The sequence below is a fragment of the Pedobacter sp. JCM 36344 genome, from assembly GCF_046546555.1.
GTDB lineage: Bacteria > Bacteroidota > Bacteroidia > Sphingobacteriales > Sphingobacteriaceae > Pedobacter.
In genome coordinates, this window is record NZ_JBKHKK010000017.1 from 1 (window position 1) to 102,185 (window position 102,185).

A 102,185-nucleotide genomic window follows, 5' to 3' on the forward strand; every position below is an offset into this window, starting at 1 on the left:
ACAGATCAGCACTGAACTTAGGCTGTCCGCTTTTCGTAAAGACCTTGACCAGATTATTACAACTGCCATCAAGGATGATACTTCATTTGAAGAGGTCCTGCTAAATCTGCTGCTGGCAGAGCAGCAAATCCGGCTGGTCAACCGACGTAAAGCCCAGCTGCGAAACGCCGGCTTTCCACAATTGAAATACCTTCAGGATCTGGTCAGGACAGAACTTCCTGCCGATGCCATGACGCAGCTACCGCTGCTGGAAACCCTTGACTTTATTGATGCCGGGCAGAATGTTATTCTTGGAGGAAGCCCCGGAACTGGCAAGACACATATCGCCATTGGACTTGGGATCAAGGCTTGTCAGCAAGGAAAAAGTGTACTGTTTACCTCTATCCCAAAAATGCTGACGCAAATCAGGGAATGCCATTCTTCCAGGACACTGCGTGCGCTGGAGCTAAAGTTCGAAAAATACGACCTGGTCATCTGTGATGAGCTGGGCTATATCTCTTTTGATAAGCCAGGAGCTGAAATGCTCTTCAACCACATATCCTTAAGAACAGGCATCAAATCCACGATTATAACTTCTAATAAATCGTTCGATAAATGGCATGAGATCTTCGGAATGGATACCGTATTGACAGCGGCACTACTAGATAGGCTTACCCACAAATCTTTCCTGGTCAATATGAATGGCAAATCCTATCGGATGAAAGAGACTAAAAGCATGATGGGATCGAAAAATGCACACAAAGCAGAGACAAATACCTAAAAAAAAACTATTATGCTGAGCGGTGATATGCCGCCAGTATCGAACTAAATATCTTACATTTAAGCCTCGCTAACTGGTACACTTTTCGATCGGAAACCTGGTACATAATTCAACTGGTATAAACACCTTTGACACAATCCGATTTTTAGGAGGGATTATAATACCTATTGTATGCACTTGAGTACCTTTTTCGATTATAACAAAAGATTTATTATTTTGTGGAGAAAACTAAACACAAGATGGCAATAAAGCTTTTTACAATTGACAATGATGAAGTAATCAACAGTTCGTTCATTACTGGCCGCACTAATTACGACTTCGCTTTGAAGCAATTCCTACCGTTAATTGATCGATTAGAAATTCAAAGGCAAGGGCAAAATCCTAAGTTCTATGCTAGATTAGAAAACGACATATTAAAGGGATGTATAATGCCACCTCTAACAATAGCGTTTGTAGGTCTAGAAATAAAAAATTATGATTTAACAAAAGTAGAAGAGACTATAAATGCAGAAATTCCAAATGCCTTTATTTTGGATGGCTTGCAGCGAATGAGGACACTTCAGCGAGCGTCTAATCGCAAAGATTATTCGATCGATATGGAAAGACCCGTATTTGTCAATATTCTCTTATGTGACTCAATGGATAAGCTTCTCTATCGAATGATCACATTAAACAATGGTCAAAAACCTATGACAGCCAGGCATCAAATAGAAATAATTGCAAGTAACGTATATGATTTTTCTAATTCGACAGCAGTAATTCAGACTGAAAAACATAAATCGAAGAAACCCATTCCGGGGGCCTTCAAACAAGCGGATTTTATTAAAGCGTATCTAGCTTTTTTAAGCAAATCTATTAACATAGAAAATTCTAAAATAATCGAGGCGAAAATGGATGAGTTAATAGCTGATAAGATTCTAGATATAAATATTAAAGAGCAATCAGTAGAATACACTCAAGTAATCGATCTTATAGATTACTTTACTAGTCATAACGTGCAGTTGAAGAGGTGGTTTCAAAATGTAAATAATCTAATTGGATTTTCGGCAGCCATATCAAATTCCTTTGAATCCTTACGGAACTTAACATATGATCAGTTTTTAGAGCATATTCAGACGTATGAGCAAGCATTTGAATATTTTGATGTATCTAAAATTCGGGTTGGAGACATAAGGCGTAAAACTGTTAATTATTATATAAATCACTTCAAAGAGGTTGGCGACTTTGATAAAACAGACTTAATAGATTCACTATCTCAGCAAATCTAGATGGCAAGTTTTAATCAATTCGAGCTGTTAGAATCTTACTCACAGTCGAATTTCGAAAGATTACCAAATTCTTTGCGACTTGATAAGAATATCAAGGATGAGGGGAAATTATTTAGGTTATTAATCGGATCGTTAAGTATATCAAATAACGTAACTGGCGAGGTGATTCGTCAAAATTATAACTATTCTATATTAGGAAAACCTAAAGTTGTAAGATTTTCAATTAACTTGTTTACTGATCCTATTTCGCCATCAGCCTTAATAGAGGATATAAATCAATACTTGACTGCAAGTGCCCCTGCTAACATTCAGTTGTTTAAAGATTTGACGAATGAATTTTGTTATTTTTATTTTTATAGGCAAAAAGGGAATCATACTTTAGCATTCCTTCATGCTTACCGTATACTGGAACGAATTTCTTATACCTTTCCAATGTTGTTTGCCTCTAAGGCTCGTGATTATGTTGGCACTTTCAGTAAGCTGCAGAATTATTTTAATGGATCAAATTCGGAACTAAAATTTTTAAACCTTTTTATTAATGATTTTTTCGAAGAAGAGTTTTTAAACTACAAAGTTAAATTCAACATTACAGCTCACAATGAGGATATCCGAGAAAGTTATTTCAAAATAATTAAAATGCTCTGCACTGCTAATAGCCCCCCAATCAACTATACTTTCAATGAATTTTCAGATATAACAATTGACAATAAAGATTCGTTGAATCTAATGATTCATTTAAGAAATAGGTATTTTCACTTTGCTTCCGGTGGGCAAAGAAATATTAGCTCTTCTGAAATGGTGGAACCAAGTGACTTCTATGAAATATTAAATGAACATTTTGTAAATTGGCTTTCTGTTGTATACTTTAAAATTGTGAAAAATTCTATAGCTTAATAGTTTTCATGTTCTTATGGTTTACAAAAGGTTGCTTGCAGAGCAGGTGGTTTGTCCTGATATCCGGTCCTATCTGATAGTAACGGTCGTGGAATATTCAGTACTCCAATTGCCGTAAGCCTAATAAGAGGAAGGCATGGGTTTGCTTTCAAATAAGCTTGGCACAAATGGTGATAAACGGCAGTTAACGTATAAAAAGCCTGTAAAAACCTCGTAAATCGATACAAGCAATAGTTATGCTAATAGAAATGGAGTTTAGTAACATAGTAGTTGTGAGTTTAAACGGTGTCTATAACGGTATCGCCGTAATGACTGGCCCAATGACTACCGTATTAGACACCTTTAGTAGATTTTTGGCGAAGTTCTTAAATCCACACTCGGATTTCACTGCCTCTTCAATCCATTTTTTTAACAGCGCATCTTCTCGACAGCAAACAATTGCTTAAATCTCTTTACCAGTTGCTCCAGTTGTTTTATTTGTGGAAGCGTTTCGAATAGTAGTTTCAAGAAATCCCGGTCTTCACTGCCTTGAAGATCTTGTGGTTCCATATAGAGCATTTGATAGGTTGTTAAGGAAGCGATATCAGAAGATAAACACGAGGCTTCATGAGCATTTATCCAAGAAGACTGAAGAAAATGTCTAATACGGTAGTCATTGGGCCAGTAGCCACTATGAGAAATTTTCTAGTAATATATGACTATCCGGAATTTAATAGGTCTAGCTGAATATTGAAGATGCCCATCCTTCTGATTAAACGTTTCAAAAGCTGAAAGGAACCACTTTGGATCTTTCGGAGGAAATCCAGTCCTTTCAAATGTTGCTACATCAGAAAAATTGTCATCTTTTGAAGGTTCTATTTTTGTTGGTAGAAACTTGAACAAACATTGCAGCTTAACCGAATGTCTACTTTATTGCCACAATTTCATATTTAACTGAGTTCTAATTGTAGTTATTCTTTAATAAATCCCTGAGCCTTAGATTGTATGATCGCGTTGAGCAAGTACCAGAAAGGATTTGGGCGATTAGATGGGTTTTGATCTTGATTATTAATCTGGGTATTTTGGAAATGCGTGAGTCTGGTTCCTTTACCATATTCATTCAAATAGCGGCCATATATTAAGGTCGTGTCTTCAGTCGGTGTTTCGAAATCTAACTGATCTGCGCTTTGTAAGTTTGTCAATATTCTGTCATCCGATTGGGTAAATGGTAAAGACCACTCAATAATTTGCATAATCTCTCCGCTGCCAGGCTGCCTTCTATTGCTTTTTCGACCGTTATAGTCGGATTTATAGTCTACAGAAAGTTTACTTAAATTTTCCTCCAGGTCAGAAAGCCTTGGGAAGAATTGCCTTAGGATATTGACTAGGGTAAAAAATGGATATTTTTTGGTCTCGATGGTATGGTTGGTGGAAAGGGGAATTTGCTGCTTTGTGATTTCATACCTGTTAAGTTTAGTAAAATTTCTTGCCTTAATAGCGTTTACTGAAATGAGTTTACGAATTAAATATTGCAGGACTTCGGCAAATTTAGAGGTATCAGTTCCAAAGAAATACTGAGTATCCTCCTGGGTAAGTAAGGTACTTTGCTCGATTCCAAAAGATGAAATGAAGAAACTGACGAGACTTTCAGCTAGCTGGGTCCTGAAATCAAAATTGAATATCTCTCTGGAATAAAATTTATTAATGTATCCTTCAAATTCTACCTTGGGCCCGTACTTGTGCGCGTAAATATGAGCAATGTTATTGATGTCGCAGACGAACAGAACTTTGTCAAATCCAAACTTGTTTTCCTCCGTACGGCTTTCGTAGTGAGCAGAGAAGATATTGAACAGCCTAAAGATGTGTTCGGGATCTAGCCGGTCCATGTCATCAACAATCAGAATAAATTCTTTTCCTTCGTGCTTAGTCTTGATCCTTCCTATCAACTCATTGATCATGCTCGTCATGCCGTCCATTTCTCTGATGGAGCCCGACCGCAGGCGTTCCTTTACCAAAAACTTAATAAGCAGCTCTTCTTCATCCACTTTAAGGTCTGACTTATATTTGGCCATGTCCCTGAATACCTGCCTCACTTCCTGCAAAGCCTCCGTGCTTTCAGCCACTCCAGGTAAGACTTTTCCAAGCGCTTTCAAAAATGGCAGGATATTCAGTTTGTTGTCCGCCCAAAGTTTTCCAGCCACTAGCATCGTGACGTCCTCTTTTTGCAAATGGATATCTTCATCAAAATCCTCAACTAACTGGATTAGTAGATCATGTTTTATGACTTCAAAAATATCTTCATTACTGGAAACAGTATAGTCTACCGGGTGAAGTTTGACTGTGACAAATTTTTCAGTATGCGTGCTAAAGTACTCTTTTAAGAAATAAGATTTGCCGCTGCCAAAGCCTGCTGAGAATAACAGACGTTTGTTATCTGGCAGTTCCAGGTGTGCGGAGAATTCATTTTCAATACTGGTAGCCCCGATTATGTAAGGTTCTGACATGAGCGCTATTTTTATTCGTTTGAAAGACGCAAATTAATGAATTATTGCTGTTGTAGGTAAAGATGTTTATTAGGTAAGTGTTTTCTTCCTTTAATACATTTGATAAATGTAATTCTATGTTACTAAATCGCAATAGAAGACAAATTTCTCTCAATTTGATTCGTTCTTAACAACTTACCCTTACTGTTAGTAGATCTCAAATTTGAGACGCATAACTATGATATGCAAAATTGTACTAGCCTTTGAGACATTTATCAATTTATCCGATTATGTCCCAGCCAAACCGTGGATGTAAATACCTGTCATCGAGCGAAATTGATGTAAGCGATATTCAACCCGATTGCATGTAAATACCGAATCTCTCATATTAACAGGGCTGAATATCAATATCAGCGTGAAATGGAAAATCAAAGCCCCTTAATGCTGTAAATTGTACCTTCTGTTGCACTAATTCGGGACAAACAGAGGACTAAGAGCACATTCGTTGGGAAAACGTATACCTTTTGGCTACCAGTATGCTCTGAGTCCCCTAGTTATTACCTAGTTATTACGAACGAGGTCTATCTGTAATGTTCACTAATTTCATTCTCCTTCTAGATCTACTTTAAAATACCGTCACGAAATATTTTCTATTTTAGATAAATTATGAATGTAAACGTTTATTTATAGTAAATAATTTATTATTGGCATTAAATTTGCGTACCTTGTGGTTATAAGATATTAATGCGGATTATTTAGCTTTTTGACCTATTATTAAGCCACTGCATTAAACAGATGCTGATTAATACCATTGTTACACAGCTAAAAAAGTAACAATCGCGATGCAACTTTAAACAAAGAAATTAGATCAGAGCATCCGATCTACGAAATTAATCAGCCCTAGGCTGATGTCCAGTATTACCCTTCTTGCTTTTCAAGTTTACTATTTTTTTTATTCCATGCCTGATCAACATGGCATTCTATGTTCGCTGTGAAGCGTTCAGCATCGCTCATTGACGTATTAATAAATCTTGCCCACAGCTTCTACTGCTAGGTTGGTTGTAAAGAAAGTTTCGTGCCGACATAATCCAACAGTGTCTGCTTCCAAAGTCGCTTTTATTACTTCGAACTCCTTTCGGCAATTAGAGTTTTGGCTCAACATCCACCCGGTGATATTAGGAAAAGGTAAACGCTTGTTCAATGATGCAGCTGTACCAGCAGCCTTTGAAATCGTTGAAAGTAAACTCACTTCCACCGGTGTTTTCATGGTTAATTATAAAAAAGCCGGAGAAGTCAAAATAGGTAAAGCCGGGCCGGAATAATGATGTTCTTTACGGAAAAGAAGCGGTAAGGCATAAAGTTATAAGTACATTGGCAATATGATCGCAGCAGCTAAGCTAAAAATGATATGAAGATTTTGAAGTTCACCATTCCGCTACTATTCTTTACCTCAACTATATTACAGGGCTATGCGCAAAACCGTAAACCGAATGTGATCGTGATCCTTACAGATGATATGGGCTTTAGCGATATTGGCACATTTGGCGGTAAATTTGTTCCGACACCCAACATAGATGCCCTGGCAAAAAATGGGCTTAAGCTTACTCAGTATTACAGTGGTGCCCCTATCTGTTCTCCTTCAAGAGCAAGTATCCTTACGGGTATGTATCCTGGCAGGTGGAATTTCGCTACCTACCTGGACAATAAAAAACATAACAAGAATGCCGAGCAGGCTGATTTTCTAGATCCCAATGCACCGTCTATCGGCAAAGTATTTAAGTCGGCAGGCTACGCAACTGGTCATTTTGGTAAATGGCACATGGGTGGGGGTAGAGATGTGAAGAATGCACCTGGTTTTGAGAAGTATGGTTTTGATGCTCACGCGAGCACTTACGAGAGTCCTGATCCCGATCCTCTGCTTACCGCAACCAACTGGATCTGGTCTGACAAAGATAGTATCAAGCGCTGGGACAGGACGAAGTATTTTGTTGATCAGACCTTAAAATTCGTAAAGGAAAATAAAGGAAGGCCTAGTTTTGTAAACCTTTGGCCAGATGATGTGCATACGCCTTGGGTGCCAAAGGCCGATGATAGTTATACCGGCAATTTTCCCATGGGACAGGAAGATGAGGCAGCTTTTAAATTGGTTCTTAAAGAGTTTGATGTGCAGATCGGCAGATTGGTTGCCGGACTGGAACAAATAGGTGAACTGGATAATACAATAATCATTTTTACCAGCGACAATGGCCCGCTACCAAGCTTCAGGGGTAGTCGCAGTGGCGGCTTGAGAGGTTCCAAGCTTTCGCTCTATGAAGGCGGAACGCGCATGCCATTTATTATTACATGGCCCGGAAAGATACCTGCCGGGAAAATCGATAACGTTTCTGAAGTTAATGCTATTGATCTGTTGCCTTCATTGGCTAAAATGGCTGGTATAAAGCTTCCTGCAGGATATAAGGGCGATGGGTTAGACAGGAGTGCAGTGCTTACTGGTAAATCTTCGCTTCGGGAAAAGGCAATGTTCTGGGAGTATGGGCGAAACAATATCGCCTATAAGTATCCCAAACCTATCGACAAAAGTCCAAATCTTGCTGTACGTTCGGGACAATGGAAGCTGTTGATGAACAGCGATGGTACCGATGTTCAGCTTTACAATATTGTGAAAGACAAAAACGAGACGACCAATTTAAATAAGGATAACATTGCTGTCACCAACAAATTGAAGCAAGAGCTGAATGACTGGTGGAAGAGTTTACCGCGTTTAAAACATTAGCGGTCAAAAACGTTAACTATTCGTTTTTTAATCGCTTACTAACTCTCAAGAATGCGGATCAAATCATTGTTCACATAAAATAGCTCTTTTCCATCTTTTATAGGGCTTAATATTTTAGCATCAACTAATTCACTAAAGTATTTTGTAAGCGTTGTTCTGGAAGTTATATTTAATTGATCACCAATAAGTTTAGGTTTAATATACGGCTGACTGAAAATTAATTCATTTACTTCTTTATTGTACCATTTTATTAAACCCTTGGCATGTGTCAACGTTGATTCCATCTGTGCGAGTATGCTGTTAATTAGCTGGCTTGTTAACTGAGCTGTCTTTTCTACCGCTTCCAGCATGTATAATATCCAGGGTTTCCACGATCCCCGTTGTGTGACAATACTCAGATTATGATAGTAATCATCTTTATGAACTATGATATATTTAGATAGATAAAGCACAGGTTGATTTAGCAAGCCTGCATGTACGAGATATAATAGGTTTAAAATACGTCCAGTTCTACCGTTTCCATCGGGAAAAGGATGTATAGCTTCAAATTGGTAGTGAGCAAAACACATTTTAAGTAAGGGATCTGTAGGGTATTTTTGATCATCGTTTAGATAAGTCAACAAATTGTCCATTAGTTTTTCCAGTATACCGGCTCCCCTCGGTGGAGTATAAATTACCTCGCCCGAACGAAATTCACTTTGTCCACGCTGTATGATGGTTAATGATGCCGGCGAACGTAACCCGGATGATGTATTTTTGATCTGCCTGAAAATTCCTAATATGCTTTCTAAATCAATATGATTATCTTCTTTTATTAGTTGATAGCCAGTCCATAATGCTTCCCGATAGCGTAGGACCTCTTTGGTTGCAATGTTTGCCTTATCTTCCTGGACGGTGTCTGAGACTGCTTTATATAAAGCGTCCTCTGTTGTAAAGATATTTTCAATAGCAGTTGAGGCCTTTGCCTCTTGTAGCGCAATTGTATTCACCAACATTAATGGATTAGAAAGTCGCATGATGCTACTATTCACCGCCGCTAATGCTCTTGATGCCGTTACCAGTTTCTTTAAAATTTCAACATCATTCTCTACTTCCGAGTTTGGTGGCAATAACGGTAAATCATTAAATGGTTTAGTTCTGTCGTATGCCATAATAAGTCCATTTTAATTAAATTTCTGAACATGAAGCAAATTAACAAAACATTTATGAACAAAGAAAGCATTGTGTTCATTTTTTGGTAAAATGTAAACATATAATCAGATATACGAAGTAAAATGGACAGGAATCAGTTATCTGTTCATTTTTTACACATAAAATGGACATATGTATAAGGCTAGCTTTGTATAATCCATTAAACCGAAAAATAAGTAATTTTGGCTTGAGGGATGTGCTTGACTGTTATATGTTCGAGAGCTTGGCTGAATTAAGAAAATATGCTCAGGCATGGGCTTGGATGTACAACAATGAAAGGCCACATGCTGCTCTGGGACATCTAACGCCAACAGAATTCTTATTGTAATATGGAAAACTTTCAGCGCTGAACCAGCGCCAGTTTCCCACATTACAACAAGATAATAATAGCAATAGTAATTGGAATTCTTTAGTTTTGAACGTAGCTAAATGCATTTTCCTGAAAATCTATGATCTTGGACATAGGTATACTTTAACGACCGTTTAAATAGAGGGCTGTAAGATGGTGCCAGAATGCCGTACTTTTTTATCCGTCATTCTTAACAGAATAACAAAAGCCGATAATCCTGTGAGCGCACTGATAAATAGAATAGCAGTATTGATACTAAAGAAGTCAGCCAGAACGCCGGTCAATACCGCACCGATGGCATAACCGAGGTCTCGCCATAACCTGAATATTCCTATACTTTTAGGTCTGTCTTCCGGATGCGTATTTTCAGCGATGGTAGCTAAAAACGTTGGGTAAACCATCGCTGTCCCAAGGCCTAGGATTGCGGCAAGAATTCCATAATGATAAAAGGTATGAGCATATACGAGAAAAAGTAAGGCTATCCCTTGCAGCAGCATACCCCAAAACAGCATCATTTTTTTTGAATAGTGGTCAGCCATTTTTCCAGTGAACAACTGACCTATTCCCCATACTCCGGGGTAAATGGCGGTAATGACTCCAATCTCCTGTAAGGTAAACCCTTTTGTGGCAAGTAAGATAGGGAGCAGTCCCCAGGCCATACCATCGTTCAGGTTATTTACCAGTCCGGCTTGAGTCACCGAACCTAAGTTCGGGTGATTCCAGGAAGTATCCTTAAAGCTATTTTTTAGCCTTGGGGTGATACTGCTGGTGCCCTCTTTATTGCTATGCCCTCTGGTATCTTTGACAAAGAAAAAGCTTAATAAGAGGCCTACCAAAACTAACCCGATTCCTATATAGAACGGATAGGGTCTTATACCGTAGTTTGCAGCTATCCATCCGGTGGAAAAACCCACCAGTGCAACGGCTATGTATCCGGCAAACTCATTTAATCCCATAGCCAGGCCTCTGTTCTTTTCGCCTACCAGGTCGATTTTCATAACCACAGTACTAGACCAGGTTAATCCCTGATTGATGCCAAGAAATACATTTGCTGCAATAATCCAGTTCCAGCTGGGAGCGAACATGAGGATTAACGGTACAGGAATGCCGATAAGCCAACCGATGACAAGCAGATTTTTCCTCCCCACTTTATTAGCCAGCGTGCCCGTAAAATAATTGGTTATTGCTTTGGTAATCCCAAAAACCACGATAAAGGATAGTATAGCTGTTTTTGCAGCGAGATGAAATTCTCCTTCGGCTATTTGAGGGAGTATCGAACGCTCCAGCCCCACCATGCCACCAACGAAGGCGTTAACAATAATCAGTAAGGTAAACTGCTTCCAGTTTTCCTTAAGTCCGAGTTCAATTTTATCCATCTATTCTATAATATGGAGTTGCTACCTTTGAGTAGATAGCAAGTTAAGTGAATTTGGTAACTTAACAGAAATTATGTCAAGAGAAAGAAAATCGTATCCTTAAAAGTTCAGGGTGATCAGCGTTGAACTGAGTAACACCCGCACGGACCAGAGTGCCCTTGCTAAAGAACTGGACATCAGTCCTGCATTGTTGTACCGCTGTTGGAAAGTGGAATCATATCTATATGTAAAGATTTTGCCATTTCCTTTACATTATATGTTATGTTTGTATAAGTTTTTTAATTTTCTTTACATATGCAAGGCTGGACATTAGATAAGCTTCCTTTAGCAATAGAGTTGGAAACCGTAAAAGTGTTGAAAGCATTACCGGCTGCACATGCGGCATTGGCAGAGTTAAAAGGCATAGCTTCAACAATTCCTAATCAAAGCATTTTAATAAACACTTTAGGACTTCAAGAAGCAAAAGACAGTTCTGCTATTGAAAATATCATTACTACACATGATGATTTATATAAATCTGAACTCAATCTTGACGCGTTCAAATCGTTGGAAGCAAAAGAAGTGCAGAATTACATATTAGCGCTAAAAAAAGGATTTGAGCTAATTAAAAAAGATAATTTATTGACTAACAGAACTATTATTGAAGTTCAGGGAACTTTAGAAGATAATAATGCCGGATTTAGAAAGCTTCCTGGAACTGCACTTAAAAATGCTGCTACCGGGGCAGTAGTTTATACACCACCACAGGATTACGAAGAAATAAATCAGTTGATGTCCAATTTGGAAAAATATATCAATGATTCTGAAATGCAGGATTGCGACCCATTGATAAAAATGGCAATGATTCATTTCCAATTTGAAAGCATACACCCATTTTATGATGGTAATGGACGTACTGGAAGAATTATTAATATTCTATATCTGATTTTGGAAGGACTGCAAAATCTACCCATACTGTACTTGAGTAATTATATTATCAAGCATAAGGCTGATTATTATCGCCTTTTACAGAAGGTAAGAGATGAAAACTTATGGGAAGAATGGCTTTTGTTTATGATAAAAGGAATCGAAATTACTGCCAGGGAAACCATCGAATTGATTATCAAAATCAAAGACTTAATGTTGGATTTTAAGCATAAGCTAAGAGACAATTATAAATTTTATAGTCAGGACTTACTAAACAACCTATTTAAACATCCTTATACTAAAATTGAGTTTTTGGTAAACGATTTAGGCGTTTCAAGATTAACCGCCGGAAACTACCTGAATAAACTGGCGGAAGATAAAATGCTAAGAAAAAACAAACTAGGAACCGGAAATTACTACATTAACGTAGATTTATTTGAACTGCTAACAAAACGGTAAATGTGCATCATATCTTGATAAACGAGCGATCCGCGAAGCAAACACATATAAAAGAGGAAGCCCAGAAAAACCTAATGACATAATTCTTTATCTTCACAAGCTGACTTTTACACTAAACCAAATACACTATAACCAATGAACCCATCTAAACTACGCTTACTAGCAACCTGCTTGATGCTAAGTTCCCCAAGCTTCGCACAGAATACTGTAAATTGGTGGTTAACGAATAACGAAAAGTCGGCATTGCTCACTAAACAATCGCCATTAACATTCGGCTCAGGGAATACTGATAACATCCCGGTCATCACAATTGATCCGGCAAAAAAGTACCAATCAGTTGATGGCTTTGGTTTCGCACTTACCGGGGGTAGCGCGCAACATATGTTCCGCATGTCGGCAACCGAACGTAAGAAAATCATACAGGAGCTATTTGGTTCAGGTCCGAATGATGTCGGTATCAGTTACCTCCGTTTAAGCATTGGCGCATCGGATCTGAATGACCATACTTTTTCCTACAGTGATCTCCCCGAAGGACAAACGGATATGAAGCTGGAGAAGTTCACTTTGAAGGAAGATGAGCAGGATGTGATACCGGTAATGAAAGAGATCCTCGCAGTAAACCCTAATATTAAGATCCTGGGTTCGCCTTGGTCTCCGCCATTGTGGATGAAATCAAACCATAATATCCAGGGCGGCAGATTGCTCAATCAATACTACGGTGTCTATGCCCAATACTTTGTGAAGTATATCCAGGGGATGAAAAAGCATGGGATCACCATTGATGCCGTAACAATTCAGAACGAACCGTTCAACGATGGCAATACTCCGAGCAACCAGTTCCTGGCGAAAGAGGCATTAAACTTTATCAAAAACAACTTAGGTCCTGCATTTAAGAAAGCGGGTATTAAAACTAAGATCATCCTCTTTGACCACAATTGCGACGCGCCGGAATACCCCATTTCTATACTGACCGATCCTATAGCCAATCAATATATTGATGGTTCTGGCTTCCACTTATATGCCGGACCGATTACAGCCATGAGCAAAGTACACGATGCCTTCCCCAATAAAAACCTTTATTTTACAGAGATGATGGCCGTTAGCCGCAATGATTTCAATGTAGGTAATCCAACTGAACGGATCGTGATCGGCGCCACCCGCAACTGGAGCCGCAATGTAATATTGTGGAACATAGCAGCGGATTCGCAAAATAAGCCACATACGGATAATGGGGGTTGCCCAAGTTGTCAGGGTGCGATTAGTATAGATGGCGATAAGGTAAGTCGGAATCTAGCTTATTATACCATCGGACATGTTTCTAAATTTATTCCGCCAAACTCAGTTAGGGTGGAGAGTTCCATGCCGGATGGCTTATCAAACGTCGCATTTACTACGCCCGAAGGTAAAACTGTATTAGTTGTTGCCAACAAAGGCAAATCGGCACAAACCTTTAAAATAGTTATCAAAGATAAAACGGTGACAACGCAACTAACCGCGGCATCGGTTGCTACTTACGTTTGGTAATAGTAAATTTATTTAACGAGTATATCCTCAGACCAATCTCATTATGAAAAAAATAGTAGTTGTGATGCTTTCCGTTTTAAGCCTGCAAACTTATGCGCAACGCGCTAAAACTGCCAATGGCGTATTGGAAGGCGTTACCGAAGCAAGTGGCGTAGTGTCTTATAAAGGCGTTCCTTTTGCTCAGCCTCCAGTTGGCGATTTGCGTTGGAAGGAACCGCAAGCACCGTTAAATTGGAAAGGTATTCGCAAGGCAGATCATTTCGGTCCGCAGGCAATGCAACGCGCAATTTATAGTGATATGATCTTTAGGAGTGATGGCAAAAGCGAAGATTGCTTGTACCTCAATGTGTGGACACCTGCTAAATCGCCAACAGAAAAATTACCAGTACTGGTTTATTTTTATGGTGGAGGTTTTACAGCAGGCGATGGCTCAGAGTCCCGTTACGATGGGGAGGCTTTGGCTAAAAAAGGAATCATTACCATTACCGTCAATTATCGCCTGGGAATATTCGGCTTCATGGCTCACCCTGAGCTCACTGCCGAGTCGGCTTATCATGCTTCAGGCAATTATGGTTTGATGGATCAGCATGCCGCATTGGTATGGGTTAAGAAAAACATTGCTGCTTTTGGTGGTGATCCTAATAAAGTAACGATAGGGGGCGAATCTGCAGGCTCTATGTCGGTATGCGGACAAATTGCATCGCCGCTTTCAAAAGGATTATTTGTCGGTGTTATAGGCCAAAGCGGTGCGTTCCTTGGCAATTTGTCGCCCGCACCTTTGGCGGATGCTGAGCAAAGGGGTGTTAAATTTGCTGCTGGTATTAATGCTAAATCATTAGCCGATTTGCGTAAGATCCCTGCGGATACTTTGCTGAAAATCGCAGCGAACGCCTATTTCCCCTTTACTATTGATGGTTACTTTTTACCAGAATCCCCACAGGCAATATTTTCCACCGGCAGACAGATGGATGTGCCACTCTTAGCTGGCTGGACTTCCGCAGAATCTGGCGCAGGAGGTGTGTTAGGGAAAGCTGAACCGACAATCGCCAATTATAAAACCGCAGTAGAAAAGCTTTATGGCGAGCGGGCAGGGGAGATCTTTAGGGCATATAACCCTGCTACCGATGCTGAGGTATTACAAGTAGCTACGGATCTGGCATCAGATCGCTTTATCGCCTATGCTTCCTGGAAGTTTATCGACCTGCACAGCAAAACCAACGGGCATCCGGTTTACCGTTACCTGTTTGCTAAAAAACGTCCTGTTATGGTTAACGCTCCGGCTGGTACTGTTGATCATTCGATAGGTGCGTCTCATGCCTCAGATATTGAGTATTCATTGGGCAACCTTTCTGCCAATAAAGTTTATGCCTGGACGCCTGAGGACTATAAAGCTTCTGAAACCATGCAAAATTACTTCGTGAATTTTGTTAAAACTGGAAACCCAAATGGGGGAGGTCTGCCAACATGGTACGGCCTACAAAGTAGCCAACCTAAAGTTATGGTGATTGATACCGAAAGTAAATCGCAGTCAGAGAGGAATTTGAGACGGTACGTATTGATGGATACATTCTTTAACAAATAGCAATAACCGATTACTATTTGAGTGTAGCGCATACGAAGTTAAGGTGTTTCGGTATAGAATGAATTCACATTCTTTCTTCCTCAGTTGCAGATCTTATTTAGATAACGTAGATTCAAGGATGAAAAAATTGTACTCCTCCCTATTAGTCCTTATTTTGTTTGTTGCCAGCATGAGCTCCTGCGAAAAGAACGAATCTAAAAAAACAACATGCGAGATAAAGTTGACAAATCAAGTTCCTGGATATACATCTTCGGTAACCAGTCGTTTCAATGCTGCAGGGCAGATCATAGGAATTACAACAAATGATGACTCCTATTCTTATGAGTACAAAAAAAATAGAGTTGTTGTTAGTTCCGGTGGCAAGGATGTTTTTAATATCGCATTGGAAAATGGCAGAGCTGTAAGAATTGAACTGACCAAGTCAGACTGGGTTCAAAATATATCTTATGATCAGGATGGAAGAATTAAACAGATCTTTTTAGGTGAACCGGATGATGCCAGCAATACGTATACATTTAATTACCGTAATGGTAACCTCGATTATATAATTGAAGAAATGAAGGCAAACAAATTGATAGACCGCAGATATACCTACGAATATTCTGATGTCAAAGTCGATTCCAGAACACAATCGTTACAATCTTATTTTGGCTTGGGTTCAAGTAATTCATTGCCGGTTACCTTAAGAGGAACTTCATCAACCTACTTACCATCAAAGCTGATTTATACCGAAAGAATGAGTGCTAGTCCCTATACTTTAGCATTGACTTCCGTTGCTGAATACAGTTACATTAGATCTTCTGATGGTAAATTGACAGGTGTAAATATTAAGAATATCCTGGTATCCCCTGTAGGCGAAAGAATAACAAACCAGAAAATAAATATTGAATCGTCTTGTGATTAAATAAGCATTTGAAGTCATGAGCGATGTGATTTAAAAAATGTTTAAGGATTCATCATGGAAATTGGAATAGATAGTTTTGCTTCGGCAATGTACGGAAGAAACGCATTGAGTAGTGAAGCAGCCATGGAACAGCTATTGGATAGAATAACTGCAGCGGATGAAGCCGGACTGGATATCTATGGGATAGGCGAACATCATAAGAAGGAGTTTCTGGATTCTGCCCCTCTGGTTATACTTGCAGCAGCAGCCGGTCGTACTAAGAACATTCGATTAACCAGTGCTGTAACTGTACTTAGTACTTCAGATCCTGTTAGGGTATTTCAAAGTCTTGCAACGTTAGATATCATTTCAAAAGGTCGTGCGGAAATAGTGGTTGGCCGGGGTTCGGCTATTGAAGCTTATCCTTTGTTCGGCTTTGATCTGAATGATTATGATGCTTTATTCAAAGAAAAGCTAGGCCTGTTGCTGCAGCTTCGTGAGAAGGAATTTGTTACCTGGTCGGGAAGATTCAGACCAGCATTAGCTAATCAGCCGGTATATCCAAGACCTTTACAGGAAAAAATACCAATATGGTTGGGAGTAGGAGGTACGCCAGAATCTTTTGTTCGCGCAGGAACACTTGGACTGCCATTGATGGTTGCGATCATAGGGGGTGAGACAGAACGTTTCCGACCATTAGTTGATCTTTATAGGAAAGCTGGTCAGGAAGCAGGATTTAGTCTGGAGCAACTTAAAGTTGGACTGCATTCACCTGGTTACGTTGCTGAGGATGATGAATCGGCCGAAGCGGATTATTACCCTGGCTATGCGGAATTGTGGACGAAGTTAGGTCGCGAAAGGGGATGGCCACCAGTAACGAGAAGACAGTTTGAAGGTTTAATCGCTCCTAAAGGTGTACTTGTTGTTGGAGGACCTGAAAAGGTAGCTGAAAAGCTTTTAAGACATAGCGAAGCCCTTGGAGGAGTAGATCGTTTTACCTTTCAGATGGACAATGCAGGACTTACGCACAAGCAGCTTGTCAGGGCCATTGAGTTGATTGGTTCAAAGGTGATCCCGTTGATTAAATAGGCAGAGCTAACGATGATACAGTGCCTTGATTAGCTTGCTTTAAAACATACTTGTAACATTCGCGTTGTTTAATAGGTAAACCCGAGACTCATGAATAAGATCAAACTGTTTGCTGCACCGTCAATCACAACCCTTCAATCTGAAATCAACAAGTGGCTATCTGATCATAAAGATGCACACATTGTGGAAACCAATTTAAGCAGTCTGACAACTGCTAGTATGTCTAAGACTGAGAAAGAATATGCATTTTATATTCTCTACATCCCCGGCGAACAGGCTGAAGAAGAAAGCGTAATGCAGGCATCAATGCATATGCCTGCTGAATTGACTGATTCTAAAATTATAGAAATGGAAAGCAACTGAACTAACGTTAGCATTCTTAAGTTAAACCACAGCATATTCTAATTTTGCCACAAAATAAAACTTCTGGTGCACTAGTTCTCGACTGAGAGAGGTCTAATATTAGTAGGGCAAAGGAATGCTTTTGTCCTAGGAGTATGTACGGAGATACCTAATTGTTCCCGAGTTGTTCAGATCACAGCCGGTGGGCAAAAGCTAATATAGATTCATTAATGAAGTTGACTTGTTTAAAAACAAAAAGTATACTATCGCCGTTAACCACAGCATAACAAAGCTTGCGATCGCGATGCACCTACAAACCAATATGTAACAGATTATCACAATAGATCTGGAAATGATCAGCCTTTAGCTGATATCAACAACGCTCATCTCTTTCTGTGCTGGCAGGAAACCTATTTTAGAATTATTTAATATTTCTTTAGTTAGGGATATTAATTTTTATATCTTTGCAGCACTTCATAAATAAGGCACTCCGGTGAACTTATCTAATCCAGGAAAGGATTTAGCTTGAGGTAAAAAAAAGAAGATACCAGTTCGGGGTGTAGCGTAGCCCGGTATCGCGCCTGCTTTGGGAGCAGGAGGTCGTAGGTTCGAATCCTGCCACCCCGACAACTTTTAGTTCATCTGGATGCAAAAGCCTCTAAATATCAGATTTAGAGGCTTTTATTTTCTTAGCAATTCTTTTCAGTACATACTATTTGTAGAAATTCAGGCAAGAGAAGGGCTCTTTAAGACAAGAGCAAAGACTTTTCAAGATCAGCCTGTGAACGGTAATTAAGGGTGGTTCTTCACCAATTTTGATGCACTTAACAATTCTTCCAAAAATCTACTTAAATATCTAATTTTTAGTAAAATAGCATCAGTAAATGGTTACTTTATTAGTTTTTCTTTCATAAATTAATACATTGATAGTCAGATACTAAATGTGTTTATTTAAAAAGACCTAATTATTTGATAATGAGCTGCTTATTTGATAAAAAATACCGTGACAAAGATGTTTATTTCAATTACATTTTTTTTGTTTTGATTTCTAAGGTTCATTCACAAACAGCATTGGGTGACTTTTTTTGAAGCTTGAATTCAAGTACTTGTTTCTGTATTCGATTGGCGTTAGACCAGTATTTTTTTTGAAAATAGTACGAAATGCTTTTGTATCGGTATAACCGACATCATACATAACTTCATTAATATTTTTACGACTTGTTTCAAAATATCGTTTGGCAGACTCAATTTTCACTCTGTTGATATATTCCAAAACAGAATTATTTGTGGCGACTTTAAACCTTCTTTCAAAACTCCGTCTGCCCAATGACACTAAATCAGCCAACTCATCAATCGTAATCTTTGCTTGAATGTTATAATCAATAAATTCTTGTGCTTGTTTTATAGCATTATCATTATGATTTTTTTGACCTTGAAACATTGCAAAAACCGATTGACTTTCTCTCTCAATATCAATAGCAAAATATTTGGAAGCCAAAATAGCAGTTTGCCTATCGGTGTATTTCTCAACCAAATGCAACAATAAATTCCAGTAGGAGTTTGCACCACCACTTGAATAAATGCGATGTTCTTCTGTAATAATACTTCCCTCAACTACCTCTACTTCAGGAAACATTTCACGAAACTCGTTTTGAAAGCCCCAATGTGTAGAACATTTTTTGCCATTGAGCAAACCCGTAGAAGCCAAAAGGAAAGCACCAACACATAACGAAGCTATTTCTGCACCGTTATTGTATTGTTTACTTATCCAAGGTAAAAGTTTTTTATTTTGGGCAATTGCATTTTTCATATCTCCAAACAAAGCGGGAATTACCACCAAATCCGTTTGCTTAACATCTTTTAAAAGTTGCGAAGTATTTACTGAATACAAACCACCATTCAGTTTTATTTCTTTCTTTAAACCTACCAATTGGATATCAAAAAATGGTATTTTACCTGACACTGCCATAAATTGATTAACAGCGGAAAACAAATATTGTGGGTCGGCAATGGCTTGCAAAACCGAACATTCAGGAACAAGAATGCTTACACGTTTCATTTTTTTTCTGAGATTTATTTGCCTTGCTAAGATAAAATAAATTTTGTCGTAAATAGCCCCTTTGTTGTCATTTTTACACACTGCATGTTTTAAACATCCTTGCATCTTTGTATTGTTAATTCAATTCAGGGTTAGCATTAAAAAATAAAAAAAATGGCAAAGAAAATTTTCATCAATCTGCCTGTTGCAGATTTACAAAAGGCAATGACCTTTTATACAGCAATCGGATTTACAAATAATCCAATGTTTACCGACGAAACAGCTGCCTGTATGACTTTAACAGAAGAGATTTATGTGATGTTATTAACGCACCCAAAATTTAAAGAGTTCACGAAAAAAGAAATTGGTAATACTATTAAAATGGCATCAGTTATTAATTCATTGTCGGTTGACAGTAATGAAGAAGTAAATACGATGATTGAAAGGGCAATTGTTGCAGGTGGTACAGAGCCCAACGAAGCAAAGGACTTTGGTTTTATGCAGCAAAGAAGTTTTGAAGATTTAGACGGACATCTTTGGGAAGTTCTTTATATGGATTTAAGTAAATTTCCTCAACAGTAATGACTAATTTGAAAAGGAATACTAATGAAACAAATCAATTCTTATCTATTATTTCACGGTAATTGCCGTGAAGCGATGACATTCTACAAGGAATGTTTGGGTGGCGAACTTGAATTTCAAACAATTGGCGAATCGCCAATGGCTGGTCAAATGCCTCAAGAAATGAAAGCATGTATTTTACATTCCACACTTACAAACCAAGGTTTTGTAATTATGGGTTCAGATATGACACCTGAAACGGGTCTTGTAAAAGGTAATGCAGTTTCTTTAATGCTCAATTACAATAGTGAAGAAGATATTAGAATGTCTTTTGATAAACTTTCTGATGGTGGAACAATTAAGCACCAACTTGAAAATACTTTTTGGGGTGCTTTGTTTGGCGATCTTACTGACAAGTTTGGGAACAATTGGATTTTAAATTTTGAAAAAAGGAATTAACCACTAATAAATTACGACAATGAAAAAAGATAAAATTATATTTTGGGTAGCGACAACAATCATCGCTTTATTTGAAGGAGTAATGCCTGCTTTGACTTCACAAACCGAATTGGCAAAAGAGGGCATTAGACACTTGGGTTATCCAGAGTACTTTGGAAACGCCTTAGTTGTTTTTAAAGTTTTAGGCGTATTAGCATTAATTACTCCTAAAGTCCCTAAACTAATAAAAGAATGGGCTTACGGAGGATTTGCGTTTGACTTTTTATTTGCCTCAATCAGTTATTTTGCAGTGGAAGGCGTTGTGTTTCTGTCTTTTTTCCCATTTATATTTTTAGGAATTTTGGCAATTTCCTACATTTACTATCACAAAATAAATAAAAACAAAATTTGAATTATTATGTCGTTTAAAGTATATGCGTTGGGTTTGACGTCCCCCTAAAAACTTTGCAATTTTGATTTAAATTTCTATTAATACATCTGCTAGAGCTTTGAAGTTTAAATTCTGATGAGCTCGATGAGTGCACTTCTCCAAATTCAGATCAATTAAAACAATTCTTCAATATGCTATTTTATTTTTTTATAGTTTTCCTCGATGTCTTGCTTGGTTACTTTTGTAATTTTGATACGGACATTAAATTTAAACAAAAAAACACCTGCATCATTAATGGGTTAAAGTTCTGTCAAAATGAGAGTATTGATTATTTTAACAATTTTAATAGTCCAGATTCGTCGAGCGATTTTTCGGGGTTAAAGGTTTCACTAGAGGCATAATCCATAAGACTCGTACGGAGCTGTTGGGCTTCGATCCTTTGTTGAAGGTTTTTTTTGATATCCATACTGCAAAGAATAAGCTTTCCATTACCAACTTTGCATTCAATGATGACTGCCATTTTCCTGTTCTTAAAAAAGTTATCAATTACTGAGACGATAGGAGTATAGCTTCCTTCCAGTCCGTCGAGCACCATTGTTTTTGAATTTGTGATTAAGTCCCACCACTGCCAGTTGGAATGAAAATTAGTTGGAAATTTATTTAAGGCTGGATGTTGCGGATTGCAAAGTATTCCCATTGTTCCTGGTTGATCAGGAAAATGTACAGGACTCCAGAAAACAGAAGTAAACCTACCCGCTACGCCATTTATTCCGGAGCTATCAGGATTAAGCAGGACGGTCCTTCCATCTTTTAAAGCCTGAAGCGCCTGTTGGACTGAGCTTGTAAACAAAACTTTATCTTTTTGCTCTGATGGAGCTGCTGGATAAACCCAGAAATCCCAGCTGTTCTTGTATGATGTGTTCTCGATCTTCAAAGTAAAAGTGAGGGCAAGGGGCTTTTTGATTGAAGAAAGCGAAAAGCTTACGTCACCCAGTTTGCTGGTACCTAAACCTATTGATCTTTTGTCTGTTGTACCTGAGTACAGGACATGCTTATTAGCATCAGTAACTTCCCAAACCGCTCTTTCGTTTATCCGACCTTGGCCAAAGTTTGCAATCTCCATACTGCCCGTAAAATTTTCGGTATTCAGGAACGACGCTTTTTTATATCGTAAAAGCGGAACAACCTCAGAACAGAATTCTTTGAAACCGCTAGGCTCTATCAAGCCCTTGCTTTCCCAAAAAGCATCCAACAGACCTACTAAAGCTGTACCTTGTCCTGGAAAATCATGTAGGTCAAGCAATTGGAAACCACTTAATGAATTAGTCTTAAGCGCTCGTTCAATTTCTTCCTTGTATAAAATAACGGCAAATTTCCCGCTTGCCAGTTTAAAAGAATCTGCGAGGTCTAGTAGGCCTTTCTTTTTGAGATCATATCTTACTGCCTTGAAATTGAGCGGTTCAAGCACGCCTTTATATTTTTTAATTTCGCCAAGGTTTGGAAAAATAGAGTATTGACCTACCTCATGCGCAATTATAGGAACGGGAATACTATCGGCTGTTAAGCGGTAATCTTTATCAAAGTTGGGCACTTCGGCATTGAATACACCTTGACCCCTGATCCAGCCTTTTTTGGTATATTGAGTAATAAAAAAGTCATCAAAAGGTTCCGGTTCAAGTCCATGCCCTTTTTGGAAACTAAAAGTTGTTGCGGTATAGAACCGCCTATTATCCTGTTTTTTTAATTGCTTGACTAATTCATTAAGCCATTTAAAATCTCCTTCAAGTTCATTACCCATACTCCAGAAACAAAATGAGGGATGGTTTCCATAACTAGAGATCATGCGCTGGCTTTCCTGTTGAAGAAACGTAAGGGTCGGTTTGTCACTACCAACTTTGATACTCCATAACGGAAGCTCAACTTGAAGATACAGGCCGAGAGAATCTGCAACCTGAAAGGCTGCTTCAGGCGGGCACCATGAATGATACCTTACATGATTGAGCCCATATTGTTTAATGGTATTAAATACCTTAATCCATCCTTTCTTTTCCATTGGCGGATGACCTTGATCGGGGTAAATATTACAGTCAAGTGTCCCGCGTAAAAAGATTCGTTTATTATTGAGTGTTAAACTACCATTGTCATTTCCTATTTTTCGAAAACCGAAACTCGTTTGATTTGCCGCTAAAATTGTAGATTTACTATCAACAAGTTCTACGATGAGTTTATACAGATTGGGATTAAACTCATCCCAAAGCTCAACATTTTTCAGGGATATTTTTCTTAGGATATTTTTGAGTTTGGCGTCGTCTTCTATTGGAAATACTTTCGATGCCAAAAGCTTACCTTTTTTAAAGATTTTATACCTTATTTTCTTTCTTGCTAAAGGGACTATGCCATTTATACCAACACTGATTTCGACAGATTTAGTTGAGGGGTCTGTATAGACTTGAAGTTCATCCAGACGAAAATTTTCGGATGGAATTATTTTCATTTCACCTATAACACCGTTCCACATGATCTGTGTTCCATCTGTATAAGCATGGGCAAAGTCATTGAAACTGATATCGAACTGTTTGGAATTATCAATCCTCAAGACTATAGTATGTTTACCTGATTTGAGGTTACTCAGTTCAAACTGGTGCGCTGTACTCAGACTATGAGCACTGCCGAGATAAACTCCGTCGATCCAACAGTCGGTCTTCCATATCACCCGCTCAAGAAGAATACTTCCCCTGATAACCGCTTTAGTTAAAGTAATTTCTTTTTGGTACCAGGCGACGCCGATATACCTGTGTTTGCGGGAAAGGGAAATAAGCACAGCCTTGTTTATTGAAAGTGTATCAAGATTATTTGTCTTCCCAATACCACTTTCATCCAGCGTTCCGGGCAGATTTAGGCTTTGTCCTCCGAAGAGTTCATTCTGCCACATTTTTTTTTTACCAATGTCGAGGGTGTCCAGCCGGACAGACCATTTACCGGCGATAGAGATATCTTGCGCATGAAGGGACAACATGGAAGAAAGAAATATTAAGGAGAGAAGAAGTCTTTTCATTATGATAAATTATTAATAATCACCGACTAAGGTAACTACGGATTTTGCAGGAATATTTATTTTGTTAGCTTTTAATTTAGACATTGCAAGGTTGCTGGATGCATTTGTTGTGTATGCAGTAAGAACCGTTGAACTATTTGCAGGAATCACTCCCTCCAGTAAATAGTTTTTTTCCGAAGACTCCATATTGACGATTACGATAACTACTTTTTTATTTACCTTATCCTTATAAGCGCTAACCATTTGAGAGTATGCAGCGACAGATTCTTGAGTAACAGAACTTAATGAAGCGTAAACCCTTACCATACCGGGCCTTATAAACCTGGAGTAATTGCCAAGGCACCACAGCTGTTTGGAGTCCGAAACAATTCCATCGCTTTTTGTTGACTCTAGATTAAAACTGTTGGAGGCATCATTTACGTAAACCAAAGCGTCGCTATAATTATAAGGACTAATGGCAAGCCACCAGTGCCATGCTGTAACATTCGCTATAGAGAGATCATGGTGAATCACTTTTGCTACATAAAGGCCATAATCAATTCCTGTATTCTTAGGGCCTCCGTTGATCTGGCCACAAATATCCCCTAAAATGCCAAATTCCGTCTGCCACAATCTAAGATTGGGAGCGATCTGATTTTTTGCCATAAACGCATCTTTCCTGAATTTAATCAATGCATCCACCGGACAAGTAGTGTAGTAGCTGTGTGCTGAGAATATGCTGGCTAACTGTGGAGTTGAGCCTACATAGTTTGCTGATGCGGGATTAAAAAATTCACTTAACTGATTGCCCCGTCCATCGGTATTTGATGAATTCAGAAAATTCCATTGTGCCGCTTCCCCTAGTGCTATTTGGGTCGAAAGCCCTGCACTTTTAATTTTAGGCCCAAGAATTTTAACCATATCAGAAATTTCACTATTGGTTGCGCCTGTACCTTCCTGTACTTTACTGTTCTTTCCCCAATCCCATTGAGGTTCATTAAATGGACTTAGGTAAGACATGTTATATCCTTGGCTTTTAAAATGGTCAACAACCTTTACCATGAAGTCTGCAAATTCATTTTTGTATTCGCTCTTAAGGTTAAGCTGGGGCGTACCAAGCCCATAAGCCTTGCCGTTTATTGTATATTGCACAGGGGGGGATATTGAAAATGCGAGAAAATTATTGAGTCCCCGAGCCTTGGCCGCATTTAAAAACCATTGCTGCCCAGACTGTTTTGTCCAGTCATAGGTGCCATCTTGTTTAAGAAAACATTCCTCACGTCTCCATTCATCGTTGATGCCGCTTTGTTGCCCTTGTTCAAAACTTCCCGCGCCGAGATTAAACCTCCAGATGGAGAGACCGATTCCCTTTGGTTGACCATTAGCAAGGGTATCTAGGCTAAATAGGTAATCCGCTATCTGGTTCTTTTTCTGCTGATTGCCCCAGGTTCCGATAAATTTTGTCGACCAGCAGTCGGAAGCACCAAAATGTTCGATAGTCTGATTTTCTTCATTTAAATTAACAATTAGTTTAGACGTTTTCTGCATGCAAGTATCAATACCATTTACCAAGCAGGATGTGCTGCTTTGCGTACTGTTTACAAAAGGGCGTTGTTCAAGAAATGATTTTTTATAGCCGAATAGGATAATGGATGTGAATAGGGGAATATATAATGAATTTTTCATCTTGTGTATTTTTAAAAATTAGCATTTAAGCCTAGACTAATAAATTTCTAAACTGGATTTTGTCCTTTGTCGATACCATACGTAAAAGATGGATAATGTTATTAATGCATTATACAAAATACATTAGACGAGGAAAGTACATTGGAAACAATTCACGAATTTTAAATAATCGGATATCAATTTTCGATTATTTCGTAACGGGATTTTCCTGCAAAATAGTCTCCAAATGTATCTTTGATCCATAATTCACCTTGTCTATCTGCAACAACTCCTCAAAAAGTACAATTGCCTTATCAAATTTACTTAGCCCCATATACCCGAGAGCGGAAATATATTTACAATGGACAATATTGTTTCCGGATAGGTCACTTTCAAATATGAGAAGATCGGGAAGTGAAACTGCAAAATAATCCAAAGTAACAGCATCTGCGATGTGGGCTTCACCATAGTCTACGAGTCGCTGAAAGATATGCGATGCCTGTTCAACTTTTCCCAACTTTATCCATGAACACCCCTGATAGAAAATTTTGTCGGGCTGTTGATCATTATAAAAATGCGTTATTCCTGGTTCACTGGAACCAGCTGTAGCTTTCGTCCAATAATTGGTCGCCTTTTCTAAATCACCTAAACCCTCATAGGCACATCCAAACCAATAAAAGATATCATTTTCAGGTGTCCCAACGAGTTTTCCTTCACCCAGATTTTCAGGATAAGAACGCGTCATTTCTAGCAGATCAATTGCCTTTTGGAAATTACTGGATTTCAACTCTCTTTTCGCATTGGCAATAAGCGAATTTTTGTATTGCTCTGAAACTTTACCTTCACCGCCTTCCCAAGGGTGAAATTTATGGGACATTAGTTGATCAAAGGCATCCTTGGTATTCCCCAGAAAATTATTCAATGTGATCATTTCAAGGTAAAGGTCATCTCTGCTCAGAATACCTATAGAATTCTTGGTTAAAAAGTCAAGTCTAAAATTTGGTTCCTTATTTATCTTTTTATAAAGCGAATCCAGTTCCATCAAAACTCTGGTATCGGCTTTGTCTAGTGAATAAGCAATTTCATAATATTCAAGGGCTTTAACGGAATCGTGCATTTTGTTGTAATATGCCAGGCCTAGGTTTCTAAAAATCGTAGGAAATTTTTTGTCCAGTAGCGAGGCCTGTTCCCATAAATCAATGGCAAGCTCATATTGTTGTTTGTCATAAAAAAGGTTACCCAGATAATAAAGCGCTCTTGAATCAGTTTCATTTGAAGTAATTACCCATGTTAACACAACAACATCATATAAGCGGTTAGGAAAACAATATTCAGTAGCGGCCTTAAATGCTAAATCAAGGTAAATCATTTTAAATTTTTCGTTGCCAAGCTTTGAATAAGTGTATGCCAGATAATAATTTACCAAGGGATCTTTCTGGTTATCACCTAAAATGAGCCCGATAAAATCAATTGCTTTTTGGTATAGTCCCGACTGGATATAGTCGATCGCATACTCTATAGCATTATGAGCTGTTCCACCGCTCAGTTTTAGTAATTGCTTTTTTATTTGCCCGGCCTTAGCTGTCTCTCCTGCTTTAAGGAGAAAGAGAAATTGTTCATATACCACGCTTAAATTGAACATATCGCGTTCAAGTGCAAGCGCACAAACAGCTTCAGCTTTTTTAAGCTGTCCTAATTTTTCAAGCGCAAGTATTTTGATGTGGTAAGCTTTGCCGTTTCTTGCATTTTTGTCTAATGCCCAATCAATATGTTCAAGCGATAAGGCTGCATTGCCTCGAAGCAAATCAATCTGGGCAATTAAATAATATGCTGTATCTTGAAAAGCATTGTCCCATGTGGCTTTGAAAAAAGCATCATAAGCGGCATTTATATCATTAAGAAAAAAATGTGACTGACCAAGATTGAAGTAAGGCTCACAGTTATACGGATTGGGGTTCCTACTGGTAATCGTAGAAACCGCCTTTTCAAAAAAGATGATGCTTTTCTGGAACATCCCTCTTTTTAGGTACCATGCCCCTACAGCATTATTGCATCTGATATCATTCGGGTCCCTTTTTATCCCTTCCAGATAGTATGGCATTGGTCGGTAGGTTGCATGCCTGTACTGTTCCAGGTGCTGACCGGTTAGAAAAAGTTGCTCGTTATTTTCTATTTCATGGGGCAAGAGGGCAGGTTTGGCAGGTTCAGGAAGGGGCTGTTCGGCACTGTCATCCATCGGATCGTAACTTAAAACTGCCTGACCTTGATCATCAAAAAAGGATACACTGAAATCGTTGAGCTGCCGGTTTTCCATCACTGGAATTTTTATTATATAAACATCCTCGGGAACTAAGTGAAGAGATTCTTCCTTGTAGAGGATACCGGAGCAGAAGGTACACATTTTAAGATGCTGATTGGAAGACACGAATACCTTCAAAACAATTTCCCCGTCAACCTGGTCCAAACTTAATAGAATGTTCTTGGAAGCATTTTTAACCACCCCCAATTCCCTGTATGGCAGAAAGTACTGTGTAAAGGTTTTTTCTTCAAAAGGTTTCAGCCATGCAAAATCTGGCTGATTGTCCGTAAAAACTCCCGCCATGAGCTCAATATACGGACCATCTTCATCTGTCAGATTTCTGTCCCAAGCGAGTCCGAAGTCTCCATTGCCCCATGTCCATTGCTTCTTTCCCGGAGATACATGGTGATCCGCAACATGTAACATCCCTGCCTGGATGTCATGCTCATATCCTCCAACAAAATTATATTTGGAATTTATCGCCATATAGGATGTAGGGACAGGTATGTTTTTGTATTTAGATATGTCGGTTCCGGGAGAATAATCTACTTTATAATAAGTGCCCTTTGCTATCGGGAAGCTTGAAACATCACGCTTTCCATGGTCAAATACAGCATTGACATCAGGAGGGAAGACAGACTGATAATCATCATGTACTTTAACTGCAGGATTTGCCCACCATAAAAACGTCTGCGGGATACTGGTAAGGTTAATAAGCTTCGCCTTGATCTCCAGATATGCTTTGTCGGGATACAAAGTGAAACCCGCCATACCCTTTGTGTGGAACATCTTTTCGATTTCGTTTACCCATATTGTTTTGCTGCCGTCCTCATTTTCACTAATTGCATATTCAACAGGATCAAAGGTACTCGGCCTGTGGTGCTGAGGCCAGTTGAATTCAATACCCCCAGAAATCCAGGGGCCGCATAGACCTACAAGTGCCGGTTTTATCACCTGGTTATAATAAATAAAATGCCTATCCTTCAGTTTATCATACGCCATTTGCACCCTTCCCCCAAGTTCAGGAAGGATCATGATTTTAAGGTATTTATTCTCAAGAAAGACGGCCTTATATTCTTTATCGACTTTTTCGTCGTATATCTTTTCGATAATCGGATTCGGGTAGACCATACCACTACTTCCCTGATAAACGCGTTTTTCAAAGAACATAGGGTTTTTGTCCGGCTTACCAACCTCATAGGTTGGTATAGTAACTGTTTCTGCCCAAGCTTTAACACTCATAATATTTTATGCTATAATTTAACTGTGATTTTAGTGAGATACAAAATTACTTTCCAGCTCTTCAAGAGTTTGTCCCTTTGTTTCCTTAACCTTGAATTTTATAAAGATGAAGCCAGCGAAGCAGATGGCTGAATAGAGATAAAATGGCCCGTAGGTACCAATGACCTTGGCGAGGATAGGAAATGTAAAAACGAGAACAAAGTATGCTCCCCATAGACTCACGATAGATATAGAGGAGGCGATACCGCGTATTCTATTTGGAAATATTTCCGAGATCAACACCCATGTTACCGGTGCGATTGAGGTTGAATACAGTGCAATTGCCACCAGAATGAACAGAGAGATCAGGTTAGCGCTCGCATGAATATTGAGAAGATAGGCAATCACCAGATAAGCAACTGACAGTCCTGCGGCACCAATAAGCATTAGCGGCTTTCTCCCTAATTTGTCAACCTGAGTCATCGCTAAAATGGTAAACGCAAGATTAACGATACCTATGGCTACGGTCTCAAACAACTGTCTATCCAGGTTTGCTCCAACCGATTCAAAAATAGTTGAAGTATAGTTGAAAACTACATTAATTCCGCATAACTGTTGAAATATGGCAAGGGTAATTCCTACCACAAATGCAGGGCGCACGCTTTTTTCAAAGATCATACTCAAGGTCGGTTTTGTAGCAGTACCAATCGATTTTTTCACTTCTGCTATAGTGTTTTCCGCAAAAGCCTCCGCTCCAATCTTGGAAAGGGTTTTAAAAGCTTTATCTAAAAAGCCTTTCTGTATCTGCCACCGGGGACTTTCAGGCAAAAAAATTACGCCTAAAAAAAACAAGAGAGAAGGAACTACTCCTAGGCCGAACATCCATCTCCATGCGTCTGGACCATTATCGGCAAGAAAGTAGTTACACAAGTTGGTAACCAAAATACCGATAACGATGGTAAGCTGATTAATTGCCACATTGCGGCCTCTGACCTGTGCCGGTGAGATTTCTGCAATATAGAGTGGACTGAGTATGGATGCCATACCTACGCCTATCCCGGCACTAAATCTCATGATGATAAACATGGTTAAGGAGCCACTTAAGGCCATTCCAATAGAGGAAACCGCAAATATCAAGGCGGAAAACATCAGTCCGGGCTTGCGTCCATAGGTGTCCGCTGACCTTCCAGCAAGTAGACATCCCAGCATACAGCCCAATGCCAAAGAGCCGGTAAGAAAGCCTTCCCACCATTCATTTAAGCCAAATTCATTTCTTAGAAAAGGTAGGGCGCCGGATATTACGGCAAAATCAAATCCGAATAGGTAGCCGCCAAGTGCTGAGATAAACGATATAAAAACAATGTACCTCCCGTTAAAGGAATTTATTTTATTTGTCATACTTACAATAAATGGTTAGATTTCTGAACTAGTTTATTTACAATCTTATTGATTTTTATTGCTATGACCAATGGACAGGAGTGTTAATATGATAGACAAAATTATGATTGCAGAAAAGCTAAAAAAATGTTTAATCAGGTAATAAACAGGATATATTTGTTTCAAAGACGGAATTTATTTAGTATTGCTTAATGATGCTGCTTAGAGGAAATTTTAAGAAAGATGGTTTTGATGGACAAAGAGCTATTGTCATACCCAAGTCTTTACTAAATAAATCCTGCCTACTCAATAAGGTAATAAACAAGGCTTATATAACAGATATAGGTTATTACCCACGCGCTAAATTCCATTATCGTGAAAGAGCAAACGGATCTGAACAGAATATTCTCATTTATTGCACAGAGGGCGAAGGTTTAATCAAAATCAACAAGATAAGCTATCCAATCCGTGGAGGGGATTTTGTACTGATTCCCAATGGCACCCCACATTCTTATCAAACATCCCCGGAAAACCCCTGGACAATTTATTGGTGCCATTTTAAGGGTGAACAGTCTGATGAACTGATCAAGTTATCTAAAAACAGCTATTCCTCGCTGAAGGGCAGTATTCCTTTTTCTGAGGCAAGGATAAACCTTTTCAATTCGTTGTATGATACCCTTGTAAATGGATATAGTTTTGAGAATCTGACCTCTGTAAATATCATTTTCCCTCAGCTTCTTTCGTCCTTTATTTTCAAAGATCATTTCAAGCCTGACCTTGAAAACTCAGTTAAGGATATGATAGAACTTTCATTCGAGTTTATGCAGGAAAATCTTCATGAGCAGTTGACTCTGAGTATGATCGCAAAACACGTAAACAGTTCGACAAGCCATTTCTCTTCGGTTTTCAAAAGAAGAACTGGATTTCCACCCATTGAATACCTGAACCACATGAAAGTGCAGAAAGCCTGTCAATTCCTGCAATTCACCAACCTCAGAATAAAGGAGATTGCTTTCAAGCTGGGAATTGACGACCAGTACTACTTTTCAAGGCTTTTCACCAAAATAATGGCAGTTTCACCGACTGATTATCGGCTAAATCGTATTTCCGGAAAGTGAGCAACCCTGTTAACTTAAATATTTTACCTTTCAGTAATCATTTTTTTACCTAGCACTTTGAAAATAAACTTTGCAAGCAGCCGCCCCTTCGCTGTAGATTACGGAAAGCTGTAGAACCGGGTACAAATCCTGGGTTCTTGTACCAGCAAAATAGCATGAGGGATGCTTTGGTTGCAGCATCAACTTTAAATATTTTTAACAACCATTTTTTAACTATTGCTATGCCTAACTTAATTTTTAAAAGATTATCTAATAACTGCTATTTAATGATGTGCTTGCTGCTGATTAATGCTCCATGCATATATGCTCAAAATATTAACGCAGGCATAAGCAATATTCCCCCTGGTACTATTGTAGCTTATAGTCCGGCATCATCCGGTTTATTTATTGGTTCTCCAAGTATAGCTGTTTTACCCAATGGAGATTATGTAGCTTCTCATGATTTTTTTGGTCCAAATGGTACTGAAAATAGCAGAGGAGTGTCACGTATATATAAGTCAGTTAATAAAGGGAAATCATGGCAAAACATAGCAGAAATTAAAGGTCAATTCTGGTCTAAGCTTTTTTTACATAAAAAGGTACTCTACATTTTAGGCACCTGGAAAGAATATGGAAATATTATTATTCGTAAATCTTTAGATGGGGGCAATACCTGGACAGAGCCCATTGATAACAAAAGCGGATTATTATTGAAAGGTGCCTACCATTGTGCGCCTATGCCAGTAATAAACTATAAGGGGAGGCTTTGGAGAGCAATGGAGGATGCTATGGGACCAATGAAAGGCTGGGGAAAAATGTTCGGCTCTTTTATGATGTCTGTTTCAGAAGATGCAGATCTTCTGGATGCTGAAAACTGGATAAGCAGCAACAGACTTAGGTATGATTCCACCTATTTGAGCGGTTATTTCGGCGGATGGCTGGAGGGCAACGCGGTAGTTACAAAGGAAGGAAATGTGGTGAATATTTTAAGAACTGCCTATGACCGTGATGGAAAAGAAAAAGCAGCGATTATTAAAATTAGTGAAGATGGAAAAAACGCTACTTTTAATCCTGATAATGGATTTATAAATTTTCCCGGAGGATCTAAGAAGTTTGCCATTCACTATGACCTTAAAAGCAAATTATACTATACCCTTTCAAATTATATTCCTGATAGATATAAGGCAGCTTATATCGGCAATACTAGAAATGTTTTGGCGCTATGTTCATCTGCTAACCTTAGAGAGTGGCAGGTAAAATCTATTATTCTTGAACATCCTGATAAAAAAAAGCATGGTTTTCAGTACGCAGACTGGCAATTTGAAGGTAAGGATATTATAGCAGTATCCAGAACTGCCTATGATGACGGAAGTGAAGGGGCAAGAAATTTTCATGATGCTAATTACCTCACCTTTCATCGAATCAAAAACTTTAGAAAGTTAAAATCTAAAGATAATTTGAATAAGGACGAAACCATAGAAATACTGGAATTGCATTAAAGAAAAGTTATTGTTGAATGATGAATTCAGGGCATTGGAGTTAAGCGGAGATTTTAAAGCTCCCACTGCACCAGGCACATGGCCCGCATTCTGGATTACTTCCATAAATTGCTGGACAGCCGAAAGTGATATTCCAGAATAGTGGATTCTGCCGGAAAGCCTACCTTAGATGCGAAATGTGAATATTTTATAGGTGGTCTACTAAAGGGAACACATACAGGTTTCAAGTTTTACAATAATGCTTACCACGTTATTATCAATATGCAAATGGAAGGGGATAGCGGTAGTGAAGGGCCAGAAACTGAGACCCATTATCAGGCTAAAAATATAATAATCAAAAGAGCTTCTTTAAAATAAATTGCCATTACAAAAAAAATATGAAAGTATTAATTTAGATCTAAAACAAAGAAGCGTAGGCGGAGATGAAAGCCGGGGGGCATTGGCAAATAGCCAATATCGTTTACTGAATAATCAATATTCTTAAACAATACAATTGTTTAATAAACAACCTAGCTCATGAAAATGAATGTCATAAATACCTTGTCCTTATTTATTTTTTTTAGCTTTATTTCATCTGGTACTTTTTCACAAATTGTATTACGCTTTGTTTTTACATAGGATATGGTTTTACAGCAAAAAAAGAATGCTGCCCTATGGGGGGAATTATCGTCAAACCGTGAAGTAGGCGCAATGGTGGATGTAGATGTAAAAACCCTATTAGAAGACAATATTGTGTTTGAAGAATTTAAAGGTGCATTAACAGAACAATTTGTGTTGCAGCAATTGGTTGTGAATAAAGAATTGGCTACCTATTACTGGTCTGCCGAAAACGCGACTTCGGAAATAGATTTTTAAGTACAGTATGCTGGTCAGGTTGTACCTATAGAAGTTAAAGCGGAAGAAAACCTGCAAGCCAAAAGTTTAAAGACATTCTGCCAAAAATACAAGCCGTTGACGGCCATACGGATGTCCATATCTGATTTCAGAAAAGAGGACTGGCTAACCAATCTGCCCTTGTATGCCATCAACGAATTGACCAGGGTTATAGGTTAAATGGCATGGAAGTTTCTAAGCTAAAGCAACTGAAAGAGCAAAACACACATTCTATTCGTATTTTTCAGCCACACACATCAATGATAACGCGCTTTCCTTAGCCGCGGGATTTCTTCCCGACAAAATGTTGCCTAATTTGTATTTAAATTCGGACTTTCCAATATTCCCATTCAAAACCTCAGCTCCGACGTCATGGTTGTGCGGGAAAACATTAACCTTGAATCCATGAGGTTCGAGCACACTATAAAAAAGATTAGGCGTTACCCCTTAAAAGGAAGATGGTGGGCATCTGCCAAAACACCTATATATCCCGACTTTTCGGCAAATGTTAAAGAAGTTTTGGCTACGTCAACGCCAATCAGATATTCCGGTTCTCCGCCAACGGTTGCGAAAATATTTCCAGGACCACAGCCAATATCTATGACCGTTTTGCCAGTCAGATCTCCTAATGCCGCTTGCCACCTGTCTTTAAATGTGTCACTACGGTGGCAAAATTTTAAGTATTCTTCTGACCATTCAGGACTGTTGAAATAATAAGCATTAGCTTTTAAGGCATCCGAATTTCTTAAAATTGGGAATTCGTAATAGTCTTCATGTGCGATAGGTTTACTTCCTTCAACCAGTAATGGGGAAATGTCTTTCATGGTACGGATATTAAGGGATTTAAAATAATGAGCAGCAATAAGTTGTGAAATTTATTGTTACAAACATAAAGAATTATTGACCAAATATTGCTGTCGGACATTGTTTCAAACAATAATATTTCTTTACCAAAAAATCATAAACTTCAGTGATGGTTTGCGTCAGGTTCCAGGCCAGGTGTACAGGGGACCTTACTTCCTTATGACCACGCGCAGTCAGTTTCAAATCAGTTAAGGCTAGTCTATAATACCTAACTAATATATTTAGCTTTATAAATTTAAATAACAAATAAATTACTAATATAATTAGTTTTTTGTTTGGACTATGCTGCAATTTGACCTAGCTTTGTAGCAGTAACCTAATGTTATTTATCATGTCAGCGGAGAAACAAATCATCCATATGGACCAGGATGCTTTTTTTGTGTCTGTAGAAGTAAAGAAAGATCCCAGTCTGATCGGAAAGCCTGTTGTTATTGGTGGGACTTCCGATCGGGGAGTGGTTGCCTCCTGCAGTTATGAAGCCCGGAAGTTTGGCATCCATTCAGCGATGTCCTCCCGCATGGCCAAACAACTTTGTCCGCACGCCGTCTTTATCAGGGGGAATATGGATGAATACTCTAAAGCTTCACATGAGATTACTGCGATACTGAAAGACCGTGTTCCGCTGATAGAAAAAGCCAGTATCGATGAGCATTATATTGACATGACAGGCATGGACCGCTATCATTCAACTAATAAATTTGCACACGAACTCAGAGCTCTTGTCATCAAAGAAACCGGCCTGCCGATCTCTTTTGGACTTTCCGTAAATAAGACGGTTTCCAAAATGGCAACCAATGAATGCAAACCCAACGGAGAACTGAATGTCGCCCAGCTCGAGGTAAAGCCTTTCCTAGACCCCCTTTCGATCCGTAAGATCCCAGGGCTTGGCGAGAAGACCTTTATCAAGCTTAGTGATATGGGAATCAAGAAGATTTTTACCCTATCTCAGATTCAACCCGAGCAAATGAGCTTCCTTCTGGGAAAATCAGGATTGTCGCTCTTACAGAAAGCCAAAGGGATAGATAATAGCCCGGTGATACCGTATTCCGAGCAAAAGTCCATTGGTACGCAGTGTACTTTTCATGCGGATTCTATAGACATAGAAATGATCAATAACCTGCTGGTCGCCCAGGTGATGGACATCGCTTTCCAGCTCCGGGAAAAGCAAAAACTATGCGCTTGCCTGACGGTAACGATACGTTATGCGAATTTTGAAACGGAGACCAAGCAAATGGCGATTCCATATACTTCTCTGGATATTTTGCTGATCGCAACAGCTAAGGAACTTTTTAAGAAGATGTACAATAGGCGAATGCTATTGAGGTTGGTGGGGGTGAGGCTTAGTAACCTGGTTAGCGGTTTCGAGCAGATCGATCTATACAGCGAATCCCAGGAACAGTATAGTCTTGTACAAGCCCTGGACAAAATCCGCAAGCGATTTGGTCAGGATGCCGTAACCCGTGCGGCTGTGATGGACATTAAATTGTAGCAGCATGTACCTGAACGTCCATTCCCAATATAGTTTGCGCTACGGCACCATGTCTGTCAAAACTTTGGTTGAAGAAGCCAAAGCACGTGGAATCACGCAAATGGTATTGACGGATATCAACAACTCTACCGGAGTAATGGAGTTTATGCGGGAATGCCGTAAGCAGGGCATCAAGCCTATCGGTGGGATGGAGTTTAGAAGGGATAAGAAACTCTTGTATATTGGCATCGCCGGGAACCGGGAAGGGATGAAGGAATTAAATGATTTTCTGACCTTCTATAACCTTGCGCAGAAAGAACTGCCCGATGAGCCGCCAGCTTTTATTAATGCCTACACTATTTTTCCTTTTGGCCATAAAGCCCTGCTCAAATCAAACGAATATGTCGGGATCCGCTTTGATGAACTGCATCAGTTGTACAACCGAGAAGTTCAGCAGCCCGAAAAGATGCTCACCTTACAGCCAGTTTTTGTATCCAATAAGATCGGTTACCGGTTGCATGAATACTTGAGGGGAATTGATTTAAATACCCTGATTACCATGGTAGAAAAGGAAGATAAGTGTAAGGAAACAGATCTCTTTCTGAACCCTGGGGAACTGGAAAGTAAGTTTGTCAAATACGCCTATATCCTGGATAATACCCGTAGGTTAATGGACAGCTGCCAAATGGATTATCCGGATGGGAAGGTCAAATTGAACAGAAAAAACTTTACTGGCAACAAAAAGGACGACAAAGCACTGCTGGAGAAGCTTGCAATGGAGGGCATGCTTTATCGCTATGGTGCTAAAAATAGGGAAGCATTGAAGCGTTTAAAGAAAGAGCTGAAGGTGATCTTCGAGTTGGACTTCTGTGCTTATTTTTTAATCACTAACGACATTATTCAGTATTCTATGCGCAGGGGATATTACCATGTTGGTCGGGGATCCGGAGCTAATAGTATCGTGGCTTATTGTCTGAGAATCACAGATGTTGACCCTATTGATCTGGATCTTTACTTCGAGCGTTTCTTGAATGCAGAGCGAACGAGTCCGCCGGATTTCGACCTGGATTACAGCTGGGACGAACGGGAAGATGTGCAGGACTATATTTTTAAGCGGTATGGCAGGGAACACACGGCCTTACTGGGCACCATGTCTACATTTAAAGACCGCTCTGTGATCCGTGAAATCGGTAAAGTGATGGGGTTACCTAAATCGGAGATCGATGGTTTTACAGATCAAAGCTTGGCCTCATTTAATCTTGATAATGAGACTTTTAAAAGGATTATGATGATCTATCAGTTGATGACTAATATGCCCAACCAGCGGAGTATTCATGCGGGAGGTGTGCTGATCTCTGAAGAACCGATTACCTATTACACGGCACTCGATCTGCCGCCTAAAGGGATGCCAACTGTACAGTGGGACATGTACGAAGCGGAGGCGATCGGCTATGATAAATACGACATCCTTTCTCAGCGCGGCATCGGTCACATTAAGGAGGCCGTAAAACTCATAGCGCAGAACCAGGGGCAGCGGATTGACATTCATCAGGTCAAGGATTTTATGAAAGATCCGAATCTAAATGCGCGTTTGAAGACTGGGAATACGATTGGTTGCTTTTATATCGAATCCCCAGCTATGCGCCAGTTATTGACCAAACTAACCTGTGAGAACTATTTGACACTGGTCGCTGCAAGCTCGATTATCCGTCCGGGAGTAGCCCAATCCGGCATGATGAAAACTTACATTCAGAATTTTCACAAGCCAGATCAGGTGGTTTACCTGCATCCTGTGATGGAAGCGCAAATGAAGGAAACTTTTGGCGTGATGGTCTATCAGGAAGACGTGATCAAGGTTTGTATCCATTATGGTGGGATGGATGGCACAGATGCAGACATCTTAAGGCGTGGTATGAGTGGTAAATACCGTTCCCGTGTTGAATTTGACAGGCTGGTGGAGAAGTTTCATGAAGGGGCTAAGGTATTGGGCAGACCGGAGGAAGTCACTAAAGAGATTTGGCGACAGGTTTCCAGCTTTGCCGGCTACAGTTTTTCAAAAGCGCATTCCGCAAGTTTTGCGGTGGAGAGCTATCAGAGTCTGTACCTGAAAACCTATTACCCAAAAGAGTTCATGGTTGGCGTATTGAATAACTATGGAGGCTTTTACACGCGCTGGCTGTATGTGCATGAGCTGAAAAGGGCAGATGCGTTGGTGCACTTGCCTTGCGTTAATCGCAGTACTGCTGTTGTATCTATTTCCCGCAATGATGCCTTTCTTGGATTTGTTGGCATCCAAGGTCTGGAGAACAAGTATATGGAGGTGATTCCTGAAGAGCGGAATCATCACGGTGATTTTTTGAATCTGGAAGATTTTGTGAAGCGAACAGAGATCAGCCTGGAACAGGTGATTATCCTGATCCGTTGTGGCGCTTTGCGTTTTACAGGAAAGAGTAAAAAGACACTGCTGTGGGAGGTACATTCGCTATTGGGCCAGAAAGCTAAGCCCAATAACTATGCAGAACTGTTTCAACTGGAAGCTAAAAAATTTGTGCTCCCAGAACTGGTCAACACCAAACTGGAAGATGCCTATCATGAACTGGAACTTTTAGGATATCCATTAACACTATCGATGTTCGATCTGCTAAAAACAAACTATAGGGGAGATGTCATGACCAAAGATTTGTCCTCGTCTATTGGTAAGGTCGTGCGGATGGTAGGGCTGTATGTCTGTGAGAAAACTGTGCGTACCAAAAATAATAAGAAGATGTGGTTCGGAACCTTTATCGATGTGGAAGGGAATTATTTTGATACGACGCATTTTTCAAATGTTACACCTGTTTATCCATTTCGTGGTACAGGCTGTTATTTAATCCAAGGCAAAGTGGTTGAGGACTTTGGTTTTCCAAGTATAGAAGTCCAAAAGTTTGCGAAGCTGGAAATATTGGGAAATCCGGTAATGACTTAATAAAATTTGGTTTGTATATTGCATATGGATCGGATCAAAATTGATAACCAAAGATATGGCACCTAACCTATTTCAAATAATCTACAATCATCCGCTTATTAATTCTAGCGATTTGCAAGAAATTATTTCGCTACATGGAAAGATCATGGTGCAGAAAAACGAATTTCTACTGGAAGAAGGAAAAATAGCTAATGCTTATTATTTGGTAGAAAAGGGCTTAATACGTTTCTATGTAAATGATTTTAACGGCAATGAAATCACTACGCAATTTATCTGTGAAAATGAAATAGCTAATGAAGTCTCGTCTTTGTTCCAGCGTATTCCGTCGGTGCAAAACATCCAAGCGGTTACGGATGCAGTGGTTTGGAAGATTGATTTCAATGATTTTCAGCATTTATACCATAGCTTGGAATCCGCAAGGGAATGGGGACGCCAGTGGATGTCGGCACAGCTCTTTAAAACCCAACAGCGTTCTATCGAAATGATTACTCAGTCTGCTTCTTTCCGTTACCTGCATCTAATGGAACATAAGCCGCAAATTATCCAACAAGCACCGCTAAAGCAAATAGCTTCCTATTTGGGCATTGCAGATACATCACTAAGTCGGATTCGTAAAGAGCTGGTCTCTTCCTAGTATTTCTTGACCTATGTAAAGTGGCTTTGGCGTTTCTATTACTACTTTCGATAAAGCAAAATAGCTGAGAAATGAAAAACTTAAAAACGATATCGTTCTCCATTCATATCGATTCGGATAGAGAAAAAATATGGAGGGTTCTCTGGGATCCTGAAAGTTACGAAAAATGGACGAGTGTGTTTAAGGCATGACTTCTTACATTGAAAAACTTATTGAAAACGACATGGAAAGTTATTTCAATACCGTTTTCCCAAAGGCATTAGCGCTGATCAAGGAACTTTCTGAACTTAATCCTTAACTCTAAAAATTACATCATGGAAACAGCATCAAGAAAATTAGACATCATCATTCCAGCATACCGGATGCATTCCCAAAGTTTTAAGAATGCTTTGGACGGTATCACAGAAGAAACCGGTTTAAAACGAATTGACAATAAGACCAACCACGTGGTGTGGATGACGGGCAACTTAGTTAACTGCCGTTATTGGATTGGCAACTTGTTGGGTATAGAAGATAAAGATCCTTATGAGGACTTGTTTAAAGAAGGCAGGGCATGGGACGAAAACCTGGATTACCCCACTTTGGAAGAGTTAAAGAAAAATTTTGCGTACATATCGCCAAAAGTTTATCAAAAATTATTATTGGCAACAGATGAACAACTGGATAAGGCGTTTTCATTTGGTATGAATATTCCTTTTGTGCCAGAAAATGTACTCAACATGATTGGTATGTGCATTGGCAGGGAAGATTATCTTTTTGGCCAAATAGGTCTGATGCGGAAAATGCTTGACTTAAAAGGGATGAGTTATGATATAGACTTCAGCATAAGTTATTAATTTGTGGCAACACGCTCAACTAGTCGGAGAAGTGGTGCAGTATGAGAATTTGTGCCGTGTATTAAAAACAGTGAACATTTGCATTTGCGAATTATAGTTTCTATATTATCGGTAACCAAATGCAAACCTGAATTCCATGTTAAAATACGTCTTATTATTCATTCCGCTATTATTTATACTTTTGTTTGGTCCAAAATATTTGAGCTCTGGAAAAGCCGATGATGTGACACTTGAAGCTGTCCAGAATGAAGGAACTGGTACTATAACTATTCTTCGAACAGATACAAAAGCAGTCCTGCTGACACAAAATGCAGCTGAGGACTTCCGCCCATATATACACCCTATTGCTGCACCGGATGGCAAGGGCGTGCTTACGGAACTTAGTCCATCGCATCATAAGCACCAAACAGGTCTCTATTGGGGGCTTACCAATGTGAACGGCCGCAATTATTTTGAGAATCCCGGTGTGGGTTTTTGGAAGCGTGTAGCGGTTCGTATTCTAGAAAAAACAGGTACTGTAGTTAAATGGCAGACGGTGTACAATCTACTGGACGACAAAGGGCAGGCGACAATGACGGAAACTCAGACCTGGAGCATGGAGCAGGACAAAAGACGCTTTTTACTTACGCTGGAATGGAAAGGTGAAGCGAAAACGGACATCACTGTAGGTAAATATCCTTATGGAGGCTTGTTTCTGAGAATGCCCTGGAAGCCAGGTATCAACGCTGAGTTGATCAATACTGCAAGGCAAAAAAATGAGAAAGCGGAAGGACAACCTGCTACCTGGGTAGATTTAGGAATACAGGTTGATGGTCGCGACGACAAGGCGCACATCGCTATACTGGATCATCCGGAAAACAAGGGCTATCCACAGAAATGGAGGGTAGACACGCAGCTGGGTTTTGGGCCGACAAGGAGCCGTGACGCTGACTGGATGATTAAAAAAGGTGAAACGGAAATAGTTAAACATCAATTGGTGATCTACACTGGTGCCTTTAACGATATTGAAATGAACAATACCTGGGCTAAATTTGCAGGTAAAGATCCCAACTGGGCCAGTGTAGACATGTGGGCAGTGGCCAAACAGGAAGGAAAAGATGCCAAGTTTCTGAGCCCAGAGGAAGCTGTCAATGCAATGACCTTAAAAGAGGGTTTCATGGCAAATGTTTACGCAGCTGAGCCTATGGTTACGCAGCCGATGGCTTTTTGCTGGGATGACAAAGGAAGACTTTGGGTGGCGGAAAATAGAGATTACGAATCGCGTTCGTCCGGCTTCTCCAATGATGGGAACAGCCGCATCCTGATTCTGGAGGATACAGACCACGATGGCAAGGCAGATACCAAAAAGGTATTTGCAGATGGAATTCCTTTCCCCGCAGCGATGGCAGTTGGTTTTGATGGGGTATTTATTGGTGCTCCACCTAATTTATTATTTGTTCCCGACCGCAACCACGACGATAAGGCGGATATGAAGGATATTGAAGTTCGCCTCACGGGTTGGGGGATCCGCGACCGTCATGAAACGCTTAACAGTTTTCACTGGGGGCCAGATGGTTGGCTGTATGGCTGTCAGGGTTTCGCGACACCTTCGCGCATCCGCAAGCCTGTGGGCAAGGGCAAGCTTTACGGTCGCCAGGAGCCCTTTCCAGATGACGAGATCCTGAAAGGTGAGGGTGTGGATATCAATGGCGGCGTTTGGCGTTACCATCCCTTAAAAGATAAATTTGAAGTTGTTGCGCATGGTTTTAGCAACCCCTGGGGGATTGATTATGATGCTAAGGGACAGATCTTTATTACTGCATGTGTGATTCCGCATCTCTGGTATGTGATTCCTGGCGGCATTTATCACCGTCAGGGTGGGCAACATTTTAATCCGTATACCTACACAGATATCAAAACAATTGCAGATCATAGCCACCGTTCTGCACATGGAGGGGCCAGTATCTATCAAAGTGATGCTTTTCCTGAAGACCAGAAAGGCCGGATCTTTATGGCCAATATCCATGAACATGCAATCCTTACAGACATTTTGAAACCTTCAGGTTCTGGTTTTACTGGCGCTCATGGGGATGACCTAATGGCGGCCAATAATGCACAATGGGTAGGTTTCAGTACTTCTGTTGGCCCTGACGGAGATTTGTATGTACTGGACTGGCACGATGCAGATATCTGTGGTGGATCGGTACTGAATAAGGAAACAGGTAGGGTATTCCGGATCTCGCCAAAGATACCTTTGTCGCAGAATTTTAAAAACAGGTATTCGGATCTGAACAAATTGAGCGATAAGCAGCTGGTGGATTTCCAGTTAAGCAAAAGCGACTGGCATTCCCGGCGTGCAAGACTCATCCTGCAAAACAGAGCCTATAAAAAGGAACTTAAAAAAGGCACATTGGAAGCGCTTTCAGAGATTTACTTAAAGAATGCGAATGGCGACTATCGTTTACGTGCCTTATGGACACTTTATGTATGCAATGGCCTGTCTTCAGCTCAGCTCAAAGCTGCGCTAGATGATAAAGATGAATATATCCGAGGTTGGGCTGTACAATTGCTCTGGGAAGATGGAATACCTGCTGATGCGGTGATCGAAAAGATGGCTGTTATGGCCAAAAATGAGACATCTGCTCCTGTACGGCTATACTTGACTTCGGCAATGCAGCGCTTGCCTCTAGAGAAAAGATGGGCACTTGCTTCAAATTTATCTCAGCACGGGGAAGATGAAAACGACCATAATCTACCGAAAATGCTTTGGTATGCTATTGAACCTATGGTAGCAAAATCACCGGAGCGTTCGTTTGAATTGGCTGCTAAAAGTAAGTTAAGCTTGATCCGGAAATTCATCGCCCGAAGGGCAATTGATGCAGATGTAACGGACGCGCTGGTCAGTTGGATGGCAAAACAAAATAAGATTGATACGGCGATGGTGATCGGCATGAGAGATGGACTGGAAGGCCGGACAGATCTTAAAACTCCTCTAAACTGGAAAGAGGCCTACGTAAAGTTGCAAAGGTCTGGTGAAAGAAACAAGCAATTATCTTTGGAAATCGCGCAGTATTTTGGTGATACGGAAGCTGCAGCGGCTTATTTTCGTACGCTCCGTGACAAAAATGCAGGTATTGAAAGCAGGCGTAAGGCATTGGCAACACTTTCTGCTCAGCAACGTTTGGAACTGGAAGCTGAGCTTCCAAGACTTCTGGACGATCCCTTACTTCATAATGATGCCATCCGAGCCATGGCGAGTTACGACAGTGAGAAACTGGCGCAGGTATTGCTTTCCCGCTATCCGAAACTGAATGAAAAGGATCAGCAATCAGCCATCGAAACATTGGCTTCGCGATCCAGATCGGGTTGGATGCTGGCTCAGGCCATAAAAAATAAGACGATTGAGAAGCGAGATATTCCAGCCAGTGTGGCACGTCAACTGAGACGTGTAGTAGGCAGCGGTTTCGTGGAGATTTGGGGGCCCATAGATCAGTTACCTTCCAATGAACTGGCTTTTAAAAGATACCGTGACCTGCTCAGTCCGACTGCTCTCGACAAATCGAACTTAAAAAAAGGGCAGACTATTTTCATGCGTAGCTGCGGCAGCTGCCATAAAATGTATGGCGATGGTGGCAATATTGGACCGAACCTGACTGGCTCTAATCGTTCTAAAGTAGATTATTTATTGTTTAATGTGCTGGATCCGAGCGGTGAGATCCAGGATGATTACAAGCTGGTGGTAATAACTACACGCGATGGACGGACGTATTCTGGTAATATCAGTTCGGAGAATGACCGGCAGATCACCTTGAGAATCGTCGGACAGGATGCCACGGTGATCAACAAATCAAATATCCAGTCGCGGGAAGTGATGCCAGTATCCATGATGCCGAATGGATTGTTTGAAACACTCACCAATGCAGAGATCATTGATTTAGTCGGCTTTCTGAGCAGGTCTAAATAGAAGGAAGAAAACAATTATCTAATTATGGAGTCAGGTTCGGAAGTTTAATTATTTTTGACTTCTAAATAAGGTGATTGTGTTTATTTTCTATTCCAACGAACGTTGACAATAATTTCATTTTTTCTTCCTAAAACCTGATATGGCGCGTTGTAACCTAGAAAACGAAAATTTCCATAGTAATCGATCTTACTGGCTTTCAAAGCACTTTCTAGTTTCCCAGCATAAGTTTTGATTTCGTCGTCGTTAGCGTAGCCACTAAACTGGATAGCTGCAAGGTACTCTTCTGGGGTGGTCTCAATTACTACAGATGAATCGTTTGGTTTTGGTAAACTCTCTTTGTTGTAGTCGGCCGGCATTACAAAACTCATAGATGATTGGTTCTTATTGATGTCCATGTGCACAGGGCTGGTCATGGCAATGCTTTTATTGGCATTATTTCCTCCAAAAATGTATGATGCCAATTTTTTAAAACCCGCCGAGGATAATTCTTTATAATTTTTTGCATCCATAGAGATAGTAGCCATAGTAGCAGGAGGATATAAGCGTATCTCAAACTCTTTTTCGGTTTTTATAACCCTGTAAGGTTGCGTTTCTGTTTTTGCCATCGTAAAATATAATTGGGAAATGACTAATAAAGTGGTTAGAACCGCTGCCATAATTAAAGTTAATTTCATTTTTAATGGTTGATTACTATTAATATAGATACGAAAATATGAATGTTGTGGATGTTTTTTATTTCCCAAAAATGGCTAAAATGTTCACGCTAATTAATACAGGATTTGTTGTGCTTTCGTAGGTGTTAATCCTTGTCCATCGACCCACTTATTACCCTTGATACAATTTCTTTTTGATTGGTAAATTCTGCGATGAATACACCTGTCAAATGGATTGCGATGAATGCTATTAGGTAGTAACTTCTTTAATTCTTTAAGCTGTTTTTCCCATTCTTTCTAAGTTTTTGATGATTGTATTTTTATAACCATGGCATAAAGATGATTGCATTGTAAGAAGCTAAATGGCCTGCGTTAATTAATTAACATTACCAGAGTCGCTATACTTCAAATTTTCTAAAGTCATTTACGATATTTTTAATCACCTTTTCCGGAATCTAAAGTTCTGTGTCAAACCTTTTCCCATTCGGTTCTTGGATTCTGGCAAGCTGAAATTACACCTTTCTGAATTAGCGAACATTACGTTAAAGACCATTCGTCTGAATAGTTGATCCACCTATGAATGTGGAAGCTACATTTTTTGATTATCTTTAGTCAGCTGTAAATCCTTTTTAGGAGGCGCCGTTAACCAGATATAATTATGCATTTTAAAATATATATTCTATGTATTTGGGTTTTTTCCATCCCTGCAGGCCTGTTTGCACAGAATAATAATAGCTACCAATTCTCCCATTTAGATATCACAAACGGACTTTCTGATAACCAGGTTAATTGTATTTATAAAGATAAAAAGGGCTTTATGTGGTTTGGTACAACATCTGGGCTAAACAGGTATGATGGCAACAAGTTTAAAATATTTAAACGAGATACGAAAGATCCAAACTCGCTTGCTGAGAATCATGTGATGAATATTGCTGAAGGCCCGGATGATAAATTATGGATTTTTACGCACAACAATATCAGTATATATGACCCTTCGATGGAGCGGTTCTCTAACGATATTACAGCAGAACTGGCTCGCTATAAAATACCGGCAAGCCCCATAACCCGTGTAAAGAAGGATAAGGAGGGAGAGTTTTGGTTCGCAACCCATAAAAGGGGCCTTTATCGTCATAATCCTAAAAGTGGAAAGACTATTTATTACAGCAATTCCCCAAGCTCAACTGCAGTCTTACATTCAAATCATGTGATTAGCATTGTGACTTCTCAGCATGGCTATTTATGGCTAATTTACAGTGATGGTGTAATAGAACAATTGGATACAAGAGCTGATAAAATTATAACCCGGTTTGATGGACTTGCTAAGGAAATCTATAATAAGCCGCGGAATTTTATCATGACTATGGATAATAAGCAAAATCTTTGGATATGCTCTGATGATGGGCCTATTGGAGTTTATTGCTATGGGACACTTACGAATAGCCTGCTGCACTACGGTAAGGACAGTCCGATAGGTAGGCTCAATTCAAATGTACTTACCAGCATTATCCAAACAGATGATGATAAAATCTGGGTTGGATCTGACCATGGGGGTATCAATGTGATCGATCCGACAACTAATAAAGTTAGCTATATACTTAGTCGGGCTGATGATCCCAGATCGTTAAGTGGTAACAGTGTTTACCTTTACAAAGACAATACAGGTATTATTTGGGGAGGTACGTTTAAACAAGGTATAAGTTATTATCATCGAGGTATCATGCAATTCCCGCTTTATAAACGGCTTATTATCAATCCCAAGAGCTTGCCTTTCCAAGATGTAAATAGCTTTGAAGAAGATGATAAACGTAACCTATGGATAGGTACAAATGGCGGCGGACTTATTTATTTTAACAGGTCCACTAACACGTACACGCAGTTTAAACATGATCCTAACAATCCTAATAGCCTTACCAGCGATATCATAATAAGGTTATTTATCGACAGAGAGAAAAAACTCTGGATAGGGACCTACTTCGGTGGCTTGGATTGCTACGATGGTAAAACATTTACCCATTATCGCCATAACATCAATGATCCGAATAGCTTAACAGACGATCGGGTTTATACGATTACTCAAGACGCCAAGGGCGAAATTTGGGTAGGGACATTCGCAGGGGGACTGAATGTTTTGAATCCCAAAACAAATAGTTTCCGACATCCTAAAAGTCCTGGAATCTCTGAATATACTTCCGAAATTTTTGTAGACAAGGATCAAAACAAATGGATTGGCAGGGATAAAGGGGTAGGTGTTTTATTTCAAGGAACTAATAAGGTAAAAAACTATTTATCAGAACCTAAAAATCCAAATAGCCTTATAGGCAATGATGTAAATATCATTACACAGGACAGGAAAGGGTTAATATGGATAGGTACAAAGGATGGATTAAGTATATTAAATACCAAAACAAATAAATTTCTGAACATTGAAGAAGGGCTAAACCTGCCTGCAAATAACGTGTCTAACATTATCGAAGATTACTCAGGAAGGATGTGGGTAAGTACTACTAATGGTCTTTCGGGCATTATGCTCAGCGAAGTTGATGGTAAATATAGAGTAGAAATTAATAACTATAATGAACTGGATGGGCTCCAGAGTAGGGCATTTAATTTATATTCAGCCAAGCGTTTAAGAAGTGGGGAACTTGTATTTGGCGGTATGAACGGTTTTAACCTGTTCGACCCACAAACCCTTAATATATTTAAACCGAAACCTCATCTGCTATTCACTGATCTTAAACTTTTTAATAAAAGCGTGACGGCGGGTGATATTGTAAATGGTAAAGGGGTACTTACTAAGGCCTTTTCTGAAACAAAAGAGATCACTTTAAAACACAATCAGAATGTCTTTGACATAGAATTTGCGGCGGGTGATTATTTTAACCCAGCAAAAACAAAACTGGAATACAAACTAGAAGGTTTTGATAACGAATGGATTACTGTTGCAGGTAATGAGCGTAAGGCTACTTACACCAATCTCGATGGTGGTAATTATATATTCAAAGTGCGGATAAAGGATCCTTATGAATTGCATAAAGGGGAGATTTCAATGAATATCAATGTCTTACCCCCATTTTTTAGATCAACTTTCGCCTATATCAGTTATGTATTATTGCTGATTGGTGGTTTGCTTTATATACGCCACCGGGGTATACATAAACTAAAGCGCGAGTTTGAAAGTACGCAGGCAAGCATTGAAGCTGAGCGTAAAATTGCACAAGAACGTGCGGAAGCGCGAAGAATGCATCAGCTTGACTTGATGAAAATAAAATTCTTCACGAATGTGAGTCACGAGTTTAGAACACCACTTTCACTGATCTTATTGCCAATTGATAATCTAATTAAAACAATAACTAATCTTGATCAGCATAGTCAGCTTGTCACCATAAAAACAAACGGTAAAAGATTACTGAACCTGGTGAATCAGTTGTTGGATTTCAGGAAAATGGAATACAATGAGCTGAAACTTAGTTTAAAACAAGGCGACATCATCAAATTTATTAAAGAAGCTTCCACATCCTTTACAGATATTGCTCAGCAAAAAAGAATTGAATTTGTTATTGAGAGCGATTATAGTAGTTATGATACCAATTTCGACCATGATAAAATAGAGCGTATATTATTCAACCTGCTTTCTAACGCCTTTAAATTTACCCCTTCAGGTGGGCAAATATGTGTCATATTAAATCTACTTCGAACCGGGGAAAGCGACCATCATAATAACCTCGAAATAAAGGTGATAGATACCGGTATTGGCATTGCGGTTGAAAATCAGGTTAGAGTATTTGATCGTTTCTTTCAGGATCAGATGCCTGAAAACTTGCTCAATCAAGGAAGTGGCATAGGCCTTTCTATAACCAAAGAGTTTGTGAAAATGCAGGGAGGTTCTATTCAATTGGAAAGTGAACCTGATTATGGAAGTTGTTTTACAGTAACGCTACCTTTTGAGGAGCGGCAAGAGATAAATGAGCAGGAAGTAATTGCCCCGTCTGATTATGAGGCACAGGTTCTAATAGCCCCCAAGATAGCGCACAGTTTACCGGGTACCGCAAAAAAGGCAACTATTTTATTGATAGAGGATAATGATGACCTAAGGTTTTATTTGAAAGAGAATTTGAAAGATAGCTTTCACATTGTTGAGGCTGTTAATGGCAAGGATGGATGGCAAAAAGCCCTTTCAATGCATCCTAAACTTATCGTTAGTGATATCAGCATGCCCGAAATGAACGGTATCGAGCTTTGTAAAAAAATAAAGGCTGATCCGCGTACTGCCTTTATCCCCGTTATTATATTAACGGCGCTTATTGCAGAGGGAGATCAATTAACGGGAGCAGACAGCGGCGCAGATGATTATATTCTAAAACCCTTCAATTTTGAAATATTGCTTTCTAAGATTAATAACTCACTTCGAATGCAGCAAACCCTCAAAACAACCTATCAAAAACAAATTGAAGTGAGGGCAGAAGATATCCATGTTGTATCTGAAGATGAGAAGTTTTTAAAGAAAGCCTTTGAGTATATAGAGCAAAATATTACCAAGGTGAATTTTTCTGTGGAGGAGTTGAGCAAACTACTTAACCTGAGCAGGGTTTCTCTATATAAAAAGTTGCTAACCCTTACTGGCAAAACCCCTGTAGACTGCATCCGTTCCGTTCGTTTAAAAAGAGCTGTTCAATTGTTGCAAAAAAGCCAGCTTAGTATTGCTAATGTTGCTTACGAAGTTGGATTCAACAATCCGACGTATTTTGCGAAGGTTTTTAAGGAGGAGTATGGCCTGCTTCCATCAGAATATGTCAACGATTACCGTAAGAGTATAAAAGAAGCATTAGCTCCGGAAGTTTAAGGTTACTTGTCACACAATTGGGTTTGTCCTGTAATAATTTTATTTTCTCTAATTAAATAGCTGAAAGTTAAGTATTTAAAAGGAGTTAACATTTGTTGCATAAATATTAACATTTGTGTTACTCCATCTAAATGTGCTCCCGTACTTTTAATTTGATTAAATCAGCTGATGTTATGTTCATCAATTCGATTTATCTAACCGATTAAACTAAATATAAACTATGATGAGAAAACTAACAATTAGACATTTTGTGGGGTTGATCACGCTAAGCTTATTTCTTTTGATAAGCCTATCCGCATCTGCCCAAACTAGGCAAATCAGTGGTAATGTTACCTCGGTCGACGGCCCTCTTCCCGGGGCCACAGTTATGATAAAAGGAACCACTACGGGTGTGGTTACCGATCCTAAAGGTTCATTCAAGTTGGCTGTTCCCGCAAATGGAACTCTAGTAATTAGTATTCTTGGATACGACTCACAGGAGTTGGTAATAGGAGCTGCAAACACTTACGAAGTGAAGCTTGCTGCCAACGTAAGCGCGTTAAATGAGGTTGTTGTTGTAGGGTACGGTACTACTAAGCGTAAAGACCTTACTGGTTCGGTAAGCTCTGTTACTGCAGAACAGGTAGCTAAAGTGCCAGTTACTGCATTGGATCAGGCATTGCAAGGCCGTTCTTCAGGTGTGCAGGTAACTAACAATGACGGGGCACCAGGCAGTGGTGTTACGGTATTGATACGTGGTGTTGGTAGTTTGGGTAGCAATGAGCCATTATATGTAGTTGATGGATATCCAATCACTGGTGGTCTTAACAATATCAATCCAAACGATATTGCATCAATGGATATCTTAAAGGATGCATCAGCTACTGCGATTTACGGTGTGCGTGCATCAAATGGCGTTGTGATTATTACCACTAAAAAAGGTAGAAGAGATGGTGTTGAAGTAGCATTAGATGCTTATACTTCTGTTCAGTCTGAACCTAAAAAATATAAGGTATTAAATGCCGAGCAATGGGCAACACTTGCAAATAAGACTCCCGGTTTCGACCGTTTGCCAGAATGGGCTAACCCATCTGCTTTACAAAATGTGAACTGGCAGGATGAAGTTTACCGCTCTGGTGTAAGACAAAATTATAATTTAGCTGTTCGTGGTGGAGGTGAAAAAGTACAGTCGTCATTTTCTGCTGGATACTTTGATCAAAAAGGGGTAGTAACGGGTTCCTATTTCAAACGAATCAACCTGGGATTGAACATTGATTATGATGCTACAAAATGGCTTAAATCGTCATCGACTGCGAAATATTCAAGACAAAATGCCAATAACCCTTTTGGTACTGGTGCTTTGGCAACATTAAGCGAGTTGATCCCAACCATCGGTGGTAACAAATTAACCAACCAAGCTAAAGATGAAAATGGCAATTATGGTTTCTACGACCCCGTTAATACCTATACAAGGGGCTGGAACAATCCACTTTATACTATAGAATCGCAAGACTCTAAAAATTTAACAAACTACTTTCTAGGTACCACTTCATTAGAAGCGACCTTGTTTGAAGGTCTGAAAATTAAAACTAATCTAGGTATCAATACTACCGATTATTCGGGATATTACTTTATGCCCTCAGATACGCGTTCATTAGATCAATACGGTGTTGCAAGTCCAAATATTCTTAATATTTACTCCCAAAGTGCAAACAATACTTTTGAATGGCTGTGGGAAAATACGGTTTCTTATTCTAAAACTTTCGGCGAACATGCTGTAGATTTTGTAGGCGGTATTTCACAACAAAAAAATGAATTTCGCCAGGTTGGTGGTAACGGTAATGCGTTAATCAGTGATGCCATAAGGGATCTTTCTCAGGTTAAAAACCTGGTTGCTTTTGGAAATCAGCAGACCTTTACGCTTGCCTCCCAATTCGCCAGACTAAACTACAAGTTTATGGATAGGTACCTTTTTACTGCCACAGTAAGACGCGATGGATCGTCTAAATTTTTCGAGGGTAATCAATATGGTGTGTTTCCTTCGGGATCAATTGCCTGGAGAGCAAAAGAGGAGTCATTCTTAAAAGATGTTAAATTTCTTTCAGATCTAAAACTGAGAGCTAGTTATGGTGAGGTTGGTAACCAGGCGGGCATCAGGCCATTCCAATACCTGGCAAGGTACAGTTCTGGAGGACCGGCGACTTCGCCTATCAACGTGGGCTATCCATTTGGCGGCGCTTATCAAGATGGGTTAGCGTATGTCAATCTCGACAATCAAAGCCTTACTTGGGAAACTTCAAGACAGACAGATATTGGTGTAGATGCGGCATTTTTAAATGGCGACCTTAGCTTAACGGTTGATTATTATAGGAAAGATTCTAAAGACTTTTTATTGCAGATTCCAACAGCTTCGCAATCTGGTGTAACTAATTCTGCTCAAAATGCAGGCAGTATCAGAAATCAGGGTTTTGAGGTCGCTTTAAACTATAAACATACTGTGAACGACTTTACTTATGGTATAGGTTTGAATGTTACTACGGTCAAAAATAAGCTATTAAGCATCACGCAAAATACGAGTTTTATAGGCAATCTTGTCAACCTGACGACTCCAGCTAACGGATGGCTTCAGTTTAGTAGAACTGGGATTGGACAAGCTGTAGGCGAATTTTATGGCTACGAAAGTGTTGGTATATTCCAGACTCAAGCTGAGATTGATGCATTGAATGCAAAAGCTCCAAGCGGAAATTACCAGGGCAATAGCTCTCAGAAGACACAACCTGGTGACCGTAAGTTTAAAGATGTTACAGGAGACGGGCAAATCACAGCTGATGACAGAACTAGCTTAGGTAGTCCGATTCCTAAATTTTATGGTGGCGTTAACCTTGATCTTGCATATAAAGGCTTTGATTTTAATGCGTTCTTTTATGGCAGTTATGGCAACAAAATATTCAATTATCAGGCACGTAATTTAGAGAGTTTCCAGGCACCGGGCTTCGTAGGGATACAAAATGTAAGTGAAGCGTACTATAAAAATGCTTGGTCGCCAACAAATCTATCTAATCGATATGCAAGGGTGAATTATAATGACGATGTGAGCGCCAATAACGTTGCTTCCAGTATATATGTTGAAGACGGCAGTTACCTGCGTTTACGTAATGTTACTTTGGGTTATACACTTCCTTCTAATGTTACCAAGAAACTTACCATGAGTAGGGTCAGGATGTATCTAGCTGCACAAAATTTGTTTACAATTACTAAATACAGCGGTCTTGATCCGGAAATTGGACAGCCAACTGGCACAGACCCTAATAATAATAATGCCTCTTCAAATAACGCAACGGCATCTGGTGTTGATGTTGGTACTTATCCTTCGTCGAGGTTCTTTACGCTGGGTTTAAATGTGACATTCTAGACGATATTAAAGTAATAGAAACGTATAATGAAAAACAAAAAATATTTATATATACTAGCAGTTGGACTGATAGTATTGACGCCCTTTAGTTGTAAGAAAGGGTTCCTGAATCAGACCGATTCATCTAACCCTACTGCCCAGGCTTTGTTCGACAAACCCGCTGACGGCATTGCATTGGTAAATGCCATCTATGATACGTACCAAAATGCTGATTTGTTAAAAAAGTCTCTATGGTATTATGCCAATTTTCAGACTCATGACTTTTTTAATTGGGGTAATGATAGGTTTTACAATACCTACGCGATTCCAAGTACATTCGGTGGTATCCAGGTATTTTGGCAGCGTGCATATATCGGTATTGCACGTGCAAATTCGGCCATAGAGATCTTGAAAACGATGAAGGTTAAAGGTGTACTTAACGAAGCATTGGCCAATCGCCTGACTGGTGAAGTTTACTTTCTTCGAGGTATGACCTATTATTATCTTGCATCTAGCTTTGGTGGTGTGCCTTTAGAATTGTCGAACGGTGCTAATGATGGTTTAAAACCAAGAAATAGCCAGACTGAAGTATTTACACAAGTTGAGGCGGATCTTAAACTTGCGGCAGAATTACTACCTTGGAAGGAAGGTTATGGCGCTTCAGATCTAGGTCGTGCCACAAAAGGAGCTGCATTAGGTTATCTAGGTGCGTCACAAATGTGGTTAAAGAAATATGCGGAGGCTTTGGTAAATTTCAATCAGCTTAACGGTAAGTATAAATTAATGCCGAGGTTTATCGATATACATGAATATAATAAAGAAAACAATGCCGAGTCTATCTTTGAAGTACAGTTTATAATTGCAGGTACCCAGAGTTGGGGTGGTGGTAACGAAGTAGCATGGATTGGTTCTTTTGGTATGCCAGAGGAGGTATCAAACTTTGGTTACGATTATGGAAACAAAATTTTATATGATGGCTTTCAGGCAGGCGATCTTCGTAAAGAAGCATCTATTATTGGTCCAGGCGATGTTCACCCTAGTCCGGCCATAATTGCCAAAGGGGGAATCAAATCTTATCCGCTGGTAATTGCAGGCTTTGCTAGCACAGATGCTGCTGTTAAGGCTAAATATACTGGCGTGGATGGAAAAATCATCAATACCTGTGGCACAGTGGCTCGCCCTTGGGTAGGAACAGACAATGCAATCCCAAGAAGTGGGTATTATAGTACGAAAATGTGGCGCGATCCTACATTGGATGGCAACTCTGGTGTTTCTAATATTTTTGGAGCACAAAACCAAATCCTTCTACGTTATGGAGAAATTTTATTGAGCAAAGCAGAATGCCAAGCCAGAACAGGCGATAATGCAGGCGCCTTAGCTACCTTGAAAGTACTTCGCGACAGAGCTTTTGGGGGTACTGCACCGGTGGTTTTTATGAGTGAAGGCAAAGTTATAACTGATCCGCTTCAAATGGTATATCACGATTATCGTCATGAGCTTACGGGTGAATATTCGACATTCTATAACCTAAGAAGAGCAGGTGTTGCTACGTCGTTTGTTCAGGAAGTTTATAATATCACGATTCCTAGAGGACGCGAATTATACCCAATTCCTCAATACGAGATCGGCCTAAATCCAAACTTAGTACCAAATGACGGATACTAAATAACAAACATTATATTTATAAAGGATCCTTCTGCAATGAGGGATCCTTTTTCTTATTTTACTAACCACTTAAACTAAAATCCTTTATTGCTAAACTTATACATGAATAGAATTCCATTTGTGCTGAACGTTATATTGGTCTTATTCAGTTCATCCTGTAACAAGCCGGCACTGTTTGAGCAAATATCATCAGCTCATTCCGGTATCCATTTTAATAATCTGATAACAGAATCTGACACAGTAAACCCGCTAGATTTGGTGAATATTTATAATGGTGGAGGGGTTGGAGTAGGTGATTTCAATGGTGATGGTTTAGCAGATCTGTATTTTACAGGAAATATGGTGTCGAGCCGACTTTACGTGAATAAAGGAAATTTTAAGTTTGAGGACATTACTGAAAAGGCTGGAGTGGATGGCGCAGGCCGATGGGGAAGGGGAGTATCTGTAGTTGATATTAATAACGATGGTTTGTTGGATATATACGTTTGCAATACTATTTCTAAAGTCGCAGCAAAGCGCCACAATCTCCTGTATATAAACCAAGGCGTAAAGAAAGATGGGGTACCCGTTTTTAAAGATATGTCTGTGGAGTATCGCTTAGAGGCGGGCTATCAATCTACAATGGCCAACTTTTTCGATTACGATAATGACGGTGACTTAGATATGTACTTGACTGTAAACAGTGCTTCCGCCAGTTATAACCCGAATTTGTTTGGAACGGTAAATTACAACGACAACCATAGTCTGGGGCAAATTTTCCGTAATGATTGGGATGATAAACTAGGGCACGGTCGTTTTGTAAATGTTACCAAGGAGGCTGGGCTTAACCGTGATGGATTTGGCCACGCTGCAACAACTGTTGACTTTAATGACGACGGATGGAAAGACATTTATATTTCTAATGACTTCTCTGGTGATAACCTATTGTACATTAACAACCACAACGGTACTTTTACCAATCGATCAAAAGAGTATTTTAAACACACCTCCTATAATGCAATGGGGCAGGATGTAATTGATATAAATAATGATGGCCTTGCAGATGTAATTGAATTGGATATGAATCCAGAAGACAATTACCGTAAAAAAATGATGCTTGGTCCTAACAGTTATCAAACCTTCCAGAATTTTGATCAGTATGGCTACCAATATCAATATGTTCGTAATACATTACAGCTAAACCAAGGACCCAGGGTAGGACAGCTGGGTGAAATCGGTGCGCCCGCTTTTAGTGAAATAGGATTTTTAAGTGGTATTGCCCAGACGGACTGGAGCTGGACCCCTTTAGTGGCTGATTTTGATAACGATGGTTTCCGCGACATGATTATTACCAACGGTTTCCCACGTGATGTCTCAGATCGCGATTTTATGACCTATCGGCAGGAGGCCTTTGCCATTACCGCAAAGCAAACTATTATCAAGCAAATCCCAGAGATTAAGCTTCATAATTATGGTTTTGCCAACAATGGCGACCTTACTTTCAAAGATGTAAGTACCGATTGGGGACTTCAATTACCGACTTTTTCAAACGGCGCAGTTTACGCCGATCTGGACAACGATGGTGCTCTCGATATGATCATTAACAATATTAATGATGAAGCACTGGTTTATCGTAATACTTCAAGAGATGATAAAACGGTTAATTCCAGGCACTACCTACAAATTGGTTTTACCGGTGATAAAATGAATTTAAACGGCCTTGGGGCAACGGTAAATATCTATTACGATCGTGATAAGCAACAGGTTTATGAAAATACCCCTTATAGAGGCTACTTGTCGACTGTACAAGGTATTGCTCATTTCGGTTTAGGAAAAGTATCCACTGTTGATTCTGTAGTTATAAGATGGCCAGATGGTAAAAAGCAAAAGCTGACTCAGGTAAAGGCAGATCAAATGCTAAGTTTGAAGTACGCAGATGCTACCAATAGCTACTTACCTGTTTTGCAGAAGAATGCCAATGGCTTGTTTAAAGAAATTACCGACTCGCTAACCCTTCATTATTCCAGCAAGGATGCTAGCTTCATTGATTTTAATGTCCAAAAGCTGATCCCGCATAAGCTCTCCGAATATAGCCCTGGAATAGCAGTCGGCGATCTGAACAGCGACGGTTTAGATGATATGGTAGTTGGTGGAAATGCTTACAATCCAACACAGTTGTTTTTTCAGCAGCGCGATGGGAAGTTTAAGCAAAAAGATTTGTTTCCAAAGGTGGCACTAGAAACACCATATTATAAAGATGCGGGGATTCTGCTTTTTGATGCCAATGGCGATGGCAACCTCGACCTATATACTGCGAGCGGAGGATATGAAGCTGCAGCCAATAGTCCGGAATACCAGGACAGGCTATACATAAATGATGGTAAAGGAAACTTTAAATTGGATAAATCGGCAATTCCGGCAAACCTTACCAGTAAGTTGTGTGTGCGGGCAATTGATTATAACAAGGACGGCAAGCTTGATTTGTTTATTTCCGGGAGGGTAAAACCATGGGAATATCCCGAGCCCGTATCAAGTCTTATCTTACGCAACGATAGCCACGATGGAATTGCAAAATTTACAGATGTTACTGCAGAGGTAGCACCTGCTTTAAAAAATATAGGATTAGTATGCGATGCTTTGTTTACTGATTTTGACAACGATGGTTGGCAGGATCTGATCATGGTAGGGGAATGGATGCCGATTACAATGCTCAGAAATGATAAAGGGAAATTTGTAAATGTTACGGCTAAAACCGGCGTATCAGACAAGTTGGGCTGGTGGAGTTCCATTGTTGCTGGAGATTTCCGCAATTCGGGGCATACAGATTACATTATAGGTAACTTGGGGCAAAATAGCTTGATGCAGGCCAGTGACGAATATCCGGTTTACATCACCGCAAAGAATTTCGATAACAGTGGTTACAGTGCTATACCGTCTCTTTTCTTGAAAGATGAGAATGGAGAACGCAAGGAGTTTCCGGTATCTGGCAGGGATGATATGGCAAAACAAATGATCAGTATGAAAAAAAAGTTTACCAATTATAAATCGTACGCAAAAGCCACTATTGATGAAATACTAAGTCCTGAGCAGCGAAAGGGAGCGTTAAGGTTAAAGGCCAATATGCTTAAGTCTTGCTACCTGCGTAATGATGGAGATGGTAAATTCAAACTTATCCCTTTACCCATGCAAGCCCAGCTATCGGTAATTAACGGTATGGAGGTTGGAGATTTTGATGCTGATGGTAACCTTGACGTAATGATGAATGGTAACGATTATGGAACGGATGCATCTATTGGGCGATATGATGCGCTTAACGGTTTAATATTAAAAGGCAATGGCAAGGGTGGTTTCAAACCGTTAAGCATATTGCAAAGTGGAATTTATATACCTGGTAATGGCAAGGCCTTAGTAAAACTAAGTAATGGCAAGGGAGAGGTATTGGTAGCTGCCAGTCAGCATAAAGACTTTATTAAAATATTTAAACAAAAGTTTATAGCTAGTACTATTGCTGTACAACCAGATGATTCCTACGCTATTATCCAATACAAAAATGGGAAAACAGCCAGACAGGAGTTTTATTATGGATCATCTTTTTTATCGCAGTCGGCAAGGTTTATTAGCAATAACGGCAATATTAAATATATAAATATTGTAAATAATGCGGGTAAACAACGCAGTTTACCTTTAGGAATTAATTGAGTGCTAAGGGAATTAAAGAACTAAACAAACACAGCGCTCATTAATTAGTGGGCCTAAATAATGAAAAATGAATAGACAACATTACACGCAATTTTGCATTGCTTTGCTACTGGTCAATCTATTAGGGATAGGTGATATAAGCGCACAGTCGCTTAAAAGCCAGATTCCTTTAAATGATTTACTGGCCTTTACAACACCTGCCAAAAATTGGGAAATAGTAGGTAAGGTTTATGCTGACTTAAATATCGTCAATGAATTTACAGTTGTAAAGGGCGAGGGTATTTTGGTTAACCGGGTTGATAAAATGAAATCCGGTAGCGATCTTAATTTTGCCCTGCAACATGGAGATATAGATATGGAGATGGACTACATGATGTCAAGAGGAGCAAGCTCCGGCATCTTTTTACAAGGGCGCTATGAGGTCAAATTATCGGATAGCTGGGGAATAATAAATCCTAAATCAAGTGACAATGGTGGTGTCTATGAGCGCTGGGACGATTCCAAACCTGAGGGACAAAAGGCTTACGAGGGTCATGCACCCCGTCAGAATGTAAGTAGGGCACCTGGCCTTTGGCAACACATTAAAGTATCATTCCAAGCACCACGATTTGATGATAAAGGAGTTAAGACTGCTAACGCCAAAATACTTTACTTATGGTTAAATGGGATCCTAGTACAGGAAAACATAGAACTGTCAGGACCTACGAAGGGTGCGTTAGACAATAAAGAAGTCGCTGATGGACCGTTAAGGTTTCAGGGGAATCAGGGGGCTGTTGCATTTAAGAACATAAGTTATACTAATTTTAACAAGTCGCATCCTAAAATATCTCAACTTAAATATGTGGTTTACAAAGGTAATTTTTCAGAGGAACCAGACTATAAGGCTTTTAAGCCTGAAGCGCAGGGAACACCTTTAATGCTGACATCAAGCGTGGTTAAGCTCGATAATGAATTTGTGCTAAAATATACAGGCTTTTTGAATATCGCTGAACCTGGTGAATACAGGTTTAAATTAAGCGTTCCCGGCGGAAAAGGAACTTTGAAAATTAACAATATTAAAGTCGTAGACACGAAGGAATTCACCGGAGTAGGTGCTTCTATTCTTCCTGTTGCTGAGCTTCCCTTCGAGATATTTTACACTAAAAATGTAGACTGGGCTAAGGCAGCTTTGGGGCTAACGGTGACTGGTCCAGGTATCCGCGAGTATTTACTGAGTGATGCTAACTTTAGCTCGCTCGAGGCCATTGACAAAATACTTATTAATGCACAAGAAAACACGATACTCCGCAGCTTTACGGACCTTCCAGGTAATATTCGCGTAAATCATGCTGTAGGCGTAGGTAGTCCAGAACAGTTGCATTATACCTACGATTTAGATAACGGTATGATCGTTCAACTTTGGCGCGGAGAGTTTTTGGATGCAACGCCAATGTGGCACGAACGTGGTGATGGTTCTTCCCGCCCAGCTGGTTCTGTGCAGTATTTTGGAAAACCCGCTCCAGCCATTCGCAGGCTAATAACTGGAGATGCTGCATGGGTTACAGATACTACGGGTACCGCTTTCAAACCAAAAGGCTATACGCTTGCAGATGGACGCCCTACATTTAAATATTTGATTTATGGCACATTGGTAAATGATGCTAGCACAGTGATGCCAGAAGGAAAAGGCATACGTAGGGAACTGAGTCTGGAAAGTCCTGTCAAAGGGACATTTGTACGCTTAGCTACAGGTAGGAAAATTGAAGTGATTAAAAGCGGAATGTACTGTATAGATGATAATTATTACATCAGTTTAGACGGTACCGGAGGCGAAAAGCCCGTCGTACGAAATTCCGGTGGCTTTCAGGAGCTAATCATTCCCATTAAACAAAAATTAATTTATTCGATCATTCTATAAATAAGGTTATGATAAATTCATTAAATCAGATAATAAGCAGAATATTACTTTTTTTACTAATTACAGGAGCATTAATTGGGAAAAGCGAATTTGTGTCAGCGCAGGCAGAATCTCCCAAAGAAGAAGATTTTTTTAAGATGATGAAAGTACCTGCTCCAGAGGGTACCATACTAGAAGTTGGCGGTTTGTGTGTGCTTCCAAACGGAGTACTCGCTGTTACTACTCGTCGCGGAGATATTTATATGGTGGAGAACCCCACAAGTCAGCAGCCTTACTTCCGCAAGTTTGCGGCGGGTTTGCATGAAGTATTAGGTGCAGCCTATAAGGATGGCGCATTGTATGTGGTACAACGCGGTGAACTAACCAAGCTTGTAGATACCGACATGGATGGAAAGGCCGATGTGTTTGAAACGATTTATGCATGGCCATTATCTGGTAATTACCATGAATATAGTTTTGGTCCTAAGATAGCACCGGACGGATCGTTCTTTGTAAGCCTCAACCTTGGTTTCCCCCCCGACTGGTGGCATCCCAAAAGCTTTGTGCCTTATAGAGGTTGGGTGCTTAATATCACCGACAAAGGAGTGGTTACCCCCTGGGCTGCAGGCTTCCGCTCTCCATGTGGAATCAGTATGATCGACGGCGAGCTGTGGTATAGCGACAATCAGGGCGACTGGATAGGTTCTGGCAGTATAATGCCGATTAAAAAAGGTGGATTTATGGGGCATCCTGCGAGTTTGGTATGGAGTAACTTGCCTAATTCCCCTTTAAAACTCACACCTGAGAAGTTTTTTGCTACAAACAATCCACGTGTAGAATTTGATAAGAGTGGACAGCCATTTAAGCCTCAAAACATTGTTGACGAGAAGTACCGCACTCTCGCTGATGCAAAAAAGGAAATCCCTGAACTGCAATTACCAGCTGTTTGGTTGCCGCATGGTATATTGGGAATATCAAACTCAGAAATTGTAAAGATACCCGAGGGTGTTTTTGGCCCATTTTCGGGACAGCTTTTAGTTGGTGATCAAGGGCAGAGTATTGTAGATAGGGTTTTTCTTGAAAGAGTAAATGGTGAATACCAGGGAGCCGCATGGGCGTTTAGGAGTGGTTTTCAATCCGGTATTGTGCGTTTAGCATGGTTGCCAGATGGTTCACTAGTCGCTGGCGAAACTAATAGGGGCTGGGGATCCGCAGGAGAGGCGACAATGGGTTTGCAGCGATTGGTCTGGAATAATAACACTCCCTTTGAGATGCGCGCAATTCGTGCCATGCCGGATGGTTTTGAGATAGAATTCACCAAGCCGGTCGACAAAAAAGTAGCAGAAGATTTGGCATCATATTCCGTAGAGAGCTTTACCTATAAATATCAGGGTGTTTATGGCAGTCCACCAGTAGGTAATTTGAAATCCAATATAACTGGAGTAAAAGTATCTAAAGATGGTTTGAAGTCTCGCATAATCATTAGTAATTTACGTAAAAACTTTATCCATACAATTACTCTGGGGGTAAGGGATAAAGAAAATAACTTTAATTTGGTTCATCCTACAGCATACTATACTTTAAATAATATTCCAGAAGGAGAAAAATTGACATTGAAGGAAGTAAGTATCAAAAACTCAAAGGCAATGCTTGTTAAAGCTGTAAAACCGACTTTTGCCGTTAAAACTGCAACAGCGATGGTGAACAAAGTGCCAACCTATGAAGAGGTTAAGCCGTTATTAATGAAGAACACCTGCTCGGCTTGCCATAATCCTAATGTTAAACAAGTTGGGCCTTCATTTAAAGATATTGCCAAACGCAAATATAGCATCGAGGAAATATTGGAATTAATTAAAAATCCTAAACCAGAGCATTGGCCTGAATATTCGACACCGATGCCACCAATGCCACAGGTATCGGCAAAGGATGCCCGGATGATTGCCACTTGGATCATATCATTAAACAAATAGAAATTGGTGGGTCACAGTTATATGAAATACTTCAAAGTTGTAGTTGTTGTTTGCCTTCTTGGTCTAAGCTGCGGCAAAAGGGCAAAAATCCAAATGATAGCTGATGCCGAGGTGCTACATCAGAATGTTGATCACCTTACACAGCTCATCATATATGATGCGTTTACTCCGCCCGTAGCCAGCCGTATTTATGGGTACACGTCGCTTGCCGCTTTTGAGGCGATTAGGTTTAAGGATGCTAAATACAACTCAATTGCCGAGCAGATTGCAGGATTTAAAACAATGCCAAAGCCTCAAAAAGGAAAAAAGTATGATTACACACTCGCGGCATCAAAAGCTTTCTTTACCGTTGCTTATAAGGTGACCTTCTCTGTAGATACGCTCAAAAAATATGAGAACCAGGTAGTTTCAATGTACCAATCAAACCTCGACGATAGTACATTTTTGCGTTCAGTAGCATTTGGAGAGCAGATTGGTATTGCGGTTTTGGGTAGAGCAGACAATGACGGATATGCTAAAAGTAGAGGTAAAGTCCGTTATCTTGGTAATAATGACAATGGTAAATGGCGACCCACACCACCCGATTATCTGGAAGGGGTAGAGTTTTGCTGGGGAGCGCAGCAGCAATTTGTGCTAAAGTCTTCTAAAGATTTTCCAATACCGCCACCGCCCTCATTCAGTAAAGATAAAAAGAGTAAATATTTCAAACAGGCATTTGCAGTATATGAACAGAGTAAAAACCTATCGCCGGATCAGTTGCAGATAGCTACATTTTGGGATGACAATCCATTTGTGATTGAGCATAACGGGCATACCATGTTTGCAAATAAAAAAATTACTCCTGGCGGACACTGGATAGGTATAACGGCTATAGCTTGCAAAAAAACTAAGGCAGATGCTGTTAAATCAGCACAAGCTTATGCACTCACTTCAATCGCTCTATATGATGCTTTTATAAGCTGCTGGGAGGTGAAGTACACCACAGCGTATATCCGCCCGATCACTGTCATTAATGAGGAGATAGATCCTAATTGGGTATCTATGTTACAAACGCCACCATTCCCAGAATTCCCGAGCGGGCACAGCGCTATCAGCGGTTCGGCTGCAGTTATGCTGACGCATCTCTTTGGTGATAATTTTGAATACATGGATACTAGTGACCTTCGGTATATTGGTATTCAACGCCATTTTACCTCTTTTTTACAGGCTTCAGATGAAACTTCGATCAGCCGTTATTATGGGGGTATACATTTTAGGAATAGTGTTGATCAGGGGTCCGTACAAGGGAGACAGGTTGGAGAATACATATGGAAAACGTTGGTATTAAGGAATTGAGTTAGAATTCAGCTTTAGAATTGAGATCAGTAAATATTCATTAATAACTTGTTAAATTTATTAGTGTAAAGCTTGTCATTATTAATAGTTCCTTAAAATATTTGGTTCTAAGGATTTACAATGGAATCAGCTTGGAAGCAATTGCGTAAATACCTTACATGAACTTGGGAGTAATTGATGGAGTATCCGTATTATTGTTTGACAATTTTGAACAAAAAAACGCTGAACTAGCTATAAAGTATATTCTTGATATATATAACCAAATGAACATTTACTTCAAACTATTCTTTACCGTTTTTTTCTTAGTCGCGCTACCAGTTGGTAGAATATTCGCCCAAGCTGAACTCATGCCCTGGGGAGACTTAAACGGAATTCGGGTTAAAGGGCAACTTTTAGATTTTAGAACCCGCTTAACTGTTGTCGGTGAAGGGAGTTGGTCAGATGTTAAATTTTCAGGAAAAGAACTCCAGAAGCCGAAGTTCTTGCGTGATGGTAGCATTCAGACCGTCAATACTGAAATAGGAGGTATTATTTTTACTCAGATTGTAAAAGATTTAAAGTCAGGTGTGGTTAATGTTGTCATTAAATGCGAAAGTAAAGTAGATACTAATTTAACCGGAGTTTTTTTTGATGTAAAATGGAGTAAGGTAAAATATTCAGGAATGAATGTTTTTAATATCAAGCCAAAAGAATCAGGTATCAGCAAAAATGCCGAAGATAAAAATTATGAACAATTATTTCTGCCGATCCATAAGGGATTCTTCAGGAAAGGAATTGTTTATGAAAAATCCTTTCAAATCAGTGTTAATGGCGAAATTGATTCTGAACCCGTAGAAATCAGCTTAGATGCTTCAATTAAAGGCAGGCCGTTTGCTGGAGTCGGTGGGAATTTCAGGCTTCAAAATGCGTTGACTGATCAACAAGTAATAGACTATTGTTTAGCAAATATGAAAGTGGCATGGGGCCGGGTAGAAATGCCATGGCGCGAATGGCATAGGACTTTGGAGAACGATCCAACTGCAGCAGCAGTGAATGGAAAGCTGGATGCTCATGTGGAAAAATCAATGCGGATGGCTCAGCGGCTTAGTAAACTGGGTATGCCAGTTATCGTCTCTGTGTGGTCGCCTCCAGCATGGGCAATAGTGGGTAAGCCAAATAACAGGGCAACACCAGAAGGTGTTTGGGGCAACCCGTTGAACCAGGATAGGATGCAGCAAATTTATAAGTCAATCACCGATTACCTCCTCTATTTAAAATCAAACTATGGGACCGAAGCCACATACTTTTCTTTTAATGAATCTGATCTTGGAATTAATGTAAGGCAAACAGCCCAGGAGCATGCCAGCCTCATTAAAGGATTAGGTTTCCATCTTCAATTTAAAGGACTAAAAACAAAGCTACTATTAGGAGATAATTCTGATGCAAATACTTATGAATTTATCTATCCGGCACTTAATGATGCTGCATGTCGTCCTTACATTGGAGCGATATCTTTTCATTCGTGGCGTGGTTGGGATACGGAAACGTTAAAGAAATGGGCAGATGCAGCTAGACAAATTAACACGCAACTACTTGTTGGAGAAGGTAGTATAGATGCCGCAGCCTGGCAGTATCCCGCATATTTCGAAGAGGAATCCTATGCGTTGGAAGAGATTAATCTATACACACGGTTGCTTGCGATTTGTGAACCACTATCTATCTTGCAATGGCAACTGACCGCTGACTACTCCCTTCTAACTGGCGGTGGTATTTTTGGCGACAAAGCTCCGCTTAAACCTACCCGGCGGTTTTTTCAACTGAAACAACTTGGGGACACGGAGAGTGGACAACGTCATATAAGGGTGCAATCTAGCCGAGCCGATATTTCGGTAGCCGCCCTTGCAGGAACTGAAACAGGCTTAACCATACACATTGTGAATAATAGTGCAGGTCGGGAAGCCAAGCTTACAGGCATTCCGCCGGGAATAAAAATTTTTAAAGTCTTTGTTACTGATAGAACCAGAAATTTCAAAATACTTCCCAATATCGAAGCTGGGAATGGACAGGCAATTTTTAAACTCGATCCGCGCTGTTATCTATCACTTGTCGCTGAATAAAGTATGGAACCAAATTCTAAATATCACGAAACATAGAAAAATATTGCTAGCGGCCTTATTTATCCTGCCTCTTTGTCTTCACGCGCAATATCGTCTTTCAAATTCTAAAGCGTCCAAAGAAGCGGTTGCTCTTTACGCTTATCTCAATGATATGTATGGAAAAAAGGATATTGTCGGGCCAAATGAGTTCTAGCTGGGGAATTGACGAGATTAAGTACATTCAGGAAAATACTGGGAAACTACCCGCCATCAATGGCTTTGATTTCATCACGGAAAGAGACAACCAGAATGAAGTAAAGGGGGCTATTGATTGGTGGAAATCAGGAGGAATTCCAACAATAATGTGGCACATGGGAGCTCCCGGAAATGGGGAAGGTTACGAAAGCAGTAAAAAGTCTTCAGATATTGATAAATGCTTTATGAAAGGTACAAAGGAATATGAAATATTTTGGTCAGAGCTCAAAAGGAAAGGCGATTTGCTGGAACAGTTGCAGCGCGCTAATGTACCTGTATTATGGCGACCATTTCATGAGCTCAATGGCAACTGGTTTTGGTGGGGCAAACAGGGACCTGAGAAGTTTAAGAAGCTTTGGATCGCAATGTATGATTATTATACAAGGACACGCAAGTTGAACAATCTGATTTGGGTTTTGTGCTATACAGGCAAACCTGAAGCCATTTGGTACCCGGGTGACGCTTATGTCGATATAGCCGGTACTGATACTTATGGAGTAGTCTACAGCCCGCAGACAGGAATGTTTAAAGAAGTGAAACAGATTATAGGTGACCGGATTCCAATCGCGTACCATGAGTGTGGAACACCTCCAAATCCCGATAAATGTTTGGCCGAAGGTTCAATGTGGTCATGGTGGATGGAGTGGCATACTAGTCACTTAACCAAAGTCGATAAGGAATATTTAAAGCGGATCTATTCTCACCATTTGGTGATCACCAAAGATGAAGTTCCAAATATCGTAGAGGTATACTCGAAAATTAGACGGTAATTAGCGCCTTAATTAAGATCCTGTTTTTAACGGATCAATTTTTCATTTTCGAGAGTCTTTCAAGATCCATTATAGTAATGATGGTTCCTTGTCGATCAATTAGTTTTTCGTTTTTAAAGTCTGACAATGTTCTGCTAACCGTCTCTATTGCCATACAGGACATGGCAGCTAAATCTTCCCTTGTGATAGAAACGCGATCATTGTTAGAAGTTTGTTGGTGATATAAACGCAAAATGGCTCCGGCCATTTTTTTCCTTACGGAGTTATACGCCAACTGAAGCAGCTGTTCTTCCTTATCCTGGTTATCACAAGATAGGAGATGAATAAATTTTCTAGCAACGTCAGGATATAAGTTGAGTACTTTTTCCATCTCCTCACTTGGAATCATACATATTTTACTGTCTTCTATAGCGGTCGCAGTATCGGCATACGGGTTGTTACTAAACATAGCGTTTACACCGAGGTAATCGCCAGCTGAATACATACCGGTCATTAGCTCACGGCCGTCCTGTGATAACTTAATGGTTTTTACCCTTCCCTTTACCACCAGATACAAACCTCTGCCTACGTCTGCTTCATAGTAAATTATCTGGTTTTTTCTAAACTCACGATTCCTATGGCCTTCGATAAGCTTAGCGAATTCGGCTAGACCGTTTGTTTTGGAGAGAAGCGCATTAAAATCATTGTTTTTATTATGTTGCTGGAGTTCTGTATGTGCTTTTTTTCGAAGGCGAACGTCAATTGCATTCAGCAATTCCATGTCGTCAAATGGTTTTGTTAAGTAGTCATCAGCACCCATTTCCATTCCTTTTCTTAAATCGTTGTGGTCCGCTTTTGCTGTTAGGAAAATAAAGGGAATTGTAGATGTTTCAACATATTTATTCAGCATATGAAGTACGCCATATCCATCAAGCTCGGGCATCATAACGTCACACAAAATGATATCTGGTAAGTATTTTAACGCCATTTCGACACCAATTTTTCCATTATCTGCTTCGCAGACGTCATAATTAGCCATCCCAAGGATTTCTACAATGTTTTCCCTTATGGCATCATTGTCTTCAATGATCAGTATCTTTTTGTTCATGATATAGGGAATTTGAGGAAGAAAAGTGTGCCTTTATTAATTCTACTTCTGAAGTCTACTTTTCCTTTCATTAGTTCAGTGTACCGTGATAGAATACTTAAACCGAGTCCACTACCTGATATTTTTCCGGTATTGTGTGCACGAAAAAATGCTTCAAAAAGATGTTTTTGATCATCTATTGGTATTCCAATCCCATTATCGCAAATTCTAATTGTGCAGTTCTTATGATTGATTTTGGTGTAGAACTGTATCTCACAGTCTACTCCGGAGTACTTGATGGCATTATCAATTAGTATAACGATACAGTTTTTTAAAAGATTTTGATCCAGTTTTATACTGGTATCTGATCCCCTGTGTTTGTATAATATTTTTTGATTTCCTTTCAATGCAATTTGCATTTCCTCAGCAATTTCTACTGCCAACTCCTTCATGTTAAAATAATTACATTTGGCTTGAACCATTCCGCCATCGATTTTTTCCAGTGATAGGAAGTCATTCAGAATTGCAGTGACATTTAACACAGCATCTTTAATCTTTATTACGTGTTTTCTAATGTTTGGGTTTTCATAAGGCAGGGCATGACGTTCAATTAAGGATGCAGACAATTGAACGAGACTCAAGGGGGTGCGGAATTCATGTGAAGCTATTGAAACAAATCTGCTCTTGAGTTTACTGAGTTCCTTTTCCTTGTCTAATGATAGGTTTAATTCTCCCTGGGTTTGCTTAAGAATGTTGACTGTATCCCCCAGATTTTTAAGAGACAAATTGAGCTCATTTTTAGTCTGTTCCAGTGCAGCAACAGTTTCCCTTAATGAAAGTGTACGTTCCTGTACTTGTTCTTCTAACGAAGATGCGTAATCCTGTAAATTGGATTCTGCATCTTTCTCCCTGGTCAAGTCATGAATAAAGCCCGCGTAGATTACTCGCCCAGAGTATTTAACTTCACTTACGGCAAGTCGAAATGGAAAATGGGTACCATTTTTTGTCTGACCAATCAGTTCTCTCCCTACTCCGATTATATTGGCATCTCTTGTTTTTTTGTACCGGAACAGGTGAGAGTTGTGATGTGTACGATCGCTATTAGTCATAAGAATAGAGATGTTTTTTCCTATAATTTCCGCTTCTGTGTATTTAAAAAGTGTGCAGGCTGATGGATTTATTGATTCAATTATACCGTTCTCGTCTATAGTAATCAAACCGTCTATGGCATTATCGATAATCGCTTTAAGCAGAACTGCTTTTTCCATAAATTATTGATTTACAGATTATCTCAATCTCTATTTCAAAGATACAATCTAAAGCCAGCATTGTTTGGATAAATGTTTTTCGGATTTGTAAAGCTGGTTCCATCTAATGATGCCAATCTTCTATAGAGGTGATTAGCATCATTTTGGATATTAACAACTTTATAGACCTTTAGATTTTACGAACATCGTTATGGTATACCTTAGTGAAAGCCCTTAAGTAGTCCAGATGCTGCTATCTGACGAGAAGTTTAGTATATGCGAAAGTAAAAATTTCTCTGAACTGAAGCCCGTTTTTATAAAGTCTACAATACAATTAAATAATACAAATTATGGCTATACAAACTATTAATCCTTTTAATAACGAACTTATTAAAAGTTTTCAGGAAATGTCTCCTGAATTGTTGGCGGTTGAGATTTCTATTGCTGATGAAACTTTTCAAAGCTGGCGCAAAACCAGCTATGGGCATCGGGCGAGTCTCTTACATGCTGTCGCAAAATTGATGCGTGAACAAAGAGACCAGTTGTCAAGATTAATTACATTGGAGATGGGTAAATTAATTGCTCAAAGTTATGGAGAAATCGCGCTTAGCGCTGACATTATTGACTATTATGCTTCAAATGGGGAAGCTTTTCTAAGTGACCAGAAATTGGAAACTGAATTTGGTCAGGCTTACCTTAAGAGTACGCCAATTGGTGTTCTGCTGGGGGTTGAACCCTGGAATTTTCCTTTTTATCAGGTTGCCCGTTTCGCTGCACCTAACATTATGGCAGGCAATGTAGTGTTGCTAAAACACGCTTCTAATGTACCTCAATGCGCATTGGCAATTGAGAAGTTGTTTCTGGAAGCTGGTGCACCTCAGGGCTTGTACACCAATTTATTTGTTGGGGGTAGCCGGATAGCCGAACTTGTAGCAAATCCAAGGATCAAAGGTGTTGCCCTTACCGGAAGTGAAACCGCTGGTGCAAGTATCGCTGCTGCAGCTGGCAAAAATCTGAAAAAATCAGTACTGGAACTTGGGGGCAGCGACGCCTTTATTGTTTTGGAAGATGCTGACATTGATAAAGCGGTAGAATGGGCCGCAGTGGGAAGAATGAATAATACTGGTCAGTGTTGTGTTGCTTCGAAGCGAATCATTGTACTTGAAGCCGTTGCAGACGAGTTCCTGGATAAATTTAAAGCTAAGCTTACTGGGCTCAAAGTTGGAGACCCAATGGATAAGGATACACAACTGGGGCCGTTGAGCTCTGAAGGAGCTGTAATACAATTAGTGGAACAAGTTCAACGCAGTGTCAGGGCCGGAGCAAAGATTCTTTTGGGTGGTAAATTGATTGACCGCAAAGGGGCATTTATCGAAGCAACGATTTTAGGTGATCTCAAACCAGGTATGGCTGCTTATCACGAGGAATTATTCGGTCCCGTAGCTTCCTTTTACAGGGTGAAGAATGAACAGGAGGCGATTGCCCTTGCCAATGATTCGGTATTTGGTCTGGGGGGGAGTATTTTTACCAGTAATATAGAACGAGGAAAGCGCTTAGCAGAACAGATGGACACTGGAATGGTATTTATCAATCACCCAACTTGGACCCAACCTGATCTTCCTTTTGGTGGAACGAAAGGATCGGGATATGGAAGAGAGTTGTCCAACCTTGGTATACAGGAGTTTGTTAATAAAAAATTGATTAGGATAAGTGAGTTGACTGATCCCTTTTAATAAGTATGTGGGATGCTAAGACATTTTGGTATTAAAAGAACCTATACACATAACTTCAGGCTTGCAGTCTTATTGTGTCTAACTGCCGGATTTGTGAATGCAGCCGGTTTTTTGGGTTTCTCAACCTTGACAACCAATGTAACTGGTCACGCCGCATTGTTTGCCGAACGGATTGCCCAACAGGATTGGAGCAACGCAGGAACTGTAGCAGTCTGGATGCTATTATTTCTTGCAGGTGCGTTATGCTCAAGTTTAATCATTACCAGAATAGGTCATCATGAACGCTTTTCCTTTGCAATTCCTATTGTCTTAGAATTGGTTATTTTAATATTTTGTGCCATTTATGGCAATGGCAAGGATTCATTTTTTCCTAAAGGATTTTTCGTTGGCTGCCTTCTTTTTGCCATGGGTTTGCAAAATGCATTAGTTTCTGTCATATCGGGTTCTGTAGTTAGGACTACTCATTTAACAGGAACTTTCACGGATCTGGGTATTGAGATTGCACAGTTGAACCGAAGTAATCAAGCTGGACAAGTGGAACTTGTTTCTAAAATAAAATTACGTTTGTCCATAATATTTTTTTTCATGTTTGGTGCGCTGTCAGGCGCTTACTCATTTAGTCACCTAGGCTTCAAAGCTTTTTTACTTCCATGCTCAATTTTGTGTTTCACCTTATTTTTTGATATCTTTCGTGTAAACGTGAAACGCTATTATGCAAACCTGATCCATCGCAGTAAAAAAAAATAGTCTTTAAAAGAAGCGAAGCCTTGACAGTGGAGGCTGATCTGGATAAAATCAGTCAGGTTCTAAACAATTTTTTGAATAGATATTACAGGGTAGAAAGTGGCGATATGAAATCTGTTTCAGACTTTTGAACTAGGAATCTACCTGTCAACTGAAATTATCAAACGTCACAGCGGGAAAGTTTGGGTAGAAAGTGAGATTGGAAATGATTCGTCGTTTTATCTCAGTCTGCCGACTGCAAAAACATCATATCTTGAAGGCTATTAATTCGTTAACAAGTGTAGTTAAACTGACGGAGGCGCAGGCGATCTGTCGGTCCGCAGCACCATAATAAATATATAGGGTATCGTCAAATAAAGCGGTTCCTGAAGGGAAACATACATTATTAACTTTCCCTAACAATTCCCATTCTGTTTCCGGCTTGAACAATGCATAGGGTAGCCGTGCAATTTCGATTTTTGGGTTATCTAGGTCTAACAACGCTGCACATGCAGAATATACATATCCATCTGCTGTATCATGGACTCCGTGATAAATAATTAGCCAGCCTTCAGCTGTCTCTATAGGTGGACATCCTCCACCAATATAGCTGATCTCATGTTCGTATTTAGAAATCATAACGATATTTCTATTGAGATTCAATAGGTAGTCGTTCCAGAATGACACATTTAAGTCTGAGATTTGATTTACGCAGGCGATTTGTATATCGGGCTTGATGCGGTGTAGAAAGTAAAGCTTACCGTTTATTCTTCTGGGAAAAAATATGAAATCTTTATCCCAAACAAGGAGCTTGACGTCCTTGTTCATTTCAGTTTTGTCGTGGGAAAACCTTGAATATTTCTCGTTTAGCTTACAAGTACTTTCCGCAAATGCCTTCAATTCGGGAAATGATATCACGGGTACAATAATTCCGTGTCTTTCAAATGTCTTTAAATCTGTTGAAATTGCCAATGCTCCTAAGGCATTGAAACCATCAAAGGCAGTATAGGTTAGGAAATACTCTTTTTCTATTTGTACAATACGCGGGTCTTCAATTCCTTTTGATTCTCGATCTCCGATAGGCAGTAGAACCGGGTAATCATATCTCTCCGCAACTTCCAATGGGCCATTCAACCTACAAAAGCCAATGGTCGAATAGTTACCTGTACTTACTGCTCTGTAGAACATAAAAACCTCTGCACCAACTTTAATTACGGCAGGATTAAGTACACCACCACTTTCGAAAGCTACTTTTGTCTTTCTAAGAATAACACCTTCTTTTTTTATTTGTATCAAAATATATGATTTGAGATTTTGATTATTTATTGACTGGAATTACTACTACGGTTTTTTTTGAGTGCCTGATCACCTCTTCAGCAACGCTGCCTAATAGTAAATGTGGTAAACCTTTTCTTCCGTGGGTGCCCATAACGATGACATCTGCATCCCATTTTTCAGCAGTTTCTATGATCACTTTGGAGGGCTTGCCTTTTTCCACGAAACTTTTAACAGGATAATCCTTGAAAATTTTTTCTATGACCTGGAGTTGACTACGGTTTGAGTTGTGCTCCATCATGTCCTCCAATTCCCTTGCAGTTGGCGAATCGTTATCCGCCTCGCTGTCGGGATCAACTATACTGACCAGCGCAATTTGTCCATTGAATTGTTTGGCCAGTTGCAGGCCGCTTATAGCAACTTTTTCTGAACTTTGATTGCTATCTATCGCAATTAAGATTTTATGAAATTCCATTTGATTTAGTTTTATTGGTTTTAGAATACGTAGCGCTATAGAGATACAATTAATTCTTTTTGGCCGCTTCAAGTAGTTTAGCTTGCTCTTTTTTCTTTTGACGCTCAAGGCCTCTAAAATATCCCCTGAAAAAGAAATTATGCTTTAGGGCCTCCATATTTTGATTAAATCCATCGGTCCCTCTCTGTAGATTGTCCACGGTCTGCTTGATGTTTTTTGCCATTAAGGAATCCTTGAGTAAAGTGTTAACTGGCCCATTTCCTTTATTGAGGTCATAGTTTATTTTTTTGACAATGGTATTCATTTCTAAAGCCATCAAATTTGCGTTGGTTCCAGCCGATTTGATTTGTATTGCAGCATCCTTTAGCTTACTGGCCATTATAGTATCAGTTAGCAAAACCCCCGCAGATCCCTTGCCTTTTCTGATGTCGTCAATGATCTTATTAAGGCCAACAGTCATAATATTGGCATTATTGGTTGCCTTGTAAATGTTTTGCAATGAGGCTTTAAGATTTATTCCAATCGTCTCGTCATTAATTAATTTTAGGATTGCACTACTGTCGATTCGCAAGACTGTGCCTTTTAAAACTTCTGATATACTTGCAACATTATTGTTGGTCTGGGATAATTTCTCTATAATCTCATCCATATTTGCAATGTTTTTTGCCTTAAGAACATCACCTTCTACTACTTTTTTACTTATGCCTTTGACCGGACTAATATTTATCACTTTATTTCCCATTAGTCCTTCAGTACCTACTGAGGCGACTGAGTTTTTATTGATAAATGTTTTCACTTTGCTGTTAATCTGCATGATAACTTCAATCGTGCTATCGTTAATGAGTTGAATTTCCTTAACTGTTCCAGCCTGTAGCCCGGAAAAAAGCACGTTATTGCCTTCTGTTAAACCATTCAAATTGGAAAATCGAACCTTTAGTTTGAAGTCGTTCCCGAATATATTGTTGTTCTTTCCTATCATGAAAAAGGCGAGTATCATTAGAATTAACCCCGATAAAACAAACGCCCCCAGCTTAATATTATTAACTTCCTGATTCTTCATTTTATATTATTTTATTCGAAAAATTGTTTGATATTTTGATCCGATGACTGTTCTAATTCTTCATAGGTTCCCTCGATATAGCATTTTCCTTCCAATAGAAGTACCACTAAATCAGCCGTATTTTTTACACAGTTCATATCGTGCGAAATAATAATAGAAGAAGTATGGTTTTTCTTTTGCAGTTTAAGGATCAGTTTTTCAATTTCCCTTGCAGTAACAGGATCTAGTCCGGTTGTAGGCTCGTCATACAAGATAACCTCTGGTCTTAGAATCATTGTTCTTGCCAGAGCAACTCTCTTCAGCATTCCTCCTGACAATTCTGAAGGCATCATGTCCAGTGTATGAAGCAAATCCACATTTTCTAGAGCCTCTTTAACTAGCCTGTTTACCTCTTCTTTTTTAATATCGACCCAGTGCCTCAAAAGTGGGAACTCTAAGTTTTCCCGTATCGTCATTGAATCATAAAGCGCATTACTTTGAAACAGAAAACCAATTTTAGAACGAGCTTTATCTAGCTCATCTTCATTCATTCCCGGGATATTCTCCTTAAATACATTGATGCTTCCACTATCTGGCTGTAATAAGCCTATGATACATTTGATCAGTACGGATTTACCTGAACCCGATTTACCAAGTACTACCACATTGCTGCCCTTTTTTACAGTCAAATTAAATCCATCCAGTATGATCTTATCTCCAAAACCTTTTACTAAATCTTTAATTACAATTACTGATTCGACTTCGGTTGTTCCCATTGTTATTAATTAAGTCCCAGTAATTCAGTGATCTGCACTGCCAACAAGTCAATAATAAAAATTAAAACCGACGATAAAACTACGGCTGAATTGGCCGATATCCCAACCCCCTGAGTACCTTTGCTCGAATTAAAGCCTTTATAACATCCTACAATGCCCACGGCAAAACCAAAAAACAATGTTTTAATGATAGAAGGCAGTACATCGCTAAACTCCAGACTTTTAAAAACCTGAAGAAAGAACAAATCAATACTGGTTACCGAGCGAATGTTTACACCCAAATAGGAACCAAATAAGGAGATCCCGTCGCCGAGGATAGTGAGCAAAGGCAACATTAGGGTTGTTGCCATAACCCGAGTTGCAACAAGGTATTTATAAGGCTTAATGCCGCTAACTGTCATGGCATCTATCTGCTCAGTCACCTTCATCGAACCCAGTTCGGCACCAATACTACTGCCGATCTTTCCTGCAAATATTAAAGCCGTGATCACCGGACCAATCTCTCGTACAATGGCTAGTCCTACCATCACTGGTAGCTGCGATTCAACCCCATAATCTACAAGTGAAGGCCTTAATTGCATGGTAAGTACCAGCCCCATGATAAATGCAGTAAGTGCGACCAAGGGAAAGGATAGGTAGCCAATATTGTAACATTGATTTAATAATTCTCTGTTTTCATATCTGGGTTTCATACCTACTGAAAAAAAGCGACCAGTAAAACGGGCTATATTTCCGGTTTCATCAAGAAATTTCTTAAAACTAACTATTAGCGCCATGGGTATAAAGATAGGAATTACCAATAAGTTCCGCTGTGACAGTGTCCCTGAGCGGTATGATACTAATCATAAATTACTGTGACCAAAATCATTGCTGAAAGACTCAAATCACTGGCTTTGATGATGTCGGTCATGGTTTGTTAACAATAAATTCAGAATATTTACCATTGTAATTTAATGTTTATGAAAACCATTTTTGCAGTCTTATCTATGTTAGTTACCACGTTGTTGTTCTTTAATCCAGTCAAGGGGCAGTCAGTATCCTATTCCAAAGAATTCTCGATGCAACTAAATGACTTGACTAAACAATACAAACTGAATTATCCTAAATCTGTAAAGAGGTACTATCTCCAAAACGGGTTTCAATCCCTCTGGATTAAAAATAGAGGTGAGGCGAAACGCATCGAGGAAGCAATGATGCTTCTAGATTGTGTACTCCAATACGGGCTTGCACATGCTGATTACCACCCCGGAGAGTTAACTTATGACAATTTTCCAGCGATCATTGACGAGCCCGAAAAAATATCAATCCAGGAAAAAGTAAGGTTTGATATATTACTGACAGATGCCATGATCACTTTGATTAATCATCTTCATTATGGCAAATTAAACCCGTATTTTTCAGCAAGGAAGATAGATGGTATAATCAAAGCAACGAGTTTTAGTGCAGTAAATGAATTAGCAAAAGCAATTGAAGAAGAAGGTTTTACGGCGGCGATATTATCCACCCAGCCAAAATCTAAAGTATATAATGATCTACAGCGATACATGCGGCTAATCAAAGGACAATACTTGGGTGACTGTTATGAAGTCCCTGAGGCAGAGATAAGAGCAGTTGCTATAAATATGGAACGACTTCGCTGGTGGGAGTTTGATGAAATGAAAGCTATTCCTAAAAAAGCGCTTTACCTAACTTGTGAAATAAAAGACGGGCTTCCCGTATTTTATAAAGACTCCCGCCATCTAGATCCATCACTTGAAACTGCATTGTATAATCAGCTCCCACCAAAGAAAAAAATGCCATTACTGCTTCCTAAGATAAAAACTAACAAAGACTGATGAAAACAATTCTGGTCACTACTGATTTTTCAGCCCCGTCACAAACTGCTGGCAATTTTGCACTGAGTTTGGCCAACGCTTTGAAAGCTGATCTTACTTTATGCCATGCGATAAAAATGCTGGCAGCTTCCTCCGATCAAACCTTGCCCAATGAATATAAAATGCTAAGGGATTCTGCAATTGAGCAACTTGAATTTCAGGCTTTGGATTTACGGTTGGATGAACAAGAATCATGTAATCCGGGTCCCCGAATTGACTACTATACCGCCTTGGGATCAGTCACGGATATGGTCAATGATCTGGCCCATGACAGAAAAGCAATTTTAGTGGTAATGGGTATGTTTGGTGCTGGAATGGTAAACAGGATGTTATTAGGAAGCAACAGTCAGGATTTAATCAATAGCGCCAAATGTCCAGTACTGTTGATACCCTTCAAGAAATTTCCAGAGCTAGTCAACAAGATTGCTTTTGCGAGCGATTTGAATAAGGGAGATATAGAACTAATTAATTCTATTGCAAGCTTTGCGCGTCCATTTGATGCGGAAATACTCATCATTCACATTAGTAAGACAAAAGCGGATCAGGAAATGGTAGACAGATTTTTAAATGAAGTGACGAATAAAGTCAATTATGCTAAAATTTATTACAAGCACATTGAGGATACGGACATTAGCCGCGGACTAAATTGGATTGCTAAGAATGGATTCATTGATATTTTTGCGATGGTTCACCGCAAAATGATTTTTCCAGGCAATTTGTTTAACAGCAGTCAAACGCAAAAGCTCTCCAGGAATATTGAAATCCCTTTGCTGGTTTTTCAGGAAAACCAATATCCAATATTTTAATATAACCAATAATTAATGGATAAATCGGAAATCACTTTTTTAAGCGGTTCCCACCCAAGATGGACTGAACTAAAGTTCACCATAAACACCATGCTAGAAATGATTAGGGGTTTTCGCGCGCTTCATTTTATCGGTCTCTGTACCACTGTCTTTGGATCGGCTCGTATTAAAGAAAATCATCAATATTATTACCAGAAATGCAGATGCAGCATTTGCATAATTGGAATTTACAATTCTCACGAGTGACGGTCCGGGGTTTAATGGAAGCGGGTAATCGCGGAGCTCAAGAAGTAGGGGAAGGTCAGTCAGCTGTAACATACAACTCCCTGTAGAGCAGAAACCCAATCCTCACGTCGATAAATGGATTTACCTGAAGCACTTCTTTGTGCGTAGAATATTACTAGTTAAATACTCATTTGCATTTGTAGTCATGCCTGATGGATTTGGAACATTGGATGAGTGTTTCGAGGCATCGATCGTGATTCAAACTCGCACTATAAAAAATTTTCCGATTATTATATTTGGAAAGGCCTACCATAAGGATTTATTTGAACACATTGAGTTAATGAAAAAAAACTCGACGATTGGTGCAGATGATACAAATTCGTTCCTGTTAACCGACAGTATAGAAGAAGCAGTGTCTCTAATTGTAGAAAAAAACATCAAGAAATACGGATTGAGTGCTAAAAATAAAGTGAAGCTTTTCAAATGGCTTTTCGAGCGCACGTAAACTATGCTGCGTAGCTACAGATCAAAACTGAAAGCATTCTGATTCAGGTACAATCACTGTAGGACACTTCACTTTACTGAGGATCTCTGTAATTTCGACGCCAAAAAGAATATCATCATTATCATTTGCTTTGCATCCCCCCATTACCACCATAAAAATATTTTGTTTGTCCTTTATGATAGCAGATACGTTTTCTGCAATGGCACCCTCACTACTGAGGTAATCTATTTTTGTCTCAAATTCCTCATTGTCATGTTGCGAAATACCATGAAGGCGGGCCACCTCCTCTTCAAGACTCTTCTTGCTTTGCTGCAAGAGAGATTCGTGATGCGCTGATGGCCAAGAATCGAATCCCAGATCTGGAATTAAAAAGGAGTTGAACAATAAGATGTTAGCGTTGAGTTGCTTAGCAAGGTGGGTCCCGTATTCTGACGCATTTTTTGCGCTCCTGCTAAAATCTGTCAATATCAGGATTGATTTTGTTGGTTTCATTTTATCTGTTATTTTCATGAGATTTATTTGGCTGACATTTATGCAAAGAAGGGGAAACCTATTGGTCTGCCCCATGATTTTGATCATGTAATAAATTGATCTAGTCACGTTTTGTCCATTTAATAATTTCATACCAAATCACAGAAACAACGCCGACCCCAATGGACAGTAGTAATTGTAAATTGCTCATTTTTTGAAAATTAAAGATCTGTGTGATTGGATCGAAGAACAGCATTGCGGCCACGATTATCGTGGTTATGCTGATAATTATCAGTACGAGGTTGTTTTTGTATTTAAGCGTTGTAAATATAGAATAGACAAAAGAACGGTTCACCAGGGTTAATGAAATATTCGCGGCAATGAGTGTAGTGAAAACTATCGTGCGAGTAAGTGACTCACTGTATCCCTGCTGTATAGAGAATTGATAGGTCAACAAAGTACCACTAGCGATCACAATGCCCTGTACGACGCTAGTTGTCAGTTCTCTGAAGCTGAAAAACGTGCTGGTATAAATCCTAGGCTTTTGATTCATGATATCTTTTTCTACAGGTTCATTTTCATAAATAATTGAACAGGTTGGTCCCATAACGAGCTCAAGGAAAATAATATGTATCGGCGAAAAGATGTTTGGATATATCCATCCTAGAACAAGAGGAAGAAAAACTATCAGTATTATTGGGATGTGAATGGATATGATGTATTGTATTGCCTTTTTAAGATTGGAGTAGATCCTTCTTCCCATCGCAATGGCATCTACCAGTCTTGCCAAGTCATCATCTATAAGTATTAGGGATGCAGCCTGTTTGGCAATCTCAGTCCCTTTCTTGCCCATGGCAATACCAATATTAGCTGCTTTTAAGGCGGGTCCATCATTTACACCGTCGCCTGTCATTGCCACAATCTGGTTTCCGGCTTTTAGCGCGCTGATGATCTTAAGCTTCGCTTCAGGAAACATCCTTGAGAAAATACTGATACGCATTACCCTTTCCTTAAGCTCCGTATCATTAAGCTTCATCAACTCTTCCCCAGTGATACTTTGAGTAGTGTCCTTTAAGCCGATCTGTTTTGCAATGGCGATAGTAGTAGCTGCATTATCTCCTGTAATGATCTTGACTGCAATACCTGCCTTATAAAACTGGTCTAGTATATGGGAGATGTTTTTTTTGGGAGGATCGTAAAATGCAACCAAACCTAGGAAGTTAAATTTGAATTCCTCCTGGAATTCTGGAAACTCAGATTCGCTGGAATTTGCTGAGGCTACACCTAGGACACGGTATCCGTCTTTGCCCAGTGTCTCAATAGCATCTTGAACCATTAATTTTTGCTCAGTGTCCAGTACTGATACGCTCAATAATGCTTCTGGAGCACCCTTTGCAGCGATAATACGCACACCTTGTTTATTCTCAAACAGGTGTGTCATCATCGGCGGTTTCCCTTCCAATGGATATTCATGGATCATTTTATACAGCGGGCGCTCATCATTTGATACAATTGATAAGTATGCATCATGCAAGGCAACCTCCATGGGATCAAAAGGTATAGGTTCACTTGCCCACATACCTGTTGTTATCAACTGTGCTTTTTCCTCATCTATATCGCCAATTGCATTGCATATCTGGTTTTTAGACATTAAGTATAGCTTGGCAAGAGTCATTTTGTTCTCTGTAATTGTTCCGGTCTTGTCCGTACAAATTACTGTCGCGCTGCCCAACGTTTCCACAGTTTTCATTTGCTTGACTACAATTCCTATCTTCATTAATCTCCATGCACCAAGCGCCATAAATGTTGAAAAGGCAACTGGGATCTCCTCTGGTAATATACTCATGGCCAGCGTCAGCGACTTTAACAAGCTATCCAGAATATCAAAAGATCTTATGTAATTTACCACCCATACGACTAAGAATATAAAGATTCCGGCAGCTACCATCTTTTTAATAAAGTTGTTGATTTGCAATTCTAATGGGCTCTTTTCGTATTGGATATGATTCAGACTTTCTCCGATGCCGCCTAGCCTGGTCTTATTTCCAATTCCTGTAACGCTTACGATAGCTAAGCCGCCCGTTACGCTGGTGCCCTGAAAAACCAAATTGTCAGTGCTTTCTTTGTTTTTTTCCACAGAAAATGATTCTCCAGTCAGTATAGACTCATTGACCGAGAAGTCATTAGATTGAATAATTATTCCGTCTGCTGTAATGGAGTTTCCTTCTTCAATCATTAAGCTATCACCTAGAACAATATCTGCACTAGGTATTTCTTCTGCTATTCCATTTCTAATTACCTTACTCTTGGGCTCACTATAGGCTTTTAGTTTTTCTAGTGCATTCCTGCTACGTGAATCCTGGTATAGAGAAATTGTAACGATAAATATAATAGCTAAAGCTAAAAAGAAGCCGTCACCTATATTTCCCGTAAAGAAGTAGATTGTTGAGGCAACCAGCAATAAGATAACCATGGGCTCTTTTGCAATACTTTTTACAGCCTTGATAAAGCCATTCTCTGCTCGGAAAACAATTTCATTACGTCCGTATCTGTCTCTTGACTGATTAACTTCCGATGGAGTTAAACCCTTTATATTAAATTTGTTATTGTCCATTTTCGTTATCGTTACTAAACATAGTCCTAAAAGACTAAAATGCGATGTTTCACGTTAACTAACGAAATACCGATCATTTAGAAAGATGATATTAATCACTTGCATTTTAAATCGACGACAAGAAAGATATTAGCAAGGGCCTTCATTCTTTAAAATTATCGACAATATCTATTTTAATGTTCCATATCATTAAAACGCTTGATTGAGCTCATGGCTCTTTGGAGTTAGTAAGACTAGATTTGATGAAATAATCAATTGCAAATGAAAAATAAAACAGTAATCATAACAGGCGCTGCATCAGGAATAGGAAAAGCCTCTGCGCTATTATTTGCAACTTCAGGAGCTAATCTAGTTGTATCAGATATCAATGAAAGGGAAGGTGAAAAGCTTACAGATGAAATATGTGCTTTGGGAGGCAAAGCATCTTTTTTCAAAACAGATGTTGCTGTTGCTGCTGAGATGGAAGCTTTGGTAGAGTTTACAGTAAAAACTTTTGGCAAACTAGATATCGCAGTTAACAATGCAGGGATTGGTGGAGAACAGAACCCTATCGCAAATATGAGCATTGAAGGGTGGCAGAAAGTCATTTCGGTAAACCTGAATAGTCTTTTTTATGGTATGAAGTATCAAATCGCCGCCATGTTGAATAACAATGGTGGAAGCATTGTAAATATCTCATCAATTTTGGGGGCTGTTGGTTTTACGGGCTCAGCTGGTTACAGTGCCACGAAACACGGCATTATTGGATTGACTCAAACCGCGGCTTTGGAATATTCCGCTAAAAATATTAGGGTAAATGCAGTGGGTCCGGGTTTCATCGATACTCCTTTGCTGAATGCGCTTGATCCACAAATGAAAAGCCAACTCGTAGCACTTCATCCCATTGGCAGACTTGGAAAAAGCGAAGAAGTCGCCGAACTGATATTTTGGCTAGGTAGCGATAAATCTTCATTTGTAACAGGCAGCTACTATCCAATTGACGGCGGTTATTTAGCTAAATAATTCCTGACGCATCAGCTTTAACCTGTCTTATGGACCACATAGATTATTACAAAATACTGGATGTACCTAAATCAGCAAGTGCTGCAGTGATTAAGTCTGCATACCGCAAACTGGCCAGAAAGTACCATCCCGACCTGAATCCCGGTAATAAGGAGTCTGAGAAAAAATTTAAGGAAATCAATGAAGCAAATGAGGTATTGAGCGATCCCGAAAAGAAGAGGAAATACGACCAGCATGGAAATGATTGGAAACATGCTGAAAAGTTCGAACAGGAGCGACAGCAGCAGAGCAGGTCGTCAGGAAATGGCAAGGAGCAGTTCGCCGGAGAGGATTTTTCTGATCTGTTTGGATCCATGTTTGGTGGCCAGCAAGGTCAAGGTCGACAGGGTCGATTTAGAGGGCAAGATCTGAATGCAGAACTGAACCTTAACCTAAGTGATGTTTATCAAAGTCAGCAACAAACAATTACAGTCAATGAAAAGAACATCCGCTTGACTTTTCCCGCCGGAATTGAAAACGGGCAAGTTATAAAGGTCAAAGGTCATGGGTCTCTTGGTGCCAATGGGGGTCCTGCCGGCGATCTTTATATACGTTTTTCCATATATAATAATACCAAATTTAAAAGAGACGAGAAGAATTTATATACAGATGTGGATCTCGATCTTTACACTGCACTGCTGGGAGGAGAGGTGCTGGTTGATACCTTCAATGGAAAAGTCAAATTAAAAGTGCCGCCCCAGACTCAACCAGGAACAAAGATTAAGCTCAAAGGTAAAGGATTTCCGGTTTACAAAAAGGAATCTGAGTTTGGAGACTTATTTATTACCTACCAGGTTAAGTTACCCAGTAACCTTTCGGCCAAAGAAATTGAACTTTTCACCGAATTAAGTAACCTCAAAAATGAAAAATGAGAATCTGGTACTAATTGCGCAATTCTGTTTGCACTATGAAGCTGAACCATCGTTTATATCTTCTCTTCATGATTTTGGACTGATCAGCCTGTTAGAACTTCATGACGAGCGCTACATAGCCCTGAACGAAATCAGGGAGGTTGAAAGAATGGTACGTTTGCATTATGATTTGGGTATCAACCTCGAGGGAATTGATGCGATTAACATACTTTTGAAACAAATAGCAGAACTTCGGCAGGAACTGATGGTAGCCAAAAATAGTTTAAAATCATTTGGTCCTTGAATTAAAAGTGATGACCACAATTAACTAAATCCTTGATTGCAATCATGTGTTCGCTAGCAAACATTGTTCACCTTTGGGCATATAAATAAACAGATATGGACACGTTAATCCAACCAACATTATCCGAAGAGCTGCAGGAACTATATCTTGAAAACAAGGAATGGTTATCAGACATTCTTTTTGTGGAAGATGAGGTGCGGTTTTTGAAAAAGGTAACTGATCAGGTGCTTTTGGGTAAAATTCAACAAGACGATCTTCGACAAATAGAGATGATCAATGAGAGCTTAAATGTAATTTTGGAACGTCGAAAGCAATTGAGAAGTCTTTTGGATTTACGAAAACATAAACTTGAGCAACTGTTGAGAGGAAGTTCTGTAGCGATCGGTGTTGAACTGATCGAAGAAGATGCTGCTATCATAGTTCAGATCAAGTCTTTAATGGCTGCCGAAAGGATCCGCAAACAAGAGCTCTTTAAACTCGCTAAACAGCAGAAACTCAAAAATAGACCGATCGGAACCAACAAGCCTTTGAAGGTATAGCGCTATCCTATTTTTTAACTTGGTTTTGATTGATGAAAGTTAAATATTTGAATCTGATCTGCTTGCTACTTATTAACTGTTCCTTTATACTCAGCGTCTGCGAACAAACTGTAAACAAGGTCGGGAAGATAGAATCCGCTGCTACCGATTATAAGACAGACGCCGGGTGTATCAAACTCATTGGGTCTAGTAAAAAATTTTGTTTCCTAATAATTACTTTACTTATTTGCATGACACACCTAGCAAGTCACTGTTCAATGAGACTTCCGGGGTATTCAGTTATGATAATACGTATCGAACGGCCAGAAAAACTGGCAGCTTTTCTCCTAAAAGATGACAATAAATGGATTAGTAACTCGATTAGTTCAGCAATGCATTCTGGTAAGGAGCGGAATGTGCTAATTGTTGAAAAAGTTCCAGTTTATCGCGTATTTAACCGCATTTGTCGACCGCAACAATAAGCTAAATTTTAGAAAAGATATAAATCGCATTGATGCGCGACTTGCATCAATGATTATTTCCGGTGATGGACCCTATTGATATCATTTCAAGCCTGATGACTAACGCGAATATAACTGATGATGAGGGTCATCAATTATGCTGACTTACAGCATGTTAAGATTGTGTCTTAATATTGATATTTATATTTTAATTAAAAGCTAAAATTTATGTCAAGCCTATCAAAAACAACTAAATCATCAAAAGCATGTTCAATGATGGAGAATTTCTGGGATACGGAAGTTTTCAATAATGCAAGTGATCCTTCGCATCCTGTCAACATTCGGGAAAGGGATCATAAATTTAAAATTGAGATTGCTGCACCTGGATTTAAAAAAAGAGATTTTAAAGTCTCTGTGGATAACGATCTTCTTACCATTTTAGCAGAGTCAAATAGAGAAGATGGTATTTTGGATGAGGACTACACACGTATGGAGTTTTCCCGATCATCTTTTACTGGGTCATTTAGTCTACCTAAAAATGTATCTTCCGACCGCATTTCTGCTAATTACCGGAATGGTTTGTTAACAATTAATTTGAAAAAATCCGGCAAGTTTGAACCAGGAAAAAGAGTTGTAAAAGTCTGCTAGTGCGATGGACACATCACTTTCTTAATTTATACTGCTGAATTAAGCGAAAGTAATTCATAATGCCGTGTTTTACTATTTAATTCACATTTTCTAAGCTTGCTGACGTCCTTATTTTTAATGTGTTTAATGACTCATTGTTCTCTATGTAAGTCCGAGACTTATCTATTTTGATACAAACCTCACCGGCTGATCCACCTTTCGCGAATGCGTAAAGGAATATTAACTTTCCAGATCTACAGTAGTAATCCCTTTGGCGTAAACATCTCCAATAGTGATGTTTCCCCAGAATCGATTTTTGTAACCATTAGAAGCGGCTTTTTATAAGGTTCGGTCTGGTTGCAAGCAAAAAGCAAAAGTAGCATTATTGGTAAAATAAACTTGTTTATGCTTATTAATTACCAACAATGCCGCCAAATTAGAATGCTAGCGAAATTTAGGCTCTGATGACCTTCAGTAGAACTGCGATTACTGCAATTACTAATAATACGTGAATGATACCACCCGTATAATATCCTCCTAAGAAACTGATCGCCCATATTATTACAAATACGACTGCGATTAAGTAAAGTAAATTTCCCATTTTTATTTTATTTAAGGTTAATAGTGTTTTTTGAAATAACCAATTTGAGAACTTATTGTTTAAGAATTTTTAATTTTACCTATTAGCGATTAAATTGCAAGAAAGCAATTGATCGAACCGGCCTTATGAAACGTGCGCTACTACTTCTCGGTTTAATTTAACTGTCCTACAATAAGTTAGGACTCAGAAAGTCAAGATAGAAGCAAAAATAGTTATCATTGACACTTTCATCAAAAGTAGAGGTATTCATCAAACTGCCTTGAGAATTGCTATCATGAATAATAGCCAACAAAATATTTTTATCCCCAATATGCTTACTTTTTTTGACTTGCAATTGAGAGGTTCTCTGCAGGTATTTCGGTTGACTGACGGTGGTTACAAAATGAGTGGAGTACGTACAGGAAGTAAACCTGAAGGATTACATGGTATTAGTGGGATATCATATGTCTTGGAGAACATTTACTTAGGGCCGTTTGTTGAGAAAAAGAAGTTTGGAGAGGGCATAATCACAAAATTAAATGGGCCATCCGGCCAAAGAAGCGTAAATTCATTGTTTTTAATAAGAGGTGAAACCTTTATGCTTTATCACTTAAATAACTTGGAGTATTGTTTCCGCAGCGAGGGAACCAACAAATTAATTTTCAAGCTCAATGGAAAGCTTGCTGCGGATTTGCCAGAAAAAGTCTCAGGGTTTAAAATGTACGGTTTTGATTCGATAGAATTGGAACCTGTATTTGTATATATGAGAAAATCCCGTTCTCATTACAAGACCGTATTTAAAAATAGTTTTAATAAGTTGATTCAGAGCACAGTTTGGGAAAATATAAATTAGTTCCGTGTTAAATCTGTGTTAAGTAAAAATTAACATTTTGGTAACATTTACTTAACATTCTAGTGATATATTTAATCATGAAATATCCAGTATTTATTTTCCATGAATTGGTGCTTAGATTTTCGGATTTCAACCGGAGTATAGGTAGGTACATTTCCAGTACGGTAGAAAATGGTGAGTGTTTAATCAGGACCACCGGTGGTAAGATCAGCATTGGTCCAGGACTTTTAGAAAAGCAATATAACGACCCAAAACAAATTTCTTCGGATGAGCTGAGACAACAGGCATCGATGTTTAAGATGGAGTGATTTCTCGTGCTTCTACTACCGACCTTGGTGTGATCAGTTTAAACTGCGTGAACAAATATTGGAACCAGGGATGGAAGCTTTTTTCATATCCTATTGTAAATCCTGTATTTGAGCCGGGGTAGTTTGCGAATGAGAAAGAAAGGATTATCTCTGTTACCAATGCTCGTGAGTTTAAGGAAGAGTTGATCACGAAACAGGATATGCAAATAGACCTTTCAGATAACAAAATAATTATCTAGAGATAGCACTGTTTCAAACAAATTGCTTACCGCAAATGTTGGTAATGGAAATTGTAGAGCATGATGACATTACTAACTAATACTCACTAATGGATCCATATGAACTTAAGATTGGTGGTGTGCACTTGACGGTCCGCCCCAGAGAGGATGGGACTTACGTAGTATTTAGAGGTGAAACCAAACTTGCCCATTTATATCCTGATGTTACTGAAGAAGGGATCGTTTGGGAAACTGCTAACTGGATTGACGATGAATATGCGACAACAATCGGGAGGTCTATTGAAGAACATGAAAAACATAACGAATATGGAATTTTGTAATGATCGTTAACTACGCCGAATCAGATTGGCAGATAATTACTCAACGGTTTCTCGGACTGCTTGCTTCGTAAATATGCGCACATTAGAAAAAAATTCCCTTGTCCGACCGCTGGGTCGGGACGCTTATCGCGACAGCTGAGTATGACGACGTATATAATGAATTTGAAACTGACAATCTGCTAAAGGAGAAGGTGGGCAATATCTAGACACATTAATCTTGTCGACAATCAAGATTCAAAGGCTAAAATTTCTGTAGGCGATTAAACGGAGGAGAAAAATTGGCTGAAGGTTTTAGGCCTTAAACCCTCTGGAATCAATTCTGCACATGATCTCCTACAGTTTTGCGACGCTTTCTCGCTTCGTATTTGCCAGTGTCTAGTACAACCCGAGCAACGTAGAATAGAAATCAGCAGGGGTCCGGATGGTAAAGCTTACGAAATGAACAGCACAGGAGCGAAGGAGGTTTCTGTAACACCTTGGCCATTTAATAAATTGAAATTTACTGTGAGTTACGAAAGCAGAACGCTTTCAAAGCTGGTATTCACCAGTCTTGAAAATTTTAGAAAAGAGGTACTTCTGGTCAAGGTAAATGTGGAGACTCTTGTTTTCGTGTCCTCTCCACGCTAAAACATTTTTCTCAGCTCTAGTAGTGCAAGTCTGATTCTGCTCTTGACGGTACCCAAGGGTAGATTTAGTTCTTCTGCGATCTCACTTTGCGTGTACCCTTCAAAATAGACCATGTTCAACAACAATATTTGCATTGGAGTCATTGCTTTTGTAAGTGCTCTTATTCCAATCAGGTCAGTATTGATCCCGTAACTCAGTTTCTGATCAATATCAACCACCTTTTCTTCTATGTTCACATGTTTGTTATTATTGATATGACTTTTTTTTCTTAGTTGATCTATTGATATATTCTTAGCTACCGTTGACATCCAAGTGAACAATCTTCCCTTGCTGTCGTCATATTTATCTATCGAATTCCAGATTTTTACAAAGGCTTCCTGCAAAAGATCTTCTGTTGTCTCCTCATGAATAATGATCCTTAATATTATTCCCTTAAGAGAAGCGGCATACATTCTATAAAGCGTGGATAAAGCATGCTGATCTTTCATTTTCAATAAGCTCACTAATCTCCGCTCCATTTCCGTAGTAATGGGGGTAGATAGATTAGTGTCCTTACCTGTGCTCATGGTTATCTGGTTAAATTGCGTATCTCCGGCTGGTGCTATTATATGGTTTTGGTCCTTAATCAAAAACAGCTTTATCCACTAGTTGTTTACAAATTTAGCATTTCCCGATAAAACAAATAGATTCTATGTATTGATACAATTGATTAAGGCTATGTTTTCTAATCTTAAAATACTAATTTGGCTTCACGAATACAAAAATTCGTTTAACCTTATAAAACCTTTTAATAAATGAAACGATCGCTAACACCTATTCTGGCAGCAGCACTTTTGCTCTCCATTTCTGCTTGTAATGATACAAGTAAGTCGAGTGTCGATATGGCGCAGACCGACAGCACGAGCACTGGTCTTCAATTAGACAGTACAAAGTTCCAAAAGGAGATTGATGGCAAAAAAACCAATCTTTATATTTTGAAAAACAAAAACAATATGCAAGCCGCATTTACTAATTATGGTGGTAGGTTAGTGAGTTTACTGGTGCCGGATAGTACAGGTAAACTCGTAGATGTTGTTCCCGGATTCGGCAGCGTCGACGGTTTCGTTCAATCAACAGAACCCTATTTCGGTGCAACAATCGGTCGTTACGGAAATAGGATCGCAAAAGGTAAATTTACACTTGATGGTAAAGAATACACTCTCGCTACAAACAATGGTCAGAATACGCTGCATGGAGGCAAGAAAGGTTATCAGTATGTAGTTTGGGACGCTAAGCAACCTAACGGTCATACCTTGGAACTTTCTTACCTGTCGAAGGATATGGAAGAAGGCTTCCCAGGAAACTTAAATGTTAAGGTTATATATTCTTTGACCGATGATAATGAATTGAAGATGGATTATGAAGCGACGACAGACAAGAAAACTGTGGTTAACCTGACCAATCATGCTTACTTCAATCTAAATGGCGAGGGAAGCGGATCGATTCTAAATCATGTGCTTCAAATCTATGCGGATCAATATACTCCAGTAGATACAACCTTAATTCCACTAGGCAAAAATGTTCCCGTTGCAAGCACACCATTCGATTTTATTAACCCCACTACTATTGGTAAACGGATTGACGCCGTTAATGAACAGCTAACGGCAGGTAAAGGTTACGATCATAACTTCGTTCTAAACGGTACAAAAGGTTTGGGAATGATTCACGCGGCAACATTAAAAGGTGATAAATCTGGTATTGTCATGGATGTTTATACTGAGGAACCTGGACTACAGTTTTACAGCGGTAACTTCATGCAAAGCAAAAATAAATTTAAAGGTGGGGCAACCGATGACTTTAGAACTGCACTGGCTTTAGAAACTCAGCATTTCCCTGATTCACCCAATCAACCTAATTTCCCATCAACAGTATTAAATCCTGGTAAGGTTTACAAGACATCAACTGTTTATAAGTTCAGTAAATAATTAGCAAATGATTTAAGAGCCACGCAATTTAATTGTGTGGCTCTTCTATGTCCGGATACTACGTAATTAGGCTCCTATTCTATGGCTAGTTGGTCTGCAAGCCGTTTACGACCCCAAAGACCTTGAATCAAAAGGGCCTTATAATCTGAGTAGCTTCCGCGTTTATCTACTGCAGCATGAAGCATTAATATGGAACCAGTATCCGCCAAGTCAATAGTCATATCTGTTCTGTTCGTTAGCTTTTGTTCCGTTGAAGCCTTTTTCTTACCAAATACCGTATATAGTCGCTTTTTATATTTGAAGCTAATGAAATTGCTATCTATATGTTGAATGAGCTGTTCAGGAAACACAGGTTTGGGTGCGATTGTCAATGGTAAAAAATCCTTTAATGCCTGTGACTGTTATTTTTTGAGAACCTGCGTTAAACACTGTTACTGATTCGAGTTCGAGCCTTTTGACATTTCTTATCTGTTATTGAAAGGTTTTCTTGTGCAGAGCCAAGGCTAGTAGATAATACTTTAGTGAGTACTAGCAAAAGTGTTTTTTTTATATAGTCAGTTGTAAATGATTAAATTCATTTAAAGATATAAGAACTCCACAAATGAAGCAAATATTTTTATTGAAGCTTGTATATACATGTATTTTAAAATATTATGATAAATTTGAATGATAGCAACATTAAATATGGAACCGAAAGAGCCAAAAAACTTACGAAGAGCGTTTATTAAAAAAGCTGCGATTGGATTAACTGCATTCAGTATTGTTCCGAGATATGTTTTAGGAGGGAATGGATTCATAGCCCCAAGTGATCGGCTTACTAAAGCAGTAATCGGAGTAGGAGGAATGGGTAGGGGTCACTTTGGATACGATGGAACCCAGGTAGTCGCTATTTGTGATGTAGATAAACGGCACTTGGAACAAGCCGCCGGTATGCTCGACAAAGGACTAAAAACCTTTAGCGATTATAGAGAGCTAATCAAATTACCAGAAGTAGATATTGTTCACATCGCTACCCCGCCACACTGGCACGGAATTATGGCTGTCGATGCCGCAAATGCAGGTAAGGACATCTGGTGTGAAAAGCCAATGACCCATACTATCGGAGAGGGGAGGCGTGTGGTTGAAGCTGTTCAGAAGCATGGCAGAATGTTTAGGCTGAACACCTGGTTCAGGTTTAGTGATGTGTTTTACGGCATGGGCACTGAAGTTAAAAAGATCAAAAAGCTGGTCGAAAGTGGCTTGTTAGGATGGCCCCTTAAAGTCACTGTTGGAAAACATACAGGTTACGACTGGAAGTTTTACTGGGTAGGGAAAGACAACCTCGTTCCTGAGCCAGTCCCTGCGGAACTTGATTATAATGCATGGCTAGGGCCGGCCCCTTTTAAACCCTATCATCCTCACCGCGTACATCAGACCTTTAGAGGTTACTGGGACTATGACGGAGGAGGGTTAAGTGACATGGGACAACATTATCTAGATCCTGTTCAATATTTTTTAGGTAAAGACGACACTAATCCTGTTTCAGTGGAAGTGGATGCACCTCAACAACACTACGATGCAGTTGGCACTTGGAGGAGAATAACTTACACCTATGCAGATGGTTGTCAGATAATTCTCGATGGTGATGGCACTGATGATAAAGCGGCGTATCTGGAAGGTCCTAAAGGGAAGCTTTATCCTGGCTTTAAATCCGATATACAAGACCTTGAAAAAAAACTCGCTACATTTCCAGAACCAGCCGCCCAGGTAACAAGTTTTGTAGAGTCCGTAAAAACACGTAAGAAATTTGCACTAAATGAAGAAAATGGACATCGGTCCTGCAATATTGTGAATATAGGACTGGCAGCACTCAAACTCGGAAGATCACTCAAGTTTGATCCTGAGCGTCAGTTATTTGTTGACGACCCTTCAGCTAATAAATTGATTAACCCAGTTATGCGTGCCCCATATGATATTTAATAAAACAAAATTTTGCGCTTTAACGCTTTTCGCTTCTTTGTGGTTCGCCACTTTACAAGGTCAGTCTAAAAAGAGCATTCTTGAAGACAATAAAATCGATACGCTGCTTTCTAAATTTCCAGAACGAACACAAGATGATCTGAATTCAGCGATGCAGTCTGTCACTAAGATGACTCAGCCAGTCTTGCTAAAGTTGGTAGAAAGACTGGAGAGTGAAGACAGGAAAACCAAGACAAAAGCAGAATATGCAGTTGCTGCACTTTCGGAATACGTTTCCCGACAAGGGATGGAATCAGCAAGGAAGAAAACTATTAATGTATATTCTAAAGTCCTGGCTAGTTTAACTGATCAACAAATCAAATCTTTCTTGATCAGTCAATTCGAGATGGTTGGAAAAGACGAATCTGTTTCGATCCTCACAGGATATCTGAACGATCAATTTTTAGCTGATCCAGCTGTTAGAGCACTGGCTAAAATCAATACGTTGAACGCTAAAACTGCCCTACTAAAGGCATTGCCTGAATCTAATGGTGCAGCAAGACTATCAATAGTTAAAGCGCTAGGCGACTTAAAATACAAACCTGCAGCGACAGCAATAAATGCCTTAGTTGGAGTAGATGATCAAGACTTATCAAAAATGTCGTTCTATGCATTGTCATATATAGCTGATCCAAGTTCGGAACCAATATTTAACAATGCTGCCAGCAAGCTCGGTTATCGATATGACAATAGGAATGTTGTGGCTTCCTACCTGATATATGCAGATCAGCTAATAAAAGCAGGCAACCTTAAGCTTGCCGGCGAGATTGGAAGGAAAATAATGGCCAGCAGTATGATGCCAGAACTTGTTGCTACCCGAATCAACGCACTCAAATTACTGATTGATTTGAATTCCAACAACGTTAACGCTTATTTAATTGAGGCGGCAAAAGATGAAAATCTGGAATACTTTGCTGCAGTAGTAAAGTTTGCTAATCCTCATCTTTCAGTTGAATCGAAAAGCCTATGGACATCTAAACTCGAAATTGCTCAGATAGCAAAGAGTAGCTATTTACCTGAGCAGAGATTGCTATTACTTCGCGCAGTGTTTGACAGATCTAAAAGCACCGAAACGCAAATCAATATCCTGAAGCTTGCTGAAGAGGTAAAGATATTTAATACCCTCGCCTTTGCGGAAAGATACTTGGACAATCCATCTTTACAACAACAAGCAGCAAGTACAATTATAGAAGTTACTTTGTCTGGAGAATACACCGGAGATTTTATAAAAGACCTGTTAAAAAGGGCGCTATCTGTAGTTAATTCTACACAAATAGTATTGGTAAAATCAAAGGTGGAAAGCTATATCAAAGCGATGAAGCCAGATCAGGGCTTTGTTCCTCTTTTCAATGGCAAGGATCTCACAGGCTGGAAGGGACTTGTCGCCGATCCGATAAAACGGTCAAAGATGGATGTCAAAACGCTTGAGGCAGAACAAAAAAAGGCTGATGCGGAAATGCGTGAGAGTTGGACGGTTAAAGATGACGAATTATTATTTCTCAGTCATGGGAACAATTTGGCGACTATAAAGAAGTACGGCGACTTTGAAATGCTTGTTGACTGGAAGATCGTTGATGATAAGAAAGGTGAAGGCGATGCAGGGATTTACCTTAGAGGTACTCCGCAAGTACAGATTTGGGATAATGCCAGAACGAATGTTGGTGCTCAGGTTGGTTCAGGCGGATTATACAATAATCAGCAGAATCCAAGTAAACCATTAAAGGTTGCCGACAATCCTTTAGACCATTGGAACACTTTTCGGATAATCATGAGGGGCGATCGCGTTACCGTATACCTCAATGGCGAGCTGGTGACTGATAACGTCATTCTTGAAAATTATTGGGATAAGAACCAAGGGATATTTCCCGTAGAACAAATAGAATTACAGGCACATGGTTCACCCGTTGCTTATCGTGATATTTACGTCAAAGATTTACAGGGAGTCAAGCCATTTGAATTGAGCAGAAAAGAGAAGCGGGATGGATACACTGTACTGTTTGATGGTACAAATATGTTTAGCTGGACTGGCAATACTGCAGAATATGTTACCGAGAACGGCAATCTTGCTGTGAATCCGAAGCCAGGTAAGGGATCCGGTGGTAATTTATACACAAAAGATGAATTTAGTGACTTCGTTTTCAGGTTCGAATTTCAACTGACACCAGGAGCAAACAATGGGTTAGGGATTAGAACTCCAATGGAAGGTGATGCAGCTTATGTTGGTATGGAACTACAGATACTCGATAATGAGGCTGCTATGTATAAAGATCTTCATGTGTATCAATATCATGGATCTGTTTACGGAACGCTTCCGGCTAAGAGGGGATACTTAAAGCCGGTTGGTGAATGGAACTACCAGGAAGTGACCGTGAGGGGGCCAAAGATCAAGGTAGTATTGAATGGTAAGGTAATCCTTAATGGAGATATTACTGAGGCAAGAAAGACCGGAGCTCCTGATAAACAACAACATCCAGGTTTGCTTCGTCAAACAGGACACATCGGTTTCCTTGGACATGGTTCCCCATTAAAATTCAGAAACATTAGAATAAAAGATCTAAGTAAACCAAATACAAAATAAACACAGAGATGGACAACAACAAATCGGAAACAAGTAATTCAAGAAGAAACTTTATAAAGACCACGGCATTGGCTGCTGCAGGATTTATGATCGTACCCCGACATGTTTTAGGAGGAAGAGGATTTCTTGCACCAAGTGACCGGCTTTCTGTAGCTGGGGTTGGTGTTGGTGGAAAAGGGGAGAGTGACTTAACGGGCATTTTTAATGGTGGTAAATCAGATATATCATTCCTCTGTGATGTAGATGACAGAAGAGCCGCGACTTCAGTTAAACGCTTTCCGAAGGCCAAATATTATAAGGATTACAGGGAAATGCTGGATAAGGAAGCGAAAAGCATTGACGCCGTAGTGGTGTCGACACCAGATCATAATCACGCCATGATTGCAATGGCTGCGATGCAGTTAGGAAAACATGTGTACGTGCAGAAGCCACTAACTCACGATATTTACGAAGCACGTATGTTAACTGAAGCAGCTAAGAAATATAAAATTGTTAGTCAGATGGGAAACCAAGGCGGATCTGGAGAGGGAGTTCGCAAACTGCAGGATTGGTTTGATGAGGGGATTATTGGAAAAGTTCATACGGTATACTGCTGGACAGACAGACCTGTTTGGCCTCAGGGTATTCAATGGCCAACTGCTCAGGGGACTATGCCCAAAGAGCTAGATTGGGACCTTTGGTTAGGAAGTGCTCCATACAAACCTTATGTAGATAAACTTGTTCCTTTCAATTGGAGAGGCTGGTGGGACTATGGAACAGGTGCTATTGGCGATATGGGTTGTCATTTAGTTGAGCCACCGTTTAGAATTCTGGAATTAGATACGCCTATTAGTGTAGAATGCAGTGTTGGAAGTGTGTATGTGGATGAGTTCAGGAGAGGTTATTTTCCAGAAAGTTGCCCTCCTTCCAGTCATGTGATCATGACTTTTGAAAAAAATAAACATACAAAAGGTAATTTACAAATGCACTGGATGGATGGTGGTATCAAGCCTGAACGCCCAGAAGAAATGCTTCCAAATGAATCTTTTGGCGACAATGGAACTTTATTTATAGGAACAAAAGGTAAAATGATATGTGACACTTACGGCGCAAATCCACGTTTATTGCCCTTAAGCAAAAATGCAAAGGACCACACCAAGCCCAAAGCAACCAGAGTTCCAGGGGACGTTGAAGGTCATTACTCACAATGGGCTGAGGCAGCAATTGCAGGTTATGGAAAGATTGCCTTAAGTTCTCCATTCGAGATGGCTGGCCCATTGACAGAAACGTTATTAATTGCGAACCTTGCAATCCGGGGAACTGATGTTCAACGTAGAAGAGCAGATGGGGGTATTAGTTATCCTGGTAGGGATATTAAAATGCTCTGGGACAAACAAAATCTTAAAGTCACTAACTTTGATGAAGTCAATCAGTTTGTAAAACGTGAGTACAGGAAGGGCTGGAGTTTAGGAGTATAATATGTCAGAAAAAAATAAGAACCTTCGTGTGCTAGTAGTTGGTTGTGGTAACATGGGTGCATCACATGCTACTGCCTATCATACTTTAGATGGATTTGAAATCTGCGGATTGGTATCTACAGGGAAAAGCAAAGAGGTATTAAACGATCGGCTAGGGGGTGTTTACCAATTGTATACTGACTTCTATGAAGCTTTGGCCGCTACCAAACCCGATGCTGTTTGTATTTCCACATACCCCGATACTCACGAGGAATATGCTGTAAAGGCTTTCGAATCCGGATGCCATGTTTTCATTGAAAAGCCACTGGCTGATACCGTAGAAGGTGCAAGGAGAGTTGCCGAGGCTGCTGAAAAAGCTAGAAAAAAGTTACTGATTGGGTACATTTTAAGATACCATCCTTCTTGGGAGAAATTTATTGAATTATCTCAAGGTATGGGGAAACCACTAGTAATGCGAATGAACCTTAATCAGCAAAGTAGTGGATCAAAATGGACCGTTCATAAAAATCTTATGAAAAGCTTGAGCCCAATTGTCGATTGTGCTGTACATTATATAGATGTGATGTGCCAGATGACACGGTCAAAACCTGTCCAGGTCTATGCAATAGGGGCGAGATTGACGGATGAAATACCGCACTGGAACTACAACTACGGACAACTTCAGATCAGGTTTGATGATGGTTCTGTGGGCTGGTATGAGGCAGGATGGGGCCCGATGGTTAGCGAGACGGCTTTTTTTATTAAGGACGTTTTTGGACCAAAAGGTGCAGTTTCTATTGTCGCCAAAAATGCCAGCAAGGCGGGGCAGTCTGATTCTATAGAAGCACATAGTAAAACGGAGTCTTTGAAAGTTCATCATGCTGACCTGAACGATGAGGGAGTTTTTAGTAAGCCTGATGAGTGGATAGATTTGACGGATGAGCCCGATCATCAGGAGCTTTGTAATAGAGAACAGCGGTATTTTTTGAAGTCCATTATAGAAGATCTTGATTTGACAAATCCAACATTGGACGCAATAAATAGCTTGAAAATCGCATTTGCATGTGATGAATCTGTCAAAACAGGAAAGGTAGTTTTGTTGAAGGATTAAAAAAACTATAGCTTTTTTGGTAATGAAGAGTTATCAGATCAATGACGATAGTGCCTCCTTGCTGAACCCTTTTAGGGACTCAGTTTTGTTATTCTTAATTTTTGATACCCACTGTGGATCTGCTAAAATCGCTCTTCCCACAGCTACAAGGTCGAAATCGCCCCTATCCATTCTTCTCTCTAATTCATCCAGTGGTGTTGGAGCAGAACTTTGCCCTGCAAAAGCTCCGAAGAAATCACCATCTAAGCCTACCGATCCGACACTGATGGTTGACTTTCCTGTTAGTTTTTTTGCCCAACCAGCAAAATTAAGATCTGATCCTTCAAATTCAGGTTCCCAGAATCTTCGTTGCGAACAGTGGAAAATGTCAATACCTGCATCGGCTAATGGTGTAAGCCAACTTTCCATTTCAGCAGTTGTTTCAGCGAGCTTAAAATCATATGCTGCTGGCTTAAATTGAGATAAACGAATAATTAATGCGAAATCTTCGCCAACTCTTTTTCTGATCTCTTTTATAACCTCTACAGCAAACCGGCTGCGTTCAGCCAATGTGTTACCTCCATAAATGTCAGTGCGATTATTAGTAGCATTCCAAAAAAACTGATCAATCAAGTATTGATGAGCACCGTGAATCTCAACGGTATCAAAGCCCAGAGTCTTAGCGTCGGATGCTGCCTGGCCAAATGCAGAAATGGTATCAGCAATGGCAGCATCCGTCATTGCTACCCCATTTTCAAATCCTGGTTTATTGAAACTCGAAGGTCCTTCAAAAGGAGCGGAGGGAAGCCAACCTGAAGGATCGTTATTTGTTATTCCCTGGTGCCATATTTGCGGTCCCATTTGTCCCCCAGCCCGGTGAACTTTGTCAATTACATTTTTCCAGCCAAGAAGCGCATGTTCGCCATAAAAATGAGGAACATTAGGATCATTGGATGATGAAGGGCGATTAATAACGGTACCCTCTGATAAAATCAACCCAACTTCTGCAGCAGCTCTCTTTTCGTAGTAGTCAGCAACTTCGGAAGTAGGAATTCCATTTGGCGAAAACGATCTTGTCATTGGAGCCATCACAATTCTATTTTTTATGTTTATTGATTTTAGGTTGAAAGGCCTGAACAATGACGATGTTTTCATTATACTTTTTTTTGTAAAGGTAAATAGAGGATCAATCATGAATGTGTGAGAGAAGTAAAATTTATTATATTACGGAACCTATGAATACTGATATCAATACACCATCAACTCCCTTAATCTCTTTACTCGAACATGGTACGGATGGAGTAATTATATTAGATGAAAATAAGTCCATTACGTTTATATCGAAAAGTATCGCGTCGATGCTTGGATATGAGTCGGTTGACTCCTTAAATGACGATCTTGCCTGTTTGTTCAATCCGGGGGAATTTAAAAGTTTTGAACTACAACTAAGCCTTTGTTATGAAAGTCAACTTTCTAAAGAAAGTTTAGGAGAGTATGTTTTCAAAAGCATCTATAATGACCAGGTGTGGGTAGAGCTTTCATTAAAATATCTCTTAAATGATTCGCAAATTAATAGTGTAATTATTGCCGTCAAAAACATTACCGATAACAAGCTCATTCAGAAAAGGCTTGTACATGCCAATAAGCTGTACGCTTTTATTAGTCAGATTAATCAGGCAATCGTTAGAATTCAAGATGAAAAGGTCCTATTTCAAGAGGCATGTCGCATTGCAGTAGAGTTTGGAGATTTTAAAATGGCCTGGATTGGTATTCCGGAAGTTGGTACAAGAAACATCTCTCTAATAGCGAGCCACGGTGCCACAAAGGACGAACTTAAACTTTTTAGTAACTACACTTATGATACCGGAGGACCGATTGAAAATGTAATTAACGGTCAAAACTATCGCGTTATTGAGGATATCAATAAGGAAAATAGTGAAGCCTGGGAGCGCATAGCATCGAAGCAGAAATACAATTCTGCAATGGTTCTAGCGATTAAAAAGTTTGGCCAATTGGTTGCAGTATTAAGTATTTATTCGCCTGAAACTGGATTTTTTAATACAAATGAAGTGAAACTTCTTAGGGAAGCCACCGCAGACATTTGTTTCGCACTTGAAATTTTAGAAGATAAAAAGAACCGCAAGATCTCCGATGAGAAACGAGAGCTTGCGGAAGTGGCTTTACTAGAAAGCAATAAGCGTTATGAACTCATCTCACGTGCAACATCAGATGCCATCTGGGATTGGGATTTAATCAAAGAAACACTATATGTTGCTGAAGGATTCGAGATACTGTTTGGTTATGAATCCAGAGAAGTTCCAGTTAGTGATTGTCTTTGGTCTGCTAACGTACATCCTGATGAACAACAATCTGTAATAGATAGCCTGGATCAGGTGGTAGCAAGTAATGAACTAATATGGCAAGCCCAGTATCGCTTCAAAAAAAGTAATGGTCAGTTTGCAACAGTTAAGGATACCGGATACGTTATTAGGGATCAGCAGGGAAGGGCTGTTCGTATGGTTGGCGCTATGCGAGACATTACTGCTGCAATTGAAGGGGAACGTACATTGGCTGAGTTGAACAAAAACCTACAGGCATATACGAACGAGTTGGTTAGTACAAATACAGGTCTGCAGCAATTCTCCTATATCATTTCTCACAATTTGCGTTCTCCTGTAGCAAATATTGTTGCATTAACAGAATACTTAAGAGACGAGACAAATACTCCAGAGACAAACTTAGAATTACAAGAGGCCCTTAGTACCTCAGTTAATTTATTGAATGGTGTTATTGAGGATTTAACATCTATTCTTGCGGTCAAAAATAAGGTGTCCGATAAAATGGAAGAAATAAGTTTGAGAGGGTTACTTTCAGATATCCAAGTCAGTATTCAAAATCTTATCAATGAGTCTAAAGCGATTATTAGCGTAGAAATTACGGGCGATGACACGATTTATTCTCTAAAGAGTTATTTACACAGTGTTTTTATCAATTTAATTTCTAATAGTATTAAGTATGCCCAAACCGATAAAAATCCAATTATCCAAATCAGTATTGATTCGAAAGAGGATTTTTATCACATAACTTTTAGAGACAATGGAATGGGCATTGATCTTGAAAAGAAAAAAGATGAGGTCTTCGGTCTCTACAAAAGATTTCATGAAAATATTAGAGGCAAAGGAATGGGATTGTTTATGGTGAAGACTCAGCTAGAGACCTTAGGAGGAACTATTTCTATCCAAAGCGAGGTAAATGTTGGCACGGAATTCAAAATACTTTTGCCGATAGATATTTAAAAATCTAGTGTAAGCTATCAGCCTTTTTTATCTTTTAAATTGATTCTTCGGGGGCGCTTAGTGCTAAATTCTATATCATCCGGAGAAATGTCTTTAGTATCACCTTCGAAACGGTTGGGCTTAAATACCCTGGGTTTTTGAACCCTATCTTCATCGGCGAGCTTGACAGTTATCTTTCTCCCCCTAAGCACCACGCCATTTAGTTTTGCTATAGCTTGGTCTGCCCCAACCTGATCTTCCATTTCAATGAAAGCGAAGCCCTTGTGCTTATTAGTGAATTTATCCGTTATAAAATGCGCACTGTGGACTAATCCCTGGACTGCAAACAGCTCGATTAGCTCTGCATCATCAATATCAAGTGGGAAACCCACAACAAAAAGTTTTATCATTTCAGCTGCAAAGATAAAACATTATGTCGTTTGAGGTTGCTTGAATTCATTTATGAACTCACATGAAAGATTCATAATTGCATATCATAGCAGTCTTTGCTCTATTTGCGGACTCAGAGAGGTCTCAAGGCACATTCGGTGCAGAATAGGGTACTTTCATCCTATGAGTATGCTCGAAGTTACCTAGTTGTTCGCTCTGAGTTCAGTTTGCGCTTTTAATGATCTTCTTTTCTTTGATATAATCTGTTTTCTGTCTTGTTCACCTTGGTATTTGGAATCCAGTATTTTAAGGTTTATGGAAAGATCCTATGAATATTAGACCCCATGT

General features: G+C 39.5%; 79 protein-coding genes, 1 tRNA gene and 1 pseudogene. 54 read left to right on the forward strand and 27 right to left on the reverse strand.

Annotated features, from left to right (window positions below; genetic code table 11):
- The 3 genes from istB to ACHFIZ_RS15230 all read left to right on the forward strand — a co-directional run.
- Positions 1-760: IS21-like element helper ATPase IstB (gene istB / locus ACHFIZ_RS15220; RefSeq protein WP_410887347.1), on the forward strand; the 760-nt coding region annotated here is incomplete at its 5' end.
- Between the two features lie 239 nt (positions 761-999).
- Positions 1,000-2,028, forward strand: a complete 1,029-nt coding sequence (locus ACHFIZ_RS15225; protein WP_410887349.1) for a hypothetical protein — start codon at positions 1,000-1,002, stop codon at positions 2,026-2,028.
- Positions 2,029-2,922 (forward strand): hypothetical protein, encoded by an 894-nt coding sequence (locus ACHFIZ_RS15230; protein WP_410887351.1) that lies wholly within the window; start codon positions 2,029-2,031, stop codon positions 2,920-2,922.
- 408 nt (positions 2,923-3,330) lie between these two features.
- Here ACHFIZ_RS15230 and ACHFIZ_RS15235 read toward each other — a convergent pair whose 3' ends face one another.
- The gene (locus ACHFIZ_RS15235; RefSeq protein ID WP_410887353.1) at positions 3,331-3,471 is read right to left on the reverse strand and encodes a hypothetical protein; all 141 of its coding nucleotides are present in this window, start codon (positions 3,469-3,471) and stop codon (positions 3,331-3,333) included.
- 401 nt (positions 3,472-3,872) lie between these two features.
- A complete protein-coding gene (locus ACHFIZ_RS15240; protein ID WP_410887355.1) occupies positions 3,873-5,405 on the reverse strand; it encodes a P-loop NTPase fold protein in 1,533 nt (510 codons plus the stop codon).
- 1,148 nt (positions 5,406-6,553) lie between these two features.
- On the opposite strand from ACHFIZ_RS15240, the gene ACHFIZ_RS15245 reads away from it, so the two are divergent.
- Both ACHFIZ_RS15245 and ACHFIZ_RS15250 read left to right on the forward strand, forming a co-directional pair.
- Entirely contained in the window at positions 6,554-6,706 is a 153-nt protein-coding gene (locus ACHFIZ_RS15245; RefSeq protein ID WP_410887357.1) for a hypothetical protein, read from the forward strand.
- An 86-nt stretch (positions 6,707-6,792) separates the two neighbouring features.
- Positions 6,793-8,157 (forward strand): sulfatase, encoded by a 1,365-nt coding sequence (locus ACHFIZ_RS15250; RefSeq protein WP_410887359.1) that lies wholly within the window; start codon positions 6,793-6,795, stop codon positions 8,155-8,157.
- 38 nt (positions 8,158-8,195) lie between these two features.
- On the opposite strand, the gene ACHFIZ_RS15255 is transcribed toward ACHFIZ_RS15250, so the two are convergent.
- A complete protein-coding gene (locus ACHFIZ_RS15255) occupies positions 8,196-9,308 on the reverse strand; it encodes a Fic family protein (RefSeq protein ID WP_410887361.1) in 1,113 nt (370 codons plus the stop codon).
- A 164-nt stretch (positions 9,309-9,472) separates the two neighbouring features.
- Between ACHFIZ_RS15255 and ACHFIZ_RS15260 the strand changes: the two genes are divergently transcribed.
- A complete protein-coding gene (locus ACHFIZ_RS15260) occupies positions 9,473-9,676 on the forward strand; it encodes an integrase core domain-containing protein (RefSeq protein WP_410887363.1) in 204 nt (67 codons plus the stop codon).
- A 155-nt stretch (positions 9,677-9,831) separates the two neighbouring features.
- On the opposite strand, the gene ACHFIZ_RS15265 is transcribed toward ACHFIZ_RS15260, so the two are convergent.
- A complete protein-coding gene (locus tag ACHFIZ_RS15265; protein WP_410887365.1) occupies positions 9,832-11,073 on the reverse strand; it encodes an MFS transporter in 1,242 nt (413 codons plus the stop codon).
- A 294-nt stretch (positions 11,074-11,367) separates the two neighbouring features.
- Between ACHFIZ_RS15265 and ACHFIZ_RS15270 the strand changes: the two genes are divergently transcribed.
- The 7 genes from ACHFIZ_RS15270 to ACHFIZ_RS15300 all read left to right on the forward strand — a co-directional run bounded on the left by ACHFIZ_RS15270 (position 11,368) and on the right by ACHFIZ_RS15300 (position 18,485).
- Positions 11,368-12,438, forward strand: a complete 1,071-nt coding sequence (locus tag ACHFIZ_RS15270; RefSeq protein WP_410887367.1) for a Fic family protein — start codon at positions 11,368-11,370, stop codon at positions 12,436-12,438.
- A 135-nt stretch (positions 12,439-12,573) separates the two neighbouring features.
- Positions 12,574-13,962 carry a glycoside hydrolase family 30 protein gene (locus tag ACHFIZ_RS15275; RefSeq protein WP_410887369.1) on the forward strand — a complete coding sequence of 463 codons (1,389 nt, stop codon included), beginning with the start codon at positions 12,574-12,576 and terminating at the stop codon, positions 13,960-13,962.
- A gap of 43 nt (positions 13,963-14,005) precedes the next feature.
- The gene (locus ACHFIZ_RS15280; protein WP_410887371.1) at positions 14,006-15,544 is read left to right on the forward strand and encodes a carboxylesterase/lipase family protein; all 1,539 of its coding nucleotides are present in this window, start codon (positions 14,006-14,008) and stop codon (positions 15,542-15,544) included.
- Between the two features lie 118 nt (positions 15,545-15,662).
- The gene (locus ACHFIZ_RS15285) at positions 15,663-16,448 is read left to right on the forward strand and encodes a hypothetical protein (RefSeq protein ID WP_410887373.1); all 786 of its coding nucleotides are present in this window, start codon (positions 15,663-15,665) and stop codon (positions 16,446-16,448) included.
- A gap of 54 nt (positions 16,449-16,502) precedes the next feature.
- Positions 16,503-17,516, forward strand: a complete 1,014-nt coding sequence (locus ACHFIZ_RS15290) for an LLM class flavin-dependent oxidoreductase (RefSeq protein WP_410887375.1) — start codon at positions 16,503-16,505, stop codon at positions 17,514-17,516.
- A 90-nt stretch (positions 17,517-17,606) separates the two neighbouring features.
- A complete protein-coding gene (locus tag ACHFIZ_RS15295; RefSeq protein WP_410887377.1) occupies positions 17,607-17,879 on the forward strand; it encodes a hypothetical protein in 273 nt (90 codons plus the stop codon).
- Between the two features lie 532 nt (positions 17,880-18,411).
- Positions 18,412-18,485, forward strand: a tRNA-Pro gene (locus ACHFIZ_RS15300).
- A gap of 421 nt (positions 18,486-18,906) precedes the next feature.
- On the opposite strand, the gene ACHFIZ_RS15305 is transcribed toward ACHFIZ_RS15300, so the two are convergent.
- Positions 18,907-19,917: a GlxA family transcriptional regulator gene (locus ACHFIZ_RS15305; RefSeq protein ID WP_410887496.1), complete on the reverse strand. Its 1,011-nt coding sequence runs from the start codon at positions 19,915-19,917 to the stop codon at positions 18,907-18,909.
- Positions 19,918-20,070: 153 nt separating this feature from the next.
- Between ACHFIZ_RS15305 and ACHFIZ_RS15310 the strand changes: the two genes are divergently transcribed.
- From ACHFIZ_RS15310 to ACHFIZ_RS15320, 3 genes are read left to right on the forward strand one after another with little or no spacing between them, the layout of a single operon-like run.
- Positions 20,071-20,478 (forward strand): VOC family protein, encoded by a 408-nt coding sequence (locus ACHFIZ_RS15310; protein WP_410887379.1) that lies wholly within the window; start codon positions 20,071-20,073, stop codon positions 20,476-20,478.
- 24 nt (positions 20,479-20,502) lie between these two features.
- On the forward strand, positions 20,503-20,916 hold the full coding sequence (locus ACHFIZ_RS15315; protein ID WP_410887381.1) for a VOC family protein: 414 nt from the start codon (positions 20,503-20,505) through the stop codon (positions 20,914-20,916).
- A 19-nt stretch (positions 20,917-20,935) separates the two neighbouring features.
- On the forward strand, positions 20,936-21,307 hold the full coding sequence (locus ACHFIZ_RS15320) for a DoxX family protein (RefSeq protein WP_410887383.1): 372 nt from the start codon (positions 20,936-20,938) through the stop codon (positions 21,305-21,307).
- Between the two features lie 307 nt (positions 21,308-21,614).
- On the opposite strand, the gene ACHFIZ_RS15325 is transcribed toward ACHFIZ_RS15320, so the two are convergent.
- The 4 genes from ACHFIZ_RS15325 to ACHFIZ_RS15340 form a co-directional block, all read right to left on the reverse strand.
- Positions 21,615-24,341: a glycoside hydrolase family 2 TIM barrel-domain containing protein gene (locus tag ACHFIZ_RS15325; protein ID WP_410887385.1), complete on the reverse strand. Its 2,727-nt coding sequence runs from the start codon at positions 24,339-24,341 to the stop codon at positions 21,615-21,617.
- A gap of 12 nt (positions 24,342-24,353) precedes the next feature.
- The gene (locus ACHFIZ_RS15330; RefSeq protein WP_410887387.1) at positions 24,354-26,006 is read right to left on the reverse strand and encodes a glycoside hydrolase; all 1,653 of its coding nucleotides are present in this window, start codon (positions 26,004-26,006) and stop codon (positions 24,354-24,356) included.
- A gap of 187 nt (positions 26,007-26,193) precedes the next feature.
- Positions 26,194-29,526, reverse strand: a complete 3,333-nt coding sequence (locus ACHFIZ_RS15335) for a DUF5107 domain-containing protein (protein ID WP_410887389.1) — start codon at positions 29,524-29,526, stop codon at positions 26,194-26,196.
- 30 nt (positions 29,527-29,556) lie between these two features.
- A complete protein-coding gene (locus ACHFIZ_RS15340) occupies positions 29,557-30,903 on the reverse strand; it encodes a sugar porter family MFS transporter (RefSeq protein ID WP_410887391.1) in 1,347 nt (448 codons plus the stop codon).
- A gap of 191 nt (positions 30,904-31,094) precedes the next feature.
- Between ACHFIZ_RS15340 and ACHFIZ_RS15345 the strand changes: the two genes are divergently transcribed.
- The 4 genes and pseudogenes from ACHFIZ_RS15345 to ACHFIZ_RS15360 all read left to right on the forward strand — a co-directional run bounded on the left by ACHFIZ_RS15345 (position 31,095) and on the right by ACHFIZ_RS15360 (position 34,333).
- A complete protein-coding gene (locus ACHFIZ_RS15345; protein WP_410887393.1) occupies positions 31,095-32,000 on the forward strand; it encodes an AraC family transcriptional regulator in 906 nt (301 codons plus the stop codon).
- A 128-nt stretch (positions 32,001-32,128) separates the two neighbouring features.
- Positions 32,129-32,218 (forward strand): annotated as a pseudogene (locus tag ACHFIZ_RS15350) (alpha-L-arabinofuranosidase C-terminal domain-containing protein); the annotation flags it as partial.
- A 48-nt stretch (positions 32,219-32,266) separates the two neighbouring features.
- The gene (locus ACHFIZ_RS15355; RefSeq protein WP_410887395.1) at positions 32,267-33,478 is read left to right on the forward strand and encodes a sialidase family protein; all 1,212 of its coding nucleotides are present in this window, start codon (positions 32,267-32,269) and stop codon (positions 33,476-33,478) included.
- A gap of 621 nt (positions 33,479-34,099) precedes the next feature.
- Entirely contained in the window at positions 34,100-34,333 is a 234-nt protein-coding gene (locus ACHFIZ_RS15360) for a DUF4143 domain-containing protein (protein ID WP_410887397.1), read from the forward strand.
- 249 nt (positions 34,334-34,582) lie between these two features.
- Here ACHFIZ_RS15360 and ACHFIZ_RS15365 read toward each other — a convergent pair whose 3' ends face one another.
- Both ACHFIZ_RS15365 and ACHFIZ_RS15370 read right to left on the reverse strand, forming a co-directional pair.
- A complete protein-coding gene (locus ACHFIZ_RS15365; RefSeq protein ID WP_410887398.1) occupies positions 34,583-34,771 on the reverse strand; it encodes a hypothetical protein in 189 nt (62 codons plus the stop codon).
- A gap of 20 nt (positions 34,772-34,791) precedes the next feature.
- Positions 34,792-35,175 carry a class I SAM-dependent methyltransferase gene (locus tag ACHFIZ_RS15370; protein WP_410887400.1) on the reverse strand — a complete coding sequence of 128 codons (384 nt, stop codon included), beginning with the start codon at positions 35,173-35,175 and terminating at the stop codon, positions 34,792-34,794.
- Between the two features lie 371 nt (positions 35,176-35,546).
- Between ACHFIZ_RS15370 and dinB the strand changes: the two genes are divergently transcribed.
- From dinB to ACHFIZ_RS15395, 5 genes are all read left to right on the forward strand, one after another.
- Entirely contained in the window at positions 35,547-36,704 is a 1,158-nt protein-coding gene (gene dinB, locus ACHFIZ_RS15375) for a DNA polymerase IV (RefSeq protein WP_410887402.1), read from the forward strand.
- 4 nt (positions 36,705-36,708) lie between these two features.
- The gene (locus ACHFIZ_RS15380) at positions 36,709-39,648 is read left to right on the forward strand and encodes a DNA polymerase III subunit alpha (protein ID WP_410887404.1); all 2,940 of its coding nucleotides are present in this window, start codon (positions 36,709-36,711) and stop codon (positions 39,646-39,648) included.
- 55 nt (positions 39,649-39,703) lie between these two features.
- On the forward strand, positions 39,704-40,282 hold the full coding sequence (locus tag ACHFIZ_RS15385; protein ID WP_410887406.1) for a Crp/Fnr family transcriptional regulator: 579 nt from the start codon (positions 39,704-39,706) through the stop codon (positions 40,280-40,282).
- Between the two features lie 314 nt (positions 40,283-40,596).
- Positions 40,597-41,118 (forward strand): DinB family protein, encoded by a 522-nt coding sequence (locus tag ACHFIZ_RS15390; RefSeq protein WP_410887408.1) that lies wholly within the window; start codon positions 40,597-40,599, stop codon positions 41,116-41,118.
- A gap of 136 nt (positions 41,119-41,254) precedes the next feature.
- A complete protein-coding gene (locus tag ACHFIZ_RS15395) occupies positions 41,255-45,061 on the forward strand; it encodes a PVC-type heme-binding CxxCH protein (RefSeq protein ID WP_410887410.1) in 3,807 nt (1,268 codons plus the stop codon).
- Positions 45,062-45,141: 80 nt separating this feature from the next.
- Here ACHFIZ_RS15395 and ACHFIZ_RS15400 read toward each other — a convergent pair whose 3' ends face one another.
- Positions 45,142-45,735, reverse strand: a complete 594-nt coding sequence (locus ACHFIZ_RS15400; RefSeq protein WP_410887412.1) for an SOUL family heme-binding protein — start codon at positions 45,733-45,735, stop codon at positions 45,142-45,144.
- Positions 45,736-46,372: 637 nt separating this feature from the next.
- On the opposite strand from ACHFIZ_RS15400, the gene ACHFIZ_RS15405 reads away from it, so the two are divergent.
- From ACHFIZ_RS15405 to ACHFIZ_RS15445, 9 genes are all read left to right on the forward strand, one after another.
- Positions 46,373-50,554, forward strand: a complete 4,182-nt coding sequence (locus ACHFIZ_RS15405; protein ID WP_410887414.1) for a two-component regulator propeller domain-containing protein — start codon at positions 46,373-46,375, stop codon at positions 50,552-50,554.
- Positions 50,555-50,774: 220 nt separating this feature from the next.
- A complete protein-coding gene (locus tag ACHFIZ_RS15410; RefSeq protein ID WP_410887416.1) occupies positions 50,775-53,945 on the forward strand; it encodes a SusC/RagA family TonB-linked outer membrane protein in 3,171 nt (1,056 codons plus the stop codon).
- Positions 53,946-53,972: 27 nt separating this feature from the next.
- Complete coding sequence (locus tag ACHFIZ_RS15415; protein ID WP_410887417.1) at positions 53,973-55,589, forward strand: RagB/SusD family nutrient uptake outer membrane protein; 1,617 nt, start codon at positions 53,973-53,975, stop codon at positions 55,587-55,589.
- A gap of 102 nt (positions 55,590-55,691) precedes the next feature.
- On the forward strand, positions 55,692-59,267 hold the full coding sequence (locus tag ACHFIZ_RS15420) for a VCBS repeat-containing protein (protein ID WP_410887419.1): 3,576 nt from the start codon (positions 55,692-55,694) through the stop codon (positions 59,265-59,267).
- 67 nt (positions 59,268-59,334) lie between these two features.
- Positions 59,335-61,164 (forward strand): DUF1080 domain-containing protein, encoded by a 1,830-nt coding sequence (locus ACHFIZ_RS15425; protein ID WP_410887421.1) that lies wholly within the window; start codon positions 59,335-59,337, stop codon positions 61,162-61,164.
- Between the two features lie 8 nt (positions 61,165-61,172).
- Positions 61,173-63,113, forward strand: a complete 1,941-nt coding sequence (locus tag ACHFIZ_RS15430; protein WP_410887423.1) for a c-type cytochrome — start codon at positions 61,173-61,175, stop codon at positions 63,111-63,113.
- 21 nt (positions 63,114-63,134) lie between these two features.
- On the forward strand, positions 63,135-64,448 hold the full coding sequence (locus tag ACHFIZ_RS15435; protein ID WP_410887425.1) for a vanadium-dependent haloperoxidase: 1,314 nt from the start codon (positions 63,135-63,137) through the stop codon (positions 64,446-64,448).
- Positions 64,449-64,606: 158 nt separating this feature from the next.
- Positions 64,607-66,544, forward strand: coding sequence for a hypothetical protein (locus tag ACHFIZ_RS15440; RefSeq protein ID WP_410887427.1), 1,938 nt, complete (start codon positions 64,607-64,609; stop codon positions 66,542-66,544).
- A gap of 155 nt (positions 66,545-66,699) precedes the next feature.
- Entirely contained in the window at positions 66,700-67,548 is an 849-nt protein-coding gene (locus tag ACHFIZ_RS15445) for a glycosyl hydrolase (RefSeq protein WP_410887428.1), read from the forward strand.
- 34 nt (positions 67,549-67,582) lie between these two features.
- Here the strand turns inward: ACHFIZ_RS15445 and ACHFIZ_RS15450 are convergent, their stop codons facing one another.
- Together ACHFIZ_RS15450 and ACHFIZ_RS15455 are read right to left on the reverse strand one after the other, a co-directional pair.
- Positions 67,583-68,635 (reverse strand): response regulator, encoded by a 1,053-nt coding sequence (locus ACHFIZ_RS15450; RefSeq protein WP_410887430.1) that lies wholly within the window; start codon positions 68,633-68,635, stop codon positions 67,583-67,585.
- On the reverse strand, positions 68,632-69,882 hold the full coding sequence (locus ACHFIZ_RS15455) for an ATP-binding protein (RefSeq protein ID WP_410887432.1): 1,251 nt from the start codon (positions 69,880-69,882) through the stop codon (positions 68,632-68,634). Before ACHFIZ_RS15455 ends, ACHFIZ_RS15450 begins: the two co-directional genes overlap by 4 nt.
- A 329-nt stretch (positions 69,883-70,211) precedes the next feature.
- Here ACHFIZ_RS15455 and ACHFIZ_RS15460 point away from each other — a divergent pair, with 329 nt between their 5' ends.
- The gene (locus tag ACHFIZ_RS15460) at positions 70,212-71,594 is read left to right on the forward strand and encodes an NAD-dependent succinate-semialdehyde dehydrogenase (RefSeq protein WP_410887434.1); all 1,383 of its coding nucleotides are present in this window, start codon (positions 70,212-70,214) and stop codon (positions 71,592-71,594) included.
- Between the two features lie 12 nt (positions 71,595-71,606).
- Complete coding sequence (locus ACHFIZ_RS15465) at positions 71,607-72,341, forward strand: YoaK family protein (RefSeq protein WP_410887436.1); 735 nt, start codon at positions 71,607-71,609, stop codon at positions 72,339-72,341.
- 243 nt (positions 72,342-72,584) lie between these two features.
- Here the strand turns inward: ACHFIZ_RS15465 and ACHFIZ_RS15470 are convergent, their stop codons facing one another.
- Genes ACHFIZ_RS15470 through ACHFIZ_RS15490 form a run of 5 tightly spaced genes read right to left on the reverse strand, consistent with a single transcriptional unit; the run spans position 72,585 to position 76,658 of the window.
- Complete coding sequence (locus ACHFIZ_RS15470; protein ID WP_410887438.1) at positions 72,585-73,613, reverse strand: hypothetical protein; 1,029 nt, start codon at positions 73,611-73,613, stop codon at positions 72,585-72,587.
- 22 nt (positions 73,614-73,635) lie between these two features.
- Positions 73,636-74,067, reverse strand: coding sequence for a universal stress protein (locus tag ACHFIZ_RS15475; protein ID WP_410887440.1), 432 nt, complete (start codon positions 74,065-74,067; stop codon positions 73,636-73,638).
- Positions 74,068-74,116: 49 nt separating this feature from the next.
- Positions 74,117-75,127, reverse strand: a complete 1,011-nt coding sequence (locus ACHFIZ_RS15480; RefSeq protein ID WP_410887442.1) for an MlaD family protein — start codon at positions 75,125-75,127, stop codon at positions 74,117-74,119.
- Between the two features lie 11 nt (positions 75,128-75,138).
- The gene (locus tag ACHFIZ_RS15485) at positions 75,139-75,882 is read right to left on the reverse strand and encodes an ABC transporter ATP-binding protein (protein WP_410887444.1); all 744 of its coding nucleotides are present in this window, start codon (positions 75,880-75,882) and stop codon (positions 75,139-75,141) included.
- A gap of 5 nt (positions 75,883-75,887) precedes the next feature.
- Entirely contained in the window at positions 75,888-76,658 is a 771-nt protein-coding gene (locus tag ACHFIZ_RS15490) for an MlaE family ABC transporter permease (protein WP_410887446.1), read from the reverse strand.
- A 183-nt stretch (positions 76,659-76,841) separates the two neighbouring features.
- Here ACHFIZ_RS15490 and ACHFIZ_RS15495 point away from each other — a divergent pair, with 183 nt between their 5' ends.
- Both ACHFIZ_RS15495 and ACHFIZ_RS15500 read left to right on the forward strand, forming a co-directional pair.
- Positions 76,842-77,717, forward strand: coding sequence for a hypothetical protein (locus tag ACHFIZ_RS15495; RefSeq protein WP_410887448.1), 876 nt, complete (start codon positions 76,842-76,844; stop codon positions 77,715-77,717).
- Positions 77,717-78,562: a universal stress protein gene (locus tag ACHFIZ_RS15500; protein ID WP_410887450.1), complete on the forward strand. Its 846-nt coding sequence runs from the start codon at positions 77,717-77,719 to the stop codon at positions 78,560-78,562. The genes ACHFIZ_RS15495 and ACHFIZ_RS15500 overlap by 1 nt, the downstream gene beginning before the upstream one ends.
- A gap of 93 nt (positions 78,563-78,655) precedes the next feature.
- Here the strand turns inward: ACHFIZ_RS15500 and ACHFIZ_RS15505 are convergent, their stop codons facing one another.
- Entirely contained in the window at positions 78,656-78,880 is a 225-nt protein-coding gene (locus ACHFIZ_RS15505) for a hypothetical protein (RefSeq protein WP_410887452.1), read from the reverse strand.
- A gap of 46 nt (positions 78,881-78,926) precedes the next feature.
- Here ACHFIZ_RS15505 and ACHFIZ_RS15510 point away from each other — a divergent pair, with 46 nt between their 5' ends.
- Complete coding sequence (locus tag ACHFIZ_RS15510) at positions 78,927-79,292, forward strand: LOG family protein (protein ID WP_410887498.1); 366 nt, start codon at positions 78,927-78,929, stop codon at positions 79,290-79,292.
- Between the two features lie 21 nt (positions 79,293-79,313).
- Here the strand turns inward: ACHFIZ_RS15510 and ACHFIZ_RS15515 are convergent, their stop codons facing one another.
- The gene (locus ACHFIZ_RS15515; RefSeq protein WP_410887454.1) at positions 79,314-79,802 is read right to left on the reverse strand and encodes a universal stress protein; all 489 of its coding nucleotides are present in this window, start codon (positions 79,800-79,802) and stop codon (positions 79,314-79,316) included.
- A gap of 82 nt (positions 79,803-79,884) precedes the next feature.
- The gene (locus ACHFIZ_RS15520; protein WP_410887456.1) at positions 79,885-82,377 is read right to left on the reverse strand and encodes a cation-translocating P-type ATPase; all 2,493 of its coding nucleotides are present in this window, start codon (positions 82,375-82,377) and stop codon (positions 79,885-79,887) included.
- Between the two features lie 261 nt (positions 82,378-82,638).
- Here ACHFIZ_RS15520 and ACHFIZ_RS15525 point away from each other — a divergent pair, with 261 nt between their 5' ends.
- The 5 genes from ACHFIZ_RS15525 (at position 82,639) to ACHFIZ_RS15545 (ending at position 86,200) form a co-directional block, all read left to right on the forward strand.
- Positions 82,639-83,379, forward strand: coding sequence for an SDR family NAD(P)-dependent oxidoreductase (locus ACHFIZ_RS15525; protein WP_410887458.1), 741 nt, complete (start codon positions 82,639-82,641; stop codon positions 83,377-83,379).
- Positions 83,380-83,408: 29 nt separating this feature from the next.
- Positions 83,409-84,290 (forward strand): DnaJ C-terminal domain-containing protein, encoded by an 882-nt coding sequence (locus ACHFIZ_RS15530; protein ID WP_410887460.1) that lies wholly within the window; start codon positions 83,409-83,411, stop codon positions 84,288-84,290.
- Entirely contained in the window at positions 84,280-84,573 is a 294-nt protein-coding gene (locus ACHFIZ_RS15535) for a chaperone modulator CbpM (RefSeq protein ID WP_410887462.1), read from the forward strand. The genes ACHFIZ_RS15530 and ACHFIZ_RS15535 overlap by 11 nt, the downstream gene beginning before the upstream one ends.
- A 95-nt stretch (positions 84,574-84,668) precedes the next feature.
- Positions 84,669-85,112 (forward strand): hypothetical protein, encoded by a 444-nt coding sequence (locus ACHFIZ_RS15540; RefSeq protein ID WP_410887464.1) that lies wholly within the window; start codon positions 84,669-84,671, stop codon positions 85,110-85,112.
- A gap of 668 nt (positions 85,113-85,780) precedes the next feature.
- Positions 85,781-86,200, forward strand: coding sequence for an Hsp20/alpha crystallin family protein (locus ACHFIZ_RS15545; RefSeq protein WP_410887466.1), 420 nt, complete (start codon positions 85,781-85,783; stop codon positions 86,198-86,200).
- Between the two features lie 433 nt (positions 86,201-86,633).
- On the opposite strand, the gene ACHFIZ_RS15550 is transcribed toward ACHFIZ_RS15545, so the two are convergent.
- Positions 86,634-86,780, reverse strand: coding sequence for a lmo0937 family membrane protein (locus ACHFIZ_RS15550; protein WP_410887468.1), 147 nt, complete (start codon positions 86,778-86,780; stop codon positions 86,634-86,636).
- 274 nt (positions 86,781-87,054) lie between these two features.
- On the opposite strand from ACHFIZ_RS15550, the gene ACHFIZ_RS15555 reads away from it, so the two are divergent.
- From ACHFIZ_RS15555 to ACHFIZ_RS15570, 4 genes are all read left to right on the forward strand, one after another.
- Positions 87,055-87,612: a hypothetical protein gene (locus ACHFIZ_RS15555; protein ID WP_410887470.1), complete on the forward strand. Its 558-nt coding sequence runs from the start codon at positions 87,055-87,057 to the stop codon at positions 87,610-87,612.
- Between the two features lie 77 nt (positions 87,613-87,689).
- Positions 87,690-87,920: a hypothetical protein gene (locus ACHFIZ_RS15560; protein WP_410887472.1), complete on the forward strand. Its 231-nt coding sequence runs from the start codon at positions 87,690-87,692 to the stop codon at positions 87,918-87,920.
- Positions 87,921-88,248: 328 nt separating this feature from the next.
- Positions 88,249-88,479, forward strand: coding sequence for a hypothetical protein (locus tag ACHFIZ_RS15565; RefSeq protein ID WP_410887474.1), 231 nt, complete (start codon positions 88,249-88,251; stop codon positions 88,477-88,479).
- A 282-nt stretch (positions 88,480-88,761) separates the two neighbouring features.
- Positions 88,762-89,106: a DUF3891 family protein gene (locus ACHFIZ_RS15570; protein ID WP_410887500.1), complete on the forward strand. Its 345-nt coding sequence runs from the start codon at positions 88,762-88,764 to the stop codon at positions 89,104-89,106.
- Here the strand turns inward: ACHFIZ_RS15570 and ACHFIZ_RS15575 are convergent.
- Complete coding sequence (locus tag ACHFIZ_RS15575) at positions 89,103-89,672, reverse strand: RNA polymerase sigma factor (RefSeq protein WP_410887476.1); 570 nt, start codon at positions 89,670-89,672, stop codon at positions 89,103-89,105. The two genes, ACHFIZ_RS15570 and ACHFIZ_RS15575, sit on opposite strands and share 4 nt — an antisense overlap.
- A 228-nt stretch (positions 89,673-89,900) precedes the next feature.
- Between ACHFIZ_RS15575 and ACHFIZ_RS15580 the strand changes: the two genes are divergently transcribed.
- The gene (locus ACHFIZ_RS15580; RefSeq protein ID WP_410887478.1) at positions 89,901-91,070 is read left to right on the forward strand and encodes an aldose epimerase family protein; all 1,170 of its coding nucleotides are present in this window, start codon (positions 89,901-89,903) and stop codon (positions 91,068-91,070) included.
- A 74-nt stretch (positions 91,071-91,144) separates the two neighbouring features.
- On the opposite strand, the gene ACHFIZ_RS15585 is transcribed toward ACHFIZ_RS15580, so the two are convergent.
- Positions 91,145-91,441 (reverse strand): hypothetical protein, encoded by a 297-nt coding sequence (locus ACHFIZ_RS15585; RefSeq protein ID WP_410887480.1) that lies wholly within the window; start codon positions 91,439-91,441, stop codon positions 91,145-91,147.
- 313 nt (positions 91,442-91,754) lie between these two features.
- Here ACHFIZ_RS15585 and ACHFIZ_RS15590 point away from each other — a divergent pair, with 313 nt between their 5' ends.
- From ACHFIZ_RS15590 to ACHFIZ_RS15605, 4 genes are read left to right on the forward strand one after another with little or no spacing between them, the layout of a single operon-like run.
- Positions 91,755-93,029, forward strand: a complete 1,275-nt coding sequence (locus ACHFIZ_RS15590) for a Gfo/Idh/MocA family oxidoreductase (RefSeq protein WP_410887482.1) — start codon at positions 91,755-91,757, stop codon at positions 93,027-93,029.
- Positions 93,019-95,646: a family 16 glycoside hydrolase gene (locus ACHFIZ_RS15595; protein ID WP_410887484.1), complete on the forward strand. Its 2,628-nt coding sequence runs from the start codon at positions 93,019-93,021 to the stop codon at positions 95,644-95,646. Before ACHFIZ_RS15590 ends, ACHFIZ_RS15595 begins: the two co-directional genes overlap by 11 nt.
- Before the next feature lie 8 nt (positions 95,647-95,654).
- Positions 95,655-97,103: a Gfo/Idh/MocA family protein gene (locus ACHFIZ_RS15600; protein WP_410887486.1), complete on the forward strand. Its 1,449-nt coding sequence runs from the start codon at positions 95,655-95,657 to the stop codon at positions 97,101-97,103.
- A 1-nt stretch (position 97,104) separates the two neighbouring features.
- Complete coding sequence (locus tag ACHFIZ_RS15605; protein ID WP_410887488.1) at positions 97,105-98,193, forward strand: Gfo/Idh/MocA family protein; 1,089 nt, start codon at positions 97,105-97,107, stop codon at positions 98,191-98,193.
- A gap of 33 nt (positions 98,194-98,226) precedes the next feature.
- On the opposite strand, the gene ACHFIZ_RS15610 is transcribed toward ACHFIZ_RS15605, so the two are convergent.
- Positions 98,227-99,327: an NADH:flavin oxidoreductase gene (locus ACHFIZ_RS15610; RefSeq protein WP_410887490.1), complete on the reverse strand. Its 1,101-nt coding sequence runs from the start codon at positions 99,325-99,327 to the stop codon at positions 98,227-98,229.
- Between the two features lie 80 nt (positions 99,328-99,407).
- On the opposite strand from ACHFIZ_RS15610, the gene ACHFIZ_RS15615 reads away from it, so the two are divergent.
- A complete protein-coding gene (locus ACHFIZ_RS15615) occupies positions 99,408-101,468 on the forward strand; it encodes a PAS domain S-box protein (protein ID WP_410887492.1) in 2,061 nt (686 codons plus the stop codon).
- A gap of 17 nt (positions 101,469-101,485) precedes the next feature.
- Here ACHFIZ_RS15615 and ACHFIZ_RS15620 read toward each other — a convergent pair whose 3' ends face one another.
- Entirely contained in the window at positions 101,486-101,857 is a 372-nt protein-coding gene (locus ACHFIZ_RS15620) for an RNA recognition motif domain-containing protein (protein WP_410887494.1), read from the reverse strand.
- Between the last annotated feature and the right edge of the window lie 328 nt (positions 101,858-102,185).

Bases quoted from the DNA above. Each gene is read 5' to 3' on its own strand.
- ACHFIZ_RS15225 (WP_410887349.1), top strand. From the start codon at position 1,000: ATGGCAATAAAGCTTTTTACAATTGACAATGATGAAGTAATCAACAGT.
- ACHFIZ_RS15230 (WP_410887351.1), top strand. From the start codon at position 2,029: ATGGCAAGTTTTAATCAATTCGAGCTGTTAGAATCTTACTCACAGTCG.
- ACHFIZ_RS15235 (WP_410887353.1), bottom strand. From the start codon at position 3,471: ATGGAACCACAAGATCTTCAAGGCAGTGAAGACCGGGATTTCTTGAAA.
- ACHFIZ_RS15240 (WP_410887355.1), bottom strand. From the start codon at position 5,405: ATGTCAGAACCTTACATAATCGGGGCTACCAGTATTGAAAATGAATTC.
- ACHFIZ_RS15250 (WP_410887359.1), top strand. From the start codon at position 6,793: ATGAAGATTTTGAAGTTCACCATTCCGCTACTATTCTTTACCTCAACT.
- ACHFIZ_RS15255 (WP_410887361.1), bottom strand. From the start codon at position 9,308: ATGGCATACGACAGAACTAAACCATTTAATGATTTACCGTTATTGCCA.
- ACHFIZ_RS15260 (WP_410887363.1), top strand. From the start codon at position 9,473: ATGGACATATGTATAAGGCTAGCTTTGTATAATCCATTAAACCGAAAA.
- ACHFIZ_RS15265 (WP_410887365.1), bottom strand. From the start codon at position 11,073: ATGGATAAAATTGAACTCGGACTTAAGGAAAACTGGAAGCAGTTTACC.
- ACHFIZ_RS15270 (WP_410887367.1), top strand. From the start codon at position 11,368: ATGCAAGGCTGGACATTAGATAAGCTTCCTTTAGCAATAGAGTTGGAA.
- ACHFIZ_RS15275 (WP_410887369.1), top strand. From the start codon at position 12,574: ATGAACCCATCTAAACTACGCTTACTAGCAACCTGCTTGATGCTAAGT.
- ACHFIZ_RS15280 (WP_410887371.1), top strand. From the start codon at position 14,006: ATGAAAAAAATAGTAGTTGTGATGCTTTCCGTTTTAAGCCTGCAAACT.
- ACHFIZ_RS15285 (WP_410887373.1), top strand. From the start codon at position 15,663: ATGAAAAAATTGTACTCCTCCCTATTAGTCCTTATTTTGTTTGTTGCC.
- ACHFIZ_RS15290 (WP_410887375.1), top strand. From the start codon at position 16,503: ATGGAAATTGGAATAGATAGTTTTGCTTCGGCAATGTACGGAAGAAAC.
- ACHFIZ_RS15295 (WP_410887377.1), top strand. From the start codon at position 17,607: ATGAATAAGATCAAACTGTTTGCTGCACCGTCAATCACAACCCTTCAA.
- ACHFIZ_RS15305 (WP_410887496.1), bottom strand. From the start codon at position 19,917: ATGAAACGTGTAAGCATTCTTGTTCCTGAATGTTCGGTTTTGCAAGCC.
- ACHFIZ_RS15310 (WP_410887379.1), top strand. From the start codon at position 20,071: ATGGCAAAGAAAATTTTCATCAATCTGCCTGTTGCAGATTTACAAAAG.
- ACHFIZ_RS15315 (WP_410887381.1), top strand. From the start codon at position 20,503: ATGAAACAAATCAATTCTTATCTATTATTTCACGGTAATTGCCGTGAA.
- ACHFIZ_RS15320 (WP_410887383.1), top strand. From the start codon at position 20,936: ATGAAAAAAGATAAAATTATATTTTGGGTAGCGACAACAATCATCGCT.
- ACHFIZ_RS15325 (WP_410887385.1), bottom strand. From the start codon at position 24,341: ATGAAAAGACTTCTTCTCTCCTTAATATTTCTTTCTTCCATGTTGTCC.
- ACHFIZ_RS15330 (WP_410887387.1), bottom strand. From the start codon at position 26,006: ATGAAAAATTCATTATATATTCCCCTATTCACATCCATTATCCTATTC.
- ACHFIZ_RS15335 (WP_410887389.1), bottom strand. From the start codon at position 29,526: ATGAGTGTTAAAGCTTGGGCAGAAACAGTTACTATACCAACCTATGAG.
- ACHFIZ_RS15340 (WP_410887391.1), bottom strand. From the start codon at position 30,903: ATGACAAATAAAATAAATTCCTTTAACGGGAGGTACATTGTTTTTATA.
- ACHFIZ_RS15345 (WP_410887393.1), top strand. From the start codon at position 31,095: ATGATGCTGCTTAGAGGAAATTTTAAGAAAGATGGTTTTGATGGACAA.
- ACHFIZ_RS15355 (WP_410887395.1), top strand. From the start codon at position 32,267: ATGATGTGCTTGCTGCTGATTAATGCTCCATGCATATATGCTCAAAAT.
- ACHFIZ_RS15360 (WP_410887397.1), top strand. From the start codon at position 34,100: ATGGTTTTACAGCAAAAAAAGAATGCTGCCCTATGGGGGGAATTATCG.
- ACHFIZ_RS15370 (WP_410887400.1), bottom strand. From the start codon at position 35,175: ATGAAAGACATTTCCCCATTACTGGTTGAAGGAAGTAAACCTATCGCA.
- dinB (WP_410887402.1), top strand. From the start codon at position 35,547: ATGTCAGCGGAGAAACAAATCATCCATATGGACCAGGATGCTTTTTTT.
- ACHFIZ_RS15380 (WP_410887404.1), top strand. From the start codon at position 36,709: ATGTACCTGAACGTCCATTCCCAATATAGTTTGCGCTACGGCACCATG.
- ACHFIZ_RS15385 (WP_410887406.1), top strand. From the start codon at position 39,704: ATGGCACCTAACCTATTTCAAATAATCTACAATCATCCGCTTATTAAT.
- ACHFIZ_RS15390 (WP_410887408.1), top strand. From the start codon at position 40,597: ATGGAAACAGCATCAAGAAAATTAGACATCATCATTCCAGCATACCGG.
- ACHFIZ_RS15395 (WP_410887410.1), top strand. From the start codon at position 41,255: ATGTTAAAATACGTCTTATTATTCATTCCGCTATTATTTATACTTTTG.
- ACHFIZ_RS15400 (WP_410887412.1), bottom strand. From the start codon at position 45,735: ATGAAATTAACTTTAATTATGGCAGCGGTTCTAACCACTTTATTAGTC.
- ACHFIZ_RS15405 (WP_410887414.1), top strand. From the start codon at position 46,373: ATGCATTTTAAAATATATATTCTATGTATTTGGGTTTTTTCCATCCCT.
- ACHFIZ_RS15410 (WP_410887416.1), top strand. From the start codon at position 50,775: ATGATGAGAAAACTAACAATTAGACATTTTGTGGGGTTGATCACGCTA.
- ACHFIZ_RS15415 (WP_410887417.1), top strand. From the start codon at position 53,973: ATGAAAAACAAAAAATATTTATATATACTAGCAGTTGGACTGATAGTA.
- ACHFIZ_RS15420 (WP_410887419.1), top strand. From the start codon at position 55,692: ATGAATAGAATTCCATTTGTGCTGAACGTTATATTGGTCTTATTCAGT.
- ACHFIZ_RS15425 (WP_410887421.1), top strand. From the start codon at position 59,335: ATGAATAGACAACATTACACGCAATTTTGCATTGCTTTGCTACTGGTC.
- ACHFIZ_RS15430 (WP_410887423.1), top strand. From the start codon at position 61,173: ATGATAAATTCATTAAATCAGATAATAAGCAGAATATTACTTTTTTTA.
- ACHFIZ_RS15435 (WP_410887425.1), top strand. From the start codon at position 63,135: ATGAAATACTTCAAAGTTGTAGTTGTTGTTTGCCTTCTTGGTCTAAGC.
- ACHFIZ_RS15440 (WP_410887427.1), top strand. From the start codon at position 64,607: ATGAACTTGGGAGTAATTGATGGAGTATCCGTATTATTGTTTGACAAT.
- ACHFIZ_RS15445 (WP_410887428.1), top strand. From the start codon at position 66,700: ATGGAAAAAAGGATATTGTCGGGCCAAATGAGTTCTAGCTGGGGAATT.
- ACHFIZ_RS15450 (WP_410887430.1), bottom strand. From the start codon at position 68,635: ATGAACAAAAAGATACTGATCATTGAAGACAATGATGCCATAAGGGAA.
- ACHFIZ_RS15455 (WP_410887432.1), bottom strand. From the start codon at position 69,882: ATGGAAAAAGCAGTTCTGCTTAAAGCGATTATCGATAATGCCATAGAC.
- ACHFIZ_RS15460 (WP_410887434.1), top strand. From the start codon at position 70,212: ATGGCTATACAAACTATTAATCCTTTTAATAACGAACTTATTAAAAGT.
- ACHFIZ_RS15465 (WP_410887436.1), top strand. From the start codon at position 71,607: ATGCTAAGACATTTTGGTATTAAAAGAACCTATACACATAACTTCAGG.
- ACHFIZ_RS15475 (WP_410887440.1), bottom strand. From the start codon at position 74,067: ATGGAATTTCATAAAATCTTAATTGCGATAGATAGCAATCAAAGTTCA.
- ACHFIZ_RS15480 (WP_410887442.1), bottom strand. From the start codon at position 75,127: ATGAAGAATCAGGAAGTTAATAATATTAAGCTGGGGGCGTTTGTTTTA.
- ACHFIZ_RS15485 (WP_410887444.1), bottom strand. From the start codon at position 75,882: ATGGGAACAACCGAAGTCGAATCAGTAATTGTAATTAAAGATTTAGTA.
- ACHFIZ_RS15490 (WP_410887446.1), bottom strand. From the start codon at position 76,658: ATGGCGCTAATAGTTAGTTTTAAGAAATTTCTTGATGAAACCGGAAAT.
- ACHFIZ_RS15495 (WP_410887448.1), top strand. From the start codon at position 76,842: ATGAAAACCATTTTTGCAGTCTTATCTATGTTAGTTACCACGTTGTTG.
- ACHFIZ_RS15500 (WP_410887450.1), top strand. From the start codon at position 77,717: ATGAAAACAATTCTGGTCACTACTGATTTTTCAGCCCCGTCACAAACT.
- ACHFIZ_RS15505 (WP_410887452.1), bottom strand. From the start codon at position 78,880: ATGTTACAGCTGACTGACCTTCCCCTACTTCTTGAGCTCCGCGATTAC.
- ACHFIZ_RS15515 (WP_410887454.1), bottom strand. From the start codon at position 79,802: ATGAAAATAACAGATAAAATGAAACCAACAAAATCAATCCTGATATTG.
- ACHFIZ_RS15520 (WP_410887456.1), bottom strand. From the start codon at position 82,377: ATGGACAATAACAAATTTAATATAAAGGGTTTAACTCCATCGGAAGTT.
- ACHFIZ_RS15525 (WP_410887458.1), top strand. From the start codon at position 82,639: ATGAAAAATAAAACAGTAATCATAACAGGCGCTGCATCAGGAATAGGA.
- ACHFIZ_RS15530 (WP_410887460.1), top strand. From the start codon at position 83,409: ATGGACCACATAGATTATTACAAAATACTGGATGTACCTAAATCAGCA.
- ACHFIZ_RS15535 (WP_410887462.1), top strand. From the start codon at position 84,280: ATGAAAAATGAGAATCTGGTACTAATTGCGCAATTCTGTTTGCACTAT.
- ACHFIZ_RS15540 (WP_410887464.1), top strand. From the start codon at position 84,669: ATGGACACGTTAATCCAACCAACATTATCCGAAGAGCTGCAGGAACTA.
- ACHFIZ_RS15545 (WP_410887466.1), top strand. From the start codon at position 85,781: ATGTCAAGCCTATCAAAAACAACTAAATCATCAAAAGCATGTTCAATG.
- ACHFIZ_RS15550 (WP_410887468.1), bottom strand. From the start codon at position 86,780: ATGGGAAATTTACTTTACTTAATCGCAGTCGTATTTGTAATAATATGG.
- ACHFIZ_RS15555 (WP_410887470.1), top strand. From the start codon at position 87,055: ATGAATAATAGCCAACAAAATATTTTTATCCCCAATATGCTTACTTTT.
- ACHFIZ_RS15560 (WP_410887472.1), top strand. From the start codon at position 87,690: ATGAAATATCCAGTATTTATTTTCCATGAATTGGTGCTTAGATTTTCG.
- ACHFIZ_RS15565 (WP_410887474.1), top strand. From the start codon at position 88,249: ATGGATCCATATGAACTTAAGATTGGTGGTGTGCACTTGACGGTCCGC.
- ACHFIZ_RS15575 (WP_410887476.1), bottom strand. From the start codon at position 89,672: ATGAGCACAGGTAAGGACACTAATCTATCTACCCCCATTACTACGGAA.
- ACHFIZ_RS15580 (WP_410887478.1), top strand. From the start codon at position 89,901: ATGAAACGATCGCTAACACCTATTCTGGCAGCAGCACTTTTGCTCTCC.
- ACHFIZ_RS15590 (WP_410887482.1), top strand. From the start codon at position 91,755: ATGGAACCGAAAGAGCCAAAAAACTTACGAAGAGCGTTTATTAAAAAA.
- ACHFIZ_RS15595 (WP_410887484.1), top strand. From the start codon at position 93,019: ATGATATTTAATAAAACAAAATTTTGCGCTTTAACGCTTTTCGCTTCT.
- ACHFIZ_RS15600 (WP_410887486.1), top strand. From the start codon at position 95,655: ATGGACAACAACAAATCGGAAACAAGTAATTCAAGAAGAAACTTTATA.
- ACHFIZ_RS15605 (WP_410887488.1), top strand. From the start codon at position 97,105: ATGTCAGAAAAAAATAAGAACCTTCGTGTGCTAGTAGTTGGTTGTGGT.
- ACHFIZ_RS15610 (WP_410887490.1), bottom strand. From the start codon at position 99,327: ATGAAAACATCGTCATTGTTCAGGCCTTTCAACCTAAAATCAATAAAC.
- ACHFIZ_RS15615 (WP_410887492.1), top strand. From the start codon at position 99,408: ATGAATACTGATATCAATACACCATCAACTCCCTTAATCTCTTTACTC.
- ACHFIZ_RS15620 (WP_410887494.1), bottom strand. From the start codon at position 101,857: ATGATAAAACTTTTTGTTGTGGGTTTCCCACTTGATATTGATGATGCA.